Consider the following 113878-nt stretch of genomic DNA (forward strand, 5'->3'; position numbering starts at 1 on the left):
AGCGATGGCGATGGGCTTCACCCACGCTGCCTGCGGCCCATTCGTTCGCTCCTCATACCATGCCGATATGCAGGCAAAAGGCGAAGAAGTTAAATGATGCTGTAATATTCTTTTACAGTAATACAAAAAAACCGGCCTCATGAGCCGGTTTTTTTTCGCAAGCCCTCAGGCGTTGCTGTCACTCTTTGTGAGAAAGCTTGTCTGCCGGGACATCATCCTCAGCGCTTTTCTTCGCCGCTGCATCATCGTCGTTCATCGCTTTCTTAAAGCCTTTGATGGCAGCCCCCAGGTCACCACCCAGCGTGCGTAACTTCTTGGTACCAAACAGCAGGACGACCAGTGCGGCAACCACCAGCAGTTTGGTAATACTAATCTCACCCATAGATACCTTCTTTACTTAAAACAGGCTGCATTCAGCGCCAAAACCTGACTGTATTAACGGTCATTTAGCGCGTGCACACAATAGCAATCTGTAACAAGGTGAATCAAGCATTGTTGAAAAAAACATCACAATAATTGCGGTGGCGCAAACCGACGATTGCGAAGAACGGGTAATTGCTGGCGCGCAAGCGCAATTCTCTCTAAGTTTATCTCCGCCACCAGCAAATGCGGGGCTTCAGCGGCGGCAGCGATCGTCACGCCCAGCGGATCAACCACCCTGCTTTGCCCGATGTTTTTCGTGCCACATTCCCCTGCGGCAACGACATAGCAGGTGGTATCCAGCGCCCGCGCCGCAAGCAGCGTTGCCCAGTGGTGCTCTTTTAACGGCCCTCTGACCCACGCGGCGGGCAGTACCAGTACGTCCGCCCCCTGCAGCGCCAGATGGAGCGCCAGCTCGGGAAAACGCAGGTCATAGCAGGTCATCAACCCAATTTTAAATCCGTCAATCTCCAGCAGCGGGGGGATACCGTCTCCGGGGTCAACGCGCCGCGACTCCTGAATGCTGAACGCATCATAGAGATGAAGCTTGGCGTAGCGTGCCACAATGGCCCCATCATGAAGAGCCACAAGCGTATTGACTGCTCGGCCCGGCGCTGAGGGAACATGGATCGTTAAGATCGTCGTCATCGTATTGCCCGCGCTCTGGGCGAGCAGCTGCTGTAAAAATTCACCGTCCAGCGGCTGCGCGGACTTCACGGATAAATCCGGGTCATTATCATCCCTGGCCAGCAGCGCCTCGGGGAGAACCAGCAGCGACGCGCCTTTCTGCCGGGCCTGCTTCATCAGGTCGACGCACGTGAGCGCATTTTCACGCCAGTCAGGCGTGACCACAAATTGCCCTACCGCAACATACATATTTGTCCCCTCATCATAAACGGCGTTAAACTCGCTTCTCTTACACATCAAATAGCAGGTATTTAGCGTGTTACAACTACTTTTAGCCGTTTTTATTGGTGGGGGAACGGGTAGCGTTGCGCGATGGTTTCTGAGTATGCGGTTTAACCCCCTGCATCAGGCGATTCCCATGGGGACGCTTGCCGCTAACCTGATCGGCGCCTTTATCATCGGCATGGGGCTGGCCTGGTTTAACCGAATGACGCACATCGACCCGATGTGGAAAGTCCTGATTACAACGGGTTTCTGCGGCGGGTTAACCACCTTCTCGACCTTTTCTGCGGAAACGGTTTTTCTCTTTCAGGAAGGCCGTTTCGGCTGGGCGCTGATGAATATGGCGACCAATATGCTCGGCTCCTTTGCGATGACGGGGATCGCATTTTGGCTATTTTCTTCCGCAAGCGCGCATTAACAGCCGAACCGTTAATGTTGGCTTAATTTTTCTCTGTCACTCTGGATGCAGTACTGAACGAGGGTGACAGAATGAAACAGAGTCTGATGAGCGCAGGAATGGTGTTACTGAGCGTGTTGATCGTAGCCAGCTTCCTGAAAATGTATCTGCTTGGCTGATTCAAAACGAAAAAAACCCGCTCAGTGAGCGGGTTTTGAAATTCTTGCTGACGCGTCTGAATTACAGAGCGATTACGTTAGCAGCAGAAGGGCCTTTGGCACCGTTAGTGATTTCGAACTCTACACGCTGACCTTCAGCCAGAGTTTTGAAACCATTAGACTGGATTGCAGAGAAGTGTACGAACACGTCTTTGCTGCCATCTTCAGGAGTAATGAAACCGAATCCTTTGGACTCATTAAACCACTTAACGTTACCTTTAATCTTAGACATCAAAATTACCTTTACATTAAAAAACGACACAAATGCTGTGTCGGTTATCAGTACATCAATTGTGAGACCTTTTGTCCAGCGGTTCTTTGATAAAAAGTGACTAAAGTCGCGTTAATTTTCACTGACAGATTTTTATCGCTTATGAATCAACGTCTGTGCGTTTTTTCACCACCATTTCACGTTTTGTCAGTTAAAACTGAAAACGCATCCAGGCGAAGTAAACGTTTCCGTTGTTATAAGTCCCCGGAATGTAGGTCATCTGGAACGTTGCGGGGCCATAGCCAATAGAGGCCAGCGGCAGCAGCACCGGGATCGGGATGTACTTCCAGTTGTCACGCGCGGTGACCCCGGCGGTATAGCCCAACCCGACGTGGAAGTTCTCGTCCGCCAGCGGACGCCAGGTTTTCTCCCAACCATACCCCCCAATCGGCTCCCATTTATTAAACGAGTCTTTGAAGGCCATCAGATAGATGCCATGCCAGTTGCCTTTTTCATCCCAGCGAGACTGGCCAAAACCCGCGCCCCACGGACGCTCGTTGTATTTATCGGTTTTCTCTTTGTCGTAAGCAAAACGCGCATGCCACGTTATTGCCGGAACATAGAGATCGTAATGTTCAGGTGCCGTCCATGTCTGGGAAACATTATCCGTAAAGGTTGAAAACCAGCCTTTATCCGCCGCGTTGCCTTCTGCCTGTGCAACAGAAGAAAACGTTAACTGCCCAAAAATAAACAACAAAATAGAGAAAAATGTATTACGTACGATCACAATGCAATTACCATTCTTAGTATTCGAGGCAAAGTTTACCATAAAATAGTTGAATCAAGGCTTAACGGCATCGGCGTTATTCCTAATTATTCGGTCTCTTTCCGGGAATATTCTTAAAGAAAGCGAGAGATACGCGCAAATAAGCCCACAAGGGGTGTGACTTTTCACATTAAGCTTTGTTAATCAAAGGCATGCAAAACCACACAAAACATTAACAATTTGTTATCATTAATGGGGCATATTGCGCTATTTCTGACGGTCAAGGGCCGCATGACATAAATGTATGGGCCATGGCAAAAACACGGTTGTTCGGTTCTCTAGTCGTCTGTTTATTGATTTTAATCAGCAAGAACAGGCCAATTATTCGGCACATTTCATCCTTCTTTTTTTTATTGATTTTTTGTGCTCCATTGCAGCAGAGATACAGGGGAAATCATGCTTACGTTATTCGAGCTCCTTATTGGCGTCGTCGTCATTGTCGGCGTCGCGCGCTACATCATTAAAGGCTACTCGGCCACGGGCGTATTATTTGTTGGCGGTTTAACACTGTTGATTATCAGCGCAATAATGGGGCACCAGGTGTTACCTGCCAGCGCAACCAGCACCGGTTACACCGCTACAGATATTGTTGAATACATTAAAATATTGCTCATGAGCCGCGGCGGCGATCTGGGCATGATGATCATGATGCTGTGCGGTTTTGCAGCCTACATGACCCACATCGGCGCCAACGACATGGTCGTTAAGCTTGCCTCCAAACCCCTGCAGTACATCAACTCGCCGTATCTGCTGATGGTCGCGGCCTATTTCCTCGCCTGCCTGATGTCGCTGGCCGTTTCGTCGGCTACCGGACTTGGCGTACTGCTCATGGCGACGCTGTTCCCGGTCATGGTGAACGTCGGTATCAGCCGCGGTGCGGCCGCGGCAATTTGCGCGTCTCCGGCGGCCATTATTCTCTCCCCGACCTCCGGTGACGTTGTGCTGGCGGCAAAGGCGGCGGAGATGTCACTCATCGACTTCGCCTTTAAAACCACGTTGCCGATCTCGATTGTTGCCATCGTGGGCATGGGTATCGCGCATTTCTTCTGGCAGCGCTATCTCGACAAGAAAGAAAACATCAGCCATGAAATGATGGACGTGAGTGAAATCACCACCACCGCTCCCGCGTTCTATGCCATTCTGCCGTTCACCCCGATCATCGGGGTGCTGATTTTTGACGGCAAATGGGGTCCACAGCTGCACATCATCACCATTCTGGTCATCTGTATGCTGCTGGCCGCCGTGCTGGAGTTTGTACGCGGTTTCAACACGCAAAAAGTCTTCTCAGGTCTGGAAGTGGCGTATCGCGGTATGGCGGATGCCTTCGCTGGCGTGGTGATGCTGCTGGTTGCGGCAGGCGTTTTTGCCCAGGGTCTGAGCACGATCGGCTTTATCCAGAGCCTGATTTCTATCGCCACCTCGTTCGGCTCGGCCAGTATTATCCTGATGCTGGTTCTGGTGGTGCTCACCATGCTGGCGGCCATGACCACCGGTTCCGGTAATGCGCCTTTCTACGCTTTCGTTGAGATGATCCCGAAACTGGCCCACTCATCCGGTATTAACCCGGCCTATCTCTCCATTCCCATGCTGCAGGCGTCAAACCTGGGCCGTACCATTTCTCCGGTGTCAGGCGTGGTCGTTGCCGTTGCCGGGATGGCGAAAATCTCGCCATTCGAAGTCGTCAAACGCACCTCAGTGCCCGTTATGGTTGGCCTGATTATCGTGATTATCGCTACGGAAGTGCTGGTTTCCGGCGCAGCCTAAGCTAAATTAGGGATATCCAAAAAGCGCCTGCGGGCGCTTTTTGTGCTTTAATAACTTCCAGAAATTAATCGTGCTCATTCGATCAGGAAATCATATGTTCAGGAAGGATATCGTCATCCCGTCTGGCGCAATGGCGCTTGCACTCTGTATCTTCTCCGCACAGGCGGAACCGCTGAAGGCAACACAGTATGGCGATTTCGATCGCTATGTGCTGGCTCTCTCCTGGCAAACCGGGTTTTGCCAGAGCATGGTCGAGCGCAACCGGAATGAACCTGACGAATGTCGCCTGCAAAAAGAGCGCGAGAATAAAGCCGATTTCCTGACCGTTCACGGGCTATGGCCCGGCCTGCCGAAATCTATTGCCGCGCGCGGCGTGGATGAACGTCGATGGATGCGTTTTGGCTGCGCCACGCGCCCCATTCCGAACATGCCGGAAGTGAAGGCCAGCCGCAAATGCAATGCCGCCGAAACCGGGCTGTCGCTTTCCGCTGCCGCCAAGCTCAACGACGTGATGCCGGGCGCGGGGGGAAATTCCTGCCTGGAACGCTACGAATATGCCAAACATGGCGTCTGCTTTGGATTCGATCCGGATGCCTATTTCGGCACGATGGTGCGCATGAATCAGGAAGTTAAAAGCAGCGCGGTCGGTAAATTCCTCGCCGATAACTACGGGAAATCCGTCAATCGCAGCGACTTTGACGGTGCCGTTGCCAAAAGCTGGGGCAAGGAGAACATCAAAGCGATCAAGCTGACCTGCAACGGCAATCCGGCGTATCTGACCGAGATGCAGATTTCCCTGAAGGCAGACACCATTAACAACCCGCTTTCTGCGGCGTCATTTGCACCGCAGCCACATCCTGGTAACTGCGGAAAACAGTTCGTGATTGATAAAGCCGGTTACTGAACCGCGCCCGGGCGCACCATATCAAACCGGTTTTCGTCACTGATGCCATAGTAAGCCGTCGGCCCACCCGCGCGCAGGATGGGCTGCGCTTTTGCCGTCTGGTATATCCCCTCTTCCAGCAGCGTTTCGGCAATATGGATACCGACCACCTCCCCCAACACCAGCCAGGTATCGACCGGCGTGCCGTCGGCGCCGGTAAGCTGAATGCACTGCGACAGGCGGCACTCAAAGTTCACCGGGCTTTCTGCGACGCGGGGCGCGTTAACCAACCGGCTGGCCGCTGGCGTTAGTCCGGCGAAGCTAAATTCATCCCGATCGTGGGGAAGCATCGCTGAGGTTTGGTTCATCGCTTGCGCGAGATCGCGCGTCGCCAGGTTCCAGACAAATTCTTTTGTTTCGGTAATATTACGCACGCTGTCCTTCCAGCCGTTGCTGGAAAAGCCGATGATCGGCGGACGATAGTTAAAACAGTTAAAGAAGCTATACGGCGCGAGATTCAGCTGACCGGCCTTATCGCATGAGGAGATCCAGCCGATCGGACGTGGTCCAATAATGGCGTTCAGCGGATCGTGCGGCAGGCCGTGACCCTGAGACGGTTGGTAAAAGTACATAGTTCTCTCTCGTTGGTGGGCAACGCCCTGGTTCAGGTTCTCAGCGTAACGTATTCCTCCCGGAATGAAGACTGAATAAATTTCAGCGAAAATTCATATGGACCATGAATGTGACCTTCATCACTTCAAACTTGGGCGCTCAGCCAGTATCATCGGGAGAGTTAAACCCTCGCTGCCAGACGGCGAGGGTTTTCTTTTGGATCGGTTTCTGCGTGACACGCAGCATTAACGACATGGAGTAAAAATGTCCAGACCTACAATCATCATCAATGAGCTCGACGCAGAACGTATCGACAGATTGCTGGAAAAAGCAGAGTTTGCCTCACTTCCCGTGGCCGACGCCCTGAATGAGGAGCTCGACCGGGCACAGATGTGCACGGCTGAGTCGATGCCGCATGACGTGGTCACCATGAACAGCCAGGTAAAATTCCGCAACCTGACCACCGGTGAAGAGCTGACCCGCACGCTGGTTTACCCGGCTCAGATGACCGACAGCAGCGCGCAGCTTTCTGTACTTGCGCCTGTAGGTGCCGCACTGCTGGGTCTACGCACGGGCGATACCATCCACTGGGAATTGCCGGGCGGCGCCTCTGCCCATCTTGAAGTGCTGGCGTTGCTCTACCAGCCAGAAGCCGCGGGCGATTACCTGCGTTAACCCCCTTCTGAACAAGCGCCCACCCGCTTTGCATAGAGGATGCAGCCGCATCCTCTTTTCGCAAATTCACCCGATTTTCCTATATCGCGCAGAATGGCCTTAATCCACGCTTAATCTGTTTTAGTGCCGCGGGGACGGTCATGAGTGAGATACTGGTTATCACACTTATCTTTCTGATTTTTGTGGCGATTATCGTCACGGCCGTGCTCTATCTTGAACGCCACTGGTAAGCTAACCTTCTCAAGCAACCCCACCCGGGAAGGCATTCACCAGGCCTTTAACTTTTTGCTCCGCGGCCTCAGGCGTTTCTGCGCCAGGAACCAGAATCACCTTCCGGCACTCCTCCTCCCGTTTTTCGAATACCTCATAGGCGCGTTCCGCATCCGCAAGAGGGAGATAATGGGTCACGATCTCTTCCGGCGTGAGCAGCCCTTTTTCGATCAGCGGTAACAGTTCGCCCAGCCAGGCATGAACGTGCGTCTGGCCCATCTTAAACGTCAGCCCCTTATCAAAGGCATCGCCAAACAGGAAGCCATGGATAAACCCTGCGTATACGCCGGGTACGCTGACCACCCCACCGCGACGGACGGCAGCAATGCATTGACGCAACGCTTTGCCGCTGCTGCCTTCAATTTTAAGATTGCTGAGGATTGTTTCGGTGGTGCTGCCTTTCGCTTCAAACCCAACCGCATCAATCACGGCGTCAACGCCGCGCTGGCCAGCGGTCTGCTCGATGATTTTTTCCGCTGCGTCGTTATCATCATCAAAGTTGATGGGGATTGCGCCGTAACGCGCCTCGGCAAATCGCAAACGGTACGGGTGGTGATCGATAACAAAGATCTGCTCAGCGCCTAGCAGTCGCGCGCAGGCAATGGTCAGTAACCCCACAGGCCCGGCGCCGAAAACCGCTACGCTTGAGCCTTTTGCAATCTGCGCATTTTTTGCCGCCTGCCAGGCCGTGGGCAAAATATCGGAAAGGAAAAGCGCCTTATCATCGGAAAGGAGTTGCGGGACCTTAAACGGCCCGACGTTACCTTTTGGCACGCGAACATATTCTGCCTGTCCTCCCGGCACGCCGCCGTAGAGATGGCTATAGCCAAACAGCGCGGCCGGCGCGGGGATTTGCTTTTTGTTCAGTGCGGCACCCTGCCCGGCATTGGTATTCTCACAGGCCGCGTATTGCTGCAGACGACAAAAGAAACAGTCCCCGCAGGCGATGACAAAGGGGATCACCACCCGATCCCCTTTTTGCAAATTCTTCACCTCTGCGCCGCACTCAACGATTTCTCCCATAAACTCATGGCCAAAAATGTCGCCGTGCTGCACCTTCGGAATCTTTCCGCGATAGAGATGTAAATCGGAGCCGCAAATAGCCGTGGCCGTGACGCGCAGAATGATATCGTCGGGCTGTTCGATGATGGGATCGGGGACATTCTCGACGCGAACATGGTGCGGACCGTGATACGTAAGTGCTTTCATGCGACCTCCGAAAGGTTCCAGATAAGTGTATAAGGGTAGCTACCCCTGAAGGCCAGCCCCGGAATACGGGGCTTTTGAGATTTATCCTGGCGAGATACGAAAACTGACGGAGCGCTTACAGAAACCATTTATATTTTATGGTTAAATGAGTTCAGCGTTTATAAACAAGGAGAAACGGGTATGTATCAGAGAATCATTATGCCGGTTGATGTTTTTGAGATGGAGCTGAGCGACAAGGCCGTTCGCCATGCGGAGTTCCTGGCGCAGCAGAACGGTGTCATCCATCTGTTGCACGTACTGCCGGGCTCCGCCAGCCTGAGCCTTCACCGCTTTGCCGCCGACGTGCGTCGCTTCGAGGAGCATTTGCAGCATGAAGCGGAAACTCGCCTGCAAACCATGGTCAGCCACTTCAGCATCGACCCTTCGCGCATTAAAACGCACGTCCGGTTTGGCAGCGTACGCGATGCGGTAAACGAGCTGGCGAACGAGCTGAAAGCAGACGTGGTGGTCATCGGTTCGCGCAACCCTTCCATTACTACGCATCTGCTGGGCTCTAACGCCTCCAGCGTGATCCGCCACACCCACATACCGGTGATGGTCGTAAGATAAAAAAAGAGGCCACCTTTCGGTGGCCTCTCGCTGTTGCAGGTGTAGTCTTACTTTCTTTTATTATGCGGTTTTGGTGCGGATCAGATAATCAAACGAACTCAGAGACGCCTTCGCACCTTCGCCCGTGGCGATGATAATCTGTTTGTACGGCACGGTGGTGCAGTCGCCCGCCGCAAACACGCCCTTCACGCTGGTTTCGCATTTCGCATCAATGATGATTTCGCCCATGCGGTTGCGCTCAATCGCGCCTTCCAGCCAGGTGGTGTTTGGCAGCAGACCAATCTGCACGAAGATCCCTGATAGCTGAACGCTGTGCACGTCGCCGCTCACGCGGTCGCGGTATTCCAGCCCCGTCACTTTGCTGCCGTCGCCCTTCACTTCCGTGGTCTGCGCGTTCAGCACGATATCGACGTTTTTCAGGCTGCGAACTTTGTCCTGCAGAACCTGGTCCGCCTTCATCTCTGGTGCGAACTCCAGAAGCGTAACGTGTTCAACAATCCCCGCCAGGTCGATAGCCGCTTCCACGCCGGAGTTACCCCCGCCGATCACCGCCACGCGTTTACCTTTAAACAGCGGGCCGTCGCAGTGCGGACAGTAGGTCACGCCTTTGGTACGGTACTGATCTTCGCCCGGGACGTTCATGTTGCGCCATTTCGCGCCGGTGGCAATGATAATGCTGCGCGCTTTCAGCACCGCGCCGGACGCGGTTTCAATCTGGTGTAAACCACCCTCGACCGCAGCCGGAACCAGCTTGCTGGCGCTCTGGCTGTCAATCACGTCTACGTCGTAGTCGCTGACGTGCGCCTTCAGCGCCCCCGCCAGCTTCTGGCCTTCGGTTTTCGGCACGGAGATGTAGTTTTCGATGTCAACGGTATCCAGCACCTGGCCGCCAAAGCGTTCGCCCATCAGGCCGGTACGAATACCTTTACGCGCGGAGTACACCGCTGCTGCCGCTCCCGCAGGGCCGGAACCGACGATCAGCACGTCGTAGGCATCGCGTTTGTTCAGCTCTTCCGCCGCACGTTTTTCTGCGCCGGTATCCACTTTGGCAACGATTTCGGTCAGCGTCATGCGGCCCTGGCCGAACTCTTTACCGTTCATGTAGACCGCCGGTACGCCCATCACGTTACGATCGGTGATTTCATTCTGGAAGGTACCGCCGTCAATCGCCGTGTGCTTAATACGCGGGTTCAGAACCGACATCAGGTTCAGCGCCTGCACCACGTCCGGGCAGTTGTGGCAGGAGAGCGAGTAATAGGTTTCAAACTCAAAATCGCCGTCGATATCGCGGATTTGCTCCAGCAGCGCCTGCGCTTCTTTAGACGGATGACCGCCGGTCCACAGCAGCGCCAGCACCAGTGAGGTAAATTCGTGACCCAGCGGAGAACCGGCAAAGCGCGGTCCCTGGTCGGAGCCTGGGTTAGTAATCAGGAAAGAGGGCTTACGGACCGGCAGCGCGTTGTCTTCTTTGAAAGTCACTTTCGGCGACAGTTCGGCGATCTCCGCCAGCAGTTCCTTGATCTCTGCCGATTTGGCGCTGTCGTCAAGCGTAGCAATCAGCTCAACGGGTTTGGTCAGTTTCTCAAGGTAGGCCTTGAGCTGGGTTTTCATGTTTGTGTCGAGCATTGTTCTTCCCTCTCTTAAGACGTCATCATGCAAGCTGCCTTATACGGGCGGCCTGAATGCAACTTGCATCATGGTGCTGGAATGAAATGGGCGCGGGGGGCGCCCATTGATTGCCGGGAGGCACTTCGTTTACCCGGCCTACGATACTGTAGGCCTGTGCAAGCGCAGCGCCGCCAGGCTTTACAGACTTAGATCTTACCGACCAGGTCCAGGGATGGAGCCAGCGTCGCTTCGCCTTCTTTCCATTTCGCCGGGCACACTTCGCCCGGGTGAGAAGCCACGTACTGAGCGGCTTTCACTTTACGCAGCAGGTCAGAAGCATCACGGCCGATACCTTCAGCGGTAACTTCGATAGCCTGGATAATGCCCTGCGGGTCAACAACGAAGGTGGCGCGGTCAGCCAGGCCTTCATCTTCACGCATGTTGTCGAAGTTACGGGTCAGGGCGCCAGTCGGGTCGCCGATCATCGCGTATTTGATTTTTGCGATGGTTTCAGAGCTGCTGTGCCATGCTTTGTGGGTGAAGTGGGTATCGGTAGACACAGAGTAAACGTCTACGCCCAGCTTCTGCAGTTCATCGTAATGGTCTGCCACGTCACCCAGTTCAGTCGGGCAAACGAAGGTAAAGTCAGCCGGATAGAAGAAGAAGACGTTCCAGCGGCCTTCGGTATCTTTCTCGGTAACTTCGATGAACTCACCGTTTTTGAACGCCTGGTTTTTGAAAGGTTTAATTTTGGTATTAATCAAAGACATCTGTACTTCCTCCGTGTTTTCGTTGAGATGTAAGGTAACCAACTTTATCCATCGGGGCTAATGCGTATGCTTTATCAAATCAATCAGCCAAACCTTACAACGTCGACAAGACAACAAGGTGAACCTTTTACAGGAAAGCCTGAAAGTAAAAAGGCCGCCTCAACGGGCGGCCCTGATACCTGAATTCCCCGCAGGTACATTCAGTGCCAGCCGAAACTGGCGTTGCGTTGCGCTCTACAACCCTTTATATCAAGGCGGTAACAGCTTTTTGATTACACCACCCGTACAGGGATTGAGCAATCCTTAAGAGAGACATTCCTGCCTATGGCTGTGATAGGTTGTGTCGAACATCATTCCGGAGCGTTATAAATTTATTTTTATTATAAAACCATCGCAATATATAAATAACAATTGTCATTTAAACGTTCTCGCCCTCTTCGAAGATAAAATTATCTTAATCGCCTTTGAAGCGCTATTTCAATAATCTGACGTCGTGATATATTAAGATGAGTTTAATTTAAAATTAAGAGAGTTAACCGAAAGGATTGTAAATGGTTAACTTCAAACTATAGTTATCAGTGATGTGATAACCACAGCAAACACAGCATCCTCAGGACGAAACATGGCAAACCTCTACGACCTTAAAAAATTCGATCTTAATCTGTTAGTCATTTTCGAGTGCATTTACCAACATCTTAGTATCAGTAAAGCCGCCGAGACGCTGTATATCACGCCCTCTGCCGTGAGCCAGTCACTGCAACGCCTGAGAGGACAACTCAACGATCCTCTGTTTATCCGTTCCGGTAAAGGGATCACGCCAACGACCGTCGGCGTCAATTTGCATCATCATCTGGAACAGAATCTGAACCAGCTTGAGCAGACTATCAATATCATGCACAGCAGCGGGTTGAAGAAGAATTTTGTCATTTACTGCCCGCAGTTTATGAGCACCAAAACGATGCTTGCGCCAATGAAGCTGCTCATGAACAAGTATAATTATTCAGTTGAATTGCATGATGTTTTTCTGGCCCCTGATTCAGCAGAAGATCTCCTGGCTTACCGAAAAGCCGACCTGATATTTTCTTTTGCCTCCTCCAACAGCCGCTCCATCGCCTGCAGTCTGTTTCATAAACTTCCTTTTGTTCTCGTTTGTCGGGGGGATCATCCCCGCATGAGCGGAAATCCTACGCGTGAAGAGATTCTGAATGAAAACTTCACCGCCTACCTGAGCGATGAGAACAGCGTCAAAGAATACCAGGAAAAGGCCGAGAACCTGTTAAGCGAAAGAAATATTGTCTATCGTAGCGATTCTTTTATATCCCTTCTGTCGGTGATCAGTTCATCTGACCTCATAGGATTAGCGCCCACACCGGCCTTTGAACAATATGGTCCAGCACTTAATCTGCGCCAAGTGGAAACAGACATTCAATTTCCCAGCATTGATATTTACATGATGTATAATCGTTCCGCGCTGAATAGCTCGGCATTCGCGAGTTTTATTGAAGAAATAGCCTTACCGTGAAATCTGGCGTGGTTCTCGCGCAGAATGAGAGCCACCTATTTTAGAAACATACACCATAGTTATAGAAACATTCAGCATAAAGTTTACACACCTCATTAATTATTGACTGATATAATTCTCACTCTAGTATTGACACTAACGTCTGGTATTTATTCCTCAGGATGAGAATAAACATGTCAATTTATAAGTACCCTCTTAACCAGGATGTTCTTTGTGCATCTCGGGAGCGAATAAAATGGACTTTCGAGAATTTACCCAAGATCTGTGTCTCTTTTTCAGGAGGTAAGGACTCCACCGTCATGCTGCATCTGGTTGCCCGGCAGGCGCGACAGATGAAAATAAAAATAGATGTCCTCTTTATCGACTGGGAAGCGCAGTTTTCCCATACCATTACCCATGTTGAACATATGCGCGAGTTGTACAGCGATGTTATCGGCCATTTCTGGTGGGTAGCGCTTCCCCTGACAACGCAAAATTCCCTGTCCCAATTCCAGCCGGAATGGCAATGCTGGGAACCCGGCACCCGATGGGTCCGCCAGCCTCCTGCCGATGCGATAACCGATCCCGCTTTTTTTCCTTTCTACCAGCCAGGCATGACGTTTGAAACCTTTGTCCGCAGCTTCTCCGACTGGTTCTCTCACAATCGCCCGGCCGCCGTGATGATAGGCATCCGCGCCGATGAATCTTACAACCGTTTTCTGGCTATCGCGTCGTCACGTAAGCAGCGGTTTGCCGATGATAAACCCTGGACAACCGTCGCCCCGGGCGGGCATGCCTGGTATGTTTATCCCCTCTACGACTGGAAAACAGCCGATATCTGGACTTGGTTCGCCAAATCGGGATGTTGCTATAACCCGCTCTATGACCTGATGTTCCAGGCCGGCGTACCGCCCCGCTATATGCGTATTTGTGAGCCCTTCGGCCCGGAGCAACGCCAGGGGCTATGGCTGTACCACGTTGTTGAGCCCGATCGCTGGGCGACCATGTGCGAGCGCGTGAGCGGCGTGCGCAGCGGGGGGATATACGCCGGACACGACAACCACTTTTACGGCCACCGTAAAATCCTGAAACCCGAACACCTCTGCTGGCGCGAATATGCCATGCTGCTCCTCGACAGCATGCCGCAAAATACGGCTGAGCATTACCGCAATAAAATCGCCATTTATCTGCACTGGTATCAGAAGAGAGGTTTAGAGGATATTCCCGATACGCAGGACGGTGATATCGGTGCCAAAGACATTCCCTCCTGGCGCCGAATTTGCAAGGTTCTCCTTAATAACGACTTCTGGTGCAGAGCGCTATCGTTCAGCCCAAATAAACCCAAACATTATCAGCGCTACAGCGACAGAGTGAAGGCGAAACGCAAGGAGTGGGGCATATTATGCGACAAAGACTAATCACCGAGATGGAAACGTACCTTCAGTCACTTTCCGAAGAGGATCGCATTAACGCCATAAATGCTTTTCGCGAAGCGATCCATAAAAACAGTCCTTTTCGTGAGCAACCGATAGACTGCGTCCTCTGGATCAGACAGGACGCTATTACCGCTAACGATTACAACCCGAATAACGTTGCCCCTCCAGAAAAGCGGCTGCTCAGTAAGTCGCTGGAACTCGATGGATTCACCCAGCCTATCGTTGTGACAGAAAGTGACCCGCAACACTACGAAATTGTGGATGGTTTTCATCGCCATGAAATCGGCACGAACCGGGCGGTGTTAAAGCGCGAGCTTAAAGGCTACCTGCCCGTCACCTGCCTGCGTCGGGATCGGCAGGATAAACATAACCGCATGGCGGCCACCATCCGTCACAACCGGGCGCGCGGGCGGCATCAAATTAATGCCATGTCAGACATTGTCCGCGAACTGGTGCAGCTTGGCTGGAATGACGAGAGAATAAGCAAGGAGCTGGGAATGGACAGCGATGAAGTCTTGCGCCTCAAGCAAATCAACGGCCTGCTGGAGCTGTTTGCAGACCGCCGTTACTCAGAAGCCTGGACGGTGAAATAATCAGAGCGTGTTCAGACGCTCTGCCGCCGCCAGCAGCGTCGATTCCTGCTTCGCAAAACAAAGACGGATCAGCTTATGCGGGAAGGGATCGGCGCAGAACACCGACAGCGGAATGGCGGCCACGCCCACCTCTTTTGTTAACCACTGGCAAAAGCTGACGTCATCGAGATCGGAAATCGCGCTGTAGTCCGCGAGCAGGAAGTACGTCCCTTCTGAGGGCAAAATTTCCAGTCGGCTTTTACTCAGCGCCGCCACAAACAGATCCCGACGTTCACGATAGAAGTGCGGCAGCTCGCGATAATGTCCGGGTTCAGCGCGCAGCATATCCGCCAGCGCCAACTGAGCCGGCGTGTTCACGGCAAAGGTCAGGTACTGGTGCACCTTGCGCAGCTCGGCGCTAATGGCGGCCGGTGCGACGCAGTAACCCACTTTCCAGCCGGTCATATGGTAAGTTTTACCGAATGACGAGACGGCGATAGCGCGCTCGCGAAGCTGCGGATGGGCCAGCACGCTGGCGTGCCCTTCTTCTGCAAAGCAGATGTGCTCGTAGACTTCATCGCTCAGCACGTAAATTTCACGTTCCGCAATCGCCTGCCAGAGCGCGGCGAAATCGGCTTTCTGCCACACCGTCGCCGACGGATTGTGCGGCGTATTCAGGATCACCAGGCGGGTTTTGTCGCTCAGAAGGGCCGCAAACGCCTGCCAGTCAGGACGGAAATGCGGTGGCTGTAACGCCACGCGTTTCACCACGCCGCCGGAGAGTTCAACCGCAGGCGCATAGCTGTCGTAGCTCGGGTCAAAGCAAATCACTTCATCGCCCGCGCGCACCAGCGCGGTGATGGCCGCATACAGCGCTTCGGTCGCCCCTGCCGTCACCGTGATCTCGCTGTTCGCATCGGGCTTATGGCCATACAGCTCCGCCGTTTTATCCGCAATGGCTTCACGCAGCGCCTGCACGCCCGTCATCGGCGCATACTGATTCGCCCCCTGCGCCACGTGGTACGCCAGACGCTCCTGAAGATAGGTCGGGCCGTCGAAATCCGGGAACCCCTGGGAAAGGTTGATGGCGTTGTGCTGCTGCGCCAGAGCGCTCATCTGCGTAAAGATGGTGGTCCCGAGATTGGGAAGTTTACTCTGCGGAATCAATGCGTTATTGCTCATTGTGTCGTGCCTGCTTGTAATACTTATGTTGCTGCCACTATAACACGATGTTAGTCTTTGGCAATCAAGACGCTTAGACGTCTAAACCATATGAATATTCCTGGCCGCGAGGGTAAAAGGAAATGACAGACAACCTGCAACTCACACATCTGGTCGACGCCTGCCGCTGGATTGGCGCCAAAGGCTGGGCACCCGCCACCGGCGGCAACATGTCGGTGCGTCAGGACGAACGCCTGTGCTGGCTCAGCGAATCCGGCAAAGACAAAGGCAGCCTGACGACGGAGGATTTTCTGCAGGTGGAGATCGCCACCAACCGCGCGCCGTCTGGCCGAAGGCCGTCGGCGGAGACCGGATTGCACACCCTCATCTATCGTCTGTTCCCGGAGGCCAACGCCGTCCTGCACGTTCATACCGTCAACGCCACGGTGCTCTCGCGCCTGGTGAAAGAAGCCGAGCTCAACATCAGCGGCTTTGAAATGCAAAAATCCCTCACCGGGCAGACCACGCATCTGGATACGGTTTCCATCCCGGTATTTGATAACGACCAGGATATTGACGCCCTCGCCTCGCGAATCGCCCATTACGCGCAGGAACGCCCGCTTAATTATGGTTTTCTTCTGCGCGGTCATGGCTTAACCTGCTGGGGACGCGATGTGGCCGAGGCCCGCCGTCATCTGGAAGGATTAGAATTCTTATTTGAATGCGAAATGCGTTTACGACAACTGGAGAGAGTATGATTCGCGCGATTGTGACGGATATTGAAGGAACCACCAGCGATATCCGTTTTGTCCATGATGTTTTGTTCCCCTACGCGCGTGAGCGGCTGGCGGCCTTCGTGACCGCGCAGCAGTACGCCGAGCCGGTCAAATCCATTCTGGACAACCTGCGTGATGAAATCGGTCACCCGCACGCCAGCGTCAGCGAGCTTATCGACGCCCTGTTTGCCTTTATGGATGAAGACCGCAAATCCACGGCGCTCAAAGCCCTGCAGGGGATCATCTGGCAAGACGGCTACGTGAACGGCGACTTTACCGGCCACCTCTACCCGGACGTACTGCCTGCACTGGAAAAGTGGAAAGCGCAAGGGATTGATCTCTATGTTTATTCCTCTGGCTCCGTCGCCGCACAGAAACTGTTATTTGGCTACAGCGACGAAGGTGATATTACTCATCTGTTCAGCGGCTATTTTGATACCCACATCGGCGCCAAGCGCGAGGTGCAGTCTTATCAAAACATTGCGGCGCAAACTGGCATCGCCCCGTCGCAGATCCTGTTCCTGTCCGATATTCATCAGGAGCTGGACGCGGCTGAACGGGCAGGTTTTCGCACCCTGCAGCTGATTCGCGGCGATGATGACGGCGCAAGCCATCATCATCAGGTCCACCAGTTTGACGAGATTAATCCGGAGCAGATCCCTTCATGAGCGCATTGACCATTTATTCCGATAAAGACGCCAGTCAACACCAGTGGCACAGCACCGACGCCGCCGAGATTGCCCAACAGCTCAACGCTAAAGGCGTGCGCTTCGAACGTTGGGCGGCTGACCGCGATTTAGGCCACGATCCCGCGCCCGAAGCCGTGATCGAGGCGTATCAGCATGCCATCGACAAGCTGGTGGCGGAGAAAGGCTATCAGAGCTGGGACGTGATCAGCCTGCGTGCCGACAACCCGCAGAAAGAGGCGCTGCGCGCGAAGTTTCTGAACGAACACACCCACGGCGAAGACGAAGTGCGCTTTTTCGTGGAAGGCGCAGGGCTGTTTTGCCTGCACATTGGCGATGAGGTGTATCAGGTGCTGTGCGAGAAAAACGACCTGATTTCCGTACCCGCGGGCACGCCGCACTGGTTTGATATGGGCTCAGAGCCGAACTTTACCGCGATCCGTATTTTCGATAACCCGGAAGGCTGGGTGGCCCAGTTTACGGGTGATGCGATCGCGGATGCGTATCCAAGGCTGGCATGATCTTTTCTCCCTCTCCCAGTGGGAGAGGGCCGGGGTGAGGGCATCAGCGCGCACTACGCGTTAAGCCCCTTCACATACCCCACCAGCTGATCCAGCACAATCCCCCACCCTTCGTGAAAGCCCATCTGTTCATGCTGCTCGCGAATTTCCTTCGTCGGATGGCGCGCAATCGCCGTGTAGCGGGTTTTGCCCTCGCCCACATCTTCCAGCAGCAGGATCGCCGTCATAAAGGGTTTTTCCGCAGGCTTCCAGTCTTCCCCGTAACCGTCGGTAAAGACCAGCTTTTTGCCGGGATCGATTTCAAGAAACACGCCCCGGTTATCCATCCGCTGCCCGTCCACCTCAAACACGGTATTGAACCGCCCGCCCACGCGCAGGTCGAGGTCGCATTCGGTCACCTTATGGGGAGCAGGAATGAAGAAGTTTTTGATGTGTTCCGGCGTGGTCCAGCAGAGCCACAGCAGGTCGCGCGGTGCGTCCACCACGCGCTCCAGTTTTAAGTCTGTTTCAGGATCGAGCGTCACGATGTTGTCCTCTCAGGGGAACCCCTTAAAGGATAGCCGGACTCAGGCGAATTTCCCGTTTGCCACCGCTTCCGGCGTGACCACGCCCGTATCCAGCACCCAGCCGCTAATCAGCGAGGCAGGCGTAACGTCAAACGCCGGGTTATAGACCTGCGCGTTTTCCGGCGCCCACTGTACCGTGCCAAAGCTTCCAGCCACGCCCGTCACCTCGCTGGCGGCACGCTGCTCAATCGGGATCGCATCACCGTTCGGGCAGTCCGGATCGAGGGTCGTTTGCGGGGCGGCCACATAGAACGGAATGCCGTGGAATTTCGCCAGCACCGCCAGAGAATAGGTGCCGATCTTGTTCGCCACGTCGCCGTTGGCGGCAATACGGTCTGCGCCCACCCACACGGCGTCCACTTCCCCTTTCGCCATCAGGCTGGCGGCCATGGAGTCGGTAATCAGCCGATACGGCACGCCCAGCTCGCCAAGCTCCCACGCGGTCAATCTACCGCCCTGCAACAGCGGACGGGTTTCATCCACCCAGACGCTGCTGACGTTACCGTCCTGATGCGCGCGGGCAATCACGCCCAGCGCCGTGCCTACGCCCGCCGTTGCCAGCCCGCCGGTGTTGCAGTGGGTCAGCAGACGGCTGCCGGGCTTCACCAGCGCGCTGCCGGCTTTCGCAATCGCGTCGCAAAGCCGTTTATCTTCGTCAATCAGCCGCAGCGCTTCGGCCACCAGCGCCGGTACATAATCTTCCTGCCACAGCGCACTCTTCATGCGGTCGAGATTGTTCATCAGGTTCACCGCCGTCGGGCGGGAGGCACGCAGGGTTTCCAGCGCCGCCGCCAGCTCGTCGCGGCTTTTGCCGTTTTCCGCCAGCAGCGCCAGCAGCAGGCTCGCAGAGAGACCAATCAGCGGCGCGCCGCGCACCCGCAGGGCATGAATGTGCCCAACCAGCGCCTCTACGGTCGAGGCATCCAGCCAGCGTTTCTCCTGCGGAAGCGCCTGCTGGTCGAGAATAAAGAGCTGATTATTCGCCACCCGCAGGCTGGTTGTCTGTAATGTCTGCATGTCGTTAATTCCCTGTTGCGTTGTTGTAGCACATTGTGTCAGGATGAAATCCAGATGTATAGACGTCTACATGTCTTTATTAGCAAACTCGTGAGGAGCAGGCCATGTCGCAATACCGTACCTTTACCGCTCAGGACGCCGTGGAGTATGCCAGGCAGTTTGGCGGCCTTGATGACCCATCATCGCTGGTGGAGGCGCAGGAGGTAGGCGACGGCAACCTCAATCTGGTATTTAAAATTTTCGACAGCGCGGGCGTGAGCCGCATCGTCGTCAAGCAGGCGCTGCCCTACGTGCGCTGCGTCGGGGAGTCCTGGCCGCTGACGCTGGACCGCGCCCGTCTTGAGGCGCAAACGCTGGTCGAGCACTACCAGCACAGCCCGCAGCACACCGTGAAAATCCACCACTTCGACCCGGAGCTGGCAGTGATGGTGATGGAAGATCTCTCCAGCCATCGCATCTGGCGCGGCGAGCTGATCAACAACATTTACTACCCGCAGGCGGCGCAGCAGCTGGGCGAATACCTCGCGCACGCGCTGTTCCACACCAGCGATTTCTACCTGCACCCGCACGAGAAAAAAGCGCAGGTGGCGAAATTCATCAACCCGGAAATGTGCGAGATCACCGAAGATCTGTTCTTCAACGATCCGTACCAGATCCACGAGCGCAACAGCTACCCGGCCGAGCTGGAAAATGACGTAACGGCCCTGCGCGACGACGCCCCGCTTAAAATTGCCGTGGCCTCCCTGAAGCACCGTTTCTTTTCTCAGGCTGAAGCCCTGCTGCACGGCGATATTCACAGCGGGTCGATTTTTGTGGCCGACGGCAGCCTGAAGGCCATCGACGCCGAGTTCGGCTATTTCGGGCCGATAGGTTTTGATATTGGCACCGCCATCGGCAACCTGCTGCTGAACTTCTGCGGCCTGCCGGGGCATCTGGGCATTCGCGATGCCGCCGCCGCGCGCGAGCAGCGGCTGACCGATATTCAGGAGCTGTGGAACACCTTCGCGGAACGCTTCCAAGCGCTGGCAAACGAGAAAACCCGCGACGCCGCGCTCGGCACGCCGGGCTATGCCTCCGCGTTCCTGAAAAAGGTCTGGCATGACGCCATCGGCTTCTGCGGCACCGAGCTCATTCGCCGCAGCGTCGGGCTTTCCCACGTGGCGGATATCGACACCATCCAGGATGAAGCCATGCGCCACGAATGCCTGCGCCACGCGATAACGCTCGGTAAAGCGCTGATCGTCATTGCCGACCGCATCGACAGCGCGGAAGAGCTGGTAGCAAGGGTGCGGCAGTACAGCTGAGTGCCGGCTTTGTGCCCGGTGGCGTTGCGCTTACCGGGCCTACGATTCGAATGTAGGCCGGGTAAGGCGAAGCCGCCACCCGGCAAAAACTTACCCCAAATACTCAATCACCGACAATCCACCGTTATAATCCGTGCTGTAAATAATCCCCTGCGCATCCACAAACACGTCGCACGACTGGATCACCTGCGGGCGATTGGGCCGCGTGTCCATCATTCTCTCCGGCGCGGCGGGCACCAGCGCACCGGTTTCCACCGGCCGATACGGATTGGAAATGTCATACGCCCGCACGCCCGCGTTCTGATACGTCGCAAAAATCAGCGTTGAGCTAACGAAGCTCCCCGGCCGGTTCTCGTGCAGGTTATGCGGGCCGAAATGCGCCCCTTTCGCCACGTAGTCGGTTTCATCCGGCTGCGGGAAGGTCGAGATGCTCACCGGGTTCGACGGCTCGCGGATATCAAACAGCCAGATTAGCTTTTCGCCGTCCTCCTGGTTATCCAGCACCGCTTCGTCCAGCACCACCAGCAAATCGCGGTCCGGCAGCGGGAGTGCGGTGTGCGTCCCTCCGCCAAACGGCGGGCTCCAGTTGCGGTGGCTAATCAGCTTCGGCTGGGTGCGGTCCTTCACGTCCAGCAGCGTCAGGCCGCCGTCGCGCCAGCTGCCGTAGGCGGTATCCCCCGCGATAATCGCGTGGTGCAGGGCGTAGCGTTTCCCTTCCGGCCAGTTCGGCTTCTCTCCTTCGGCCTGGTTCATCCCCGGCAGCCACCAGCGCCCCGCCACTTCAGGCTTACGCGGGTCCGCCAGGTCGATGGTCAGGAAGATGTAGTCGGTAAAGCCGTCGATCAGCGCTGAAACGTAGGCCCAGCGGCCGCCGACGTACCAGATGCGGTGAATGCCGATGCCGCTCAGCGACAGAAAGCCGATTTCGCGCGGCCTGTCCGGCGTGGAGATATCAAACACGCGCAGCCCGGCGCTCCAGCCTTTGTCCTGCACGTCGCTGACGGTCTCCCCCACCTGGCGGGTGTAGTAGATCTTCTCGTCGGCAAAGCGGGCATCGGCAAACAGATCCCGGGCGTTAATCACCAGCAGCAGGTCGTCGTGCGCCTGCAGGTGCACGTTCCAGGTGCCGGGCGGCGCGGGCACGTAGCCTGCCGCTTTCGGGTTCTTAGGGTCGCGCACGTCGACAATCGAAAAGCCCTGCGACACCATATGGCCGATATAGGCGAAACCGCGGTGCACCATCAGCTGCACGCCGTCCGGACGACCGCCCTGGTCGCTATGGCCAATCAGCCGCATATTGCGGCTGTATTCTGGAGGGGGTAAAAAAGTCACCTTGAGCTCCTGTTGGTTTTCTCCCTCTCCCTGTGGGAGAGGGCCGGGGTGAGGGCATCAGGCCGCACCTGACGCCACCCGGCTTGGTGTTATTTATTTTTCGCTTCCAGCGTCGCAAACCACGGCGCGATAAAATCTTCCGTCTGGCCCCAGCCCGGAATGATTTTGCCCAGAGACGCCACGTTCACCGGGCCCGGCTGGGCGGTCAGCAGCGCCTGAGGGATAGCGGCCGCTTTGAAATCGTAGGTTGCAGGCGTGGCTTCCCCGGCAATCTTATTCGCCACCAGACGCACGTTAGTCGCGCCAATCAGCTTCGGATCCACCGCCACGCTCACCTTCCACGAACTGCCAGGCTCGCGCATCAGCTGCAGATCCTGGTTGGAGATGTCGATGCTGTAGAGCTTGATCTCGGTGCGGCCGTTCTCTTTCAGCGCCTTATACGCGCCCTGGCTGAAGGCGTCCCAGGTTCCCCAGATGGCGTCGATTTTGCCTTTCGGGTATTTCGCCAGGATCGCGCCTACCTTGTTGGCGGTATCGCCCTGCACGTCAGAGGACACGGCGCCGATGGACTCCAGCTCTTTGATGTCCGGATACTGCTTTTGCAGCTCTTTATAGGCTGCCTGACGGCGTTCCATCGGCGGGAAGCCCGCCACCCACAGCTTGACGATATTGGCCTTGCCGTTGAAATCTTTCGCCAGCTGGCCGAAGGAGAGGTTAGTCAGAGAGGCATCGTCCTGCTGGGTAACGGTCACGCCCGGGATCTCGCCGTTAACGGCGGTATCAAAAACGGCGACTTTAATACCGGCATCCACCGCTTTCTTCACCAGCGCGGTGGAGTACGGATCGCGCCCCTGAGAGAGAATAATCCCGTCATATTTCTGGCTGATCGCCTGGTTCACGAAGTCCTGGAATTTGGCGTCGTCTCCGTTGCTTAAAAAGGTGCTGATCTTAAAGCCAAGCTTTTTTCCTTCCTGAATTGCGCCGGCAATAAACTGCGTGGTGTTGTCGTCTGAGCCAAGGTTACGGATCACCGCGATGCGGATCGGGCCGTCATGGTTGGCAATGGCAGCCGGAAGCGGTGCGGGCGTAGCCGCGAAGCCTGGCAGAGACGTCAGCAACCCGAGCGCCACCAAAGAGAGAGCGATTTTTTTCATTCTGTTATCCCGTTGTGTTGTTTTAAATGTTTAGCGTTTTTGTATGTAGGTAATCGCCAGCGCCACCGCGAGCACCAGCCCTTTTATAATGTCCATGGCGTAATACGGCACGGAGAGCATCACCAGCCCGTTCGACAGCACGCCGAGAATGACCGCCCCGACCAGGGTTCCCAGCGCGTTCGGCTTGCCGGACCCGGCCAGCGAGAAGCCAATCCACGCCGCCGCCACCGCATCCATCAGGTATCCGCCGCCCGCATTCACCTGCGACGAACCGATGCGCGACGCCAGCAAAATCCCGCCCAGGCCCGCCAGCAGCGAGGCAATCACGTAGGCCGCCACCTTGTAGCGCGTGGTGCGAATGCCGGAGAGACGCGCCGCTTCCGGGTTGCCGCCAATGGCGTACATCCGGCGTCCGTGAGTGGTCAGCGAGAGGCCCAGCTGCGCCAGCACGGTCACCACCAGCATGACGATCACAATGGTCGGCACCTGCCCCAGCAGGCTGAACGCCGCCGGAATCGTGCCTTCCGCCATGTCGCCGCTCGGCAGCACCATGTTCTCGGTAATCGACCCACCGTAGCTGTAGGTCATCGCCACGCCCTGAATGACAAACAGGCTGGCAAGCGTCGCGAGCATGTCCGGAATACGCAGGACGACGATCAGAAAGGCGTTAAACAGCCCCACCAGCGTGCAGAGCGCGAGGGTGATCAGAATCGACTCGGTGGTACCAAATCCGTGCCAGACGAAAAGGGAAATCACCAGCGCGTTCGCCAGCGACGCGGTGGATCCGACAGAGAGATCGAACCCGCCGATGGTCAATGAAATCGACACGCCAATGGCAATCACCGTCACGATGGCAATCGAGCGCAGAATGTTGATGATGTTGTTCGGATCGAGGAAGCTGTCCGACGCCAGGCCAAAGACGGCCACCAGCGCGACGACGGTTAACAGCATGCCCCACTTGTAGAGAAAATCGAAAATCTGCTGACGGCCAGACGCCGCCGCGTTCACTGAAAGGGCCTTGCTCACGACGCCGTTCCTCCGGTTGAATAATAAAGTAGTGTCTCTTCGCGGGCCTCGGCCCCGGCGATTTCCGCCACGATGCGCCCGTCCCACAGCACGCAGATGCGGTCGCATAGCCCGACCAGCTCGGCAAACTCGCCCGAGGCGTAAATCACCCCTTTGCCCTCTCGCGCCAGGCCGTCAATCAGCTGGAACAGGTCGGTTTTGGCCTTCACGTCCACGCCTTTCGTCGGCTCGTCGAATATCAGCACGCTGGCGTCATTGCGCAGCCATTTACCGATGGCGACCTTCTGCTGGTTGCCGCCAGACAAGCGGCGGAGCACCTGCCCCGGTCCGCGGGCGCGCACGCCGACGCGGGCTATCACCTCTTCCGCCCAGCGCCACGCCTGACGATGGCCAAACAGGCTCCAGCGCGAAAAGCTGTTATCCGCCGTCACCGCCAGGTTCATGCTCACCGGCTCGTCGATAAAAATGCCCTCTTTCCGCCGCTCCTCCGGCACCAGCGCCAGACCGCGCAGCACGGAGTCAGCCGGGTCGCGCGGCTGCCAGGATTGATGATTCAGCTCGCCGCGCGCGACGCGGCTTTTGGTGGCGCCAAACAGCGCCTTGCAGAGTTCGGTTTTCCCCGCACCCGCCAGCCCGGCAATCCCGAGAATTTCGCCTTTGCGCAGGTGCAGGGAGATATCTTTCAGCAGCGCGTCATCGTGAAGCCCCTCAACGCGCAGCAGCGTTTCGTCTCCGTGCGGCGGTCGCGCGGGCGGATAGATATCGCTCAGCACGTGGCCGAGCATCTTCTCGACAATCTCTTCGCCGCTAAGATCGGCCATCGGGCCGGACTCGATCAGCTTGCCGTCGCGCAGCACCGTTAAGGTGTCGCAGATGGCCTTCAGCTCGTGAATGCGGTGGGAGATAAACACCACGCCGATGCCCTGCTGCTTTAAGCGTCTCACCACCGCAAACAGGCGCTCGCTCTCGTGCGCATCCAGCGGCGCGGTGGGTTCATCAAGAATCAAAAAACGGCAGTGGTGGGACAGCGCCCGCGCCAGCAAAATCTGCTGCTTTTCGGCCAGCGAACAGCCGTCAATGGAACGGCGTACGTCCAGAGAGACATCCAGCTGCGCCAGCGCCCGTCTCGCCTGCTGGCGGATCGCGCGCCAGCTGAAGCGATGCCCCGGCTGCGCCAGCTGGTCGAGCATGATGTTTTCGGCAATGCTTAACCCCGGGATCAGCGCCACGTCCACCTCCTGCTGCACGAGGTGGATCCCCAGCCGTTTGGCGTCAAGCGGTTCGCGGATCGTCACCGGCTGGTTGTTAATGCTGATCTCACCCTCATAGTGGTCGTGCGTGCCGCACAGCACCGCCATCAGGGTCGATTTCCCCGCGCCGTTGGCACCGGTCAGCGCATGCACGGATCCGCCGGTTAAGGTGAAATTCACGCGCGACAGCGCCTGAAAGCCGGAAAAGGCCAGGCTGATACCGCGCATCTCAAGGCGACTGGAAACCATCCGCGTAAATCCTTCATTACTCTTCTGATTTATCGAATTTTTCACAGCTCCGGTTGACTGACAACGACGGAAAAGGCATAAGATAAAGCGAAATATTATTAGCCATCCGGATGTCCAGACATAACATCGGGTTAGCGCTTGCTAAAAAAAGGACAACACCATGAGCAACACCGATATCCGCGTCGTGCCTGGCCCGGCGAACTACTTCTCTCATCCCGGAAGCCTTGCGCAGCTGGATAACTTCTTTACTCCGGAACAGCTTTCCCGCGCGGTGTGGATCTACGGCGAGCGCGCTATCGAAGGCGCGCGCCCTTTCCTGCCGGAGAGCTTTAACGCGCCGGGGGCGAAACACCTGCTGTTTAAAGGCCACTGCAGCGAGCGCGACGTCACCCATCTGGTGAATGAATCCGGCAGCGACGCCAGCGCGGTGATTGGCGTCGGCGGCGGCGCGGTGTTAGATACCGTGAAGGCCGTGGCGCGCCGCTTAGGGGTGCCGTTCGTGGGCATCCCCACCATTGCCGCCACCTGCGCGGCGTGGACTCCGCTCTCCGTCTGGTACAACGATGCCGGTCAGGCGCTGCATTTTGAGATCTTCGACGACGCCAACTTCCTGGTGCTGGTGGAGCCGCAGATCGTCCTCAACGCCCCGGCGGAATATCTGCTGGCGGGCATCGGCGATACGCTGGCGAAGTGGTACGAAGCGGTGGTGTTGGCACCTGAGCCGGAGAACCTGCCGCTGACCGTGCGGCTGGGCATCAACGGCGCGCTGGCGATCCGCGACGTGCTGCTGGAACACAGCGAAGAGGCGCTGGCCGACCAGCAGCGTGGAGAACAGACGCAGGCTTTCCGGGACGTGGTGGACGCGATTATCGCCGGTGGCGGGATGGTCGGCGGCCTGGGCGAACGCTATACGCGCGTGGCGGCGGCGCATGCGGTGCACAACGGCTTAACCGTGCTGCCGCAGACGGAAAAATACCTGCACGGCACCAAGGTGGCCTACGGCATTCTGGTGCAGAGCGCCCTGCTCGGCCAGGACGACGTGCTGGCGCAGCTGGTGGCGGCATACCAGCGTTTTAACCTGCCGACCACGCTCCTCGAGCTGGACGTCGACATCAATAACCGCGACGAACTGGATCAGGTCATTGCCCACACCCTGCGCCCGGTCGAGTCGATTCATTATTTACCTATTACGTTAACGCCTGACGTTCTGCGCGCCGCGTTTGAGAAAGTGGAATCCTTCAGCCGTTAATCGCCCTGACCGTCTATACCTAATGATGATTCTTACCACTCTCGTAACGAGGTCATCATGCAGATCGATTTAACAGGTAAAAAGGCGCTGGTTACCGGCGCCAGCCGCGGGTTGGGTCGGGCAATTGCACTGTCGCTGGCGCGCGCCGGTGCGGATGTGATTATTACGTATGAAAAATCGGCCGATAAAGCCCAGGCGGTCGCCGATGAGATTAAGGCGCTGGGACGACACGGCGAAGCCGTGCAGGCGGACAGCGCCAGCGCGCAGGCGATTCAGGATGCCGTCACCCATGCGGCGCGCTCCCTTGGCGGGCTGGACATTCTGGTCAACAACGCCGGGATCGCGCGCGGCGGCCCGCTGGAGTCCATGACGCTGGCGGACATTGACGCCCTTATCAACGTCAACATCCGCGGCGTGGTGATCGCCATTCAGGAAGCGCTGGTGCACATGTCCGACGGCGGTCGCATCATCAACATCGGCAGCTGTCTGGCGAACCGCGTGGCGCAGCCGGGTATCGCCGTCTACTCAATGACCAAATCAGCCCTTAACTCCCTCACCCGCGGGCTGGCCCGTGATTTAGGGCCGCGCGGCATTACCGTTAACCTGGTCCACCCCGGCCCCACCAACAGCGATATGAACCCGGAAGACGGGGAACAGGCTGACTCTCAGCGTCAGCTTATTGCGTTGGGTCATTACGGCCAGCCGGAAGACGTCGCGGCGGCGGTCACGTTTCTCGCCAGCCCGCTTGCCGGGCAGATCTCCGGAACCGGTCTGGACGTGGACGGCGGTTTGAACGCCTGATCGCATATTCCCTGCACGCCTCTGTCGCCCGGCAGAGGCGTTTCCGAGCACCCTCGACGGTTCGCGTTTTGCCGCTTTCTCCCGTTTTTTCTCTGCTCTACAGTACCCCATAAGAAATTCGGAATTTATCTAATAGTCTTATTATTTCCTTATATTTTGTGTGGGCGTACAGTGGAGGTACGGATGAAGATTGTCTGGTCAAAGAATGCAAAGAAAGAGTTTTCCAAAATCGATGGCCGATATCAGCGAAGAATCAAAGCAAAACTTGCTGAGCTGGACGATCGCTCAGCTCCCCGGCCCGATATCAAAAAAATATCGGCAACAGAAAATCATTTCCGGCTACGCGTTGGCGATTACCGCATTCTGATTACACTTCGGGACGATCCCGATAACCATTGTTATGTTTTGGCCGTCAAGCGCAGAACATCAACGACCTACCTTCACGAGGAGAAAGCCCCCTATGGCTGTTCAGCTAATTAAGGACGATGACGGAAAAGCGCAGTACGTCGTTATTCCCTATGATGAATACTTTCGTATGTGCTTACAGATGGCAGAAATTGACGACGAAACCGATGATGATCTAGAGGATATTGAAGTCGAACACGATTGTTATGATGACGTAGGATTACCTGGTGAAGTATGCGACGTCATGCATAACGAGAACGTCAGCCTGCAGGCCGCGTGGCGTATCCTTCGCGGCATGTCCCAGCAGGAGGTGGCGGAGAAACTCGGCATCACTCAGTCCGCCGTGTCACAGCTGGAAGCGCTGGACTCCCGTCCGCAAAAGCGCACCCGCGAAAAGCTGGCGGCAATTTATGGCTGCAAGCAGGAGCAGATCAGCCTCTATTTACCGAAAGAGGGTTAACAGCACTTCGCCCCGCCCTTGCCGCCGTAGCGGGCGTCCTGACGGTCGCGGAAAAATTCTTCGTAGGTCATGGGCGTCTGGTCCGGATGGTTGACGCGCATATGCTCGACGTAGTTGTCGTAGTCCGGCACGCCAATCATCATTTTGGCGGCCTGACCCAGGTACTTACCTGCTTTGGAAAGGGTGTCGAACATAATTCTGGTCTCACAGGAAATGTAGGCCGGGTAAGCGCAAGCGCCACCCGGCACACAGGTTAATGCGCCCCTTTGGCCTGGGTGACAATCTCTTCCAGGTTTTCAGGCATTGGCTCGTACGGCGTCTCTTTCGCCGTTGGCTTATCGTTTTTCAACGCCGCCAGCGCGGTCTTGAGAGAATACAACGCCAGCACCACAACCACCACCATAAAGAAGATGGTCAGCCCGGCGTCCAGACGGTTGTTAAACACCAGCTGCGACAGCTGGGACTCGGTGTACTGCGCCGGGATCTTACCGCTGTCGATCATCGCCTGGAACTTGTTGGCGATTGCCAGGAAGCCCACCTTGTTATCCGGACTGAAGGCTTTCTGCCAGCCCGCCGTCAGGGTACAGATCAGCAGCCATGCGGTTGGCACTAATGCCACCCACGCGTAACGCTGGCGCTTCATCTTGAACAGCACCACCGCGCAGAGCATCAGCGCCATGCCCGCCAGCATCTGGTTGGCGATACCGAACAGCGGCCACAGGGTGTTAATCCCGCCAAGCGGATCGACCACGCCCTGGTGCAGGAAGTAGCCCCACGCCAGCACGCACAGCGCCGTCGCCAGCAGGTTAGCCGGGAGCGAATCGGTACGCTTCAGGTTCGGGGAGATCACCCCCAGCAGATCCTGGAGCATAAAGCGCGCCGCACGGGTTCCCGCATCCACCGCCGTCAGGATAAACAGCGCCTCGAACAGGATGGCGAAGTGATACCAGAACGACACGTCCATCAGCCCGCCCAGCGCGCCGTGAAGAATATACGCCATGCCGACCGCCAGCGTCGGCGCCCCGCCCGCACGGGAGATAATCGACTGCTCGCCCACTTCACTGGCGATGCTCGTCAACGTATCAGGGGTAATCGCAAAGCCCCAGCCGCTCACCACCTGCGCGGCGGACGCCACCACGTCAACGGTGCCGGCAGGCGCCAGCACCGCCATCGGGCTGTTCATCGCGAAGTACACGCCCGGGTCGATGATACAGGCCGAGACCAGCGCCATGATGGCAACAAAGGACTCCATCAGCATACCGCCGTAGCCGATCAGGCAGGCCTGATTTTCATTCGCCAGCATCTTCGGCGTGGTGCCGGAGGCGATCAGCGCGTGGAAGCCCGACACCGCGCCGCAGGCGATGGTGATAAACAGGAACGGGAACAGGTTACCGGTCCAGACCGGGCCGGTACCGTCGATAAATTTGGTTAACGCAGGCATGGTCAGGGTCGGGCGCATAATCAGAATGCCGATCGCCAGCCCGATGATGGTGCCGATTTTCAGGAAGGTGGAGAGGTAGTCACGCGGGGCCAGCAGCAGCCACACCGGCAGCACCGCCGCCACAAAGCCGTAGCCCACCAGCATCCAGGTCAGCTGCACGCCGGTAAAGTCGAAGAACGGCGCCCAGGTCGGGCTTTCCGCCACCCAGCCGCCGGAGATAATGGCGAACACCAGGAATACCAGACCGATCACCGACACTTCACCAATGCGCCCCGGGCGCAGGTAGCGAATGTAGATCCCCATAAACAGCGCCAGCGGAATGGTGAAGGCAACGGTATAGGTTCCCCACGGGCTGTGGGTCAGCGCTTTCACCACGATCATCGCCAGCACCGCAAGGATGATCACCATGATCATAAAGGTCGCCACCAGCGCAATCACCCCAGCGGTTGCCCCCATCTCCTCTTTCACCAGCTCCCCCAGCGAACGCCCGTCGCGGCGGGTCGAGACGAACAGCACCATAAAGTCCTGCACCGCGCCCGCCAGCACCACGCCCGCGAGGATCCAGATCATCCCCGGCAGGTAGCCCATCTGCGCCGCCAGCACCGGCCCCACCAGCGGGCCCGCTCCGGCAATTGCCGCGAAGTGGTGACCAAACAGCACTTTTTTGTCGGTTGGTACGTAGTCCAGCCCGTCGTTATGGCGGACGGCAGGCGTCATGCGCGTCGCATCAACCCCTAAGACGTTCTTCGCGATATAGCGGCCATAAAAACGGTAGGCGATCAAATAAATGCAGACGGAGGCGACGACGATCCAGAGCGCGTTGATCTGTTCCCCCCGGTTGAGGGCGATATAGCCTAGGGCAAAGGCTCCCACAACGGAGAGCCCTGCCCATGTAAGGTATTTCCCTGAGTTGTTCATAGTGGTTATCCGTTGTTGTGAAACAGTGAGATGTTACATTTTGTTTCTAGAACAACCGGAAAAATTTAACAACTTTGAAACGCAATAATGCGTGGTCAAACCAGACATTTACACCACATTGTTAAGCCGATCACTTTCGCGACGTCCTCTGTCACACTTTTGCCTTTTTCAGCCAGACGCAGCCTTACGGAATGATTTGTATCATTTTTTTTGCTCATAACCTCGCCAGAATGATCCTGCGCAATCGCGCGCTTACAAGGAAAAGGATATGAACAGTTCTGTACCTCAGGATCAAAAGGTCGGGCCGGGCGCGTACTTCGCCCTGGCGTTTGCAGCCGTTTTCTTCTCTGGCCTGTTAGGCGGAAAAGAGTGGTACGGCGTGTTTGATTTCACCACCCTCAACGGTGCGTTTGGCAAAGTGGTCAGTAAAGCCAGCCTGGATGACGGCACGTTGACGACCGCCAGCAGCGCCTTTCGCGGCACCGGCGGCAGCGGTGCGATGGACGGGTTTCTCTTCGCGCTCGGTTTAATTCCCGCGGTGATGTTCGCGCTGGGAATGATCAACGTGCTGGAGCACTACGGCGCCCTGCGTGCCGCCCGCAAGCTCTTGACCCCTCTGCTGCGCCCGCTGCTGGGCATTCCCGGCACCACCGGGCTGGCGCTGATCGGCAGCCTGCAAAGCACCGACGTGGGCGCGTCGCTGACCCGCAACCTGTCAGACGAAGGGCAAATCAGCGAAAAGGAGAAAGACGTTTTTGCCATGTTCCAGTTCTCCGCCGGGGCGATGATCACCAACTTTTTCTCTTCCGGGGCGATCCTCTTCACGCTGGTCGCCGTTGACGGCACGGCGGCGGTACCCACGTCCATCGGAGCCTGTATCGCCGTCATGTTCATCATGAAAATCGTGGGCGCAAATCTGCTGCGATTGATCCTGTCCTTCAACCGTAAAGGAGACGCCGCATGAGTGCCCCACAGTCTAACCCCGTAATTACCGATGTCTTCGTCGAGGGCGCGCGCAAAGGCTGGAGCATTGCAACCAGCAGCACCCTGCCCAACGTGGTGATGGCATTTATCATCATCAAAGCGCTGGAAATTACCGGTGCCCTGAAAGGGCTGGGCATGATCTTCGCCCCATTAATGGGCCTGTTCGGCCTGCCGGGTGAGGCCGCTGCCGTGCTGATTGGCGGCTGGATGTCGATGGGCGGCGGGATCGGCGTCGCCATCGGCCTGTTTGATAAAGGCATTATCACCGGCGAGCACCTGGCGATCCTGGCGCCCGCCATCTACCTGATGGGCTCGCAGGTGCAGTATCTGGGCCGCATTCTGGGGGTGATCGGCACCCGCGCCAAACGTATCCCGCTGATGATCGCCATCTCGGTAGTCAACGCGTTTTTAGCCATGCTGCTGATGCGCATTATTCTCTGAACAGGACGTGCACATGAATCTTGACCACTATATTGAAGAGCTGAAAACCCTGGTGAACGTGGACTGCGGCACCCAGACCATTGCGGGCGTTGCCGCCGTGGCAGGCATTATTCAGCAGCTCTGGGAGCGCGAAGGCTGGCACACCGAGCAGGTGAATCTGGGCGATAAGGTAGGCCCGGGTGTGTTCGTCAGCAACAAGCCGCAGGCGGAACGCTTTGACGTGCTGCTGGTCGGGCACCTGGATACCGTATTTGCCCCCGGCACCGTCGCCGAGCGCCCGTTGAGCGAGGACGATACCCGCCTGTACGGTCCCGGCGTCTCGGATATGAAGAGCGGACTTCTGAATATTTTGTGGGCGATGCGCGGGCTCGACGCCGCGGACAAAGATCGCCTCGCGATTGCCGTGGCGATGAACCCGGACGAAGAGACCGGCTCGGTGCATTCCCACGAATGGATCGGCGAGCTGGCTAAGCGTTCCCGCTGCGTGCTGGTCTGCGAAGCCGCCCGCGCCGACGGTTCGCTGGTGAAAGCGCGTAAAGGGATGGCGGGCTATCACCTCACCTTCAGCGGCGTAGCGGCACACGCGGGCAACGACCCGGAGAAAGGCCGCTCGGCGATTACCGCCCTGGCCAACAGCGTCATCGCGATTAATACGCTAACCGACTGGGATCGCGGCACCACGCTCAACGTCGGGGTGATTCACGGCGGCAGCGCGGCCAACGTGGTGGCGGATAACGCCGTAGCCGAGCTCGACGTGCGCTTCTGGGAAAACGACGAGTACGACCGGGTGAATCAGGCGCTGGAGGCGTTATGTGAAAAAGGCTTTTTAGACGGCGTGACCACGACGCTTGCGCGGGTGAATCACAAACCGGCGATGGCAGCCAGCGTTGCGACGCAGGCCCTGATGCAGCAGGTTGAAGCGGCAGGAAAAGCGGAAGGTATCGACATCACCTGGCAGGCGGTCGGCGGCGGCAGCGACGCCAACCACACCGCCGCGCTGGGCATCCCGACGCTCGACGGACTGGGGCCAATTGGTGCCGGGTTCCACAGCCCTGCGGAATGGCTGGATAAAGCGTCGATTGCACCGCGAATTCGGCTGTTGAAGCGGGTGGTATCGATGCTGTAAACATTGCCCGGTGGCGCTTCGCTTACCGGGCCTACGTGTGAGGTGTAGGCCGGGTAAGGCGAAGCCGCCACCCGGCAATCCTGCACCGTTCAACCCAACACCATCGTACTCAACCGACAGGTACAGCACCGCCGCCCCTGCTCGTCGAATACCACAATCTCCCAGCTCTGGGTGGAGCGGCCCAGATGCAGCGGCTGGCACACCCCGCGCACCTTACCGTGAGACACCGCGCGATGGTGAGTGGCGTTCAGCTCCGTTCCCACCACGCTCTGCCCGTCACGGGTCATCAGAAAACCGGCCATTGAGCCCAGCGTTTCCGCCAGCGCCGCCGATGCGCCGCCGTGCAGCAGGCCAAACGGCTGATGGGTGCGCGCATCCACCGGCATTTCCGCTTCCAGCGTGTCGTCGCCGATACGGGTATAGACAATGCCGAGATGCGCCACCAGGGTGTTCAGGCTGGTCGCGTTCAGCTCCTCGAGCGGTAAATGACGTTTCCAGATCATCTTACGCCCCCAGCGTGGAGCCGCCGTCCACCACGATATCCTGCAGGGTGATATGGCTGGCGGCATCGGATGCAAGGAACAGCACCGTGCTGGCAATCTCCTGCGGACGGGCGATTTTGCCCAGCGGAATGCCGAGCTTAAACTGCTCGCCAAAGCCGCGAATGCGCTGGTGCTCCGCGTCGTCACGGGTCCACAGGGTACGCTGCATATCGGTGTCCGTCGATCCCGGCGACACCAGGTTACAGCGCACGCCGCTGCCCGCCAGCTCCAGCCCGACGGTCAGGGCCAGGCTTTTCAGCGCCGCCTTCGACGCACCGTAGGCGCTCATGCCGATGCGCGGCGTGTGCGCCGCATCGGAGGCCACCGTCACAATCGCCCCACCTTGCTGACGACGGAACTGGCCCATCGTCTGCTGGAACAGGTTGAACGCGCCGCCGACGTTGACCGCGAAGGTCTGCTGCCAGTCCTCCTGCGAGAGCTGGTCCGTCGCCCCCATGCGCAGAATGCCCGCCGCGTTGACCAGCACGTCCAGACGCTCAAGGGTATTAAGCAAACGGCCACACACGTCGCTGACCTGAGCAAAATCCGCCACGTCCAGCGTTTCGGTGGCGAACGGATAATCACCCAGCGGAAACGCCAGATCGAAGCCGGTCACCTGTGCGCCTGCCTCCACAAAGGCCAGCGCCGTCGCGTAGCCGATCCCCTTCCCCGCGCCCGTCACCCAGACGGTCTTGCCGGTAAAATCGAATCCCGCCATCACTTCACCTCGCGGGAGAGCAGCGCCCACCAGGCGTCGATTGTGGGATTTTTTGCCAGCATCACGAAGTCGATATCGCCGTGCACTTTGCGCCAGCGGGCGGCCAGCGCCATCATGCGCACCGAGTCCAGGCCGTAGTCGATCAGGTTTTCGTCATCCATCGGCTCGTCAGACTCGTCCAGCAGCGGCAGGATCAGTTCACGCAGCGCGGCTTTGGTCGCCGGAACGGACGGCAGCAGCTCGTCGGTCATCACCACGCGGCCCGAGCGTCCGGCCACGTAGTTCAGCGACATCAGGTGCTCGTCGCGGGTGAAATCCGCCAGCGCGTCGGCGATAAAGAACGGCTTGATGTCGCGCATAAAGGCATCGGTGGCGGTGGTCATGCAGCCGATGTGGGCGTAGACGCCGGTAATCAGCAGCTGGTTGCGGCCCGTCTCTTTCAGCATCTGCTCCAGCGGCGAGCGGTGGAACGCGCTGTAGCGCCACTTCACCAGTACCGTATCCGCTTCGTCCGGGGTCAGTTCAGCGACAATACGCTGCTGCTCCGGCGAGCGGGTCAGGCCCGGCCCCCACATGTCGTTCAGCAGGGCACGGTCTTCGTCGCTCTGCTCTTTGGGCTGCGCGGTGTAGTACACCGGAATATTGTGCGCTTTGCAGTAAGCGCGAAGTTTGGCGATATTCGCCACCACCTGCTGCATCATCGCGCTGTTTTCGCCCCAGAAGTTCAGGAAATACTCCTGCATATCGTGGATCAGCAGCGCGGCGCGCTCCGGCTCAAACGCCCAGTTCACTTTATTCGTCGGCAGCTCTGCGGCGGTCGGCAGCGCGTAAGCGGTTAATTTTGGAATGGCCATACTCTGTTCCTCAGCCCCGGGCGCGTTCAGCAAGCCACAGGCGCAACTGTTTTTTATCGACTTTGCCGACCGGCGTCAGCGGGAGCGCATCCACGCTCTCCACGCGGTCCGGCAGCTTGAATTCGGCAACGCCCTGCTCGCGCAGGAAACGGCGCACCTCGACCGCACGCAGGGGCTGTTTCACCACCAGATACGCGCAGCTTTTTTCGCCCAGCAGGCTGTCCTCCATGCTCACCAGCGCGGCGTGGATCACCGCCTCATGGCGCAGCAGCAGGTTTTCAATCTCTTCGGCGGCGATCTTCTCGCCGCCGCGGTTGATCTGATCCTTCTCGCGCCCCTGCACGGTGATGTAGCCCTGCTCGTCAATGGCAATCAGATCGCCCGAGCAGTAAAAGCCGTCGGCGTCAAAGGCGCTGGCATTGTGTTCCGGGCTGTTGAAATAGCCGCGGAAGGTATACGGCCCGCGCGTCATCAGACGCCCGACCTCACCGCGCGGCAGCGGGTTGCCGTGCTCGTCCGCCACCCACACTTCGTCGTCCGGGCACATCGGGCGGCCCTGGGTGTTGATGATGCGCTCCGGCGCGTCGTCGAGCGCGGTGTAGTTCACCAGCCCTTCCGCCATGCCGAACACCTGCTGAAGCTGGCAGCCGATTTCCGCCGGAATGCGCGCCGCGAGCGTGGCGGAGAGGCGTGCGCCCCCCACCTGCAGCAGCTTGAGGGACTTGAGCTGCGCGTTCCCCGCGCCGTCGGCAATCGCCTGTAGCCACAGGCTGACCGCCGGAGGGACCAGCGAGGTGACGTTAACCTGATGCCGTTCAATCAGCGGGAAGCAGAGCGTGGCGCTCGGATCGTTCGCCAGCACCACGCAGCCCCCGGCGGTGAAGATGCCGAGCGATCCCGGCGAGCTCATGGCGTAGTTATGCGCCGCGGGGAGCGCGTTCAGGTAACGGGTCTCGGCGGTAATGCCGCAGATCTCGTTGCTGCGGCGAATGCTGTAGTCGTAATCGTTATGCGTGCGCGGGATCAGCTTCGGCGTGCCGGTGCTGCCGCCGGAGAGCTGGAAGAAGGCCACCTCGTCGGCGGGCGTCGGGTTCGGAATGAAGTTATCCGCCGGACGCGCAATCGCCGCTTCCAGGGCATGTTCGCCCTTATCGCCGCGCAGCAGTACGACGCGCACGGAACGGTGTTCATCCACAAATGCATTGAGGAAGTCATCGCCCGCGAACAGGGCGTGGCCGCGATCGGCAATCAGCACGGTGGGTTTGATCTGCGCGGCGTAGGCGTTCAGCTCGCTGCGCTGATGGCTAAAGAGCGCGTTGACCGGCGCGACGCCGATTTGCAGCAGCGCGAAGAAGGTGATGTAGAACTCGGCCACGTTGCCAAGCTGCACCAGCGCGGTCTCGCCGCGATGCAGCCCCTGCGCCTGAAGGGCGGACGCGAGGTTGTTCACCGCCTGATTAAACGCGCGGTAGGTAATGTGACGTTCGCCGTCGATAATCGCTACCGCATCGCTGTCCGCGCGATCCGTCAGGATGTGGGTCAGCGGCAGATCCTGCCAGTAGCCTTTTTCGCGGTAGCGGCGGGCGAATTCCTCAGGCCAGCGGGTAAAAGGGATGGTCATGAGTATTCCTTAGTGCAAACCAAATACGTTGAGCATGGTGGAGAGCTTCACGCCCGTTTCGCGCCACTCGCCCACCGGCGAGGAGGCGGGCACAATGCCCGCACCGGCAAACAGGCGAACGGTATTTTTATGCAGACGCGCGCAGCGGATGGTCACCACCCACTCGCCGTTGCCTTCGCTGTCGCACCATCCGACGATGCCGCCGAACAGCTCGCGGTCAAACGGCTCCAGCTCGGCGATCAGTTCTTTCGCCGCCTGGTGCGGGAAACCGCTCAGCGCCGGCGTCGGGTGCAGCAGGCAGGCCAGCGTCAGGGCGTTTTCATTCTCACGCGCCTCGCCTTCTACCGGCGTCGCCAGATGCCACAGCGTCGGCGTGGTAATCAGCTGAGGAGAATCCGGCATGCTGAGATGGTGGCTGCGCGGCGCCAGAATGGCCTTCATCGCCTGGGTCACCAGGTCGTGCTCGTGACGGTCCTTTTCGGAGGCCAGCAGCTTATTGCCCGCTTCGCGATCCAATACGTCGTCCGGCTGACGACGCGCCGAGCCTGCCAGCGGCAGCGAGCTAAAGTGCGCGCCCTCTTTACGCAGCAGCAGTTCGGGGCTTGCTCCCAGCAGCACGCCACCGTCTTCCAGCGGCACGTGGAAGTTAAAGCTCGCCGGGTTCTGGGCGATCAGGCGCTCCATCAGCGCGCCGCTGTCCATGTTTTTGTCGGTCGCGATATCGATCAGGCGCGACAGCACGACCTTGTTCACCTGCGGCGTGGCGGTGAGCGCCGCGGCGCGGGCGACCATCTCTTCAAACACGGGCTGCGGCGGGATCTCGGTGCGTTGTTCTACCTTCAGCGCCTGCGAGCCGGAAAAATAGCGTGCGGACTGCTGGCGTGCCGGACGGGAAAAGGTCTGCCAGCGCTGCGGAATAAACAGAGAGGATGGCTTGCGGGTATCGAACGGAATCGCCCCTACCATCACCGGATGAGCAATACCGTTGGCTTTCGCATTCCGGAAGGCCTGGGCTAATTTTTGCTGGAAGTGCCCCGCCGGATCGTCGCCGCCGACGGCGGGTTCACTAAAGCGGGCAAAGCAGCCGGACGTGGTAAAGCTGCGGTAAGGCGACATAAAGAAAAAGCGGTCTGATTCCAGCGTGGTTGCGGTGTGCTGAACTTCCTCAGCCAGTGACGTATCCATATCATCCTCCTCAAAATGATAAAAGAAGCAATAATGATTATCATTTATATTTTCGTCGGCTAACCTAATCCCACATCGCTTCGCTGTCAACCGTCGGGCAAACAACTTATGCGACAAAAGCTTGCATCCCTTCCCGGCAACCATGAAAATGAGAAGCATTATCTTCAACAAAAACAGGATGTCGCGCTGTGAAATTCCCTGCTCTATTCCGTAATACCCTGCTTTTATCTGGACTTTTTGTTTTAGGACTTGCCTCAGCCGCTGCCGCCGACTGGCCGCGTCAGGTGACCGACAGCCGCGGCGTTCACACGCTTGAGAGCAAACCGACGCGCATTGTCTCCACCAGCGTGACCTTAACCGGCTCCCTGCTGGCGATTGACGCACCGGTCGTTGCCAGCGGCGCAACCACGCCGAACAACCGCGTGGCGGATGGGCAGGGTTTCCTGCGTCAGTGGGGAGATATCGCAAAACAGCGCAAGGTTGCGCGGCTGTACATCGGCGAGCCGAGCGCTGAAGCGGTAGCGGCCCAGATGCCGGATCTGATTTTGATTAGCGCCACCGGCGGGGATTCCGCGCTGGCGCTGTACGATCAGCTCTCCGCCATCGCCCCAACGCTTATCATTAACTACGACGATAAAAGCTGGCAGGTACTGCTGACGCAGCTGGGCGCGATTACCGGGCAGGAAAAACAGGCCGCAGAGCGCATTGCCGCGTTTGATAAACAGCTCGCGCAGGTGAAACAGCAGATGAAGCTGCCGCCGCAGCCGGTGAACGCCATCGTCTACACCGCCGCCGCGCACAGCGCCAACCTGTGGACCGCGGAATCCGCGCAGGGCAAGCTGCTGCACCAGCTGGGCTTTACGCTGGCGGAGCTGCCCGCCGGGCTGCAGACCTCCAAAAGCCAGGGCAAACGCCACGACATTATTCAGCTGGGTGGGGAAAACCTGGCTACGGGGCTGAACGGCGAAGGGCTGTTTGTGTTTGCCGGTGACCAGAAAGACGTGGATGCGATTTACGCCAACCCGCTGCTGGCGCATTTACCGTCGGTGAAAAACAAACGGGTCTGGGCATTGGGAACCGAAACGTTCCGCCTGGATTATTACAGCGCGATGTTGGTGTTGCAGCGTTTAAATTCAATTTTTAAATAAGTGGCACGTTCCCCGTAGGCCCGGTAAGCGCAGCGCCACCGGGCGTTTTGTCGGGTGGCGGCTACGCCTTACCCGACCTACAAGGTCAAGACGCTCTCCTGCCTGAATCGGCGCAGTTCTGCCAACGACATTAATAAAACCACGCCAATAATTGCCAACACAAACCCGCTGCTGCTCGCCGAGGCCACCGGGGTCATTATCGCCCCCAGCCCGCCGAGGATCGCCGCGCCAATCGCATCGCCCGTGACGTTCTGCGCGGTCCACAGGCCGTTGATGCGCCCGAGCATCCCTTCCGGGGTCTGGGTCTGGATCAGGGTGTACTGCAAAAGCGAGCTGATGGCGCTCAGCCAGCCGAAAATCACCAGACACATTACCCCGAGCGCCCACACCGGCATCAGGCTAAAGAAGCCGATGGCGATAAACGAGGCCAGCGTGGCAAGCAGCATAATCAGCCCCGGACGCGCGCTCTGCGCCAGGTTCCCGCTGGTCAGCGCCCCGCACGCCGCGCCGAGCGGAATGGCGGCGTAAAGAATGCCAATCTCCGAGGCGCTCATCTGCCACTCTCCCGCCAGCGCCGGGTACAGCACGCGCACGGCGCTCGCCATCGTCAGCAGGCCGCCGAGCAGCGCAATCCCGCCAATCAGCGGGTTGCTGAACAGGAAACGAATCGCGGCCATCAGCGATTTCATCGGATGCTCGCGCGGCTGCGGCGGAGGCGGCAGCAGCGGCAGGCGCAGCAGCGTCAGCGTGGTGATAAAGGTCCCCGCCGCCGCCAGCCCGTAGTTCCACGCCACGTTGCCGGTCGCCAGCAGCAGGCCGCCTACCATCGGCGAAATCACCGAGCCGAGGCGCACGGTGAGCATGGTGATCGCCCCCGCCTGCATCAGGTTCTCGCGCCCGACCAACGCGGGCGTCGCCGCCAGCAGCGCCGTCACGCCCAGCGAGGCAAAAAAGCCGTCCCACAGCCCCAGCGCGTAAATGGCGATCAGCGATGGCTCCGGCAGCATCGCGTTCAGACACAGCCCGATAAAGCCCACGCCGCAGGTGCCGCGCGCCAGCAGGATCAGCTTTTTACGCTCGTAGCGGTCCGCCAGCACGCCGCCCACCATCAGGCCGATGAACATCGCCCCGCCGGTTAAGGTGACGGATAACCCCACCAGCCAGCTGGAGTGCGTCATGGTCTGGATTTGTACCGGCACGGCCACGCCGAGCAGCCCGAGGGACAAAATGGAGATAAAGCGAGCGATAAAAACGGCGCGATACGCCGGGTGCGTTTTCAGCAGGCTGAGGTTGAGCAGCCAGGATTTTTGATTCATGACAAAGCCTTGAGTCTATTTCTACCCTTTCCATGGTCGCACATGCTAACATAGCCAAATAAGATAGATAACGATAATCACTATCATTATCAAATCATGGATGTTGCTATGTCGTTTTCCTCTTCTGCGGTGCGCGCCGTTGCCGTGCCCGTTTTACTGCTGCTCCTGAGCCTTGCGGTTGCACTCAGCCTGCTGGTCGGCGCGAAGCCGCTGCCCGCGTCCGTTATCGTTGATGCGCTCTCCGGCACCTGCCAGAGCGCTGACTGCATCATCGTGCTTGACGCCCGACTGCCCCGCTCCCTTGCCGGACTGCTGGCGGGTGGCGCGCTCGGCCTTGCCGGCGCGCTGATGCAAACCCTCACCCGTAACCCGCTGGCGGACCCCGGTATTCTCGGCGTTAACTCCGGTGCCAGTTTTGCCATCGTGCTCGGCGCGGCGCTGTTCGGGCTAACGTCGCCCTCCGAGCAGCTGGTCATGGCCTTTTGCGGCGCGCTGGCCGCCTCGCTGGTCGTGGCCTTTACCGGCAGTCAGGGCGGCGGGCAGCTGAGTCCGGTCCGCCTGACGCTGGCGGGCGTGGCGCTCGCGGCGGTTCTGGAAGGCTTATCCAACGGCATCGCCCTGCTCAACCCGGACGTTTACGACCAGCTGCGCTTCTGGCAGGCCGGTTCGCTGGATATCCGCACCCTTGAAACCCTAAAAGTGGTGGCGATCCCGGTCATTATCGCCGCCGCCGTGGCGCTGTTTTTAAGCCGGTCGCTCAACAGCCTGAGCCTCGGTAGCGACACCGCGACCGCCCTCGGCAACCGCGTCGCGCGCACGCAGCTGATTGGTCTTCTGGCGATCACCGTGCTGTGCGGCAGCGCGACCGCCGTGGTTGGCCCGATCGCTTTTATTGGCCTGATGATGCCGCACATGGCCCGCTGGCTGGTGGGGGCGGATCACCGCTGGTCGCTGCCGGTGACGCTGCTGGCCACCCCTGCCCTGCTGCTGTTTGCCGACGTGCTGGGCCGCCTGCTGGTGCCCGGCGAGCTGCGCGTCTCGGTGGTCAGCGCATTTATCGGCGCGCCGGTGCTGATCTTCCTGGTACGCCGTAAACGCGGAGGTGGCGCATGATGGCCCCGTCCCGTCGTTTACTCACCAGCGTCTCCCTGCTGCTCATCGCCATTCTGCTGCTGGCGGTCTGGAGCCTGCGCAGCGGCGCGGTGACGCTCGATTTTGCTCAGGTGTTTAACGCCCTGCTCGGCAGCGCGCCGCGCAACATCACCATGGTGGTGATGGAGTGGCGACTGCCGCGCGTGGCGATGGCGATTCTGGTCGGCGCGGCGCTCGGCGTGAGCGGTGCGATATTCCAGTCGCTAATGCGTAACCCGCTCGGCAGCCCGGACGTGATGGGCCTCAACACCGGGGCCTGGAGCGGCGTGCTGGTGGCGATGGTGCTGTTTGGTCAGCACCTGACGGCGATTACCTTTACGGCAATGGCGGGCGGCATTCTGACCTCCTTACTGATCTGGGCGCTGGCCTGGCGCAACGGTATCGACACCTTCCGCCTGATCGTCATCGGGATCGGCATACGCGCCATGCTGATGGCCTTTAACACCTGGCTTTTACTGCAGGCCTCGCTGGAAACCGCGCTCTCCGCCGGGCTGTGGTACGCCGGCTCCCTCAACGGCCTGACGTGGGGCAAAACCTGGCCCGCCGCGCCGCTGATTTTGCTGATGTTTATCGGTGCGCTGCTGCTGGTGCGCCGTATGCGCCTGCTGGAGATGGGCGACGACAGCGCCTGTGCGCTGGGCGTAAGCGTCGAACGCTCGCGCCTGATGCTGATGCTGGTCGCCGTACTGCTGACCGCCGCCTCTACGGCCATCGCCGGGCCGATCTCGTTTATCGCCCTCGTGGCACCGCACATCGCCCGCCGCCTTAGCGGGACGGCGCGCTGGGGCTTAACCCAGGCGGCGCTGTGCGGCGCACTGCTGCTGCTGGCCGCCGATCTCTGCGCCCAGCGGCTGTTTATGCCTTATCAACTGCCGGTGGGCGTGGTGACCGTCAGCCTCGGCGGGATTTACCTCATCGTCTTGCTCGTTCAGGAGTCACGCAGGAAATGACAGACACAACCACCCGCTTGCGCGGCGAAAACTTAACCCTCGGCTACGGCAAAAAAATCATTGCCCGTGACTTATCCGTCGCCATTCCGGACGGCCATTTTACGGCAATCATCGGGCCGAACGGCTGCGGCAAATCGACCCTGCTGCGCACCCTGAGCCGCCTGATGACGCCGTCTGAGGGCAGCGTGTTCCTCGACGGGGAGCAGATCCAGCGCTTCGCCAGCAAAGAGGTGGCCAGGCGCATCGGGCTGCTGGCGCAAAACGCCACCACGCCGGGGGACATCACGGTGCAGGAGCTGGTCTCGCGCGGGCGCTATCCGCACCAGCCGTTGTTTACCCGCTGGCGCAAAGAAGACGATGAGGCGGTGAACCGCGCGATGCGGGCGACGGGGATTACCGATCTGGCCCAGCAGAGCGTGGACACCCTTTCCGGCGGGCAGCGCCAGCGCGCGTGGATCGCGATGGTGCTGGCGCAGGAAACGTCGATTATGCTGCTGGACGAGCCGACGACCTGGCTCGACATCAGCCATCAGATTGACCTGCTGGAGCTGCTGAGCGAGCTGAACCGCACGCAGGGGTATACCCTGGCAGCGGTGCTGCACGATTTGAACCAGGCGTGCCGCTACGCCACGCACCTGATTGCCTTGCGAGACGGTGAGATTGTGGCGCAGGGCGCGCCGAAAGAGATTGTGACGCCGGAGCTGATCGAGCGGATCTACGGCATGCGCTGCATGATTATTGACGATCCGGTGGCGGGAACGCCGCTGGTTGTGCCGTTGGGTAAACGTGCGGTCTGATGCCCTCACCCCAGCCCTCTCCCACAGGGAGAGGGAGCAAACCCAACAAACATCAACCACGGATCCGTAGGCCGGGTAAGGCGCAGCCGCCACCCGGCGCTTTTGACGTTACCCCAATATCTCCTTCAACACCGGCCCGATCTTCTCAAACGCCTGCGGTGAAATGATATCCACGTGGGCGCAGTCCTGGCTGTACACCTCAAGCTCCGCCACCCACGGCGCCCACGCGACCTGCGGATCCATCGTTCGCGTGCGCTCGGCGACAAACAGCGTCGCTTTGCCGTCAAAGCGCGCGCTGTGCGCCGTGGTGAGCAACCGCACCGCGTCGGCGTAGTTACCCTCGATAGCGTTAAACAGCTCGCTGGAGCCCTGCCCCTGCTGGGCGGCGATAAACGCCTGACGCTCGCGCTCGATTTCCGCCAGCACTTCCGGGTCGAGGCCGTTAGCCTCTTTCTCCGCCCAGTTCTGGGTTTCCGGCGGCCAGGTATCCAGCAGGCCGAGGAAGGCCACCTCTTCACCCAGCTCGCACAGACGGGCGGCGATACCCTGCGCCAGCGTACCGCCGAGGGAATAGCCGAACAGATAATACGGCCCCTGCGGCTGCTGCTGACGCAGCGTAGCCAGGTGATGCTCAATCACCCCATCCAGATCCGCACGCTGCTGCATCGGCCCGTCCGGGCGCGGCGACTGAATGCCGGTAATCGACCAGCGCGGGCCGAGATAGCGCGCCAGCACGCTAAACTGCCAGGCAAAGCCGGACGCCGGATGGAAGCAGAACAGCGTCGGGCCGTTGCCTTCGCGCAGCGGCAGCAGGGTTTCATACCCCAGACGCTGCGCCTGTTCGTCGCTCATCTGCGAGTCCAGCAGCGCGCTGAGCTTGCTCACCGTCGAGGCGACCATAATCTGCCCCGGCGTAACCTTACGGTCGAACGCGCGACTAAGCTGTGCGGCCAGGCGCATCGCCAGCAGCGAGTGTCCGCCGAGGGCAAAGAAGTCGGCCTCAATATCGTTGACCTCGCAGCCCAGCAGGGCAGAAAACGCCTGCGCGACGGCGGCTTCGGTTTCGGTTTCCGGCGCGCGCCCGGAGGTTTTGCTGGTCAACTCCGGCAGCGGCAGCGCCTTGCGGTCGAGCTTGCCGTTCGCGCTGAGCGGCAGCGAGCTGATTTGCAGCAGCACCACCGGCACCATGTGCGGCGGCAGCTGCGCTTTGAGCAACTCCAGCAGCGCGTCGCGATCCAGCGGTAAACCGGATTCAGAAACCACGTAGCCCACCAGCTGGCGGGCATCGCCGCCGGTTGCCGCCGCCTGATTGAACACGCAGGCGTGCGCCACGGCCTGCGCCACGTCCGGCAGCGACAGCATCGCCCGGTCGATTTCACCCAGCTCGATGCGCTGGCCGCGAATTTTCAGCTGGTCGTCGCTGCGGCCGAGATATTCCACCGCGCCGTTGTCCAGCCAGCGGGCCACGTCGCCGGTGCGGTACATCCGCTCGCCGGGGGCAAACGGGTCGGCAATAAAGCGGCTGGCGGTGAGATCCGGACGGCCCAGATACCCCTGCGCCAGCTGAATGCCGGTGAGATAAAGGTCGCCCGCCACGCCGAACGGCACCGGGCGCATCATCGCGTCCAGAATGCGCAGCCCCGTGTTCCACACCGGGAAGCCGATCGGCACGCTGTTGCCCTTCACCGCCGCCAGCTCGGGGCCAAACGCCGGATACCAGCTGACGTCCACCGCCGCTTCCGTTGGGCCATAGAGGTTGTGCAGCGGCGCACGGGTGAGCTGCTCCCACTCGCGGCACAGCTCGGTCGGCAGCGCTTCGCCGCTGCAGAACACCTGCTTAAGGGTTTTGCAGCACGTCACGTTTTCCGGGGTCAGCGAGGCGACAAACGCCGCCAGCATCGACGGCACGAAGTGGGTGGTGGTCACGCCGTACCGTGCGAAGAAGCTCTGCATCGCCTGCGGATCGCGGTGCGCCTCCGGCTCGGCCATCACCAGCTTCGCCCCGGCGATAAACGGCCACCAGAACTCCCACACCGACACGTCAAAGCTGCACGGCGTTTTCTGCGCCACCACGTCCGTCGCGTCCAGCGGGTAATGGTCCTGCATCCACTTCAGACGGTTAACGATGGCGGTATGGCCGACCATGACCCCTTTCGGGCGGCCCGTCGAACCAGAGGTAAAGATGATGTACGCGGTCTGCTCCGGTGTCGCCAGCCGCAGCGGTTCAGCACCCGCAGCCGGTAACAGTGTGTTGTAACTAAACGCCGTAATGGGCAGATCGCTAAAGCGCGGGAGCTGCTCGTTGGTGGTGATGAGCAACGAAGGTTTGGCATCTTCCAGCATCATCCGCAGACGGTCGTCCGGGTAGCCGGTGTCGAGCGGCAGCCACGCGGCGCCGGCCTCGACGATACCGTGCAGCGCCAGCGTCAGGAACACCGAGCGCGGCAGGGCCACCGCCACGCTGTCGCCCGGCTTCACGCCGCGCTCGCGCAGCAGGTTTGCCAGCGCGACCACCTGCTCGCGCATCTGACGATAGCTGAGTTCAATATGCGCATCCGCCAGCGCGGGGGCGTCCGGCGTTTTGCTCGCCTGCTCCGCCACCAGCTCCGCCAGCGTGGTGGACGGCAGCGCCAGCCCGGTATCGTTGATGCGCGCCAGCTGCTGATATTCCTGCTCCGAAACGGTTTCCACTTCGCCGCAGCGCAGATCAGGGTTGGCCGCAAACTGCATCAGCATCGCGTTCAGACGCGCGACGTGTCGGGAAAGCGTTGCTTCATCGTAACGCTGTTTATTGGCGAGGATCTCAATGCTCAACCCGCCCTGCTCGTCCGGGAACAGCGCCAGCTCCAGATCGTTCACCGGGCCGGTTGCCAGCGTGTGGGTGATGGCCTCCACGCCGTCGATATCGAGCTGATAGTCGAACACCTTGACGTTCAGCACCGGGCCAAACAGCGCTTCGTCGCCTGCTGCACGCCCGCCGTCGCGCACGATCTGCTCGGCGTCGTAGCGCTGGTGGCGGCGCATTTTTTTCAGCTGGTTCGCCAGGCGCAGCGCCAACTCCGACAGGCTCTCCTGCGGGTTGATATTCACCGCCAGCGGCAGGACGTTGAGCACCGGCCCGGTCGCGGTCAGCGCGGCGGAGCCCATGCGGCGCATAAAGATAAACCCGGCGGCGTAGTCGAGCCGTCCGGTCAGTCGGCCCAGCCACAGCGCCACCAGCGCAAGCGCCAGATCGGTACGCTGCGCCTGCCCTGCCGCCTGTGCAAGCTGGCTAAATGCGCGACCGTCGGCGGCAATTTTCAGGCGCAGGATATCGGTGGTGGCGGCGCGTCCCGGCAGCGGCGCGGAAGAGAGCGAGACCGGAGAAGGAAGCTGCCTGCGCTGCTCGGCCCAGAAGGCGCCGTCGCGCGCGTAAGCCTCGCTGTCGCGATAGCGCTGATACTCGTCCACCACCCCGGCAAACGGCGTAAACGGGGAGGCGGGCGTCGGTTCCCCCTTCTTCCACGCGGCGTAAATAGCGGCGATCTGGCGGGTAATGGCCGGGAAGCTGAAGCCATCCACCACCAGATGGTGATAGCGCTGATACCAGTACCAGTGGCTTTCTCCCACCTGAATCAGCTTATGTAACGCCAGCGGCTGACCGCTGTCGACGCGCAGGTTTTGATTGAGATCGGCCTCCATCAGCGCCACGGCGTCGTCGTGAGAGGCAACGCGAACGATGGACGGCTCCGGCAGAATGAAGGTGTCATCCACCCACTGCCACACCTCGCCGTTCTCCTCGGCAAAATGCATCCGCAGGGTATCGGCCTGCATCATGCCTTCAGCAATCGCTTTTGCCAGCAATGGCGCGTCGATGTCGCCTTTCAGTTCGGTGAAGTGCGCCACGCTCCAGGCGTTTGGCAGGGAGGACAGCTGTTCCGCCATCCAGATACCCGGCTGGGCGGCGACGAGAGGAAGACGGTTCATGCGCTCCCCTCCGCAAAATGGGACGGTTCAAGCGTGCGCCAGTGGCCGGCCAGCCACTGCTGGCACGCCTCCTGAGACTGCGCCTCGCACACCACGCGCCACCCCGCCGGCAGCTCGCACTGCTGCGGCCACAGGCTGTACTGCCCCTGGTCGTTTTGCAAAATGGCGAACTGTCCCTGCGGATTATCGAAAGGATTGCTGAATTCCATACAGACTCCGTTATTGAATGAGCGGCTGCCAGAGGGTCATCAGCCCCTGCGTCAGCCCACCGCGCCAGCAAAGCGCATCGTGTCCGCCGTCAACCTGACGCCAGGTAACCTGCTGCTGCGCGCGTAGTTCGGCGTAAATCGCCTGATTGGCATTGAAAATCAGCGGCTCGTTGCGCCCGGCCTCCAGGACGATATGTAGCCCGCTCGCGGTTAGCTCGCCCGCTCTGAGCTGTTCGATGAGGCACCCGTCCTGCTGCCCGCCGCGGTGCGGCCACCAGTACGAGCCGGACTGGCTCAGCACGCAGCCAAAACGCTGCGGCCAGTTGAGGCCAGCATAAAGCGAAGAGAGTCCGCCAAAGCTCTGGCCCGCCACCACGGTACGGTCGGCGCGGTCGCTGAACGGCGCGAGATTTTTTACGTGAGGGAGAAGTTCTTCCTGTAACGCCAGCCAGAAATCGGAGTTACAGGGCAATTCGCGGCTGCGGTGTTCCGTGTCGATCGCATCAATTAATACGTAGACCGCAGGCGGCAGCTTGCGCTCGGCGGTGAGCGAGGCCAGCGCGGGCCAGACCGGCATACTTTCGGCCCAGAACTGCCCGTCGAGCAGCACCGCCAGCGGGCGCTCGGGGCCGTCATCCCCGGTGGTAAAAATCCACACGCGGCGGCGGTTGTTCAGACGCGCGCTGTTCCACTCAATGCAGACCGGCGGCTGATACGGCGTATCGGGACGATCCCAGCCGGGCTGAACGGGCGCGTCCGGCATCTCCAGCGCCGAGACGGCATGACCGCGCCCGCCGCGCCAGCTCTGCGGATTCAGCGGGTCGGACACCGCATGCGGCAGCAGCTTACGCCAGCCTTCGCGCAGCGCCATGCGGTCCGGACGCGCGCCTTCAAACACTGCGCTGGCAAAATCATTTTCATCCACAGATGGGATAAAACAGTAGCTCCCGCGCCACTCGGGGCTGAACTCGCCCTGCCACTGCCAGACGTCGGTATCCGGGATGCGTTCGAGGGATTGCGGGCGGGCATTTTGATGGTGATCGGTCACGCCGGTGATGTAGAGCCAGACGCGTTTGACGGGTGAAGAATCTTGCGTTCCTTTCGGGTCACGCCACCAGAACGTGACGCGATATGCTCCCTTTTCAGGCTTCCATTCAGGCCCATTTTTGGACTGCCACCACGCTTCACTTCCCGTTGTTAACGCCGTCACCCTTATAACCTCATGTTTAACAGTCTTTTTTGTTTCAGGACAAATTTTATTGATAATATTATTGATAACTATTTGCATTTGCAATAGCGTAATGCCCGCGCTGTGGGAAGCGCGCTCATTAAATAACCATAAAAGCGGGACGTACAATGAATAAGAAGATTCACTCTCTGGCCTTGCTGGTCAATTTAGGGATTTATGGTGTCGCGCTGCCCGCCATGGCAGACGACAAAACCGCCTCTGCGCAGCACGAAGATACGATGGTGATCACCGCCGCCGAACAGAATTTACAGGCGCCGGGCGTGTCAACCATCACCGCCGATGAGATCCGCAAAAACCCGCCCGCGCGGGATGTGGCTGAAATCATCCGCACCATGCCGGGCGTTAACCTGACCGGAAACTCCACCAGCGGCCAGCGCGGGAATAACCGTCAGATTGATATCCGCGGCATGGGGCCGGAAAACACGCTGATCCTGATCGACGGCAAGCCGGTGACCAGCCGTAACTCGATCCGTCTGGGCTGGCGCGGCGAGCGCGACACCCGCGGCGATACCGGCTGGGTGCCGCCAGAGATGATCGAACGCATCGAAGTGATCCGCGGCCCGGCGGCCGCGCGCTACGGCAACGGTGCGGCAGGCGGCGTGGTAAACATCATCACCAAAAAATTCGACGACCAGTGGCACGGCTCCTGGAACACCTACCTGAATGCACCAGAACACAAGGACGAAGGTTCCACCAAACGCACCAACTTCAGCCTGAGCGGCCCGCTGGGCGGCGATTTCAGCTTCCGCATGTTTGGTAATCTGGACAAAACCCAGGCCGACGCGTGGGATATCAACCAGGGCCATCAGTCCGATCGTACCGGTGCCTACGCCGACACGCTGCCGGCGGGCCGTGAGGGTGTGGAGAATAAAGACATCAACGGCGTGGTGCGCTGGGACTTTGCGCCAATGCAGTCCCTGGAGTTTGAGGCTGGCTACAGCCGCCAGAACAACCTCTACGCGGGCGATACCCAGAACACCAACAACGACAACAGCTCCAGCGGGCTGGTGAAGAAAAACTACGGCAAAGAAACTAACCGTATTTATCGTCAGAACTTCGCGGTCACCTGGAACGGCGGCTGGGACAACGGCATCACCACCAGCAGTTGGGCGCAGTACGAACACACCCGCAACTCCCGCCTGGGCGAAGGGCTGGCGGGCGGGCTGGAAGGCCTGTTCAACAGCAACAAATTCACCGACACCGACCTGGCCGACGTGATGCTGCACAGCGAAATCAACCTGCCGATTGATTTCCTCGTCAACCAGAACCTGACCCTGGGAACCGAGTGGAACCAGCAGCGCATGAAGGACTCAACCTCCTTTACGCAAACCCAGCAGGGCGGCACCATTCCGGGCATGAGTAACGATCGCAGCCCGTACACCTCAGCGGAAATCTTCTCCCTGTTCGCTGAAAACAATATGGAGCTGACCGACAGCACCATGCTGACCCCGGCGCTGCGCTTCGACCATCACACCATCGTCGGCAACAACTGGAGCCCGTCCCTGAACCTGTCGCAGGGTCTGGGGGATGACTTCACGCTGAAGATGGGGATCGCGCGCGCCTACAAAGCGCCGAGCCTGTACCAGACCAACCCGAACTACCTGCTGTACAGCAAAGGCCAGGGCTGCTATGCCAGCGGTGACGGCGTGGGCTGCTACATGATGGGCAACGACGACCTGAAAGCGGAAACCAGCATCAACAAAGAGATTGGCCTGGAGTGGAAACGCGACGGCTGGCTGGCGGGCGTGACCTGGTTCCGCAACGACTACCGCGACAAGATTGAAGCGGGCTACGCGCCGATTGGTCACACCTCTTCCGGTAAAGTGCAGACGGATATCTACCAGTGGGAAAACGTGCCGAAAGCGGTGGTGGAAGGGCTGGAAGGCTCCCTGAACGTGCCGGTCAGCGACACGATCAACTGGACCAACAACATCACCTACATGCTGCAGAGCAAGAACAAGGAGACCGGCGACCGTCTGTCGATCATTCCGGAGTACACGCTGAACTCTACCCTGAGCTGGCAGGTTCATCAGGACGTGTCGCTCCAGTCGACCTTCACCTGGTACGGCAAGCAGCAGCCGAAGAAGTACAACTACAAAGGTCAGCCTGTGACCGGGTCTGAGAAAGATGAAGTCAGCCCGTACAGCATCGTTGGCCTGAGCGCAACCTGGGACATGACCAAAAACGTCAGCCTGACCGGCGGCGTGGATAACGTCTTCGACAAACGCCAGTGGCGCGCGGGTAATGCCCAGACCACCGGCAACGCCACCACCGGTGCGTATATGTACGGTGCGGGTGCGTATACGTATAATGAACCGGGTCGCACCTGGTACATGAGCGTGAATACGCGTTTCTAGGTAAAATCAAAACGGCAACCCCGTTGCCGTTTTTAATGTTTGCTCCCTCTCCCCGTGGGAGAGGGCCGGGGTGAGGGCATCAGGCCGCACAATTCTGAAGGAAAAACATGCACACCACCCACAGCACGTTCATTCTCGCCGGCCACACCGTCCATCACGTCACCTTCGATCCCACGACCTTCACCGACGCCGATCTCCTCTGGCTTCCCCACCACGCGCAGCTGGCTGACGCCGGACGCAAACGCAAAGCCGAGCATCTTGCCGGACGCATCGCCGCCGCGCATGCCTTACCTGACCACGCCGTTCCCGGCATCGGCCCCAGCGGCGAACCGCTCTGGCCGGAAGGGGTTTCGGGCAGCATCACCCACAGCGGCACGCAGGCGATGGCAGTTGTCGTCCGTCATCCAGATGCGCTGGTGGGTATTGATTGCGAAGCCATTCTTCCAGAACCTGAAGCCCGCGAAATCCAGGACGGCATCGTTGATGCGCAGGAAGCGATATGCCTGATGCACTCGGGCTACCCTTTTGCGCTGGCATTGACGCTCGCTTTTAGCGCCAAAGAGAGTTTGTTTAAAGCCCTCTTCCCGCAGATGAAGATTTACATGGGTTTTGAGTGGGCGAGAGTCACAGAGGTAACGGAAAAAACAATCACACTGGCGCTTTCGCGCCCGGCTGGAGACTATCCTGAGGGTAAACGCTTCACCCTCGTCTGGCAGCATAATGATGGGAACGTGTGGACGCTGCTAAAAGCCTGATGGCGCTGCGCTTATCAGGCCTACGGTAAAGCGGTTTTGTAGGCCGTGTAAGCGCAGCGCCACCCGACGTTCACTGCCCCGCAAGCGCTCTGTAAAACGCGGGATTATCTCTAATCACATTCAGCACTTTCGCCGCTAATCCCGTTGGGTTTCGCCGTTTCGACTCCCAGCTTTTAATCGTGTCAACGCTTGTACCCAGAGCCTTCGCCATTTCGCTTTGAGTGACATTTAACTGCTCTCTTATCGCCCGAACATCCGCGACCTCATAGCGAGTTACTCGTGATGGCGTTTTCTTACCACGTTGGATCTCGGCAGCCTCTTCAAGCGAAGCCTTCAGTTCATCAAAGATACTCATTGTCTGCCTCTTTTCGCCTGATGGAGTACATAGTACACCTTTAATTGACGGAACTGGAAGCGGTATTTGTGAGAACAGACGTGAGCTTTTTGAGTTCAGCTTTCTCTACATCGGTCAGGCTGTCCTTCATGCTTTTTGGATAGGCCATGAGGAAATAAATCACCTCTTCAGTAGCCAGAAAATATATGACTCTGGCCCCACCACTCTTTCCCTTTGAGCCAATAGCCATTCTTATTTTACGTAGCCCGCCTGTATGCTGAATTAAATCGCCTTTATCAGGCCAGGCAATGAGTTCCTTTTGGAGATCCTTTAATTCATCATCCGGAGCAATGCTTTTAATCTGCCGGGTAAAGAGTGATGTTTCGATAAACTCTATCGCGTGACTCATCCATAGTTCCTTCCCTGGACGCAGCAAAAGCCTGAATGCTTCAGCACCAGGCTTTTGCTGCATGGTTACTCTTCCTTGAGTAATATTGCGCCACACAACTGTATTTATATACAGATAAAAGGTATTTTAAGAATCCGTTTAGACATCCGGGAACATCACGCTATTCCCCGGCGCTTCCCTGTGCAGATGGATAAAGTTCAGGTGCCGTTCATACTGGTCCAGAATGTCCGTAATCACCTGCTCCTTGCTGTAGTCCATCAAATCATTCCCCTGGCTCCCTTCCAGCAGGAAGGTCTCAAGACGGTAGTAGGTCGACTTCCCGCTGCGCGCCCGGTAGGTAAACCCGGGTACCGAATACTGCTGCGGCCAGATCTGATAGACAAAGTTCTGCTCGTCGCCCATGTGCACCAGCAGGTCCAGGTGCCCCAGGGTCTCGCCCTCCTCCGGCGGCAGGTTTTTCAGCTCCACGTACGCGCCGCGCAGCTTCAGCTCCTGGGCCACCTCTTCCATCGCCGGGAAGCAGACCGTCTCCATCATCTGTTTGGTGTAGCGCGTGCCCGGGTAGTTCATAAGGCGCGAGAGGCGTTTCTTCCAGCTCAGCCTGTCCTGCGCGCCCATCGGACGCGGCGCGGTGTCGCGGCTGGCGCTGACGCGGCGGTAGTCTTCCACCTTGAGCGATTTATACAGCCCGGCCATCACAAAGAAGATGACGAAGCTGAACGGCAGCCCCATGATCACCGTGGTGTTCTGCAACGCCGAGATGCCGTTGGTCATCAGCATACCGAGCGTGAGCAGGCCGATAGCGACGGACCAGAAGATGCGCAGCCAGTTCGGCGCGTCGCTGTTGATGTCTTTAAGCATCGAGGTGAAGTTGCCCAGCACCAGCGCGCCGGAATCCGCCGAGGTAACGTAGAACAGCAGGCCGGTGATGGTCGCCACGGAGGCGCTAAAGGTGAACGCCGGGTACTGCGCCAGCAGGCTATAGAAGCCGCGCTCCGGGTGCGCCATCGCTTCCTGCGCGAAGGTTGCATTGCCGTGAATGATCTCGTGCAGCGCGCTGTTGCCGAACACCGACAGCCACAGCAGGGTAAAGGTGAACGGGATAATCAGCGTGCCCATCACAAACTGGCGGATGGTGCGGCCACGTGAAATACGCGCGAGGAACAGGCCAACGAACGGCGACCACGCGACCCACCACGCCCAGAAGAACAGCGTCCAGTTGTTCATCCACTCTACCGGGCGGTCGAAGGCGAAGCTGTTCAGCGTCATACCCATAAAGCGGTTTACGTAGTCGCCTACGTTGAGCACTAAGGCATTGAGCAGGAACGAGGTATCGCCCATAAACAGCACGAACAGGATCAGCCCCAACGCCAGCGCCACGTTCAGCTCGGAGAGCACGCGGATGCCTTTATCCACGCCCGACGTCACCGAGATGGTGGCAATAATGACGGAGAGCGCAATCAGCGCCGCCTTGGCCGCCATCGAATCCGGGATATCAAACAGCACGCTCAGCCCGTAGTTGAGCTGCACCACGCCAATCCCGAGCGTCGTCGCAATACCGAAGATGGTGCCGATAACCGCCGCGATATCGACGCTGTGGCCAATCGGGCCGTTAATTTTTTTACCGAAAATCGGATACAGGGCGGAGCGGATGGTGAGGGGCAAATTATAACGATAGCTAAAGTATCCGAGAGCCATGCCCATCAGGGCGTACATCGACCAGCCCGTCAGGCCGTAGTGGAACAGCGTCCAGACCATCGCCTGGCGCGCGGCCTCCATCGTCTGCCCTGCCCCTTCCGGCGGCTGCATATACTGCGTGACCGGTTCCGCCACGGAGAAGAACATCAGGTCGATGCCGATGCCCGCGGCAAACAGCATCGCGGCCCAGCTCAGCAGGCTGAACTCGGGCTTGGACTGCTCTGGCCCGAGCTTCACCGAACCGAAGCGCGAGCAGGCGATGCAGACCACGAAGACGATATAGAGCGTCGCGGCCAGAAGATAGTACCAGCCGAAGGTCTTCGACACCCAGTTCAGGGTGCGCCCAATCCACTCGGCAGAAAAATCACGAAAGAAGATCGTCGTCAGGGAAAACAACAAAATCAGCCCGGCGGAAGTATAAAAAACGACCGGGTTGATTTTGTCTTTTTCTCTGTCCTGTGAAAGGTCTGTCATCCAGTATCCCCACTGTTTTTGCAACTATTAAAATCCAAATCCGCAACAATTAAGACACATTTTATATTGAACGTCCAATCAAAAACAGCTTTAATGTATTACTAACGCTGATGAATGGAGTGGCAAAAATGCCCAAAGTGGGGATGCAGCCGATCCGGCGCAGGCAGCTTATCGACGCCACGCTGGAAGCAATAAATGAAGTGGGTATGCATGATGCGACGATCGCGCAGATCGCCCGCCGGGCGGGCGTTTCCACGGGGATCATCAGCCACTACTTCAAAGACAAAAACGGCCTGCTGGAAGCGACCATGCGCGACATCACCGGACAGCTGCGCGACGCGGTAGTAAGCCGCTTACGCGCCCTGCCGGACGGCAGCGCGGAGCAGCGCCTGCAGGCGATTGTCGCCGGCAACTTTGATGAAACCCAGACCAGCGGCGCGGCCATGAAGGCCTGGCTGGCCTTCTGGGCGAGCAGCATGCACCAGCCGATGCTCTACCGCCTGCAGCAGGTGAGCAGCCGCCGTCTGCTGTCGAACCTGGTGTACGAGTTCCGCCGCGAGCTGCCGCGCGAGCAGGCCCAGGAGGCGGGCTACGGGCTGGCGGCGCTGATCGACGGGCTGTGGCTGCGCGCCGCGCTGAGCGGCAAGCCGCTGGATAAGACCCTGGCGCAATCGCTCACCAGCCACTTTATCAGCCAGCATTTACCGACCGAATAACCGAGGAGAATTTATGTCCCGAATGGCAGAACAGCAGCTTTATATCAATGGTGGTTATACATCCGCCACCAGCGGTCGCACCTTCGAGACCATCAACCCGGCCAACGGTGAAGTTCTGGCGAGCGTACAGGCCGCCGGGAGAGAAGACGTCGATCGCGCCGTGGAAAGCGCACAGCGCGGGCAAAAAATCTGGGCGGCGATGACCGCCATGGAGCGCTCGCGCATCCTGCGTCGCGCCGTCGATATCCTGCGCGAGCGTAACGACGAGCTGGCGAAGCTTGAAACCCTCGACACCGGTAAAGCGTATTCCGAAACCTCAACCGTCGACATCGTCACCGGCGCGGACGTGCTGGAGTACTACGCGGGGCTGATCCCGGCGCTGGAAGGCAGCCAGATCCCGCTGCGCGAGACCTCATTCGTCTACACCCGCCGCGAGCCGCTGGGCGTGGTGGCGGGCATCGGCGCGTGGAACTACCCGATCCAGATCGCCCTGTGGAAATCGGCCCCGGCGCTGGCGGCGGGCAACGCGATGATCTTCAAGCCAAGCGAGGTGACCCCGCTCACCGCCCTGAAGCTTGCCGAGATCTACACCGAAGCGGGCGTTCCGGACGGCGTGTTTAACGTCCTGCCGGGCGTGGGCGCGGAGACCGGCCAGTACCTGACCGAGCATCCGGGCATCGCGAAAGTCTCCTTCACCGGCGGCGTCGCCAGCGGCAAAAAGGTGATGGCCAACTCGGCGGCCTCGTCCCTGAAAGAGGTGACGATGGAGCTGGGCGGCAAATCCCCGCTGATTATTTTCGACGACGCGGATCTCGATCTCGCGGCAGACATCGCGATGATGGCGAACTTCTTCAGCTCCGGCCAGGTGTGCACCAACGGCACCCGCGTGTTCGTGCCCGCGAAATCTAAGGCCGCGTTTGAGCAGAAAATCGTCGAGCGCGTGGGCCGCATCCGCTCGGGCGATCTGTTCGATGAACGCACCAACTTTGGCCCGATGGTCAGCTTCCCGCACCGCGACAGCGTGCTGCGCTACAACGCTAAAGGCAAAGAGGAAGGCGCGCGCGTGCTGTGCGGCGGCGATGCGCTGAAGGGTGACGGCTTTGACAACGGCGCGTGGGTCGCCCCGACCGTGTTCACCGACTGCACCGACGAGATGACCATCGTGCGCGAAGAGATCTTCGGCCCGGTGATGTCCATCCTCACTTATGAAAGTGACGAAGAAGCCATTCGCCGCGCCAACGACACCGACTACGGCCTGGCGGCGGGCATCGTGACTGCCGACCTGAACCGCGCGCACGGCGCCATTCATCAGCTCGAAGCGGGCATCTGCTGGATCAACACCTGGGGTGAATCCGCCGCAGAGATGCCGGTCGGCGGCTACAAACACTCCGGCATTGGCCGCGAGAACGGCGTGATGACGCTCCAGAGCTACACCCAGGTGAAGTCCATCCAGGTTGAGATGGGTAAATTCCAGTCCATATTTTAACCGGGAGGTTTATTTGCAATTTGACTACATCATTATCGGGGCCGGCTCTGCCGGCAACGTGCTGGCAACGCGACTGACTGAAGATCCGAACACCACCGTCCTGCTGCTTGAGGCGGGCGGCCCGGACTACCGCTTTGACTTCCGCACCCAGATGCCCGCCGCGCTGGCGTTCCCGCTGCAGGGCAAGCGCTACAACTGGGCGTATGAAACCGAGCCAGAGCCGTACATGAACAACCGCCGCATGGAGTGCGGACGCGGCAAAGGGCTGGGCGGTTCGTCGCTGATCAACGGCATGTGCTACATCCGCGGTAACGCGATGGATCTCGACAACTGGGCGAAAGAAACGGGCCTTGAGCACTGGAGCTACCTCAACTGTCTGCCCTACTACCGCAAGGCCGAAACGCGCGACGTGGGGCCGAACGACTATCACGGCGGCGACGGTCCGGTGAGCGTCACCACCTCGAAGCCGGGCGTGAACCCGCTGTTTGAAGCGATGGTGGAAGCGGGCGTGCAGGCGGGCTACCCGCGCACCGAGGATCTCAACGGCTACCAGCAGGAAGGCTTCGGCCCGATGGACCGCACGGTCACGCCGCAGGGCCGACGCGCCAGCACCGCGCGCGGCTATCTGGACCAGGCCAAAAAGCGCCCTAACCTGACCATCCGCACCCACGCCATGACAGATCATATTGTCTTTAACGGCAAACGCGCGGTGGGCGTCGAGTGGCTGGAGGGCGAAAGCACCATTCCGTCCAAAGCGACGGCGAACAAAGAAGTCTTGCTGTGCGCAGGGGCCATTGCCTCCCCGCAGATCCTCCAGCGCTCCGGCGTGGGCAGCGCGGACCTGCTGAAGCAGTTTGATATTCCGCTGGTGCACGACCTGCCCGGCGTGGGCGAAAACCTGCAGGATCACCTGGAGATGTACCTCCAGTACGAATGCAAAGAGCCGGTCTCCCTCTACCCTGCCCTGCAGTGGTGGAACCAGCCGAAGATTGGCGCCGAGTGGCTGTTTGGCGGCACCGGCGTGGGCGCGAGCAACCACTTTGAGGCCGGAGGGTTTATCCGCAGCCGCGAAGAATTCGAGTGGCCGAACATTCAGTACCACTTCCTGCCGGTAGCGATTAACTACAACGGCTCGAACGCGGTAAAAGAACATGGCTTCCAGTGCCACGTCGGATCGATGCGCTCCCCGAGCCGCGGCCACGTGCGGATTAAGTCCCGCGATCCGCACCAGCATCCGGCGATCCTGTTCAACTATATGTCCCACGAGCAGGACTGGCAGGAGTTCCGCGACGCGATCCGCATCACGCGTGAGATCATGCACCAGCCCGCGCTGGACAAATACCGCGGTCGTGAAATCAGCCCGGGCGTCGAATGCCAGACCGACGAACAGCTGGACGAGTTCGTGCGTAACCACGCCGAAACCGCCTTCCACCCGTGCGGAACCTGCAAGATGGGCTATGACGAGATGGCGGTGGTCGACGGTGAAGGCCGCGTTCACGGACTGGAAGGGCTGCGCGTGGTGGATGCGTCGATCATGCCGCAGATCGTCACCGGCAACCTGAACGCCACCACCATTATGATTGGTGAGAAGATTGCCGACGCCATTCGCGGGCGCGAGCCGCTGGCGAAGAGCGCGGCGGCGTATTATGTGGCGAACGGGGCGCCGGTAAGACGCTAAGCTATTTCCCCTCTCCCCACCGGGGAGAGGGAATTCACTTCCCCGCCAAAAATTTATTTTCATTTCACTGCATCCAGTTTCCCCCCTGCCCTCGTATGTGAGTATGTGAGCAACGCCTTTGCTCCCTAATCCGAGGATAAATGATGAAAAAGCTACTCAGTGTTGCATTCGTATCCAGCGCCTTGCTCTTCTGTGCAGGCGCATCAGCGGCCATGAACTCTGGCTCCGTAATGGTGGGCGGAGCGGAAATGTTCCCGAGCAAAAACATTGTTGAAAACGCCGTGAACTCAAAAGATCACACCACCCTGGTGGCGGCGGTCAAAGCGGCCGGGCTGGTGGAGACGCTGCAGAGCAAAGGGCCTTTTACCGTTTTTGCGCCAACCGATGCGGCGTTTGCAAAATTGCCTGCGGGTACGGTCGACAATCTGGTGAAGCCGGAAAATAAAGCGCTGCTCACCAGCATTCTGACCTATCACGTGGTTGCGGGTAATTACGATATGAAAGCGCTGGAGCAGAAAATTAAACAGGGCGGCGGCCACGCGGAGCTGAAAACCGTTAACGGGCAACCGCTGTGGATCATGAGTAACGGCCCGCACAATATTCAGCTCAAGGATGGTAAAGGCAACGTGGCGAACATCAGCACCTACGACGTCCATCAGAAAAATGGCGTGATCGATGTGATTGATACCGTCCTGATGCCTAAGTAGTTGTCTATACTTCGGAAGTGTGACGTTGCCTTCCGGGAAAAACATGGATAACGCGCTGGCTGAACAGCAGTTGAAATTAATGCAGGCGATCGCTAACGGCGATCGCCGCGCATTTGAACAACTTTACCGACTCACATCGCCTCACCTGTTTGCCGTCGCGCTGCGCATGCTGCGCCATCACGCCTGGGCAGAAGAGATCCTTCACGACTGTTTTGTCACCGTCTGGAGTAAAGCCGAAACCTATAACGCTTCCCTGAGCTCCCCGATGACCTGGCTTACGCATATTGTTCGCAACCGCTGTATTGACTGGCTGCGCAGCGGGCAAACCCGCGCTGCCGCCCATGAGGAGTCGTATTCGGAAGATATTCAGCTAAGCGAAAGCGATGAGCAGAATAACTGGCACGACGACGCGCAGGCAGCGCGGCTCAGGCACTGTCTGGAACATTTGAGTCATGAACAGCGCCAGAGTATTACGCTCGCCTACTATCAGGGCATGTCCCACAGCGACATTGCCGACTGGCTCCAGCAGCCTGTGGGCTCGGTAAAAAGCTGGATCCGCCGCGCGATGGATCATCTTCGGGAGTGCGTGGGTCTATGAATGACAGCGAAAAACGCGATGACATGCTGGCTGCAGAATATGCCCTCGGCACCCTGCGCGGAGGGGCGCGGCTTCAGTTCCAGAAAAGGCTTGCCGCGGAGCCCGGTCTGGCCGCCCGCGTGGCGTACTGGCAGGAAACGTTCAGCACGCTCGACAGTCATCTCGTGCCCGTTACCCCACCCGAGAGGGTGTGGAAGCGGATCGCCCTCGATCTGCCGCCGAAAAAGCCTTTGCGCCAAAACCGGCCTTATCTCGGCTGGATGGTCGCGGCCGGCATCGCCGCCGTTAGCGCGGTAGCCTGGTATACCACCCGCACGCCGGAACTCGCACCGCTAATGGTGCTCAACGATGCCCAACAGCACGGACAGTGGATCGTCAGTGCGGACAGCCGCCGCCAGTATCTGAGCATAACGCCTCTCAGGCCGAACGCTGTCGCGGCGCAAAACAGCCTGCAGCTTTGGCTTATTCCTGCCGGGAAGGCCCCGATATCCCTTGGGCTGCTGCAAAGTGATATACCGACCCATGTTGCCCTCAGGAACAACACCCTTACCCCTGATGCAATGATAGCCATAAGCCTCGAGCCCGAAGGGGGGTCACCTACCGGTCAACCCACCGGTCCCGTGCTCTACAGTGGAAAAATTTAATTCTCAGGCCTTGTTCGCAAGGCCGCGGGGGTCAGCATATTTCATTCTGTTCATATGATTGTTACATATAAGAATTAAATATTAGGACTGCAATTAATTTAATTATTAAAAAACGTCATTGACATTCTCTTCCGCACTCCATTAAGTTTTAAGCGAGCATTATTTCATTCCAGATACAGAATATATCAAAAACGAGCGTTTAAGAATTTTTCATAATTCTTAAACCCTTCCCTTCTTTTTATTTGTTTTGAATCATACAACAGTGAGATAAGATCATGAATAATAGTGCAAACAAAGTTGTTGTTATCACCGGTGCCAGCAGCGGTATCGGTCAGGCTATTGCCCTTCATTTAGCCAATAAACCGTTTTCGCTGGTCCTGGTGGCGCGCCGCCTGGACAGAATTAACGCCCTGGTGGATCAAATCATTCAGCAGGGCGGACAGGCGATTGCCGTTAAGGCCGATGTCACGCGCCAGGAAGAGGTACAGAAGGCGATAAACACCGCCGTCGCCGCATACCAGCGCGTCGATGTACTGATCAACAACGCGGGCTATATGGCTATCGCCCCCATCAGCGAGCTGAAAACCGACGAGTGGGATAGGATGATTGATACCAATCTCAAAGGCGTGCTGTACGGTATCGCGGCGGCATTCCCGGTGTTCCAGCGTCAGGGAAGCGGACACTTTATTAACGTTGCCTCCGTGGCGGGTATCAAGGTTCTTGCCCCCGGTGGCGTAGTGTACAGCGCCACAAAATTCGCTGTCCGCGCCCTGAGCGAAGGGTTACGCCAGGAAGCGGGGAAAACCATTCGGACTACCCTTATTTCCCCCGGCGCCGTTGAAAGCGAGCTTCAGTTCGGCAGCTCTGATGCCCCGAGCAAACAGTTCCTGCATGAATTTTACAAGCAGGCTATTCCGGCAGAGTCGATTGCCCGTTCCGTTTTATTTGCCATCGAACAGCCAGGCGACGTTGATATTAATGAAATTGTTGTTCGCCCCACGCAGGAAGAATTTTAGCATGCTTTAAATAATACTGAATGAGGTGTCATTATGATTAAATCATTAACGTCCCTATCAGATTTAAATATGCGCTCCGGCGCCGATATTCTCCTTGAGGTGCTGGAGAGTGAAGGCGTGGAATATATATTTGGCAACCCCGGCACAACGGAACTTCCGCTGATTGACGCCCTGCTTCGTCATGAAAACATTCACTATATTCTGGCGCTCCAGGAGAGCAGCGTGGTCGCCATTGCCGACGGCTATGCGAAAGCCTCCGGCAAAACGGGTTTTATCAATTTGCACACGGCCAGCGGTCTTGGGCACGGGATGGGAAATTTAATCAACTCGCGGATCATGAAAACGCCGCTGGTGGTCACCGTCGGGCAGCAGGACACGCGGCACTACGTGCGCGACCCGCTCCTGTACGATGACATTGTTTCCATTGGTTCGCCGGTGGTGAAATGGGCGCAGGAGGTCACCAGCGCCGATCAGCTCCCGGTTCTTGTGCGCCGCGCCTTTCATGCCGCCAGCTACCCTCCCGCGGGTCCGGTGCTGCTCTCTCTGCCAATGAACGTGATGGAAGAGCTCAGCGATGCCGGGATACAAACGGCCTCTAAAGTGAACTATCACACCGTGGCGGGCTCGCTGGACGACCTGGCGGAGGAGCTGAGCCTGGTTACGCCCGGCAGGATCATGATTGTGGCGGGGGATGAAGTTCACTCCAGCGGCTCGACGCAGGAGATTGTCCAGCTTGCGGAAGCGCTCGGTGCCCACGTTTACGGCTCCTCCTGGCCGTTGAACCTCCCCTTTCCCACGCAGCACGCGCTCTGGCGCGGCAACATGCCTACCACCGCCTGCGAAATTGCCAGCATCGTTAACGCCTACGACGCGGTGTTTATCATCGGCGGCAGAAGCCTGATCACCATTCTGTACAGCGAAGGGGACGCTATCCCGGGGACGTGCGCGGTTTATCAGCTTTCAGCCGACATGAACGAGCTGGGCCGCACCTACGCCACCCGCCTCTCGGTGATGGGGGATATCAAACTCTCCCTGAAGGAACTGTTACCGAAGCTTGAGCAACGCCGGGTAGCAAGCAAATTGACGCCTCAGCGGCTGCTCAAAACGGCACGCGCTGAACGTGAAAAAGAGTGGCAACTGCAGGAAGAGCGCCTGGCTGCCGAGCAGCTGCGCCCGGCGATTTCGCCGATGGTCGCGGCCTACGAGGTGATAAAGTCCGTTCCGCCGGGCATCACGATTGTCGACGAGGCGATTGCAACGGCCAGACACGTTCGCCGGTTTATTTCCGACCAGCAGCACCCGCGCTACTACTTCATGCGCGGCGGCGGTCTGGGCTGGGGGATGCCTGCGGCGGTGGGACACTCGCTGGGGCTGGGCCGCGAGCCGGTAGTGTGCCTGATGGGCGACGGCGCTTCACTGTATTCCCCGCAGGCGCTCTGGACGGCGGCACACGAAAATCTCCCCGTAACCTTTATCGTCATGAATAACCTGGAGTACAACGTGCTCAAAAACTTTATGAAGAGCCAGCCCGCCTGCAGTTCGACGCAGCTGGGACGCTTTATCGGAATGGATTTGGTTAACCCGCACATCGATTTTCAGTCGCTGGGCAGCGCCATGGGCATCCGCTGCTGCCGGGTTACCCAGGCGGCGGACATCGCCACGGCGGTGGCCAACGGGCTGCAATCCGGCAAAACCAACTTAATTGAAATCGTGATTTCGGCAGATTAATCACAGAATGTCGCTGTACCCTACATAAACGCTCTTATAACCGAAATGCCTCAAGCCTTTTAATCTGCCGCCCTTGTGCGTCAAAATTCTCCGCCGCCAGCCAGGCGCGCAGTTCGGCGTCTCTTTGCGGCCACTCGCCGTCAATAATAGAAAGCATATCGCTGTCGCGGTTGCGCCCTTTGCGCACCAGCTTCTGGCGCAGACGTCCTTCCCAGACAAACCCCAGCCGCTCCGCCGCGCTGCGTGACGCAATGTTCATGGAATCGCACTTCCACTCGAGGCGCCGGTAGCCGTGCTCAAACGCATTTTTCAGCAGCAGCCACACCGTTTCGGTGCCCATCCGGGTCCCTTTCATCCTGCGCGACCAGGTCACGTGCCCGATCTCCACCGACCCCAGCAGCCGCTCGTTAGCCATATAGCTCACCAGCCCCACCGCACGCTCGGTGCGTAAATCAATGACGGCATACGGCACCAGCTCATCGTCCATCACCTTAGCCATGATCCAGTGCGCGGTAGCTTCCACGCTCGCTGGCTGCGTGCTCGCAAGCCACGTCCAGTCGCTGTCGTCGCCCAGCGCGTAGGCCTCATAGAGATCGGCCGCGTGGCGATCGGCATCCAGCGGCTCCAGGCGACAATACTGGCCGAACAGCGGCGTGCGGGTTAAGACGCGCGCGCCTTTCCAGTCGGGAACGATATCGTTAACGGTTTGACCATGATGATTGATTTCGGGCACGGCGGTGACTCCCTGAAAGGTAAGGCATTTGTTATAGCAGGTTAAAAAGCGGGCGAAAAGCAGCGTATTTTAATAGCCCGAGCGCATGCGATATTCCCGGAAGGCATAAGGAAAGCTGAATTTCGACTTTGCGTAATTTCAGAGACGACCTAACGTAGCGGAGCATAAAACAATCACAATATATTCTTCTCAGGGATCGCTATGACTAAAAAATTGCTGCCGTTACTGGTGCTGGCTGCGCTCTCAAGCGCTGCCCACGCCGCTACTCCGCCCAACACGCTGGTTGTTGCCCAGGGGCTTGATGACATCGTAAGCCTCGACCCGGCTGAAGCCAACGAGCTTTCCAGCATCCAGACCGTGCCGAGCCTGTATCAGCGCCTGGTACAACCGGACCGCGATAACCCTGAAAAAATCACCCCGATTCTGGCGGAAAGCTGGGAAGCGGACGCGGCAGCAAAAACGCTCACGATTAAACTTAAGCCCGATGCCAAATTCGCGTCCGGCAATCCGCTGCGCCCGGAAGACGTGATCTTCTCGTACACCCGCGCCGTGACGCTGAACAAATCCCCGGCATTCATCCTGAACGTGCTGGGCTGGGACGCGAGCAACATCGCCAGCCAGCTGAAAAAGGTGGACGATCACACCCTCACGCTTCACTGGACGGCGGACGTGAGCCCGTCGGTGGCGCTGAATATTCTCTCAACGCCGATTGCCTCCATCGTCGATGAAAAGCAGGTCGCGGCGAACGTGAAGGATAACGACTTCGGTAACGCCTGGCTGAAAATGCACTCGGCGGGCAGCGGCGCGTTCAAAATGCGCGTCTATCAGCCGCATCAGGCCATCGTGCTGGAAGCCAACGAGTCAGCGCCCGGCGGCGCGCCGAAGCTTAAAAGCATCATCATTAAAAACGTCCCCGACCCGGCGTCACGCCGCCTGCTGATCCAGCAGGGTGATGCGGACGTGGCGCGCGATCTGGGTGCAGACCAGATTAGCGCCCTCGACGGCAAGCCGGGCGTCAAGGTACTGAGCATTCCGTCCGCGGAGCAGAATTACCTGGTGTTCAACACCGGCAACAGCGCCAACCCGCTGCTGAACAACCCGGCGTTCTGGGAAGCCTCGCGCTGGCTGGTGGACTATGAAGGCATCACCAAAAATCTGCTGAAAGGCCAGTATTTTGTCCATCAGAGCTTCCTGCCGGTCGGGCTGCCGGGCGCGCTGGAAGATAATCCGTTCAAATTTGATCCGGCGAAGGCGAAAGCAATCCTCGCCAAAGCGGGCATCAAAGACGCGCACTTCACGCTGGACGTGGAGAACAAGCCGCCGTTTATCACCATCGCCCAGTCGATGCAGGCGAGCTTTGCTCAGGGGGGCGTGAAGGTCGATCTGCTGCCTGCCGCCGGGAGCCAGGTGTACGCCCGCGTGCGTGCAAAGCAGCATCAGGCGGCGATCCGTCTGTGGATCCCGGACTATTTCGACGCGCACTCTAACGCCAGCGCCTTTGCGTGGAACGACGGTAAATCCAGCACCGTGGCCGGGCTTAACGGCTGGAAAATCCCGGAGCTGAACAAAGCCACGCTGGCGGCGGTAGCCGAGCCGGATCCGGCGAAGCGTCTGGATCTCTATAAGAAGATGCAGGAACAGCTGCAGCAGAATTCGCCGTACGTGTTTGTCGATCAGGGTAAAACCCAGATCGTGGTGCGCGATAGCGTGAAGGGGTATCAGCAGGGGCTGAACGCGGATATGGTCTGGTACGATCGCGTCACGAAGTAGCCCTTGTTGCCGGGTGGCGCTGCGCTTACCCGGCCTACGTTCTCGGTTTTTGTAGGCCGGGTAAGGCGAAGCCGCCACCCGGCATGAAGAGATTTCCCATGCCACATCTTTCCACCCGCGTGCTCCAGGGTCTGCTGACCCTGCTGCTCACGCTCTTCGGGCTGCTGCTCGTCACGTTTGCGCTCTCGGCGTTTTCACCTGTCGATCGCGTGCTGCAGATCGTCGGCGATCACGCCAGCCAGTCAACCTACGATCAGGTTCGCCACCAGCTTGGGCTGGATCGGCCCCTGCCCGTGCAGTTCTGGCACTACTTGCAAAATCTTGCCCACGGTGATTTAGGCACGGCCAGCGCCACCGGGCAGCCGGTGCTGCAGGACCTGCTCCACGCGTTCCCCGCCACGCTGGAGCTGGCGACGCTGGCGTTAATCATCGGCGCCGCGCTCGGCGTGATTGCCGGGGTGCTGTGCGCCCGCTACGCCGGTTCGCCGCTCGATCTCGCCATCAGAACCCTCACCCTGCTCGGCAACTCGGTGCCCATTTTCTGGCTCGGCCTGCTGATGCTGGCCCTGTTCTACGCGAAGCTGCAGTGGAGCGCGGGTCCCGGCAGGCTGGACGATATCTGGCAGTTCACCGTCGAGCCGCGCACCGGCTTTGCGCTGGTGGATACCTGGCTTTCCGGCGACCGCGAGGCGTTCCGCAACGCCGTCAGCCACCTGGTGCTGCCGGTGCTGCTGCTGGCCTATTACTCGCTCGCGAGCATCACCCGCCTGACGCGTTCCGCCTGCCTGAGCGAGATGAACAAAGAGTACATTCTGCTTGCCCGCGCCAAGGGTGCCGGGGAGATGGCTATTCTGCTGCGCCACGTGCTGCCGAACATTCGCGGCACCCTGCTGACGGTGATCGCCCTGGCCTACACCAGCATGCTGGAAGGCGCGGTACTGACCGAAACTGTCTTCTCCTGGCCGGGCATCGGGCGCTACCTCACCACCGCCCTGTTCGCCGGAGACACCACCGCCATCATGGGCGGCACGCTGCTGATTGGCGTGAGCTTTGTGCTGATCAATAACCTTACCGACCTGCTCGTGCGGGCGACCGATCCCAGGGTGCGCTGATGCCGTTTTATCTTTTCTTACGCCGCCTGCGCCGCTCCCCTGCCGCGTTTTGCGGGCTGGCTGCCATCGCGCTGCTGGTGGTTATCGCCCTGTTCGCGCCGTGGCTTGCGCCGCTTGACCCGAACTGGCAGGACGCCGCCGCGCGCTTACAGGCACCCAATATCCAGCACTGGCTGGGCACCGACAGCTACGGGCGCGACCTGCTCTCGCGTCTGATTTACGGCACCCGTCCGGCGCTCGGGCTGGTGGCGCTGGTCACCGTCATCACCCTGCCCGCCGGGCTGCTGGTGGGGATTTTGTCCGGCTACTACGGCGGCTGGATGGAGCGCATTCTGATGCGCTTTACCGACGTGGTGATGTCGATGCCGCGCCTGATCCTTGCCTTCGCCTTCGTGGCGATGCTCGGCCCGGGGCTGGTCAACGGCGCGCTGGCGCTGGCTCTAACCACCTGGCCCGCCTACGCGCGTCAGGCGCGGAGTGAAATTCAGCGTCTGCGCCACAGCGACTATCTCGCCGCCGCCGAAATGATGGGCATTCGCGGGCTGCGCCTGCTGGTCGGCCATATTCTGCCCCTGTGTCTGCCGTCCGCGATTGTGCGGCTGGCGCTCGATCTGGCGGGCATTATTCTGGCCGCCGCCGGGCTGGGCTTCCTCGGCCTTGGCGCACGCCCTCCAATGGCCGAATGGGGCGCGATGATCGCCGACGGCATGCAGGTCATTTTCGACCAGTGGTGGATTGCCGCCATTCCGGGCGGCGCGATTCTGTTTGCCAGCCTGGCCTTTAACCTGCTGGGCGATGGCCTGCGCGACGTACTGGAGCCACAGCATGACTGAACAACGCGTCATCGTCGATGCGCTGAATATCGACTACCCCGCCGCGCGCGTGGTCAACAACCTGAGCTTCACGCTGGGCAACGAGCGGCTGGCGCTGGTGGGGGAATCCGGCTCGGGCAAGTCGATGTCCGCCCGCGCCCTGATGGGGCTGGTGCGTAAGCCCGGCATCGTGAGCGCGAACCGGCTTAACGTGCTCGGCAACGACCTGTTGACCCTGAGCACCCGCCGCTGGCAGGCGCTGCGCGGCAACGGGATTGCGATGGTCCTTCAGGACCCGCGCTACGCGCTGAATCCGGCGAAAAACGTCGCCGCCCAGCTTGATGAGGCGCTGACCCTGCATCAGCGCCTGCCCCGCGCCGAACGCCGGGCGCGCATTCACGACATCATCCGCGCCGTCGGACTTAACGAACATGTCCTCCAGCGTTATCCAGGCGAGCTCTCCGGGGGCATGGGCCAGCGGGTGATGATTGCGATTGCGCTCATCAACAACCCGCAGGTGCTGATTGCCGACGAACCCACCTCCGCGCTGGACGCCCGCCTGCGCAACCAGATCCTCGAACTGCTGGTGCAGCAGAGCGAAGAACGCCAGATGGCGATGCTGTTAATCAGCCACGATCTGCCGCTGGTGGCGGAACACTGCGACCGCGTGCTGGTGATGTATCAGGGCGAGAAGGTCGATGAGATGGCGGCGAACCGGCTGCCGCAGGCGACGCACCCGTATACGCGCACCCTGTGGACCTGCCGTCCAAACGCCAGTACCTTCGGCCAGATGCTGCCGACGCTGGACCGTTCGCAGCCGTGGAAGGAGACCGATCATGACGCTCGTTGACGTTAAGGATCTCCAGGTGAGCTTCGGGGAGAAAACGGCGGTGTCCGCCGCCAGCTTTGCCATCGAGAAAGGTGAAACCTTCAGCCTGATTGGCGAATCCGGCTGCGGAAAATCGACTATTCTGCGCGTGCTGGCGGGATTGCAGCGCGAGTGGAACGGCCGCATTTCGATCCTGGGAGACGCGCTACGGCCAGGGCAGCGTTTTGAAGGCGAGCTTCGCCGCAACGTGCAGATGGTGTTTCAGGATCCGTGGGCGTCGCTGCACCCGAACCACACCGTTGCGCGCACCCTGTCGGAGCCGTTAAATATCCACGGCGAAACGCAGATTGCCGAAAAGGTGGCGGATGCGCTGCAGCAGGTGGGGCTTTCCGCCGACGCGGGCAGGCGTTATCCGCATCAGCTTTCCGGCGGCCAGCGCCAGCGCGTGGCGATTGCCCGCGCGCTGCTGCTGCGCCCGCAGCTTCTGCTGCTGGACGAGCCGACCTCGGCGCTGGATATGTCCGTGCAGGCGGAGATCCTGAACCTGCTCAACCGCCTGAAGGCCGAGCACGGCATGACCTACCTGCTGGTGAGCCACGATGCGGACGTGATTGCGCATATGTCCGACCGGGCGGCATTTATGGCGCACGGAGAGATCCAGCGGGTGTTTGACCGTGAGGCGATGTTGCGGGGTGAGCACAGGATGGGGTAAACCGCGTGGCGGCGAGCGCCGCACGGGTTTCGTAGGCCGGGTAAGGCGTAGCCGCCACCCGGCAAAAAATCACTTCAGCAGCTTCACCGTGGCATCAATATCGATCTCATCTTCGGTGAAGATCAGCGTCGTATTCTGGAAGGTGGTGATCGCCAGCTTCTTCACCGTGCGCATTTCGCCCGGCTTTTTCTCGGATTTCGGCTTGATGCTGTTCATCAGCAGCCCCACCGACAGCACCGCGTTCTCTTTGTCGATTTTGGTATCAACCGGTTCTTCTTCGTTAAACACCACGAAGGATTTGATGGAGGAGAGCTTCACGCGCTCGCCCGCAATAAAGAGATGTTTGCTTTCCGGTATCACCTTCACCGCATAGGCGGAAAGGCCTTTGTTGTTGGTGGTTGGCTCAAAGGTCACCGCGGCATCTTTCTTAATCAGATCGGGATTCGCGACCTTAATCACATGAAAATAGCGGTTGTCGCCGTTTTCATCTTTGATAAATCCGAAGCCTTTATCTTTAAACCACGTTGTGATTGTACCGTTCATCGCTGTTACCGCCTGTCAGATCGTAATGACTAAAGTTTTGCAGCGCGCAGTGTAATGCACAATGACGGAGGAGACAAAAAAAAGCCCCTGCACGGGGGCAGGGGAAAACTCATGTCAGAGCTTATTAGAATTTAATTAAACACCATCCCACCATCAATTAAGAGCGACTGACCGGTCATGTAGTCGGAATCCGGCCCTGCCAGGTATGAGACGCAGGCGGCCACATCTTCCGGCTCGGACAGGCGGCCAAGCGTAATGCGTTTGGCAAAGGTTTCCGTCCCGTAGCCGAGCGGTTTGCCCGCCGCCTCGGAGACCTGACGGTCGATTTCCGCCCACATCGGCGTTTTGACGATGCCCGGGCAGTAGGCGTTAACGGTGATCCCCAGCGGCGCGAGATCCCGTGCCGCGGTCTGGGTTAAGCCGCGCACCGCGAATTTACTGGAGCTGTAGACCGCCAGCTCAGGGTTGCCGGTGTGGCCCGCCTGGGAGCAGGCGTTGATGATCTTGCCGCCGTGCCCCTCTTTGCGGAAGGCGTCAATCGCGGCCTGGATCCCCCAGATCACCCCTTTCACGTTGATGTTGTAAACCTTGTCGACAATCTCCGGCGTGATGGATTCGATAGGCGTAGACGGCGCAATCCCGGCGTTGTTAACGATGACGTTGAAACCGCCCAGCGCGGTGCGCGCTTTCTCCACCGCTGCAAATACCTGCTCGCGATCAGAGACATCGACCTTCACGGCGACGGCGTTGCCGCCGTTACGGATGATTTCATCGGCAACGGCTCTTGCCGTCTCATCGTTATAGTCTGCGATGGCGACGGCAAAGCCGTCTTTCACCAGGCGAAGCGCGATCGCTTTACCAATCCCCTGGCCTGAGCCTGTTACGAGAGCAACTTTTTGCATTTCTCTGTCCTTATGTTGATTCACAAAATCTGGCTGAGATGGAGCTGGCCCATCAGCAGCGGGTTATCGCTGTAGTCGACGGGAATGGCCACTACGGCAGGGCCATCCACATCCATCGCCGCACGCAGCGTCGGTTCCAGCGCCTCGGCGCTCTCCACGGCAAAGCCTTTCGCACCGAAGGCGTCGGCATACGCTTTGAAATCGACCGGGCCGAACTCGACGCCGGAAAGCCGCTGGTATTTTTTCTCTTCCTGAATAGCCACCATGTTGTAGCCGTTATCCACCCAGATGATGTGAAGCACGTTGGCGTTGAGGCGCACCGCGGTTTCCAGCTCCATGCTCGACTGCAGGAAGCCGCCGTCACCGGAGACCGACACCACCTTGCGGCCCGGGTTCACCAGCCACGCGCCAATCGCCCACGGCAGCGCGACGCCCATGGTCTGCTGACCGTTGGAGATCATTACCTGACGCGCCCGGAAGCTGTAGAGGTAGCGGGCGATCCAGATGTGGAAGCTGCCCATATCCACGGTGAGGGTCACGTCGCTGTTCACGATGTCCTGCATGGCGCGCACGATGCGCAGCGGGTGCAGGGCAAACTGGTTGAGCGAGGCGCCGCGGCGATCGAGCAGATCCCGCTGGTGCTGGCGATCGACCAGAATTTCGGAGGCCCGCTGGCTCAGTTCGAGCTTATGGTCGATGCGGTTAGCAAGCAGGTTCAGCGTTTCGGCGATGTCCCCCACCAGCTCCAGATCCGGCACGTAGTTACGCTCTTCATAGGCAGGCAGCACGTCAATGTGCACCAGCGTCGCGTCGCCGCTGTTCCACATGGACGGCTCGTACTCCACCGGGCTGTAGCCAATGCAGATGATCAGGTCCGCCAGATGCAACAGCCGGTCGCCCGCCTGGTTATTGAACAGGCCAACGCGTCCGGCGAAGCGGGTGAAGTGCTCCTGGTTTACCGCCCCGGCGGCCTGATAGGTGCTGGTCACCGGAATACGGCTTTTCTCCAGCAGCTTGCGCAGCGCGGCGCTGTTCGCGGGCTGGCTGGCCATCAGGCCGAGTAAGATGACCGGGTTTTTGGCGTTTTCGATAAGCTTCGCCACGTCGTTAATCGCCGACTCCGGTGCCGGGCCCATCAGCGCCGGGCCGCTGGCGGGTAAAATCGCCCCCGTCGCGGGCTGGTCGACAATATCCTGCGGCAGGCTGACGAACGCGCCCCCCGGCCTGCCGTGCTCGGCGGCGCGAAACGCGTTCGATACCACCTCGGCAATCGCGTCCGGTGAATTGACTTCTACAGCGTATTTGGTGACAGGGCTGAACATGGCAACGGTGTCCATGCTCTGGTGCACCAGCTTGGCTTTATCCGCCCGCTTCACCGCCCCGCCCAGCGCGACCACCGGGTCGCCTTCGCTGTTGGCGGTGGCAATGCCGGTGATCAGGTTGGAGCAGCCCGGCCCGGAGGTGACCAGCGCCACCCCGGCCTTGCCGGTCAACCGCCCTACCGCCGCCGCCATAAACGCCGCGTTGGCCTCGTGGCGTACCGGAACGATCTCAATGGAAGAGTCCAGCAGAGAGTCAAAGACCTTGTCGATTTTCGCACCCGGGATCCCGAACACCTGCTTCACGCCCTGCGCTTCCAACTGGCCGACAACCATATCGGCGCCGTGCGCCCACTGACGTGACTGTTTCTCACTGTTCACGGTAGTTCTCCTGTTAGTTTTCGACGGAACGGATCGCTGCATCAAGATTGCTGGGGTGAAGGTTGGCCTGTAAAAACGCGCTGTCGGCGGGCAGGTCAATCATCAGCTTGTGAATTTCACCGAAGGTGAGCACGCCGCTCTCCAGCTGGTAGTCGAGCAGATGGCCCCCGCCCTGACGGTCGTCGGTGATGAAATGCTCGTGATAGCCCGCCACGTTGATGCCCTGCATGTGCTGCGGGGTGCGGAACCCCACCAGCACCCCTTCGCGCTGGTTAAAGCGGAACACCGGCTGGTCGTCCAGCACGTCGGTCATCGCGCGGTACGGCGGCTTCTGGCGCGGTACGGTGCGGGTGTGGGCGTGGCGGAAATTGCCGTCGATGCGCAGCGCGCAGAACAGGTTGTCGGAGGGGATCTGCTGGTCGATCGCGTCGTGGATCTGCTGACGGCTGACCGGCGCATCGAAGGTGATACGGTACTGCGGCTGGAACCAGGTCATCACCGCGAACGGCGTTTTCTGCTCCGGCTTCGCGGCCCTGGCGCTGCCGTCGGCGCGCAGCTGGTACACCTGGCTGCTGAAGGCAATCATTTCGCCGTCCAGTTCGTTGAAGGTGCCCAAACCAAAATCACCGTGTGCCAGCAGATCGGCGATGGTGGTTTCCCCCTCGTACACGCCGCTTAGCAGGGCGCTCATTAGCGATGTCTGATAGATCACGCTGTCAGGATGCCGGGCGGAAAACCCTCGCAGGGTCTCGCACAGGCTGGCCTCACAGTCGCAGGCAGATGAATGCATCATCACGCTGGTCCTCTTCAACTTTATTTAGAAAGGTTAAATAAATGTTGACCCGATTCAGCAGAGAGTTCCAATATAGAAACCATGCTGGTTTGAGACGTTTTAGATATGGAACTTCGTTATCTGCGGTATTTTGTCGCGGTTGCACGCGAGCGACACTTCACCAGGGCGGCCGAAGCGCTGGGTATTTCACAGCCTCCTCTGAGTCAGCAGATCAAACGGCTCGAAGAGGAAGTGGGCACGCCGCTGTTCAGACGCCTGACGCGGGGCGTGGAGCTGACCGAGGCGGGAGAAGCGTTCTACGAGGATGCCTGCAAGATCCTGGCGCTGAGCGATGCCGCGCTGGAAAAGGCCCGCGGCATCGCGCGCGGGCTGAACGGCAACCTGTCGATTGGCATCACCAGTTCAGATGCCTTTCACCCTAAAATTTTCTCCCTGATTCGCCAGTTTCAGGTGCAGAACATGGCGGTGCAGGTTCACCAGGTGGAAGCCAATATGTCGTCGCTGACGACGATGCTGGCGGAGGGTGAACTGGATATTGCCTTCGTGCGCCTGCCGTGCGAGAGCAGCAAGGCATTCGAGTTAAAAATCCTCGACCGGGAGCCGATGGTGGTGGCGCTGCATCGCGACCATCCGCTGGCGGCGTGCGATTCGCTGGCGTTAGAGCAGCTTCGGGGTACGCCGGTAGTGCTGTTCCCGCAGGAGGTCGCGCCGGGGCTGTACGAACGGGTTCACGGCTGCTGCGAGCGGGCCGGGATTGACGTGCAGCACGCGCTGCAGTCGTCTCAGCTTTCCTCCTCCCTGAGCATGGTTTCTGCGGGCGGCGGGTTCGCGCTGGTGCCGAAATCCATGGCGGCCATTTCACCGCCGAACGTGACCTATCATGCGCTGAGCTCGCCGGAGCTTTATACCGATATCGCGCTCTGCTGGCGGCGTTTTGAACGTTCGCGGACGGTAAAGCGGTTTTTGACGATGATGAGCGAGGGATGACAAGGACGAGAGATGCTGAATCTATGCTGGCAAGATGCCTTGAAATACCCTGAACAATGGAGGTTTAGATGACTATACGAGCTATTGCTTTGTTGCTCATACTCGGTGCATTTGCTGTAAATGCTGCCGATGGCGGTAATGGTGGGGATGGCGGAAACGGTTCGGATGGCACCCTCTCAGCTCCGGGCCGTGCAGGTTGTCCGGGCGGAACAGATCCGGACGCGTCGGGAAAATTTTATCTTCCAGGAACAAAACAGCAATGCAATCCTGGGAAGCAGGATGCCGTGAAAAGCGCCAGGCAATCAGATGCAGAGTGACAGTATGCTAACCCATCCTGACTCCACATCCTCATTTGCCTCCTGCTTCAGGCATTAATACCGCGCCGGAACACGCAGAACTAGACTTTAGCCTCCGCACGTAATGCGGCCTGCGCGGCGGGACGGGCACTGATTTTTTCCCTGTACGCCAGCAGCGCGGGCCAGTCGTTGAGTTCAATTGAGAAGAACGTGCACCATCCCAGCACGGTGAAAAGATAGGCATCCGACACGCTGAAAGACGCTCCCATAAGATAAGCGCTTGTGGAGAGCGTTTCCTGAAGAAAATCGAACCGCCTGAACAGCTTCTCGCGAAAAATAGTTTTGGCCTCTTCGGGCAGCGCACGATTGAAAAGAGGTGCCGATCCCGCGTGTATTTCGCTGGTGATAAAGTTTAGCCATTCCTGAAGCCGCACTCGCTCCCAGCTGTCTGCACGCGGTGCCAGCCCACTTTCTGGCTTGAGGTCTGCCAGGTACTGCAAAATGGCTGGCCCCTCGGTCAGGATATTTCCGTCATCCAGTTCAAGCGCAGCGACATACCCTTTAGGGTTGATGGTCAGGAAGTCGCGCCCGTCAGCGGTAAGCTTGCTCCTGTTGTCCACTTTAACCAGCTCAAACTCAATCGCCAGTTCGCGAAGCACGATATGGGGCGAGAGTGAGCAGGTGTCCGGGGCGTAATAGAGTTTCATAATCTCTCCGTTAAAGCTGTTAAGTGGTGACGATTCGGTTTGAATACACTGTGCTTAAAGCCACTCTCACTGTAAAATTAATGATTCATAAATTAACTATTAGCTGAGCTACTGATATACATGATGAATCTTATGCACTGGCGCCTGCTGGTTGCAGTGGCCGATGCCAGTAATATTTCGCGTGCCGCTGAAGAGGTCGGCATGACGCAGTCGGGTGCCAGCCAGGCGATTGCTCAGTTAGAGGCCTCATTAGGATTTGCGGTATTCACGCGAGAGCGACGCCACGTCGGCGTAACGTCGCTGGGTGAGCGGGTTGTCAAAGAAGCAAGGAGTATGCTGGCGCGACTGGACGCCATCCGTGTACTGGCGGATGAGAGCCGGGGGCTGAGTGGCGGGCGTATTCGTCTTGCCAGTTTTCCTTCGGTGACATCCACATTTTTGCCCGGACTGCTGCGGGATTTTAAGCGCCTGCATCCTGAAATCGAGGTGGTCGTACTCGAAGGGACGGACCAGGAAGTCGAAGAGTGGCTGGCGGCAGATACGGTTGATCTGGGCGTGGTCATGAATCCTGTTCCCGGACGCGCGGATACGATCTTAGGACAGGATGCATGGGTCGCTGTGTTGCCAGCCAGTCACCGTCAGGCTCGTTATGCACGTACGCGCGGCATCACCCTTGAGGAACTGGCAGACCAGCCCTTCGTGCTCGCCACAGGCGGTTGTGTCGTCAATGGAAAAAGCCTGATGGAACAGGCTGGTTTGCAACTGTCGGACGTGCGGGTGACCGTCCGCGACTGGATCAGCGCCTGCCTACTGGTACGCGAAGGCATGGGTGTCGCGCTGATACCTGAATCCGCCCTGCCGGAAGAATTACGCGGCTTGTACGTCGTGCCCGTGACGCCTGCACTCTGCCGGGAATTTGGGCTGGTTTGTTCGCAGGCGGGCAAATCTTCCCGCGCGACACAGGCGTTATTAGAAGGGTTGCTCAAAATGAAAAGGTCTGCGTGAAGGAGTAACCATGGTGCAAAGTGTGCCCGGCGGCGCTGCGCTTGCACGGGCCTACGGTTCGTGTCGCGGGTAGGTTGGTTGGCTGTTTTGTAGGCCGGTTAAGGCGTAGCCGCCACCCGGCAATGCCCTTCTGGAAGCCGCCTCGCAAACCTGCAAGCAACCTTATGTAAGGGGACTCCCTTTTCATCCCTTCTTCGCGGTCGTAAGTGCCTGCGTTGCGGCACATCCGTAACCGGGCGTCGGAACCCGTTAGCATAACATGACGTTTTTTTAGACAAAGAGGATGCTAAATGGCGACTACTCCTGGATTTTCTTACGCGCTCTCTGAGGAAAGCGCTGTTCATCACCTCATCAACACTTCAATTTCCGATTCTGCGGATCTCTTCGAACTGGCCGATGCCTGTACTGCGTGTGTCAGCGTGCTGGTGGAAACAGACGACGCAGTGACGTTTGCTACGCTCTGTAAGCGATTGCTGGCTGCGCTTAAGCGACTGCGGGAGTGCTGTGATGCTGAACTTCCGCCGTATCTGTTTGAGGGTGCTCAGTGACGATGAAATTCTTTATTGGTTTGCGGAGATTGCCGTAGCGGGGCTGGCCTCAACTTATGCAGCAAACCATTCATCTGAACAAGAATTCAGAGAGGTTTATTTCAGAAGGCAATATAGTTTAATGCTCTCTATCAAGCCTGAATGGGCAACAAGAAAGCGTAAAGAAATCACTGAGCTTCTCCATTCGCAAAGAAGCGAACGTCGTTAACCCAACCGACTCGTTACATTTACTGCCCTCTTCCCCTATCTTTTCCTGGTAATTGCCTGCGACATACCATCTGTTATTCTGGCTGGACGTAAGGGATGACAAGGAAGTGAAATGCTTAACCCTGGATTCGTTACCCGCAAAGCGCTTGCTCAGTGGCAGGATGTTCCCGCTTTTCTCCCCCAATTCCAGTTTCATGAAAAACATCGAGCGGTCATTTACACTTCCAGGCCTGAAAATATTCTGCCGTTGATTGCCAACTTTGACGTCCAGCAAGACCCCGTCATTCGGCGGCTGATGTCATTGCGGCAATTACCGCAGAAATTTCTGCACAATCAGCAGGCTAACTCGACGGGCAACTTTGGGCTGCACAGTTTTACTCTGTTGAACAGCTCAGCATCCGAGCTCTGCTATGGCTTAAGAGGGCAATTCTGGCGGATAGATTTTGGTCTGGAAAATGCGCCCGATGCGATTGCTTTTCAGGCACCCGCCGCGCCGGACAGCGCAAAACTGTTGCTGCGCTACCAGGTAGCGGAACTGGCGCCAGGTCAACATGAACTCTGTACTGAGACCTTCGTCTACTGTCCGGACAAACGTACTCAACTCAAAATGGCGGCCTACTGGCTGGCAATACGGGCAGGGAGCGGCTTGATCCGTAAAAGGACGCTGGAGGCTGTCAGGTCGAATGTTGAAAATCAGAAGTGAGGGATTCCTGCGAACTGCCTGAACACTGGGGGTTATGATGACTACACGAGTTATTGCATTTTTGCTCATACTCGGCGCATTTGCTGTAAATGCTGCTGATGGCGTTTTGAACGCTCGCGAACGGTGAAGCGGATTTGAGGCTGAATTTGAAGGGAATATGGGCAAGCTGCTTTATAAAACTCAGGTGCCATTACCCTTTAAAAATAAAAAACCCGCACAGGTGCGGGTTAATTTTTTATCAGTATAGCTTAACTGCTCGGACTATTGTCTTCATCGCTATCGTACGCCACACTGATATTTAGCGCGGCTTACAGTGGAGAAACATTTCCAGCTGCAGGACCTTTTGCGCCATTCTCAATGGTAAAGGAAACTTTCTGACCTTCATCAAGCGTTTTGAAGTTGTCGCTCTGAATAGCAGAGAAGTGTACGAATACATCTTTGCTGCCGTCGTCAGGAGTGATAAAGCCAAAACCTTTATCTGCGTTGAACCATTTTACTAAACCAGTCATTTTATTAGACATAGATAAATCCTTAATTTATGAGCCACATAAGCGTGGCGATGATGGCCTGTATTTCGAGAGTTACTTATTTGGCACTTAGGAGGAGGCTCACGAAGAAGGAGTATCTAAGGATAACACCTGAACTGAGGACTGCTTTACTAAAACTGCTTTCATAAGGTCTGTATTTCAAACCGATGACGCTATTAAGACACAGCGAAATTTATTGCGCAATGATTATTATTATTTATTTTAACCATTTAAACGCCCGGATGGCTGTTCGCGGTGTCAGACATCGTTCTGGCTTGAGGTCTACCAGGTACTGCAAAATGGCTACGCTTTCACTCTGAAAGGGAGTTTGGGCCGCTTTGTTCGGCGGGGGAAATCTTCCCCGGCGGCGCTACGCTTGCGCGGGCCTACGGTTCGGTTTTGTAGGCCGGGTAAGGCGTAGCCGCCACCCGGCAATGCCCTTCTGGAAGCCGCCTCGCAATCCTGCAAGCAACCTTATGTAAATCAGGGGACTCCCTTTTCATCCCTTCTTCGCGGTCGTAAAGTGCCTGCGTTGCGGCACGTCCGTAACCGGGCGTAGGAACCCGTTAGCATTACATGACATTTTTCGGACAAAGAGGATGCTAAATGGCTACTACCCCTAAATTTTCTTACGTGCTCTCTGAGGAAAGCGCTGTTCATCACCTCATCAACCATTCAATTTCCGACTCTGCGGATCTCTTCGAACTGGCCGATGCCTGCACCGCTTATGTGAGCGTGTTGGTGGAAACTGACGACGCAGTGACGTTTGCCACGCTCTGTAAGCGATTGCTGGCGGCTCTGAAACGACTGCGCGAGTGCTGTGACTCGGAACTTCCGCCGTATCTGGTTGAACAGTTGGTTGCGGGGGAAAAGATTACCTCCTGCGTGCCGGACTGCGGGCAAGAGACGACGCTGCAGGTGGACTATGCCATGGCGTTAACGCTAGCGGTGATGGGCGGGACATTGCCTGCAAGCGTGGTGAAAGAACTCACCGGGCTGCTGCATGATATGGTCTGGCTGCTGGCGGAGTTTGTGAAGGAGCCGTATATCACGGCGCACTGAGGCGGGTGATGGGAGCCGGAATCCTGCTGGGTAGAAGCATGGTTCCGGCCTTACGCTAACGTTGAATGTCTGCTAAGAGCGTGAAACGGACGGTACTCTACTGATTGAACCACAATCTGGTGAGGCGTCGTATGTAGCTCAAATAACCGCTCATGAAAGTCTTTTTTTTGCCGATATAACAGGGATGTTTATGTACTGAAGTTAAGTATGTTTCTTTATTGACTGTGATAAAGACATAGTTTTTATTAAATAGGGAATAATGATGATTAGAATTTTAGGTCTTATATTTTTGTTACTTACGGCAGGGTGTTCAACGCCTGGAAAACCAGCTTTCTATTATACCTGGACACAGTACAAAACCGGTGTTGAAGTGATGCTGGTCAATGAACCGCAGTACAAAGATGGTTTTGATGGAATTCTTCGCCTTGACGATAAAGGCAAATACGCAGTAATGGCTATATACAACGGTGGGGATATGTCGAGTCACTTCGGATATGTCACCAAGGACAGTCTCGAAAGTTGGATAACCATGTACACTGACTTTTTAAAATGGGATCCGCAAAATCCAGCACAGCCGACAAAATTCACTATTCTGGATAATCTTTCGTGGACCCATAAAGACTACGATGTTGAGTATCGATTTGTGAACGGTAAAAAGCTATTTGTTATCAATAAGCACAGTACTGGAAACTGGTTTGTGGACTTCTCAGAGCTCTCCATGGATGAAGCCAATGTCGCAAAGCTGACTAATGTCTATATCGATTTGAGACAGAAGCTGAAATAGCCAGTCAGCAGCCCTCGACTGAGCCTCATTTGGAGGTTTTCCGTGACTGGCAGAAGTAATCTAATCGTCTGCATTGTACCTCTTCGGTGAATGCAATGCAGACTTAGCAATGTCCACTTCTGGCACAAAACAGACATTCATACTCACATCTCTTCACCTTACCTACCGCCCCACCGCCACGCTCGCCGACAGCCCCGCCACCAGCTCAACCCCCTCAGGCAACCTGTCGATATGAATGCGCACCGGCACGCGCTGTGCCAGCCGGACCCAGCTAAAGGTGGGCTCGACGTCGGGCAGACCCAGCCCGCCCGTTTCGTCGTTGCTATCCCCGATCCCATGCCCAATGCTCTCCACGTGCCCCGTGATGACCGGCTCGTACCCCATCAGCACCACCTGCGCGGCATCCCCGACGCGAATATGGCGCAGCTTGGTCTCCTCAAAGTACCCCACCACCCAGAAGCTGTGGGCATCGACGATGGCAACCTTTGTCTCCCCCGCCGTCGCGTAGTCTCCGGGCCGCAGCCGCAGGTGCGTAACGTACCCCGAAACGGGCGCACGGACGGTGGCGTGCGCCAGATTAAGCTCTGCCAGCTCCAGCGCGGCCAGCGCGCCGTGATAGTTGGCCGCCGCGACGTTCGCCGCGCTGCCGGTTTGCTGTAAGTCCTCGCTCGAAATGGCGTTTTTAATCAGCGTGCGGCGATGGGCCGCATCCTGGCGCATCAGCATCTCATGGCGTTTCGACTCGACGTCCGCCTGCGCGCTGACCACCGCCAGCTTAAGCCAGCGCGAATCGATGGTGTAGAGCACATCGCCCCGGTTCACCCACTGGTTGTCCCGCACGGCCACGCTGATGACGGGCCCGGAGACGTCCGGCGCAATCTGCACCACGTCCGCCCGCACGCGGCCGTCGCGGGTCCACGGCGTTTGTGCGTAGTGTTTCCACATCATAAACGCCAGAAGCGTGGCAGCTGCGCCCGCGCTTAACGTCAGCGCATAGCGAGCCAGTAAAGAGAGCAGTGATTTCATGACAATAACCCCAACGCGGTCAGGCCCTGCATCAGCAGGAAAAAGGTGACAATCCAGGTTGAAACATCCATCAGCGGGCGAAACGGCAAGCGCCGGTAGAGCCTGCTGAGAGAGAAAAGCGCGACGAGGCTCAGCGTGCAGACCAGCGCCGCGAGGGCGACCGTCAGCAGCCCCGGAATAAAAACGCCGCCGATATTGAGATCGTTAACCATGGTCTGGCCCCCGTAATGCACAGTGCAGATCCACCAGCCTGAAGACCAACTGGCGCGTATGTTCATCTGCCGCAGGCAGATGGCGCTCGATAAGGGTGGCGATGCGCTCGCGTAAGGCGTGGCGGTCTGCGGCGTTTATCCGATGAAAAAGCGCGTCAATTTCCCTGCCGGGCGATGCGTCACCGCGGCGTAAATGCATAACCGAAAGTCCCAGGCGCAGCGCGTGCAGCAGCCGATCGAGCGCCTGCTCCGGCGCGCGCTCGCTGCGCTGCAGGCGCGGCAGCAACAGGGCGGTTCGGTCCATCATCAGGTTGATCCAGTGCGTTTCATCAACCCGCAGCGTGCCCTTCACGCTGCGGCGAATGTCGCGCTGGCAGAGGTTCAGCAGACGCGTGATGGCACCATCCGCCTGCACGGTTTGCAGCAGGCTCATGCTGATGACGGCAAAGCCGGTGGCGGCAAATAGCGCGATGGCGGTGTTGGCCGCAACGGCGAAGTCTCCGCTGTAGCGCGCGCCCAGCTCGCACAGAATGGGCAACGTCAGGGTAATCCCCATCGCCATAAACGTGGTGGGCGGACGCGCCTGAAGCGACCCGGCCAGCAGATACGCCGGGGCAAGCACCGCTACCAGCACCGGGAAATCGCTCACCAGCGGCAGCAGCGCAAAGCTGTAGAACAGGCTAATAACCACGCCCCAGAATGAGCCAATGATGTATTTCACGATGTGCGGCGCCGGGGTATCGAAGCTGCCAAACAGCGTGCAGCAGACCCCCAGGATAGACACCGCCGTGCCGCCATCCGGCCACGCTGAGAAGATCCAGACCAGACAGCCGCTCAGGATGATGGCGAAAGCCCCCAGCGCCGTGCGGGCGGCGGTAAGAGGGTCGCGGTGGAAAACGTAGCCTTTCGCCGCGCGGGTTTGCATCTCCCCAAAGACGGGTTTGGCGTGGAGGATAGCCCCGGAAAGACGTTCGCACTGCTGCAGAAGAGCGATAGCCTCCGAGAGGTAGCGAATAAAACTGACCTGCAGCGCGTCGTCAAACGTCTGCGCCTGCGCGGCATACCGATCGATGAGAAGCGCACAGCGGAGCCGTAACGGCTCCGCCGTGCTGCTGGCACCTTCGCCTTCAGCGGCCAGCCAGGCCTGAACGTCCTCCAGCAATGCCTGCACGTCGGCGGGCAGGGTTCCGATCGCCGGCAGGCGATCGTGCAGTTCACAGTTGACGATAACCAGCCGCGCCAGCCGATCGTGAATCGCTTTTCTGGCCTGCCGCACCGGGGCTGAAAGGGCAAAATCGTACGGAATATGGTGGCTGATGCCCTGCAGGAACTGCAGCGCCAGGGCCAGATGCAGGGGTCCGGAATCCGCATCGGGTTTACCCACTAAAGTATCCGCCACCCGCCCGCGCGCGGCCTGTAGCGTCTGGGATAATTTCGCGTTGAACAGCCCTGATACGCGCGCGGGCAGCACGTAGCGGTGAATCAGCGCCGCGCAGAAAATCCCAATCGCGATCTCCTGCACGCGGACAATGGCGACGTTAAAAATGCCGCCGGGATCGGACACCGCAGGAAAGCCAATCAGGCTCGCGGTGTAGCCCGCCAGCACGAAGGCGTAGGCCCGGGGCGTGCGCTCCAGCAGGGAGAGCCACAGGCAGAACGCGATCCAGCCCGTCAGCACCGCGCTGCACAGGACTGGCGTATTCGCGAAGGTGGGCACAATCAGAACGGTCGCGCTGGCACCTACCACGGTACCGGCCAGCCGGTAGAGGCTTCTGCTCAGCGATGCCCCAACCGACGTCTGCGACACGATGTAAACCGTAATAATCGCCCACGAAGGACGTTCAAGGCCGATCGACAGCGCGAGGTAATAAGCCAGCATCGCCGCGGCAAAACTCTTCGCGGCGTAGATCAGCGCGCCCGCATCGCTTCGCAGCGCGGCGGGGAGACGCACGGGATGAGAGAAGATGTTTTTCATGCCGGGATTATTACCGGCTTGCAGACCCGCTTAAATACTCTATTCTGTCAAAAAATACCTAAATGTTGCCAGAATCGTGAAGCCTCAATCTGCCACTACGCTGTATGACCCCGACTCTACCGCCAGCCCGGCGGTGGCGCGTCATCTGGACTTCGTGGACTACGCCGCGGAAGTACCGGTACATACCCACCGCAAGGGGCAGCTGATTATTGCCCGATACGGTGCGGTCAGCTGTTACGCGGAGAATGACATCTGGATCGTACCGCCGGACTGCGCCGTCTGGATCCCCGGCGGGATCCCGCACAGCGCCAAAGCGACCTGGAACGCGCATCTCAACTATCTGTTTATTGAGCCCGGCGCGGCGACGCTGCCGGAGAGATGCTGCACGCTGGCGATCTCGCCGCTGATTAAGGAGCTGGTCGATCGTCTGACGCGCGAAGGCGTGGATTATCCCCCCGACGGCCACGTCGCCAGGCTGACCCGGGTCACGCTTGACGAGCTCGCCAGCATGCCGCAGCAGAAGCTGAGCCTGCCGGTCTCGGCCGATCCGAAAATTCGCGCCATGGCCGACGCGCTGGTTACCCGTCCTGAAGACAGAAGCACCCTGAAGGACTGGGCGAAACGGCTCGCCCTCAGCGAGCGTTCGTTTGCCCGCCTGATGCAGCGCGAGACCGGGCTGAGCTTCGGGCGATGGCGCCAGCAGCTGCATTTGATTATTGCCCTGCGGGAGCTGGCAAGCGGCGTGCCCGTCCAGAACGTGGCGGCAACGCTCGGGTACGAATCCGTGAATGCGTTTATCACCATGTTCCGAAAAGCGATGGGCAGCACGCCCGCCCACTACTTCGCAGAACGGAAAAACAGCGGCCGTTAGCCCGGCCCCTCGCTCCCCGCCGCCAGCAGCGGCACCACCACGTCGCTGATGGGCACCGCAATCCCGTGCCTGCGGCCGTAGCGCCGGATCACGCCGTTACGGATATCCCACTCCATCGGGCGATCCGCCTGACGGTCGGCAAGGATCGACGTGCCCAGATCCTCAGGCGCACGCTGGAAGTTTGCCAGGATCTCCTGCGCCACCGCATCGTCCAGCTTTGCCCCCTCGGCGCGGGCGACGGCGAGCCCCTCGCGCAAGTAGGCCAGCGCAAGCTCGCTGATATCCTCGCGCCTGAACATTCCGGCGCGGCGGTTGGCCAGCACCATCAGCCCTGCGGCCGCGTTTTGCAGCAGCTTGCGCCAGGCGACGGTGGCGAAATCTGTCGAGAGCTCAACCGTACAGCGCGTATCATGAAGCGCCTCCACCACCCGCTGCGCCTGCGGCACGTCCGGCAGCGTCAGGCGCGGCTTCGCCCGCAGCCACACGGAGGCATCCGGCTCGCGCTGGGCCGGGAACCAGACTACCGACGGCAGCACCGTCGCGCCGTTAACCCACGCCTCAAGCTGGGCTTTTTGCTCCACGCCGTTTTGCAGCGCGCAGACCACGGTGTGTTCATCGCACAGGGCCCGCAGCCATCCGGCGCTGTCGGCATTTTGCGTCGTTTTTACCGCCACAAAAACGAGATCGACAGGGCGGGTGATGACGGCCGGATCGGTCAATACCGGGCCGGGCACCACCGTTTCACCCTCGTCGTGGCGCAGGCGTAATGCCGGGTGCGCGGTGCGTCCGCACAATAGCGGCGTACGGCCCGCGTCATGCAGCACCGCGGCGATGGTGGTCCCAATTGCGCCAGGCCCAATCAGCGCAATGGTTGGATAGTCAGACATGAATCACTCCCCTTTTGCTAAGCCTGCTATCAGTTATACCACCCTGAGACGAGCGCGCCACACCCGTTGTCTATACTCAACACACAACAGACAACGGAGTGCGCCATGCCTTTACCCGATTTTAAGTCCTCTGAACCTTTCACCCTCGGCATCGAAATCGAACTGCAGGTGGTTAACCCGCCGGGCTACGATCTGAGCCAGGACTCCTCCGCGCTTATCGCCGCCGTCAAAGACGACATCAAAGGCGGCGAGGTCAAACACGACATCACCGAAAGCATGCTCGAAATCGCCACCGGCGTGTGCCAGAACATCGACCAGGCGGCGGCGCAGTTCTCGGTGATGCAGCAGAGCATCCTGCGCGCGGCGGCGGAGCAGCATATCCAGATCTGCGGCGGCGGGACGCACCCGTTCCAGAAGTGGCAGCGTCAGGAGGTGTGCGACGACGAGCGCTATAACGTCACGCTGGAGCGCTTTGGCTATCTGATTTTGCAGGCAACGGTGTTCGGCCAGCACGTGCACGTCGGCTGCCGGACCGGGGACGACGCGATTTACCTGCTGCACGGCCTGTCGCGCTTCGTGCCGCACTTTATCGCCCTGGCGGCCGCCTCGCCGTATATGCAGGGCACGGACACGAAGTTCTCCTCGTCGCGTCTCAACATTTTTTCGGGCTTCCCGGATAACGGCCAGATGCCGTGGGTCAACAGCTGGCAGGAGTTCGAGGGGCTGTTCCGCCGCCTGAGCGCCACCAGCATGATCGACAGCATTAAAGATCTGCACTGGGATATCCGCCCCAGCCCGCACTTCGGCACCGTGGAGGTGCGGGTGATGGATACGCCGCTGACGCTCGCCCACGCGATTAACATCGCCGGGCTTATTCAGGCGACGTCCCACTGGCTGCTGACCACGCGGCCCTATAAGCATCAGGAAAAAGATTTTCTGCTGTACCGCTTTAACCGTTTTCAGGCCTGTCGCTACGGGCTGGAGGGGATCCTGACGGACGTGCACACCGGCGAGCACAGGACCGTGGCGGAAGACATTGCGTGGCTGCTGGAGCAGGTTGCGCCGTCGGCCGAGAAGCTCGGCGCGACGAGCGCCATCAATGAAATTGCCCTGCTGTTAAAGCAGGGCAAGAGCGAGGCGCAGCGCATGCGGGAGTTTATCGCCGACGGCGGCTCGCTGATCTCTCTGGTTCAGAAGCACTGCGAGCTGTGGGCGACGAGTCCGTAAGGCCGTGGCCCCACTCGCGCAGGCGCTGGAACAGCACGAACAGCGCCGGGATAAACAGGATCCCCACCACGGTCGCCACCAGCATGCCGCTGAACACCGTGGTGCCGATGATGCGGCGGCTCTGGGCACCGGCCCCGGTCGCCAGCATCATGGGCAGGACGCCGATAATGAACGACACGGCGGTCATCATCACCGCGCGGAAGCGGCGCGAGGCCCCTTCCCGCGCGGCATCAACAATCGCCATCCCGTCCATGCGCCGCGCGCGGGCGAACTCCACGATAAGAATTGCGTTCTTGGCGGCAAGGGCTATCAATAGCACCAGACCAATTTGCACGTACACGTCGTTGGCGTATCCCGCCAACCACAGCCAGACCAGCGCCCCGCCGATGGCGAACAGCACCGAGAGCATCACGCTCGCCGGGAGCGTCCAGCTCTCGTACTGGGCGACGAGGAACAGCCACGCCATCACCACCGCCGCCAGCACGATCCACATCGCCTGATTGCCGGTCTGCTGCTCCTGATACGACATGCCGCTCCAGGCGTAGTCGTACCCCGCTGGCAAATTCTCCGCCAGAATCTCGCCCATCGCCGCCATCGCGGTGCTGCTGCTCACCCCAGACGCCGCCGAGCCGCTCACCGACACGGACGGGAACTGGTTGTACTGCTGCAGGAACGGCGCGCCGACGGTCGGCGTAATGGTGACCAGGTTGCTCAGGCGCACCCGCTCGCCGCTGTTGCTGCGCACGAACAGCTCGCTGATTTGCTCGGCGCGCTCGCGCCACTGCATTTCGTTTTGCATCACCACGTGGTAGACGCGGTTGTTGACGCTGAAATCCCCGGCGCGCGTGCCGCCAAAGGCGGTTTGCAGGCTGCTGAAGATGCGCGACACCGGCACGTCGAGGCGCGCGGCGCGCTCGCGGTCAACGGTGAGCGTCAGCTGCGGTACGTTGCTGCTCCAGGTGGTGAACACCCGGCTCAGCTGCGGGTGCTGGTTGGCTTTCGCCAGCACCTCACGCGTCACGCGCTCCAGCTCTGCCGGGCTCTGCCCTGCTTGCGCCTGGATGCGCAGGTCGAAGCCGGAGGCGTTGCCCAGTCCCGGCAGCGTCGGCGGGGCGAAGGTCATGATGGTCGCCTCCGGCAGGGCCAGCAGCTGGCGCTGCAGGGTACCCATCACCTCGTCCAGCGGCGGGCGCTCGCTCCAGTCTTTGAGCATGATGGAGATAAACCCGCCGTTGGAGGCGCTGGTGCCGTTGAGGATGTTAAACCCGGACACCTGAATCACGTCCTCCACCGCCGGGTTTTTTGCTATTAATTCGCGCGCCGTGGTCATTACCGCTTCGGTACGCTCCAGAGATGCGGCTTCCGGCAGCTGGACGCTGGCAAAGAAGTAGCCCTGGTCTTCCTGCGGCAGGAAGCCCTTTGGCATCGACGTAAAGCTGAACGCCACTACGGCAGCCGCGCCTGCGGTGGCCAGAAGCGCCAGCCACGGGCGCAGGTTTATGACGTTCACAATACGGGTGTAGAAACCGCGCGTGGCGTCCAGCCCGCGGTTAAAGGCGCGATAGACTGCCGCAGGTTTCTCCGGGCGCGGACGCAGCAGCATCGCGCACAGCGCGGGGGTCAGGGTCAGCGCTACAAGGCTTGAGAGCGTGACGGCGGTCGAGAGCGTTACCGCAAACTGGCGATACAGCTCGCCAACAATCCCCGGCAGGAGCGCCACCGGCACAAACACCGCCAGCAGCACCAGCGTCGTGGCAATGACCGGCCCGGCAATCTGGCGCAGCGCCAGCGCGGTCGCCGCCGTGCGGCTCTGCCCTTCCGCCATCAGCGTTTCGACGCTCTCCACCACCACGATGGCGTCATCCACCACCATCGTCAGCGCCAGAATGATGGCGAACAGGCTGAGGGTGTTGGCGGAGTAGCCGAGCGTGTAGAGCACCGCGAAGGTGCCCACCAGCGACACCGGAATGGCGAGCGCGACAATCAGCGTCGCGCGCCAGCTTTGCAGGAACAGGGAAACGACCACTACAACGGCCAGCATCGTCAGCGCCAGCGAGACGCCGATCTCCTTAATGGTGGCGGCAACAAAGGAGGTGGTATCGAACTTAACTTCATAAACCAGATCGTCCGGGAAGCGCATCGAGAGCCGTTCCAGCTCCGCGCGCACCGCATCGGCCACGCGCAGGGCGTTGGCGGACGGCGTCGGGTAGATGCCGAGGTAGGCGGAGTCGTGCCCGTTCAGCTGCGCGCCGGAGCTGTAGCTGCGCGAGCCAAGCTCGATGGTGGCGACGTCCTTCAGGCGCACCAGCTGGCCCATCTCGCCCGCGCGGATAATGATGTCGGCAAAGTCTTCGGCCTGGTTTAAGCGCCCCAGCCCGTTGATGGTCAGGGTCTGCTGCTGGCCGTTAAACACCGGCGGCGTGCCGACCTGGCCCGCCGCCCCCTGCACGTTCTGCTCGCGAAGCGCCTGCGCCACGTCGTCGGTGGTGACGTTCAGGGCGTTCATGCGGTCCGGACGCAGCCAGATGCGCATGCTGTAGTCGCGCGCGCCAAACATCTGCACCTGCCCGACGCCCGGCAGGCGAGACAGCGCCTCGCGCACCTGGGTGCTGGCGTAGTTGCTGACGAACAGCGGCGTATGGGTGTTGTTCGGTGAGTAAAGGCTTACCCCCATCATCAGGTTGGTGGCGCGCTTGCGCACCTGCACGCCGTTTTGCTGCGCCTCGGTCGGGAGCTGCGCCACGGCCTGCGCCACGCGGTTCTGCACGTCGATGGCGGCGAGGTCCGGATCGGTGCCCGCCGCAAAGGTAATGTTCAGGCTGTACGTGCCTTCATCCGAGCTGGTGGACTCCATATAGAGCATGTGATCCACGCCGTTCAGCTGAGTCTCCAGCGGCGTGGCGATGGCCTCCGCCACGTCAGCCGAGCTGGCGCCGGGCCAGCTGGCAGACACATTGACCACCGGCGGCGTGATCTGCGGGTACTGCTCCACCGGAATAATCCTCAGCGCGATGGCCCCCAGCAGGGTGATGACCAGCGCAATCACCATCGCGAAGCGCGGGCGTTTGATGAAAAACGTCAGCATGATGGCTCCTTAATTCAGTATCTGGACGGCAGCGCCGGGCTGCACGCGCTGCGCGCCGTCAGTAATCGCTCGCTCACCGGGCTTCACGCCGGAGGTAATCTGGAACTGCTGGCCAATCTGCCCGGCAATTTTCAGCGGGCGCATTTCGGCTTTGCCGTCGGCGTTAACCACCCAGGCAAAGAACCCGTCGCCGTTCTGCTGGACCGCGGCGGCGGGCAGGGTCAGGACCGGCTGCTCGCTGGCCGGGCGCAGGATCACGTTCACGTTGCCGCCGGGCAGGAGCTGATGGCGCGGGTTGGCGAACTCGGCGCGCAGCATCACGCTGGCGGTGCGCGGATCGATGCGGTTGTCCACGGACGTCAGCTCACCGCTGACGCGCTGGCCGTTGCTATCAATTAACGCCTGCCAGGCCTGCTTCATGGCGGTGATATCCGCATGCTGTCCGGCTTTGGTGGCAAACGCCCCCTCTTCCAGCGCAAAGGCGATGCGGATGGGGTCGAGCTGCACGACCTCCACCAGCACGCCGCTGGCAGGGTTGACCAGGCTGCCGACGTGGAACTGGCTGTGCCCCACGCGCCCGTCAATCGGCGAGGCGATGCGGGTGTAATTCAGGGTGACGCTGCGGGCGTCGAGCCGGGCTTTCGCCTGCTCCAGCGCGGCGCTGGCGACGTCCCGCTGCATCCGGGCGTTGTCCACGTCGTGACGGCTGATGGCGTTGCTGCTGCCCAGGCTTTCAAAGCGGGAAAGCTGCTGCTGCGCCTTGCGCAGCGTGGCTTCGGCGCTTCTCACCTCGGCCTGCGCGAGACGCAGGGCGGCGCGCGGTTCGGCGTCGTCCAGCTCAAACAGGACGTCGCCTTTTTTCACGTACTGCCCGTCGCGGAAGTGAATTTTGGTGATCACGCCTTCCGTACGCGCGCGCAGCTCAACGGTGTGGATAGCTTCGATGCGGCCCGGGATCTGGCGCTCGGCGGCGTGGGCGGTCTGCTCCACGGCGGCGACGCGAACGGGGATGGCGGCAGCGAATACGGGTTGCAGGGTGCAGGCGAGGAGCGCGAACAGGAGTGGGAGTTTCATTAAGAGGTACCTCAGTGTTTTCCCCTCACCCCGGCCCTCTCCCACAGGGAGAGGGAGGTCAGAGTCCCCTCTCCCTGTGGGAGAGGGTTAGGGTGAGGGCAAAAGGTTATGCAGCCTTACGGAACCTGCGGGTCAGTCGCTTCTCGATTTCGACGACGAAGAACATCACGCCCGCCACCGCCAGGGTCACGAACCAGTAGCGCAGCGGCAGCGCTTCGGTGCCGAACAGCATCTGCATAAACGGCAGGTAGATAATCGCCGCCTGGAGCAGGAACAGCACGCCCGTCACCAGCCAGATCCCTTTGTTCGCCAGCAGGCCGCGGTTCAGGGAGAACCCTTCGGTGTTGCGGCAGTTAATCATGTACACCCACTGGGCGCAGACCAGCATCTGCAGCAGCACGGTGCGGATGAACTCCGCGCTGTGGCCGCGCGGGGCCAGCCAGGCCTCCAGCGCAAAGGCGGCGATGGCAATCATGGTGCCGACGAAGGCCACGCGCCATACGGCGTAGGCGTCCATGACGTGCTGCCCGGTCTGACGCGGCGGACGGCGCATGATGTTGCGCTCGGCGGCCTCAAAGGCCAGGCCGAAGGAGAGCGTGGCGGAGGTGGCCATGTTCATCCACAGAATCAGCACCGGCGTCAGCGGAATGATGTTCCCCGCCAGCAGCGCAATCACAATCAGAAGCCCCTGCGCGAGGTTGGTCGGCATGATGAACAGGATGGTCTTCTTCAGGTTGTCGTAAACGCGACGCCCCTCTTTCACCGCGCTGGCGATGGTGGCGAAGTTATCGTCCGTCAGGACCATGTCCGCCGCCTCTTTGGTCACTTCCGTGCCCTTGATGCCCATCGCGATGCCCACGTCAGCCTGACGCAGCGCCGGGGCGTCGTTCACGCCGTCACCGGTCATGCCGACGATTTCACCTTTGTCCTGCAGCGCCTTCACCAGGCGCAGCTTATGCTCCGGGCTGGTACGGGCGAAGATGTCATACTTCACCGCCGCCTCCGCCAGCGCGGCGTCGTCCATTTTCTCCAGCTCGTAGCCGGTGACCGCCTGCTCGCTGTTGGCGATCCCCAGCATCTGGCCGATGCTCATCGCCGTCTGCGGGTGATCCCCGGTGATCATCTTCACGCGGATCCCCGCCTGCTGGCAGGCGTTAATCGCATCAATGGCTTCCGGACGCGGCGGATCCATCATCCCGGCGATGCCGAGGAAGATCAGGCCGTGGCTCAGGTCGTCATGCGTGAGTTCCTGCTCGCCGTTCGCCGGCTTGAACGCCGCGGCGACCATGCGCAGCCCCTGACGCGCATAGCGCTCCATCTCTGCTTCCCAGTACGCGTGGTTGAACGCTTCCGCACCGTTGCGGGTCTGCTGCTGGGCGCAGAGGGCGAAAATCACGTCCGGCGCACCGGTGATCAGGATCTGCTCCTCACCGCCAATCTGGTAGTGGGTGCTCATGTACTTGTACTGCGAGTCGAACGGGATCTTGTTAACCAGCGTGGTCATCACCGGCTCAAGGCTGGCCTTCGCCGCCAGCACCTTCAGCGCGCCCTCGGTTGGCCCACCGGTGATGCCCCACAGCCCGCGCTCGTCCTGAATCATCTGGCTGTCGTTGCAGAGGTCAACGGTGCGCAGGTACTGCTCCAGCACGGTGCCCGGCTGGATGTGCACCGGCTCGTCGCTGCCTTCCAGGTAGATGTTGCCTACCGGCTCGTAGCTGTTGCCGTCCACGCGGTAGCAGGCGTCTGCGGTGATGATGGCTTTCACCGTCATCTCGTTCATGGTCAGGGTGCCGGTTTTATCCGAGCACACCACGGTCATCGCTCCCAGGGTTTCAACCGTCGGCAGCTTGCGGATAATCGCCCGCTTGCGCGCCATCGCCTGCACGCCCAGGGAGAGGATGATGGAGATAATCGCCGGCAGACCTTCCGGCACGGAGGCCACCGCCAGGCTAATCAGGGAGAGCAGCAGCTCGCCCATCGGGATCTCGCGGAACACCAGGCTAAAGACAAACAGCGCGGCCATCATTGCCAGGATAATGGCGAAGATCGCTTTACCCAGCTTGTCCATCTGCACCAGCAGCGGCGTGCGGTGCTTTTCGATGCCCGCCATCATCTGGTTGATGTGGCCGAGTTCCGTATCCTTACCGGTCGCGGTGACCACGCCGACACCGCCGCCCGCGCTTACGGTCGTCCCGGAGAAGACCATATTGGTGCGGTCGCCCAGCGGCAGTTCGCCGCTCAGCGGATTAATGTGTTTATCCACCACGGTGGATTCACCGGTCAGAATCGCCTCTTCCACGCGTAAATTATGCGCCTCGATTAAACGCATATCCGCCGGAATACGATCCCCCGCGCGTAATACAATAATATCGCCCGGGACTATTTCAGTTGTGGGTATCGTTTCGTGGTTGCCGTTGCGAATAACGCGCGCCTCGCTGGAGAGCATATTGCGAATACTCTTCAGGGATTTTTCCGCGTTGCTTTCCTGAATATGGCCAATTAAGGCATTGATTACCGCGACGCCCAGAATAACCAGCGTATCGACCCAGTGGCCCATTACTGCCGTTAATACGGCGGCGGCCAGCAGGACATAAATCAGCACATCATTAAAATGGGCCAAAAAACGCAGCCAGGCGGGTTTACCTTTTTTCTCCGGCAGCGCGTTCGGACCTGATTTTTGCAGACGCGCCTGCGCCTCTGCACGATCCAGGCCGCTGGCCTGGCTCTGCGTGTGAGCAAGCACCTGCTCTACGGTCTGCTGGTATGCCAGCCCGCCGGAAGGCGGCATGTTTGGGGACAATTTTTTTTCGGTCATCGTATTTTTCCTTCAATATCCGGTGAACAGAAGCCTGAATTCCTTTCTGGCTTAAATAAATTCATTTTTAAGTCTTGCGGGTAAAATTGATCTGCCGCAATATAATGACTTCTCGGTTATTCAAAACTGATTAAAACTATTTCGATGGCCTGATTTTTACAAAATATTTCTAAACCAACGCTAAACGAGGGGGAACCATGTGGGGTATTTATCGCGGACGCCGACTGGTGTTATACGTTATCGCGGCCATTGTTATTGCTACGTTAATTGGATATAGCACCTATACATTTGTAAAATTATTTTCCTGATAAAGACGTTTATTTACATAACGCGATACTAATATGAATGTCGGGTCTTATTTTGTCATTTATTCGCAAATAATATCTTCGTTTTATTCAATAACGCCTGAGTCGCTGATATTGCTTTACGTTCCGGGATGCCGGACAATGACATTTTTAACTGACGATTAACATTACGATGAAACACCCGTTAGAATCGCTGCTTACGGCAGGAGGCATTTTATTGCTGGCCCTGATCTCCTGCCTGCTGTTACCCGCGCCGTCGCTGGGTCTGGTGCTGGCGCAGAAGCTGATGACGACCTTCCATATGGTCGATCTGAACCAGCTCTACACCATTCTGTTCTGCCTGTGGTTTTTAGCGCTCGGCGCCATCGAATTCTTCATCCTGCGTTTCGTCTGGCGCCGCTGGTTTTCACTGGCGTCGTAGGCCGGTGAAATCGCGCATGCCGTGGACCAGCGCTTCACACCAGGCCGCGTAGTCGTGACCGCTGGATGAGGGATGGAAGCTGACGCGATACCCTTTCTCCCTCAACGCCTGTTCGAAATCCTGCGTAGTGCGATAAATTCCCCCGCCCGGCCCCGTGGTTTCAAACTTTCCGGCCTGTAGCCAGAAGCGCACCGGATACGGCGGCGACTGCTGATACTGCCGCGTCAGCCAGCCGGGCTCCTCCCCTTTCGGTGCCCACCAGTACGAACCTGAAAGGCTCAGCACGTTACCAAACAGGCGCGGATAGCGCAGCGCCACCCACGATGAGGCAATGCCGCCGTAGCTCGACCCCGCCAGCACCGTTTTCCGCCGCTGCATCGCGATGCCCTGCCCGCGCAGCCAGGGCAGCAGCTCGTGCGCCATAAAGTCGGCGAAGTCCGGGTTCGGCGGCAGCTCGTTGCCGCGTCGGGCGTGATCGAGGCTGTCGATAAACACCACGTTAATCGGCGGAAGATGATGGCGGGCAATAAGACCGTCCAGCACGTTAGCGAAATGGTATTCGTCCTGATAAATCTGCCCGTCGAAGAGGATGAGCGTCCAGCGTGCAGGCTGCGCGCCGCGCGGTTTATAGATCATCACCTCGCGGGAATTACCGAGGATTTTGCTGGTGATGCTCTGGCGGCTTAACGATCCGTGGACCAGCGGCTGGGCCGTGGCCTGCACGGAGCAATAGCGCGCCGGGCTGAGATCGAGCAGCGAATAGCGGTTCCAGCGATCCGCCTTCTGTTCGCCAAAGGTATTCGGGTTGAGCGGATCGGCCTGAGCGCTCACCAGAATGGCGCGTCGCTGGTCGCGCGGAGAGCCATCAATCACCGGCACGTCCGGCGCAAGCTTGTACTGCATCACCGTGTCGGCGGGCACCACGTAGCTGCGAAACCAGACGTCGCTGTTGCCCAGGCGAAACAGCGGATCGTGATCCCCCGCCGGTGAGCCGAGAATAAAGACGTTATCCCGCGCACCGCGCCACAGGAAGGTGACGCGCTTGTGTTCTGCGTCTACCGGCTCCACCATCGGCGTTCCCTGCCGAATCTGCGTCTGCCAGAACGCGTCGGTACTCCCTCCGGCAGCAATCTCTTTTGCCAGCGCCTGAAGCGTCGGGCTTTCAGGCGCCAGCATCTGTACGCGCGGTAGCGCAGATGTCTCCTTCATCCGCCACTGAAAACGCCAGGGTTTACCCGCTTCGCCGTGCAGGACCAGCGAGGTGCTCTGCTTTACCGGCAGGGCAAACAGCAGCGCGTGTTCGCCATCGGCGGGCCCATTTTCAATCAGCGTACGAATGCGGCGGTTTTGCCCGTCCAGCAGGCGGGCATCCGTTACGCCGTTCAGCGTGGCTGAAACATAGTTTTCAGCAAGCTCCGGCAGCATAAAACAGACTTCACCGCTGGCATCAAACTTCCCCTGAACGTCTCCCTGCCGGGAAGAGTGTTCACAGGTTGCCGCCACCGCAGGCAGCACACCTATCCCGAGTAATAATCCGCTCCATACCCTCTTCATTACCGCTTGTTCCCCGACGAAATTTGTTACCAACGCTAATGCAAATGGTAATAATTTGCAATATCATCTAGCGCGTTTTAACGGTGTTTTTATGGCGATAGCAAACAAGGATGAGTAGAAAAAATGTTTAAGAATAATAAGATAATGCTGCTGTGGCTGCTGAGTCTGGCGACGACCAGCGTGGCGGCTCAGGCTGAAAATAGAGAAGAAACCATAACGGTGACGCAGAGCGTGAGTGAAGATCCCACCGCTCCGGTAAAAGGGATTGTGGCAACCCAAACGCTCTCCGCGACCAAGACACGCGCGGAGATCGTGAAAACGCCGCAGTCGGTATCGGTGATCACCCGCGATCAAATGCAGATGCAGGACGTGACCTCCGTCTCGCAGGCCCTGCGCTATTCGGCGGGCGTGTTTACCGAGTACCGCGGCTCGTCGAACCGTAACGATGAGGTGTTCGTGCGCGGCTTTAGCTATGTGCCGAAATTCCTCGACGGCCTGAGCTTCGGCGCTACGGCCTCGTCCCAGACGGGCACGATTGACCCGTGGCTGCTGGAGCGCGTGGAGCTGGTGCGTGGCCCGGCGTCGGTCCTGTTTGGTCAGGTCAATCCGGGCGGGTTAATCAGCATGACCAGCAAACGGCCGACCGCGGAATCCATCCATAACGTGCAGTTCCGCACCGGCAATAACGATCTGGCAGAAGGCGCGTTTGATTTCGGCGGCAGGCTGAGCGACGACGGCCGCGTGCTGTATCGCGTCAACGGTATCGCCCGTACCCAGCATAATCAGGTGGACGATTATAAAGAGACGCGGATGGCGATTGCGCCGGCCATCACCTGGTACCCGAACGACCTGACCCGCTTTACGCTGCTGACCAGCTACCAGAAGGATCCGGATGCGGGCTACCGTAACTTCCTGCCCGCCTACGGCACGGTCAAAAGCGTCGACGGGAAATACATCCCGCGCGACTTTAACGTCAGCGATCCGAATTACAATCAGTCCTGGCGCGAGCAGACGACGATCGGCTACGAGCTGGAGCATCAGTTCGCCGACGACCTCACCTTCCGCCAGAACGCGCGTTATGCCGCCATCAAACAGAAATACCGTTACCTCGTTTACGCCAGCAGCGCGGCCAACAGCACGGTATTAACGCGACGCGCGCAGCATGAAGAGCGCACCACCAACGAATTTGGCCTGGATAACCAGCTGGAGTACCTGCTGGAGACCGGCAGCGTCGGCCACACCCTGCTCGGCGGGTTCGACTACAAGACCAGCAAAGATAAGCAGCTGCTGGCACGCGGAAGCGGTTCACAGTATGACCTCGACTGGACGAACCCGGTGTACGGCGTGAACGTGGATGAAAGCACCTTCAAAACCGCCAGCGACGAGCAGCAAAATCTCGACCAGATGGGGCTGTATTTGCAGGATCAGATGAGCTGGAACAGCTGGGAATGGCTGGTCTCCGGGCGCTACGACTGGAGCGAAGTGCGAACTAACGACTTCACCGACGGCAGCGTTACCCAGCAGAACGACAGCAAATTCACCTGGCGAACCGGACTGCTCTACGCGTTCGACTCTGGCCTGTCGCCGTACGTCAGCTACAGCACCTCGTTTGAACCGAACCTGCAAACCAACCGCGCGCCGGGCGTTGCACCCTTCAAGCCAACCACCGGGGAGCAGACCGAGATTGGCCTGAAGTATCAGCCGGTCGACAGCACGCTGATGACCCTCGCGCTGTACGATTTAACCCAGGACAACGTGGCGACCTATAACAGCGCCGAAGGCTGGTTCGAGAACGCGGGCAAGGTGCGTTCGAAAGGCGTGGAGGCGGAAATCCACTCCACGCTGAAGGACAACATCAACCTGATTGGCTCGTATACCTACACCGATGCGAAAACCAAAAGCACGACGGTGGCGGGAACAGAAGGCAAAACGCCTGCGCGCATTCCGGCGCATATGGCATCGGCGTTTGCCAGCTATACCGTTCCGGGCGGCGCGCTGAAGAGCCTTACCGCGGGCGTGGGGATGCGCTACATCGGCACCAGCTACGGCGATGCGAAGAACACCTTCAAGGTGCCGTCGGTGGATCTGTATGACGCGATGCTGAGCTACGATCTGGGCGAGATGAACCGCAGCCTGAAAGGGGCGAGCGTGCAGTTCAACGTCAATAACGTGGCGGACACGAAGTATGTGGCGTCGTGCGCAAGCGATACGGCGTGCTTCTACGGGATTGGCCGTACGGTGACGGCAACGGTGAATTACCGGTGGTAAGCTATCTGTAGGCCAGGTAAGCGCAGCGCCACCGAGCAATTACGGGCACCGTGCCCACAAAAAAGCCGGGTGGCGGCTACGCCTTACCCGGCCTACGTTCGCACTGTCTGTAGGCACGGTAAGCGCAACGCCACCGGGCAACATACGGGCACTGTGCCCACAACCCCTTACCCGGTCTACGTTCGCACTGTCTGTAGGCCCGGTAAGCGCAGCGCCACCGGGCAACTTACGGGCACCGCGCCCACAAAAAAAGCCGGGTGGCGGCTACGCCTTACCCGGCCTACACGCGACATGTTAATGTGTCTGGCTATGGTTCTCTTTACGGTACGCACCCGGCGGCTGGTTGAACGTACGGGTAAAGATGCGGGTAAACGTCTGCTGCGAGTCAAACCCGTAGCGCAGGCAGATATCGTACACGCGAGCGTCGGATTCACGCAGGTCGCGCGCCGCCAGCAGCAGCTTGCGTTCACGGATATAGCGCCCCAGGCTCTCCCCTTTATACTGCATAAACAACCGCTGCAGGTGCCACTTCGAGTAACCCGCGTGGCGGGCAATATCCTCTATACGTAATGGCTGGTGCAGATTGTCGTCGATCCATTCGACGATAGTGTCGATGACTTGAGCGGAAATGGTCATACAGCTGTCCCCCTCTGCTTCTCGCTTAAACATTATTCCCACCACGCGCGAAAGGTTTGCGCGGTGTCACTCACCCGGACGGGCTCACCCAGTTCCGGCGTCAGCAGCCGATAATTTTTGTCCTTGCTGGCTTTTGCCAGCTGGATCAGCGGATCGTTCCAGGCGTGTTTCGCCAGCACGAAGCGTCCGTTGTGCCCCGGCACCACGGCTTTGGCGTTGAGATCCGCCGAGGCCTGCGCCGTTTCATCCGGCAGCATATGGATGTACTTCCAGTCCTGGTCGTACTGGCCGTTTTCCATGATGGCTAAATCCACCTCGCCAAACTGTTCGCCGATGGCCTTAAAGTGCGGGCCGTAGCCGGAATCCCCGCTGTAATAAACCTTCTGCTCTGGCGTGACGAACATAAAGCTGCCCCACAGGGTCCGATCGCGTTTGATGCCGCGCCCGGAGAAGTGACGCGCTGGCAGAACATGCACCGTCAGTTCATCGCTGATGCGTACAGACTGGTTCCAGTCACGCTCGTCAATAATCTCGGGCTTCATTCCCCAATAGCGCAGGTGGGATCCCACGCCCAGCGGCGTCACCACGCGCTTCACCTTCGGCAGTAGCGCCCTGATGGTGGCGTAATCCAGATGATCGTAGTGATCGTGCGAGATAATCAGCAGGTCGATTTCCGGCATGCTTTCAGCGCGCCACGGATACTCGCCGGCAAAGGCCTTATTGAGGAACGAGAACGGCGCGGCATAGTTGCCGAGCACCGGGTCAATCAGGATGCGCTTGCCCGCGAGCTGCAGGTACCACGAGGAGTGACCGAGCCACACCAAGGTGTCCTGCTCCAGCGGCAGGCTTGCAAGATCGGTTTTCACCAGCGGCAGCGGCTGAGCCGGGCGCGCGTTTTCGGTTTTTTTGGTCAGAAAATCCCACGTCGCGACCAGCATATTTTTGTCGCCGTTATAGCCCGGCGTCGGCAGCGTATTGTGGAATTTTCCCTCGCGATACTGGGGAGAGGCCTCCACTTCGGTGAGCTGCTCACCCTGCGGTGGCTGGCCGAATCCGGCATTCAGAACAAACGGTAAACTCGCAGCTGAAGCTATGATCATGATTAACACCACGCAGATGAAGAGAGGTTTTTTCATATCCAGACCCGAAAACGCGCCCCATCCGATAGTTTGCGCGGGGTAAACTTGATTATGAGTGAGTAAGCACTCATTATAGATATGATGATAAAGTCGTCAAGACGTTTTCGATCTTTGACATTCCGCGTTGCAGCGTGTCAAAGCACGTGTTTCAATCAGGGTTTTTACAATTGACAGGGGGAAAAATTTAGTGGCACGTCCGAAGAGTGAAGATAAAAAACAGGCCTTACTGGAAGCCGCAACCGTGGCATTTGCACAGTCAGGTATCGCCGCCTCAACGGCGTTAATCGCCCGTAACGCGGGCGTCGCCGAAGGTACCCTGTTTCGCTACTTTCCGACTAAAGACGATCTGCTAAATGCCCTCTATCTGCACCTGAAGCAGGATCTCTGCCAGGCCATGCTGGCAAACCTCGATCGCACCATCACGCTTCCCAAAGAGCATACCCGCAATATCTGGAACAGCTACGTGGACTGGGGTATTCGTAACCCCGTTTCTCATGCGGCTATCCGCCAGATTGGCGTCAGCGAAAAGCTAAGCACCGAAACGGAACAGGCGGTGAAGGAGATGTTCCCCGAACTCCATGAGCTGTGCCGCCGCTCTGTGCGCCCGGTGTTTATGTCGGATGAATTTAAAACGTTTGGCGATGCGCTTTTCTTATCGCTGGCGGAAACCACCATGGAGTTTGCCACCCGCGACCCGTCACGCGCCGTCGATTTTAAAGCGCTGGGTTTTGAGGCCATGTGGCGCGGGCTGGCTCAGGAGGATAGCGATGGACAGTAAATCCCTGCAGGAACACGCCATGCGCGTGGCGCTTGAGTTGCCCTTCACCGAGCACTGCTGGCCGTTTGGGCCGGAGTTTGACGTGTTTAAAGTGGGCGGAAAGATTTTCATGCTGATGGCCACCGTCCACGGACGCCCCCACGTCAGTCTGAAGTCCGATCCGGAAAAATCGCTGTTAAACCAGCAGATTTATCGTGGCGTTGAACCGGGCTATCACCTGAACAAAAAACACTGGATTTCCCTTTACGGCACTGACGACGTGACGCCGGAACTGGTGACCGACCTCATTAATGATTCCTGGAATCTGGTGGTGGATAAGCTGCCAAAAAAAGACCAGAAGTGGATCCGGCCGGTCTGATTGTTCGTCTGAGACGAACAGATTAAGCGCTCGAATTGTACTTATCTTTTACCGCTTCGCGCGGTAATCTGCTTTCCTTTCGCGCCCGCGAGCGGGCGAATTTTATCACCAGGAGTTGTTATGGATATCATTTCTGTCGCCCTGAAACGCCACTCGACCAAGGCGTTCGACGCAAGCAAAAAACTGACCGCGGAAGAAGCGGAAAAAATCAAAACCCTGCTGCAGTACAGCCCGTCCAGCACCAACTCCCAGCCGTGGCACTTCATCGTAGCCAGCACCGAGGAAGGTAAAGCGCGCGTGGCGAAATCCGCCGCGGGCACCTACGTGTTCAACGAACGCAAAATGCTCGATGCTTCTCACGTGGTGGTGTTCTGCGCGAAAACCGCGCTGGACGATGCCTGGCTGGAGCGCGTGGTGGATCAGGAAGAGGCCGATGGCCGTTTCAACACGCCGGAAGCCAAAGCCGCCAACAATAAAGGCCGCCACTACTTCGCCGACATGCACCGTGTGGATCTGAAAGATGACGACCAGTGGATGGCGAAGCAGGTTTACCTGAACGTCGGCAACTTCCTGCTGGGCGTGGGCGCACTGGGTCTGGACGCGGTGCCGATTGAAGGCTTCGACGCGGCGATCCTCGACGAAGAGTTTGGCCTGAAAGAGAAAGGCTTCACCAGCCTGGTGGTGGTACCGGTTGGGCACCACAGCGTGGAAGATTTCAACGCCACGCTGCCGAAGTCTCGCCTGCCGCTGAGCACGATTGTGACCGAGTGCTAAATAAAACGGGCCGCTCTGTGCGGCCCGTTACGCTTTACTGATGACTAACCTGCGATGTGGATGCACCTCACGATCGTATCCCCAGGCAAAAGCAATCCAGCGCTCTTCCAGCTCGGCGTAAGAACTCACCGGCGTTAAGTGCCACTCTTCACCTACCGTACCGTCCGCCACGCTTATCTGATAATTCATGCTGAACGCCCAGTCGATCATGCGTAACCAAAACCGCTGTCCGTCACCGGTTTGCTCGCTGTCAGAAACCACAATGTCGTATTCGCTTAGCACCCACTGGAAGAAGGATTGCGGTAATCCACTGATTACCCGCTGATGGACAGCGCGCGGCGTACGCCAGACCATAACCTGTGTCGCAGCCCCGTGGGGAAAGGTAATTTCTTTATGAAACGTCAACTTAACGGCATACGCCGTATAAGGTTTTCCGTCGTCGGTAGTCACGAGACGATATTCATCGCCGTAGCGCGATTTTAACAGGCGATATCCCTCAGGCAGGATAAATCCGGGCAGGTGAAAATCCACCGTGCCTCGCGCAAGAAACGCTTCAGTATGTTCGACGTTTCGGGAGATAAGGCCTAATTTTTGGCTGAAATCTGCGGAATCAATCATCAGTGGCGACATGGTGGTTTCTCATGGCGTGAGTATAGACGACTTAACACCTCATCGAAATGATGTCGATTCAGTCGACTGGTTTACGTTAAACCCCAACTTACACCTGTCTCATCCACTTAGCAGAGTTGGTTCTTACTCCCTGAAACCGTCTCGCAAAAAACTTATTTTCCCTGCGCCGCCAGCCAGGCCATCGCTCGCTCCCCTGCCTCATCCACCGGCAGATACACCAGCAGCCGCGACCCGTTTCGCGGCGCGGAGTACCAGTACATCTGCTGCAGCGTAAAATCCCCCAGCTCGGGATGGGTAAACAGCTTGAGCTGGTTCTCCACGCCGCGCACGTCGTTGCGCTGGTGCCACAGGGTTTTGAACTCTTCGGACACCGCAAAGAAGCGCGCCAGCTTCGCTTCCCACAGCGGGTCGCCCCGGTGCTCGGCCATCGCCGCGCGGAAGTAGGAGACGAAAATCGGCAGCACGTCGTCGCGCCTGTCGAGCCGCGCGCGCCACGCGGGGTGGGTGAGGAACAGGTAAATACAGTTGCGGTCTTCCGGCGGGATTTCATTGAAATCGACGCCCATCAGGTGGCCGAAGCTGTCGTTCCACGCCACGATGTCGAAATTGGGCTTCTGGATGCTGGCCGGTTTCGGCATCAGAGTATCGAGCAGGCGGCGCGTGCCTTCGCTGATGCCCTCGCAGCAGACCGCCTGCGGGGCTTCGCCCGGCGGCAACCCGGCGAGCACGAAAAGGTGCCGGGCTTCGGTCGGCGTACACTGCAAGGCTTTCGCCACGGCCGCCATCACCGCGCTGGACGGGTTGACGTCCCTGCCCTGCTCCAGCCAGGTGTACCAGGTCACGCCCACGTCAGCGAGCATCGCCACCTCTTCCCGGCGCAGACCCGGCGTGCGGCGACGGCCGCTGCGCGGCAGGCCGAGACGCTGCGGATCGAGGCTTTCACGTCGTGCGCGTAAAAATGCCCCCAGCTGTTTTCGGGTGTCATCCTGAAGTGAAACGACGGGTTCAGACATCAAGGCCATAAATCCCCCTGCATGGTAGTGCCAGTACCAGTATAAGTAAGAACTGGTACCCGTTTATCAGATGGTTGATGCTACGACCATCTGATGAATGACGCAATGGAGATCCCATGAATACGTCAGTTGTTTCACCGGGCCGCGCTGGCCTGATACTGCTGCTAACCGGCCAGATGCTGCCGATGATTGATACCTCAATCACCAACGTGGCGCTGGACGCCATCACCCACTCGCTGCACGCCACCGCCACCGAGCTGGAGCTGATTGTCGCCCTCTACGGCGTGGCCTTCGCCGTCTGCCTGGCGCTCGGCAGCAAGCTGGGGGATAACTTTGGCCGTCGACGCCTGTTTATGTGGGGCGTGGCGAGCTTTGGCCTGGCCTCGCTGCTGTGCGGGATGGCGGGGAACATTGAACAGCTGCTGGCCGCGCGCATCGTTCAGGGTGCGGGAGCCGCACTGATCGTGCCGCAAATTCTCGCCACGCTGCACGTCACGCTCAAAGGTACCGCCCACGCAAAAGCCATCAGCCTGTTTGGCGGCATCGGTGGGATTGCGTTTATCGTCGGGCAAATGGGCGGCGGCTGGCTGGTATCGGCGGACATCGCCGGGCTGGGCTGGCGTAACGCCTTCTTTATCAACGTGCCGATCTGTCTGGTGGTGCTGGCACTGAGTCGCCATTTCGTACCCGAAACCCGCCGCGAGACGCCGTCACGCATCGACTGGCCGGGTACCGTGCTGCTGGCGATCGTGCTTTGCTGCCTGCTATTTCCGACGGCGCTCGGCCCCCAGTGGCACTGGTCCTGGCCGCTGAAGGCGATGCTTCTCGCGATTATCCCGCTGGCCTGGCTGATGGCGCTGAATGCGCGCAAAAAGGAGCGTGAGAATGCCCACCCGCTGATCCCGCCTCGCCTGCTGCAGCTCCGCAGCGTCCGCTTTGGCATACTGATTGCGATGCTCTTTTTCAGCGTCTGGTCCGGGTTTATGTTCTGTATGGCGCTGACCATGCAAACCGGTCTGGGGATGGCGCCGTGGCAGTCCGGGAACAGTTTTATTGCCCTTGGTGTGGCTTATTTTATCTCCGCGTGGTTCGCGCCGCGGCTGATTGCTCGCTACAGCACCAGTACCATTCTGCTGACCGGTCTGGCGATCCAGATTGCCGGCCTGCTGGCGCTGATCGCCACGTTCCGCATCTGGGGAATGGAGAATACCGCGCTGACGCTGGCGCCCGCGACCGGGCTGGTCGGCTACGGGCAGGCGCTGATCGTGAACAGCTTCTACCGCATCGGGATGCGCGATATCCAGCCTGACGACGCGGGGGCCGCGAGCGCCATTCTCAGCACGCTTCAGCAGGCCGCGCTGGGGCTTGGCCCGGCCATTTTTGGCGCGATTTTGCTGCACGCGCTGCAGAACCACCACGGGGATTACACCCAGGCGGTTAACGTCTTCCTGATGGTGGAAACGGCGATGATGGTGGTGCTCGCCCTGGCGACGCTGCGCATACGCCATAGCCTGTGCCTGCCGGTGGTGAAGGTCTGCCAGGCCACCAAATAAGCCCGTGAATTTGCATAATAGATCCGCAGCCGCCATTATGGGGCTGCATCAATAAAGGAGACGTTATGCAGGAATTAATTGCACAGGTTGAAGAGTTAGGCATTGAAATTAATCACACCACCTCTTTAGTGATTATCTTTGGTATTATTTTTCTTACCGCCATCATTGTTCATTTTATTCTGCACAAAGTGGTGCTTCGCGCGTTCGAAAAGCGCGCTCAGGCCAGCAGCCATTTGTGGTTGCAGATTATTACCCAGAATAAATTATTTCACCGTCTGGCCTTCACCCTTCAGGGGATAATCGTCAACGTTCAGGCGGTACTGTGGCTGCAAAAGGGCAGCGAAGCGGCGGAAATTCTCACCACCTGCGCAAAGCTGTGGGTGATGGTGTATGCCCTGCTCTCCTTCTTCTCGCTGCTGGACGTGATTTTTAATCTGTCGCAGAAAATGGCCACCGCATCACAGCTGCCGCTGAAAGGGATCTTCCAGGGCATCAAGCTGGTGAGCGCCATCCTGGTGGGGATATTGATTATCTCCCTGCTGATCGGCCAGTCCCCGGCGATTCTGATAAGCGGTCTGGGCGCCATGGCCGCCGTGCTGATGCTGGTGTTTAAAGACCCGATACTCGGACTGGTGGCGGGGATTCAGCTTTCCGCCAACGACATGCTCAAGCTCGGCGACTGGCTGGAGATGCCAAAATACGGTGCCAACGGCACGGTGACGGACATCGGTCTGACCACCGTCAAGGTGCGTAACTTCGATAATACGATTACGACCATTCCGACGTGGGCCCTGGTCTCTGACGCCTTTATTAACTGGAGCGGCATGTCTGCCTCCGGCGGGCGACGCATTAAGCGCAGCCTGAATATTGATACCACCAGCATTCATTTTCTCGACGAGCAGGAACAGCAGAAACTCATTCAGGCGAAACTGCTAAAGCCCTATCTGGCCGCGCGGCATGAGGAAATTAACCTGTGGAATCAGAAGAACGGTGAAGGGGAGTCGGTATTAAACCTGCGTAAGATGACCAATATTGGCACCTTCCGCGCCTACCTGAATGAATATCTGCGCAACCATCCGCGCATTCGCAAAGATATGACGCTGATGGTGCGCCAGCTAGCGCCTGATGCGAATGGTTTGCCGATTGAAATATATGCCTTCACCAACACGGTGGTCTGGGCAGAATATGAGGAAATTCAGGCCGACATCTTCGACCATATTTTTGCGGTGGTGGATGAGTTTGGGTTGCGTATTCACCAGTCCCCGACCGGGAACGATATTCGCTCCCTGGCGGGCGTTATCGCCAGGTAATCCGTTTGTAGGCCCGGTAAGCGAAGCGCCACCGGGCGTGAAGGCAGGTGCGGTCTGGTTTGGTGCGGTCTGGTGCCCTCACCCCGGCCCTCTCCCACAGGGAGAGGGTGCAAACACTAAAAACGGCAACCAGGTTGCCGTTTTGCTTTTACCTTCGCGAGAGCTTAAAGGCAATAAACAGGAACACCACCCACACCGGCAGCAGCATCGCCGAAAGGCGCATCTCATCCATGGTGCACATCAGCACCAGAATCAGCCCCAGGAACGCGATACAGATGTAGTTCCCCGCCGGGTAAAGCAGCGCTTTGAACTGCGTCTCGCGTCCCTTGCGGCGCATCGCGGCGCGAAAGCGCAGGTGCGCGAGGCAGATCATGATCCAGTTCAGCAGCAGCGTGGCGACAACCAGCGCCATCAGCAGGCCAAAGGCCTCTTTCGGCAGCAGGTAGTTGATCAGCACCACCAGCGAGGTGATAGCACCAGAAAGGAACAAGGAGTTCACCGGCACGCCGCGACGGCTGACGCGAGTGAGGAACTTCGGCGCGTTGCCCTGTACGGAGAGGCCAAACAGCATGCGGCTGTTGGAGTAAACGCCGCTGTTATAGACCGACAGAGACGCCACCAGAATGACGAAGTTCAGCGCCGAGGCCACCAGGTTGCTGTTCATATCGTGGAAAATCATCACGAACGGACTGCTGTCGGACTTCACTTCCACCCACGGATAGAGCGCCAGCAGCACCACCAGCGAGCCGATGTAGAACAGCAGAATACGGTACACCACCTGGTTGACCGCTTTTGGAATGCTTTTATGCGGGTCGCGCGCTTCCGCGGCGGTAATGCCAATCAGCTCTAGTCCGCCGAAGGAGAACATGATCACTGCCAGGGAGAGAATCAGCCCTTTCCAGCCGGTGGCGAGGAAGCCGCCGTGCTGCCACAGGTTGTCGATCGTGGCACGCTCGCCGCCGTGGCCGGAGAACAGCAGCCACAGGCCGAAGCCGATCATCCCGATAATCGCCAGCACCTTGATCAGCGCAAACCAGAACTCGGTTTCGCCATACAGGCGCACGTTGACGAGGTTAACGGCGTTAATAATGATGAAGAAGGCCGCCGCCCAGATCCACGTTGGCACGTCCGGGAGCCAGTACTGCATATAAATGCCAGCGGCGGTCAGCTCCGCCATCCCCACCAGCACGAACATGACCCAGTAGTTCCAGCCGGACAGGAAGCCTGCAAACGGGCCCCAGTATTTATAAGCAAAGTGCGCGAAGGAGCCTGAAACCGGCTCTTCAACAACCATCTCGCCAAGCTGGCGCATGATCAGGAAGGCGATAATCCCGGCGATACCGTAACCCAGCAGAACCGCCGGGCCAGCCATCTGAATGGCGGGGCCGATGCCGAGAAACAGCCCGGTACCGATCGCGCCGCCAAGGGCAATTAACTGAATATGTCGATTTTGCAAACCACGTTGCAGCGTCGGATTCTGATCCGACGAGGCTTCAGCGCTACCATGACCTGAAGCGGATGACGCGTCTTTCACGTCCTACCCCTGTCTCTTTTTTAGAAGGGGCACGTTTTAACACTTCATGCTGGAGGTAGCAAGGGATTGGGGCATCCCTGCCCCGGATAACGAGGTGGAACGCTTAAAACGCGTAGCCAACCGAGACCTTAAAGGTGCGCGGTTCGCCCTGCGTAATATAGGTACCGGAATCGTCCACGCTGGCCCAGTAGTTTTCATTGGTCACGTTGTCGATGCCCGCATGAACCGTCATCTGGTTTTCATTGTGGTTCACCGCGAAGCGATAACGCATCCCCAGATCCAGCGTGGTGTAGCTGTCCAGCTTTTTGCTGTTTGCCAGGTCAGCGTACTGCGCGCCGGAGTGGTTCACGCGGGCGGTGGCGGTCAGGCCGTTAATCGGCTTGATGTCGTACTCCGCGCCCAGCACGGCGTAAAAGTTCGGAATACCGATCGCATCGTTGCCCTGATTCACGCCATTTTTGGTTTTGGTGAGCTCGGCCTGCAGCCAGGTGGCGCTGGCGTTCAGACGCATCCCCAGCATTGGCTCGCCGAAGACGTTCAGCTCCACGCCACGGTTACGCTGCTCGGCGTCAAGCCCGTAGTGGCCGCTGTCGTCGAGGATCGCCGACGGCATTTTGATTTCGAACAGCGCAAGCGATCCGCCCACGCGGCCAAAGTCCGCCTTCACGCCCACTTCGTTCTGCTTAGAGTGAACGATACCGGTGCTCTGGCCGTAGTTGGTGGCGGTGTTAGGCGCGGTTTTACCCGGCTGCAGCGCTTCGGTGTGGTTAGCATAGAGGGAGATCGTCTCCCACGGCTTGTAGACCACGCCGTAGGTGGGCATCCAGCGGCTGCCGTCGAAGCCGTCCGCCGCGTTTTCCGCACCGGTGACTTTGTTATACCCGCGAATGACCACTTTCTGATGGCGCGCGCCCGCGGTGAACAGCAGTTTGTCGTCCAGCACGCCCAGCGTATCGCTCAGCAGCCAGCCCTGCGTACGGGTGCGCCCGCTAGTCAGCGGATCGCTGTATTTCCCGCCAGAGCCGTTGAAGTTAGTGCTATCCGGCATATCGACGCCGGTATTGTGATAGATGTTGGTGGTCGGGTTATCCTTCGTCGCCGACATTTTCCACGCGATTTTTTCGTTTTTGGTCATCGCCGAATAGCCGACGTTGACCTTGTGCGAGACAAAACCGGTGTCAAAGTTACCGCGAATGCCCGCCATCCCGCTGACGGAATCGCTGATGCGGTTGGTGTCGAGGCGGCTGACCGTGGCCTTGCCGCTCTTGTCTACCAGCTTCGGCGCGCTGTAGATGCCTTCCTCATGCGCGTGCTGCGCGCCCAGACCGGTATAGGCGGTCCAGCCGTCGGCGATGTCGTACTCGCTGCGCCACATCCCAAATTCGTTTTCGATGTTGCTGTAGGCCCACTTCTGCGAGAAGTTACGATCGTTTTTCGGCGGCTCGGGCACGAAGTCCACCGCGGAAATATTGACGCTGGTCGGGCTGCCGTGGAAGGTTTTCTTCTGATAGCCGAGATCCAGCGAGGTGCGGAAGCGTTCGCCCGTGTAATCCAGGCCGGTTGAGAGCAGCGTGGTGCGGCGGCGATCGTTCGCAATGCCGGTTTCCCCTTCGCGATGGACCAGATTCACCCGCGCGCCAAACTGGTCGCTGTCGCCGTAGCGATGGCCCGCATCCAGCGTGGTGCCAATCTGGGAATCCGAGGTATAGTCCACGCCGACCTTCGCCTGCGGGAGCTCGCCCGCGTGTTTTGGCTCAAGGTTGATCATCCCGCCCACGCCGGAGCTTGCCGCGCCGTTCATCAGCGAGTTTGCCCCTTTGAAGATCTCAATGCGGTCAACCATCTGGGTATCCACCACCTGGCGCGGCAGCACGCCGGACAGCCCGCCAAAGGTCATGTCGTCGCCGTCAAACTTCAGGCCACGGATGCGGTAGGTCTCCGCGCTGTTGCCGTACCCCTGAACGAACTGTACGCCCGCATCGTTCGCGACGACATCGGCAATGGTTTTCGCCTGCTGATCTTCCACCAGCTTCGAGGTGTAGCTGATGAGGTTGAACGGCACGTCCATGGCGTTCTGCTGGCCCAGCATCCCCATGCGCCCGCCGTTCGCCACCTGTCCGTCAAGGAAGGCCGGTACCAGCTGGTCGCCGCCGGGTTTGAAATCGCTGGCTGGTGCAGCCTGGACAACGAGGGTGTCCTCTTTTGGATCGTCAGCCGCGAAGGCGGAATGTGTCATCGCGCCAACGGCAAACGCCAGCAGCGTGTTGTGCATCATGGTGTTGTTCATCGTTAACTCATTTAAACGTGCGCGCAAAAATGACCCGTTGTCGGGCCTTAGAATGTGTTCACTGAAATGCAAATGAGAACTATACGCATTATACATGCATTGGCAAGTGTAACCGCGTTCATGAGGAGGTTTGGTGAGAAGAGAGGGGAACAACCACCCCGTTTCGGGGTGGCTGCAATGACGTTATTTTTTCTTGTAAATATTGGCCGTACCGTGAATTTTATTGTTGGTGTTCCCTGACGTGAGCACCAGGACATCCGCGCCTTTCTTATCGGCTTTCTCAATCAGTTCTTTTTTTGCATCATCAATCGATACTTCATTCGAGGTGTTTACCGTACCGATTTTTTTATACTGAGACGCAACTTTCTTGAACTCGCTTTTAGTCAGCAGCTGAGCAGCAAAAGCATTGGTCGTAAACAGTAACGCCGTTCCCAACAAAATAGCAGTCGTCTTTTTCATAACCTTTTTCCTTGAGATTAATCAGCAACTACGAAAAACCTCACGCATTGTGGTGAGGTTTTATGAGCATGGTAGAGAATCTCAGGAAATGCCATACGCTCGGGAAAATTCTTTTATAACAACCCGTTGCATGAAATTACTAACGAATATTAAGAATATTCGAATACGCGCGCGGTGCCAGCAATATCAATGCGTACCGCCGTGCCCGGGTTCCATCCTGGCTGGCTGACGGTCTTCAGAATCACGGGCTGATGCTGCCCGGCTAATCCCAGAGTGAGCGTCGACAGCTGGCCGGTGAAGTCCACATCAAGAATCGAGATCGGGCTTTCATGCGCTGCACATGCCGTCACGCGTAATTGTTCAGGGCGCATCATTACCCTGCCCTCTCCTGTCGCCTGCGCGTTGTCCGTCGGCACTTCACCCAGCGCGCACACCGCATACCCGCCAGCGAGCTGGGCAGGCAGGATCACGGCATCGCCAAGAAACAGCGCCGTCTCTTCATCAACGGGACGGGTGTAGACGTCATAAGGCGTCCCGACCTGCGTGAAGCGTCCGGAGCGCATGACGGCAACCTGCGTGGCAAAAGACAACGCTTCGTTCTGATCGTGGGTGACCAGAATCGAGGCCACGCCCGCTTCGGCCAGCAGATCGGCCGTTGCCTTACGCGTCATGGCGCGCAGGCCGGTATCCAGCGCCGAGAACGGTTCATCCAGCAGCATCAGTGAAGGACGCTGGGCCAGCGCGCGGGCAAGCGCCACGCGCTGCTGCTGTCCGCCGGAAATCTCGTGGGGCCAGTGGGTTGCGAGCTGCCTGTCCAGAGAAACCATCTCCATCAGCGTCTCAACGCGCTGGCGCTTCTCGTGGCGGGTGCCGTCCAGCCCCCAGGCGATGTTGTCTGCCACGTTGAGGTGCGGGAACAGCGCGCCCTCCTGAGGCACAAAACCGATCCGGCGCAGGTGGGCGGGAACAAAACTGTTTTCATCAAACAGCGTTCTCCCCTGCATGACAATGCGCCCGGTGTCAGGCGTTTCGAACCCGGCAAGAATACGCAGCAGCGTGGTTTTCCCCGACCCGGACGGCCCGACAATCGCCGTCCTGCTGCCCGGCGCAACGCTCAGGTTTAAGCTGTCGAGCACCTGCACATCAGAAAACGATTTAGAAATGGCGGTTAATTCAAGCATGTCATAGCCCTGCAATTTTTTTCGACTGCATATAGAGAATGGCGGTCAGCGGGAGTGAAATCAGGATCATCAGCATCGCGTAAGGCGCGGCGGCCACATAGTCAATCTCGCTGGTCAGCGCCCAGAATCCAGTGGAAAGCGTGCGCGTGCCCAGCGGAGAGAGCAGCAGCGTGGCGGTCAACTCGTTGCTGACGCCGAGGAAAACCAGCGCGGCTCCCGCCGCCGCACCCGGCGCGGCCAGCCGCATCGTGACGCTCCAGAGCGCCTTCGCGGGCGTGCTGCCCAGGCTGCGCGCCACGTTTTCCAGCTCGACCGGCGCCTGCGCAATCCCCGCCCGCAGGTTGATGAGCGCGCGGGGCATAAACATCAGCAGGTAGGCCAGGAACAGGGTGATTTCCGTCTGGTAAATGGGGCGGGCGTAATGAATGGTGACGGTGACCAGCGCCAGCGCCGTGACAATGCCCGGCAGCGAGCTGGTGATATAGATGCACCCTTCCAGCATCCTGAAGATACGGTGCGGATAGCGGATACCGAGCCACGCGATGGGGATCACGCACGCCGTCGTCAGGAGCGCACCGCCCACGCCGAGCATCAGCGTCTGGCGCAGGGAGTGCCAGAGATCGGGGCTCATCCAGTTTTGCACGCCGCCGAGCCAAATCCAGCGGCACAGGACAATTAGCGGCACGCCCAGCGCCAGCACGATCAGCACGATGAAAAACAGCTGGCCCAGCGCGGCGGCCGCAGGCTTCAGCGGCCAGCGCTTCTGCTCGCGCGCGGCCCCGGCGCCAATGCGCGCGTAGCGTGCTTTTCCGCGCGTTACGCCTTCCAGCATCAGGATAGCCAGACAGCACAAGGCCAGCACGCCCGCCAGCATGTTCGCCGCCGGGCCGCTGAAGGTAGACTGGAACTGGTCATAAATTGCCGTGGTGAAGGTATCAAAGCGGATCATCACGTACAGGCCATATTCCGCCAGCAGGTGCAGCGCCACCAGCAGCGCGCCGCCGCAGATAGCCAGCTTGAGCTGGGGCAGCACCACGCGGAAAAAGACCCGCCACGGCGGCGTACCCAGCGAAGCGGCGACATCTTCAAGCGTCGGGTCAAGGCGACGCAGCACCGCCGCAACCGGCATATAGATAAAGGGATAGTAGGCAAGAACGGAGAGGAACACGCCCGCGGAGAGCCCGTGCATGGACGGGACAACGCTCACCCAGGCGTAGCTTTGCACAAACGCGGGGATCGCCAGCGGGGCGACCGCCAGCGCAGACCAGATCCCCCGCCCGGCAAGCTGCGTGCGCTCGGTGAGCCAGGCGATGGCCACGCCCGTCACGATACACAGCGGCACCGCTAAAGCCGTCAGCCACAGGGTGTTGCTGAGCAGCTCAGCCACGCGCGGGCGGAACACCAGCGCCTTAATGGTTTCCCAGCCCGTCTCAATGCCAATGGCAATGATAAAACCCAAAGGCAGAAGCGCCATCAATGAAAACAATACAGCTAACGCAACCATCGGCAGTGCAGGACGCCTGCGGGCAGGCTCCTGCACTCTGTTTTTTCCGACGTCGAGACTCAGACCAGACATAAGACGTTCACTTCACTCTCAGGATCACAGCAGACCGGCTTGCGTCATCAGCTCGATAACTTTTTTACTGTTGAGCGTTGAAGGTTCAACTTTCGGCGCATCAAGATCTTTCAGCGGGACCAGTTTCGGGTTTG

110 protein-coding genes (2 of these 110 only partly in view) are annotated in these 113878 nt (G+C 58.9%); 56 read left to right on the forward strand and 54 right to left on the reverse strand.

The annotated features are described in order from the left end of the window. Positions 1–97, forward strand: the final stretch of a protein-coding gene (lipA, locus tag V4835_RS17585; protein WP_331413018.1) for a lipoyl synthase. Its footprint begins 869 nt before the window's first position; 97 of the gene's 966 nt are visible here — the last part of the coding sequence; its start codon lies off the left edge, out of view; the stop codon is at positions 95–97. 81 nt (positions 98–178) lie between these two features. Here the strand turns inward: lipA and tatE are convergent, their stop codons facing one another. Continuing rightward, the gene (gene tatE / locus V4835_RS17590) at positions 179–382 is read right to left on the reverse strand and encodes a twin-arginine translocase subunit TatE (RefSeq protein WP_023310742.1); all 204 of its coding nucleotides are present in this window, start codon (positions 380–382) and stop codon (positions 179–181) included. A 125-nt stretch (positions 383–507) separates the two neighbouring features. Next, a complete protein-coding gene (locus tag V4835_RS17595; RefSeq protein WP_331413019.1) occupies positions 508–1296 on the reverse strand; it encodes a deaminated glutathione amidase in 789 nt (262 codons plus the stop codon). A gap of 67 nt (positions 1297–1363) precedes the next feature. On the opposite strand from V4835_RS17595, the gene crcB reads away from it, so the two are divergent. After that, positions 1364–1747: a fluoride efflux transporter CrcB gene (gene crcB, locus V4835_RS17600; protein ID WP_331413021.1), complete on the forward strand. Its 384-nt coding sequence runs from the start codon at positions 1364–1366 to the stop codon at positions 1745–1747. Between the two features lie 219 nt (positions 1748–1966). Here crcB and cspE (V4835_RS17605) read toward each other — a convergent pair whose 3' ends face one another. Both cspE (V4835_RS17605) and pagP read right to left on the reverse strand, forming a co-directional pair. Beyond that, a complete protein-coding gene (gene cspE, locus V4835_RS17605) occupies positions 1967–2176 on the reverse strand; it encodes a transcription antiterminator/RNA stability regulator CspE (RefSeq protein ID WP_002439184.1) in 210 nt (69 codons plus the stop codon). A 190-nt stretch (positions 2177–2366) separates the two neighbouring features. Further along, entirely contained in the window at positions 2367–2984 is a 618-nt protein-coding gene (gene pagP, locus V4835_RS17610; RefSeq protein WP_442877318.1) for a lipid IV(A) palmitoyltransferase PagP, read from the reverse strand. Positions 2985–3377: 393 nt separating this feature from the next. Here pagP and dcuC point away from each other — a divergent pair, with 393 nt between their 5' ends. Further along, a complete protein-coding gene (dcuC, locus tag V4835_RS17615) occupies positions 3378–4745 on the forward strand; it encodes an anaerobic C4-dicarboxylate transporter DcuC (protein ID WP_331413023.1) in 1368 nt (455 codons plus the stop codon). A 130-nt stretch (positions 4746–4875) separates the two neighbouring features. Continuing rightward, on the forward strand, positions 4876–5649 hold the full coding sequence (gene rna, locus V4835_RS17620) for a ribonuclease I (protein ID WP_442877329.1): 774 nt from the start codon (positions 4876–4878) through the stop codon (positions 5647–5649). On the opposite strand, the gene V4835_RS17625 is transcribed toward rna, so the two are convergent. Beyond that, positions 5643–6260 carry a flavin reductase family protein gene (locus V4835_RS17625; protein WP_331413027.1) on the reverse strand — a complete coding sequence of 206 codons (618 nt, stop codon included), beginning with the start codon at positions 6258–6260 and terminating at the stop codon, positions 5643–5645. The genes rna and V4835_RS17625 overlap by 7 nt on opposite strands. A 244-nt stretch (positions 6261–6504) precedes the next feature. Here V4835_RS17625 and rnk point away from each other — a divergent pair, with 244 nt between their 5' ends. Together rnk and yldA are read left to right on the forward strand one after the other, a co-directional pair. Then, positions 6505–6915: a nucleoside diphosphate kinase regulator gene (gene rnk / locus V4835_RS17630; protein ID WP_063143194.1), complete on the forward strand. Its 411-nt coding sequence runs from the start codon at positions 6505–6507 to the stop codon at positions 6913–6915. Between the two features lie 140 nt (positions 6916–7055). After that, positions 7056–7145: a small membrane protein YldA gene (gene yldA / locus V4835_RS17635; RefSeq protein WP_321220993.1), complete on the forward strand. Its 90-nt coding sequence runs from the start codon at positions 7056–7058 to the stop codon at positions 7143–7145. A gap of 10 nt (positions 7146–7155) precedes the next feature. Here the strand turns inward: yldA and V4835_RS17640 are convergent, their stop codons facing one another. Next, positions 7156–8394, reverse strand: a complete 1239-nt coding sequence (locus V4835_RS17640) for a zinc-dependent alcohol dehydrogenase (protein WP_331413029.1) — start codon at positions 8392–8394, stop codon at positions 7156–7158. 180 nt (positions 8395–8574) lie between these two features. On the opposite strand from V4835_RS17640, the gene uspG reads away from it, so the two are divergent. Further along, positions 8575–9003, forward strand: coding sequence for a universal stress protein UspG (gene uspG / locus V4835_RS17645; protein WP_331413031.1), 429 nt, complete (start codon positions 8575–8577; stop codon positions 9001–9003). 60 nt (positions 9004–9063) lie between these two features. Here uspG and ahpF read toward each other — a convergent pair whose 3' ends face one another. Both ahpF and ahpC read right to left on the reverse strand, forming a co-directional pair. Beyond that, entirely contained in the window at positions 9064–10629 is a 1566-nt protein-coding gene (gene ahpF, locus V4835_RS17650; protein ID WP_058841803.1) for an alkyl hydroperoxide reductase subunit F, read from the reverse strand. 188 nt (positions 10630–10817) lie between these two features. Next, positions 10818–11381 (reverse strand): alkyl hydroperoxide reductase subunit C, encoded by a 564-nt coding sequence (gene ahpC / locus V4835_RS17655; protein WP_331413032.1) that lies wholly within the window; start codon positions 11379–11381, stop codon positions 10818–10820. A 622-nt stretch (positions 11382–12003) separates the two neighbouring features. On the opposite strand from ahpC, the gene citR reads away from it, so the two are divergent. The 3 genes from citR to V4835_RS17670 all read left to right on the forward strand — a co-directional run bounded on the left by citR (position 12004) and on the right by V4835_RS17670 (position 14911). Then, on the forward strand, positions 12004–12903 hold the full coding sequence (citR, locus tag V4835_RS17660; RefSeq protein WP_331413034.1) for a DNA-binding transcriptional repressor CitR: 900 nt from the start codon (positions 12004–12006) through the stop codon (positions 12901–12903). A gap of 173 nt (positions 12904–13076) precedes the next feature. Continuing rightward, positions 13077–14300 (forward strand): phosphoadenosine phosphosulfate reductase, encoded by a 1224-nt coding sequence (locus V4835_RS17665; RefSeq protein WP_331413035.1) that lies wholly within the window; start codon positions 13077–13079, stop codon positions 14298–14300. Continuing rightward, complete coding sequence (locus tag V4835_RS17670; RefSeq protein WP_063143199.1) at positions 14285–14911, forward strand: IbrB-like domain-containing protein; 627 nt, start codon at positions 14285–14287, stop codon at positions 14909–14911. Before V4835_RS17665 ends, V4835_RS17670 begins: the two co-directional genes overlap by 16 nt. Here the strand turns inward: V4835_RS17670 and V4835_RS17675 are convergent, their stop codons facing one another. Continuing rightward, the gene (locus tag V4835_RS17675; RefSeq protein WP_331413036.1) at positions 14912–16072 is read right to left on the reverse strand and encodes a pyridoxal phosphate-dependent aminotransferase; all 1161 of its coding nucleotides are present in this window, start codon (positions 16070–16072) and stop codon (positions 14912–14914) included. 122 nt (positions 16073–16194) lie between these two features. Between V4835_RS17675 and V4835_RS17680 the strand changes: the two genes are divergently transcribed. The 3 genes from V4835_RS17680 to V4835_RS17690 are packed head-to-tail and all read left to right on the forward strand — an operon-like array spanning position 16195 to position 18034. Next, a complete protein-coding gene (locus V4835_RS17680) occupies positions 16195–16809 on the forward strand; it encodes a methylthioribulose 1-phosphate dehydratase (RefSeq protein ID WP_331413037.1) in 615 nt (204 codons plus the stop codon). After that, positions 16806–17495: an acireductone synthase gene (mtnC, locus tag V4835_RS17685; RefSeq protein ID WP_063143202.1), complete on the forward strand. Its 690-nt coding sequence runs from the start codon at positions 16806–16808 to the stop codon at positions 17493–17495. The genes V4835_RS17680 and mtnC overlap by 4 nt, the downstream gene beginning before the upstream one ends. After that, on the forward strand, positions 17492–18034 hold the full coding sequence (locus V4835_RS17690; protein ID WP_015571163.1) for a 1,2-dihydroxy-3-keto-5-methylthiopentene dioxygenase: 543 nt from the start codon (positions 17492–17494) through the stop codon (positions 18032–18034). Before mtnC ends, V4835_RS17690 begins: the two co-directional genes overlap by 4 nt. Positions 18035–18087: 53 nt before the next feature. Here V4835_RS17690 and V4835_RS17695 read toward each other — a convergent pair whose 3' ends face one another. Both V4835_RS17695 and mtnA read right to left on the reverse strand, forming a co-directional pair. Continuing rightward, positions 18088–18558 (reverse strand): SRPBCC family protein, encoded by a 471-nt coding sequence (locus tag V4835_RS17695; RefSeq protein ID WP_063143203.1) that lies wholly within the window; start codon positions 18556–18558, stop codon positions 18088–18090. A gap of 42 nt (positions 18559–18600) precedes the next feature. Next, complete coding sequence (mtnA, locus tag V4835_RS17700; RefSeq protein WP_331413039.1) at positions 18601–19617, reverse strand: S-methyl-5-thioribose-1-phosphate isomerase; 1017 nt, start codon at positions 19615–19617, stop codon at positions 18601–18603. 104 nt (positions 19618–19721) lie between these two features. Between mtnA and mtnK the strand changes: the two genes are divergently transcribed. Then, positions 19722–20921 carry an S-methyl-5-thioribose kinase gene (gene mtnK / locus V4835_RS17705; RefSeq protein WP_331413041.1) on the forward strand — a complete coding sequence of 400 codons (1200 nt, stop codon included), beginning with the start codon at positions 19722–19724 and terminating at the stop codon, positions 20919–20921. Between the two features lie 90 nt (positions 20922–21011). Here the strand turns inward: mtnK and V4835_RS17710 are convergent, their stop codons facing one another. From V4835_RS17710 to V4835_RS17725, 4 genes are all read right to left on the reverse strand, one after another. Then, complete coding sequence (locus tag V4835_RS17710; RefSeq protein ID WP_331413043.1) at positions 21012–22253, reverse strand: LVIVD repeat-containing protein; 1242 nt, start codon at positions 22251–22253, stop codon at positions 21012–21014. Positions 22254–22342: 89 nt separating this feature from the next. Continuing rightward, on the reverse strand, positions 22343–23407 hold the full coding sequence (locus tag V4835_RS17715; RefSeq protein WP_331413044.1) for a sugar ABC transporter substrate-binding protein: 1065 nt from the start codon (positions 23405–23407) through the stop codon (positions 22343–22345). A 30-nt stretch (positions 23408–23437) separates the two neighbouring features. Beyond that, the gene (locus V4835_RS17720) at positions 23438–24433 is read right to left on the reverse strand and encodes an ABC transporter permease (RefSeq protein WP_063143207.1); all 996 of its coding nucleotides are present in this window, start codon (positions 24431–24433) and stop codon (positions 23438–23440) included. Continuing rightward, positions 24430–25932: a sugar ABC transporter ATP-binding protein gene (locus V4835_RS17725; protein WP_331413046.1), complete on the reverse strand. Its 1503-nt coding sequence runs from the start codon at positions 25930–25932 to the stop codon at positions 24430–24432. Before V4835_RS17725 ends, V4835_RS17720 begins: the two co-directional genes overlap by 4 nt. A gap of 160 nt (positions 25933–26092) precedes the next feature. Here V4835_RS17725 and V4835_RS17730 point away from each other — a divergent pair, with 160 nt between their 5' ends. From V4835_RS17730 to V4835_RS17745, 4 genes are all read left to right on the forward strand, one after another. Continuing rightward, complete coding sequence (locus V4835_RS17730) at positions 26093–27181, forward strand: oxidoreductase (protein WP_331413048.1); 1089 nt, start codon at positions 26093–26095, stop codon at positions 27179–27181. Positions 27182–27238: 57 nt separating this feature from the next. Beyond that, entirely contained in the window at positions 27239–27982 is a 744-nt protein-coding gene (locus tag V4835_RS17735) for an SDR family NAD(P)-dependent oxidoreductase (RefSeq protein ID WP_063143210.1), read from the forward strand. A gap of 183 nt (positions 27983–28165) precedes the next feature. Continuing rightward, positions 28166–28462 carry a type II toxin-antitoxin system RelE family toxin gene (locus tag V4835_RS17740; RefSeq protein ID WP_023303272.1) on the forward strand — a complete coding sequence of 99 codons (297 nt, stop codon included), beginning with the start codon at positions 28166–28168 and terminating at the stop codon, positions 28460–28462. Then, on the forward strand, positions 28443–28847 hold the full coding sequence (locus V4835_RS17745; protein ID WP_032661025.1) for a helix-turn-helix domain-containing protein: 405 nt from the start codon (positions 28443–28445) through the stop codon (positions 28845–28847). Before V4835_RS17740 ends, V4835_RS17745 begins: the two co-directional genes overlap by 20 nt. Here V4835_RS17745 and V4835_RS17750 read toward each other — a convergent pair. Next, positions 28844–29041 carry a YbdD/YjiX family protein gene (locus tag V4835_RS17750; protein ID WP_006809671.1) on the reverse strand — a complete coding sequence of 66 codons (198 nt, stop codon included), beginning with the start codon at positions 29039–29041 and terminating at the stop codon, positions 28844–28846. The two genes, V4835_RS17745 and V4835_RS17750, sit on opposite strands and share 4 nt — an antisense overlap. 59 nt (positions 29042–29100) lie before the next feature. After that, on the reverse strand, positions 29101–31206 hold the full coding sequence (gene cstA / locus V4835_RS17755) for a pyruvate/proton symporter CstA (protein ID WP_024906987.1): 2106 nt from the start codon (positions 31204–31206) through the stop codon (positions 29101–29103). A 268-nt stretch (positions 31207–31474) separates the two neighbouring features. On the opposite strand from cstA, the gene V4835_RS17760 reads away from it, so the two are divergent. Genes V4835_RS17760 through V4835_RS17770 form a run of 3 tightly spaced genes read left to right on the forward strand, consistent with a single transcriptional unit; the run spans position 31475 to position 33757 of the window. Continuing rightward, entirely contained in the window at positions 31475–32170 is a 696-nt protein-coding gene (locus V4835_RS17760) for a nucleoside recognition domain-containing protein (RefSeq protein WP_063143213.1), read from the forward strand. After that, on the forward strand, positions 32167–32631 hold the full coding sequence (locus V4835_RS17765) for a YjiG family protein (RefSeq protein ID WP_010428441.1): 465 nt from the start codon (positions 32167–32169) through the stop codon (positions 32629–32631). Before V4835_RS17760 ends, V4835_RS17765 begins: the two co-directional genes overlap by 4 nt. 13 nt (positions 32632–32644) lie before the next feature. Further along, a complete protein-coding gene (locus V4835_RS17770) occupies positions 32645–33757 on the forward strand; it encodes a M20 family metallopeptidase (RefSeq protein ID WP_063143214.1) in 1113 nt (370 codons plus the stop codon). Positions 33758–33846: 89 nt separating this feature from the next. Here V4835_RS17770 and entH read toward each other — a convergent pair whose 3' ends face one another. The 5 genes from entH to entC are packed head-to-tail and all read right to left on the reverse strand — an operon-like array spanning position 33847 to position 38677. After that, a complete protein-coding gene (entH, locus tag V4835_RS17775; protein ID WP_063143215.1) occupies positions 33847–34260 on the reverse strand; it encodes a proofreading thioesterase EntH in 414 nt (137 codons plus the stop codon). A 1-nt stretch (position 34261) separates the two neighbouring features. Further along, on the reverse strand, positions 34262–35017 hold the full coding sequence (gene entA / locus V4835_RS17780; RefSeq protein WP_331413054.1) for a 2,3-dihydro-2,3-dihydroxybenzoate dehydrogenase EntA: 756 nt from the start codon (positions 35015–35017) through the stop codon (positions 34262–34264). After that, complete coding sequence (locus V4835_RS17785) at positions 35017–35871, reverse strand: isochorismatase (RefSeq protein ID WP_063143217.1); 855 nt, start codon at positions 35869–35871, stop codon at positions 35017–35019. The genes entA and V4835_RS17785 overlap by 1 nt, the downstream gene beginning before the upstream one ends. A 10-nt stretch (positions 35872–35881) precedes the next feature. After that, positions 35882–37492, reverse strand: coding sequence for a (2,3-dihydroxybenzoyl)adenylate synthase EntE (gene entE, locus V4835_RS17790; protein WP_063143218.1), 1611 nt, complete (start codon positions 37490–37492; stop codon positions 35882–35884). A 9-nt stretch (positions 37493–37501) separates the two neighbouring features. After that, positions 37502–38677: an isochorismate synthase EntC gene (gene entC / locus V4835_RS17795; RefSeq protein ID WP_331413055.1), complete on the reverse strand. Its 1176-nt coding sequence runs from the start codon at positions 38675–38677 to the stop codon at positions 37502–37504. A 188-nt stretch (positions 38678–38865) separates the two neighbouring features. On the opposite strand from entC, the gene fepB reads away from it, so the two are divergent. Next, positions 38866–39825 carry a Fe2+-enterobactin ABC transporter substrate-binding protein gene (fepB, locus tag V4835_RS17800; protein ID WP_331413056.1) on the forward strand — a complete coding sequence of 320 codons (960 nt, stop codon included), beginning with the start codon at positions 38866–38868 and terminating at the stop codon, positions 39823–39825. Between the two features lie 77 nt (positions 39826–39902). Here the strand turns inward: fepB and entS are convergent, their stop codons facing one another. Next, positions 39903–41141, reverse strand: a complete 1239-nt coding sequence (gene entS / locus V4835_RS17805; protein ID WP_331413057.1) for an enterobactin transporter EntS — start codon at positions 41139–41141, stop codon at positions 39903–39905. Between the two features lie 108 nt (positions 41142–41249). Here entS and fepD point away from each other — a divergent pair, with 108 nt between their 5' ends. From fepD to fepC, 3 genes are read left to right on the forward strand one after another with little or no spacing between them, the layout of a single operon-like run. Next, positions 41250–42254 carry a Fe(3+)-siderophore ABC transporter permease gene (gene fepD, locus V4835_RS17810; RefSeq protein WP_331413058.1) on the forward strand — a complete coding sequence of 335 codons (1005 nt, stop codon included), beginning with the start codon at positions 41250–41252 and terminating at the stop codon, positions 42252–42254. After that, positions 42254–43243 carry an iron-enterobactin ABC transporter permease gene (fepG, locus tag V4835_RS17815; RefSeq protein WP_331414143.1) on the forward strand — a complete coding sequence of 330 codons (990 nt, stop codon included), beginning with the start codon at positions 42254–42256 and terminating at the stop codon, positions 43241–43243. The genes fepD and fepG overlap by 1 nt, the downstream gene beginning before the upstream one ends. Further along, positions 43240–44040 (forward strand): iron-enterobactin ABC transporter ATP-binding protein, encoded by an 801-nt coding sequence (gene fepC, locus V4835_RS17820; RefSeq protein ID WP_331413059.1) that lies wholly within the window; start codon positions 43240–43242, stop codon positions 44038–44040. The genes fepG and fepC overlap by 4 nt, the downstream gene beginning before the upstream one ends. A gap of 108 nt (positions 44041–44148) precedes the next feature. Here fepC and entF read toward each other — a convergent pair whose 3' ends face one another. The 3 genes from entF to fes are packed head-to-tail and all read right to left on the reverse strand — an operon-like array spanning position 44149 to position 49425. Then, positions 44149–48006 carry an enterobactin non-ribosomal peptide synthetase EntF gene (entF, locus tag V4835_RS17825; RefSeq protein ID WP_331413060.1) on the reverse strand — a complete coding sequence of 1286 codons (3858 nt, stop codon included), beginning with the start codon at positions 48004–48006 and terminating at the stop codon, positions 44149–44151. Beyond that, complete coding sequence (locus V4835_RS17830) at positions 48003–48215, reverse strand: MbtH family protein (RefSeq protein WP_032662857.1); 213 nt, start codon at positions 48213–48215, stop codon at positions 48003–48005. The genes entF and V4835_RS17830 overlap by 4 nt, the downstream gene beginning before the upstream one ends. A gap of 10 nt (positions 48216–48225) precedes the next feature. After that, positions 48226–49425: an enterochelin esterase gene (gene fes / locus V4835_RS17835; RefSeq protein WP_331413061.1), complete on the reverse strand. Its 1200-nt coding sequence runs from the start codon at positions 49423–49425 to the stop codon at positions 48226–48228. A gap of 146 nt (positions 49426–49571) precedes the next feature. Here fes and V4835_RS17840 point away from each other — a divergent pair, with 146 nt between their 5' ends. Beyond that, entirely contained in the window at positions 49572–51821 is a 2250-nt protein-coding gene (locus tag V4835_RS17840) for a TonB-dependent siderophore receptor (RefSeq protein ID WP_063145252.1), read from the forward strand. A gap of 107 nt (positions 51822–51928) precedes the next feature. Beyond that, positions 51929–52576, forward strand: a complete 648-nt coding sequence (entD, locus tag V4835_RS17845) for an enterobactin synthase subunit EntD (protein ID WP_331413063.1) — start codon at positions 51929–51931, stop codon at positions 52574–52576. 70 nt (positions 52577–52646) lie between these two features. On the opposite strand, the gene nadS is transcribed toward entD, so the two are convergent. From nadS to betT, 3 genes are all read right to left on the reverse strand, one after another. Further along, the gene (gene nadS / locus V4835_RS17850; RefSeq protein WP_063145250.1) at positions 52647–52931 is read right to left on the reverse strand and encodes a NadS family protein; all 285 of its coding nucleotides are present in this window, start codon (positions 52929–52931) and stop codon (positions 52647–52649) included. A 40-nt stretch (positions 52932–52971) separates the two neighbouring features. After that, positions 52972–53319 (reverse strand): type II toxin-antitoxin system RelE/ParE family toxin, encoded by a 348-nt coding sequence (locus V4835_RS17855; protein ID WP_331414144.1) that lies wholly within the window; start codon positions 53317–53319, stop codon positions 52972–52974. Positions 53320–53457: 138 nt separating this feature from the next. Beyond that, on the reverse strand, positions 53458–55491 hold the full coding sequence (gene betT / locus V4835_RS17860; protein WP_331413065.1) for a choline BCCT transporter BetT: 2034 nt from the start codon (positions 55489–55491) through the stop codon (positions 53458–53460). Between the two features lie 128 nt (positions 55492–55619). Between betT and betI the strand changes: the two genes are divergently transcribed. The 8 genes from betI (at position 55620) to V4835_RS17900 (ending at position 64064) form a co-directional block, all read left to right on the forward strand. Continuing rightward, the gene (gene betI, locus V4835_RS17865) at positions 55620–56207 is read left to right on the forward strand and encodes a transcriptional regulator BetI (RefSeq protein ID WP_331414146.1); all 588 of its coding nucleotides are present in this window, start codon (positions 55620–55622) and stop codon (positions 56205–56207) included. A 13-nt stretch (positions 56208–56220) separates the two neighbouring features. Then, on the forward strand, positions 56221–57693 hold the full coding sequence (betB, locus tag V4835_RS17870; RefSeq protein WP_331413067.1) for a betaine-aldehyde dehydrogenase: 1473 nt from the start codon (positions 56221–56223) through the stop codon (positions 57691–57693). Positions 57694–57706: 13 nt separating this feature from the next. Further along, positions 57707–59371 carry a choline dehydrogenase gene (gene betA / locus V4835_RS17875; RefSeq protein WP_331413068.1) on the forward strand — a complete coding sequence of 555 codons (1665 nt, stop codon included), beginning with the start codon at positions 57707–57709 and terminating at the stop codon, positions 59369–59371. Positions 59372–59514: 143 nt separating this feature from the next. Next, positions 59515–60078, forward strand: a complete 564-nt coding sequence (locus V4835_RS17880; protein WP_331413070.1) for a fasciclin domain-containing protein — start codon at positions 59515–59517, stop codon at positions 60076–60078. A 43-nt stretch (positions 60079–60121) separates the two neighbouring features. Further along, a complete protein-coding gene (locus tag V4835_RS17885; RefSeq protein WP_331413072.1) occupies positions 60122–60676 on the forward strand; it encodes an RNA polymerase sigma factor in 555 nt (184 codons plus the stop codon). Continuing rightward, entirely contained in the window at positions 60673–61320 is a 648-nt protein-coding gene (locus V4835_RS17890) for an anti-sigma factor (protein ID WP_331414148.1), read from the forward strand. The genes V4835_RS17885 and V4835_RS17890 overlap by 4 nt, the downstream gene beginning before the upstream one ends. A gap of 275 nt (positions 61321–61595) precedes the next feature. Continuing rightward, positions 61596–62336 (forward strand): SDR family oxidoreductase, encoded by a 741-nt coding sequence (locus tag V4835_RS17895; protein WP_331413074.1) that lies wholly within the window; start codon positions 61596–61598, stop codon positions 62334–62336. Positions 62337–62369: 33 nt separating this feature from the next. After that, positions 62370–64064: a thiamine pyrophosphate-binding protein gene (locus tag V4835_RS17900; protein ID WP_331413075.1), complete on the forward strand. Its 1695-nt coding sequence runs from the start codon at positions 62370–62372 to the stop codon at positions 64062–64064. 34 nt (positions 64065–64098) lie between these two features. On the opposite strand, the gene V4835_RS17905 is transcribed toward V4835_RS17900, so the two are convergent. Next, complete coding sequence (locus tag V4835_RS17905) at positions 64099–64797, reverse strand: GNAT family N-acetyltransferase (RefSeq protein ID WP_331413076.1); 699 nt, start codon at positions 64795–64797, stop codon at positions 64099–64101. A 201-nt stretch (positions 64798–64998) separates the two neighbouring features. On the opposite strand from V4835_RS17905, the gene V4835_RS17910 reads away from it, so the two are divergent. The 5 genes from V4835_RS17910 (at position 64999) to V4835_RS17930 (ending at position 70032) form a co-directional block, all read left to right on the forward strand. Continuing rightward, a complete protein-coding gene (locus V4835_RS17910) occupies positions 64999–66567 on the forward strand; it encodes an ABC transporter substrate-binding protein (RefSeq protein WP_331413077.1) in 1569 nt (522 codons plus the stop codon). Positions 66568–66665: 98 nt separating this feature from the next. After that, the gene (locus V4835_RS17915; RefSeq protein ID WP_331413078.1) at positions 66666–67679 is read left to right on the forward strand and encodes an ABC transporter permease; all 1014 of its coding nucleotides are present in this window, start codon (positions 66666–66668) and stop codon (positions 67677–67679) included. Next, the gene (locus tag V4835_RS17920) at positions 67679–68512 is read left to right on the forward strand and encodes an ABC transporter permease (RefSeq protein WP_063145238.1); all 834 of its coding nucleotides are present in this window, start codon (positions 67679–67681) and stop codon (positions 68510–68512) included. The genes V4835_RS17915 and V4835_RS17920 overlap by 1 nt, the downstream gene beginning before the upstream one ends. Continuing rightward, a complete protein-coding gene (locus V4835_RS17925) occupies positions 68505–69341 on the forward strand; it encodes an ABC transporter ATP-binding protein (RefSeq protein ID WP_331413080.1) in 837 nt (278 codons plus the stop codon). Before V4835_RS17920 ends, V4835_RS17925 begins: the two co-directional genes overlap by 8 nt. Next, entirely contained in the window at positions 69328–70032 is a 705-nt protein-coding gene (locus V4835_RS17930; RefSeq protein WP_331413081.1) for an ABC transporter ATP-binding protein, read from the forward strand. Before V4835_RS17925 ends, V4835_RS17930 begins: the two co-directional genes overlap by 14 nt. 69 nt (positions 70033–70101) lie before the next feature. Here V4835_RS17930 and V4835_RS17935 read toward each other — a convergent pair whose 3' ends face one another. The 4 genes from V4835_RS17935 to budA form a co-directional block, all read right to left on the reverse strand. Beyond that, positions 70102–70575 carry a cold-shock protein gene (locus tag V4835_RS17935; protein WP_063145236.1) on the reverse strand — a complete coding sequence of 158 codons (474 nt, stop codon included), beginning with the start codon at positions 70573–70575 and terminating at the stop codon, positions 70102–70104. 131 nt (positions 70576–70706) lie between these two features. Continuing rightward, entirely contained in the window at positions 70707–71477 is a 771-nt protein-coding gene (locus tag V4835_RS17940; protein WP_080327965.1) for a (S)-acetoin forming diacetyl reductase, read from the reverse strand. 20 nt (positions 71478–71497) lie between these two features. After that, entirely contained in the window at positions 71498–73177 is a 1680-nt protein-coding gene (alsS, locus tag V4835_RS17945; RefSeq protein WP_331413084.1) for an acetolactate synthase AlsS, read from the reverse strand. 13 nt (positions 73178–73190) lie between these two features. After that, positions 73191–73970 carry an acetolactate decarboxylase gene (budA, locus tag V4835_RS17950; protein WP_063145233.1) on the reverse strand — a complete coding sequence of 260 codons (780 nt, stop codon included), beginning with the start codon at positions 73968–73970 and terminating at the stop codon, positions 73191–73193. A 105-nt stretch (positions 73971–74075) separates the two neighbouring features. On the opposite strand from budA, the gene V4835_RS17955 reads away from it, so the two are divergent. Next, entirely contained in the window at positions 74076–74957 is an 882-nt protein-coding gene (locus V4835_RS17955) for a LysR family transcriptional regulator (RefSeq protein WP_331413085.1), read from the forward strand. 68 nt (positions 74958–75025) lie between these two features. Then, complete coding sequence (locus V4835_RS17960; protein WP_331413086.1) at positions 75026–75274, forward strand: hypothetical protein; 249 nt, start codon at positions 75026–75028, stop codon at positions 75272–75274. Positions 75275–75354: 80 nt separating this feature from the next. Here V4835_RS17960 and gstA read toward each other — a convergent pair whose 3' ends face one another. Next, a complete protein-coding gene (gene gstA / locus V4835_RS17965; protein WP_331413088.1) occupies positions 75355–75960 on the reverse strand; it encodes a glutathione transferase GstA in 606 nt (201 codons plus the stop codon). 120 nt (positions 75961–76080) lie between these two features. Here gstA and V4835_RS17970 point away from each other — a divergent pair, with 120 nt between their 5' ends. The 3 genes from V4835_RS17970 to V4835_RS17980 all read left to right on the forward strand — a co-directional run bounded on the left by V4835_RS17970 (position 76081) and on the right by V4835_RS17980 (position 78423). Further along, the gene (locus V4835_RS17970; protein ID WP_331413090.1) at positions 76081–76965 is read left to right on the forward strand and encodes a LysR family transcriptional regulator; all 885 of its coding nucleotides are present in this window, start codon (positions 76081–76083) and stop codon (positions 76963–76965) included. Positions 76966–77472: 507 nt separating this feature from the next. Beyond that, a complete protein-coding gene (locus tag V4835_RS17975; RefSeq protein WP_331413091.1) occupies positions 77473–77721 on the forward strand; it encodes a hypothetical protein in 249 nt (82 codons plus the stop codon). Positions 77722–77832: 111 nt separating this feature from the next. Next, positions 77833–78423, forward strand: coding sequence for a hypothetical protein (locus V4835_RS17980; RefSeq protein ID WP_331413093.1), 591 nt, complete (start codon positions 77833–77835; stop codon positions 78421–78423). Between the two features lie 308 nt (positions 78424–78731). Here V4835_RS17980 and cspE (V4835_RS17985) read toward each other — a convergent pair whose 3' ends face one another. Then, positions 78732–78944 carry a transcription antiterminator/RNA stability regulator CspE gene (gene cspE / locus V4835_RS17985; RefSeq protein WP_022647355.1) on the reverse strand — a complete coding sequence of 71 codons (213 nt, stop codon included), beginning with the start codon at positions 78942–78944 and terminating at the stop codon, positions 78732–78734. Positions 78945–79556: 612 nt separating this feature from the next. On the opposite strand from cspE (V4835_RS17985), the gene V4835_RS17990 reads away from it, so the two are divergent. Both V4835_RS17990 and V4835_RS17995 read left to right on the forward strand, forming a co-directional pair. Beyond that, positions 79557–80012 (forward strand): hypothetical protein, encoded by a 456-nt coding sequence (locus V4835_RS17990; RefSeq protein WP_331413094.1) that lies wholly within the window; start codon positions 79557–79559, stop codon positions 80010–80012. A 262-nt stretch (positions 80013–80274) separates the two neighbouring features. Continuing rightward, positions 80275–80796 (forward strand): hypothetical protein, encoded by a 522-nt coding sequence (locus V4835_RS17995; RefSeq protein WP_063145229.1) that lies wholly within the window; start codon positions 80275–80277, stop codon positions 80794–80796. Between the two features lie 162 nt (positions 80797–80958). Here V4835_RS17995 and V4835_RS18000 read toward each other — a convergent pair whose 3' ends face one another. Genes V4835_RS18000 through V4835_RS18010 form a run of 3 tightly spaced genes read right to left on the reverse strand, consistent with a single transcriptional unit; the run spans position 80959 to position 84009 of the window. Beyond that, positions 80959–81822 (reverse strand): HlyD family secretion protein, encoded by an 864-nt coding sequence (locus V4835_RS18000; protein WP_331413095.1) that lies wholly within the window; start codon positions 81820–81822, stop codon positions 80959–80961. After that, positions 81819–82034, reverse strand: coding sequence for a DUF1656 domain-containing protein (locus tag V4835_RS18005; protein WP_032662910.1), 216 nt, complete (start codon positions 82032–82034; stop codon positions 81819–81821). The genes V4835_RS18000 and V4835_RS18005 overlap by 4 nt, the downstream gene beginning before the upstream one ends. Then, positions 82027–84009, reverse strand: a complete 1983-nt coding sequence (locus V4835_RS18010; protein ID WP_331413096.1) for an FUSC family protein — start codon at positions 84007–84009, stop codon at positions 82027–82029. The genes V4835_RS18005 and V4835_RS18010 overlap by 8 nt, the downstream gene beginning before the upstream one ends. Before the next feature lie 76 nt (positions 84010–84085). On the opposite strand from V4835_RS18010, the gene V4835_RS18015 reads away from it, so the two are divergent. After that, on the forward strand, positions 84086–84880 hold the full coding sequence (locus tag V4835_RS18015; protein ID WP_331413097.1) for an AraC family transcriptional regulator: 795 nt from the start codon (positions 84086–84088) through the stop codon (positions 84878–84880). On the opposite strand, the gene V4835_RS18020 is transcribed toward V4835_RS18015, so the two are convergent. Continuing rightward, positions 84877–85767: an oxidoreductase gene (locus V4835_RS18020; RefSeq protein WP_331413098.1), complete on the reverse strand. Its 891-nt coding sequence runs from the start codon at positions 85765–85767 to the stop codon at positions 84877–84879. The genes V4835_RS18015 and V4835_RS18020 overlap by 4 nt on opposite strands. A 105-nt stretch (positions 85768–85872) precedes the next feature. Here V4835_RS18020 and V4835_RS18025 point away from each other — a divergent pair, with 105 nt between their 5' ends. Continuing rightward, entirely contained in the window at positions 85873–86994 is a 1122-nt protein-coding gene (locus V4835_RS18025) for a YbdK family carboxylate-amine ligase (protein WP_331413100.1), read from the forward strand. Here the strand turns inward: V4835_RS18025 and V4835_RS18030 are convergent. The 3 genes from V4835_RS18030 to V4835_RS18040 all read right to left on the reverse strand — a co-directional run bounded on the left by V4835_RS18030 (position 86924) and on the right by V4835_RS18040 (position 93968). After that, positions 86924–90079 (reverse strand): efflux RND transporter permease subunit, encoded by a 3156-nt coding sequence (locus V4835_RS18030; RefSeq protein WP_331413101.1) that lies wholly within the window; start codon positions 90077–90079, stop codon positions 86924–86926. The genes V4835_RS18025 and V4835_RS18030 overlap by 71 nt on opposite strands. 9 nt (positions 90080–90088) lie before the next feature. Further along, positions 90089–91153, reverse strand: coding sequence for an efflux RND transporter periplasmic adaptor subunit (locus V4835_RS18035; protein WP_331413102.1), 1065 nt, complete (start codon positions 91151–91153; stop codon positions 90089–90091). Positions 91154–91259: 106 nt separating this feature from the next. Then, a complete protein-coding gene (locus V4835_RS18040) occupies positions 91260–93968 on the reverse strand; it encodes a cation-transporting P-type ATPase (RefSeq protein ID WP_331413104.1) in 2709 nt (902 codons plus the stop codon). A gap of 477 nt (positions 93969–94445) precedes the next feature. Here V4835_RS18040 and V4835_RS18045 point away from each other — a divergent pair, with 477 nt between their 5' ends. After that, positions 94446–94694: a DUF1158 domain-containing protein gene (locus tag V4835_RS18045; protein WP_010428319.1), complete on the forward strand. Its 249-nt coding sequence runs from the start codon at positions 94446–94448 to the stop codon at positions 94692–94694. Here the strand turns inward: V4835_RS18045 and V4835_RS18050 are convergent. After that, the gene (locus tag V4835_RS18050) at positions 94680–96248 is read right to left on the reverse strand and encodes an alpha/beta hydrolase-fold protein (protein WP_331413106.1); all 1569 of its coding nucleotides are present in this window, start codon (positions 96246–96248) and stop codon (positions 94680–94682) included. The two genes, V4835_RS18045 and V4835_RS18050, sit on opposite strands and share 15 nt — an antisense overlap. 123 nt (positions 96249–96371) lie before the next feature. On the opposite strand from V4835_RS18050, the gene V4835_RS18055 reads away from it, so the two are divergent. After that, positions 96372–98516: a TonB-dependent siderophore receptor gene (locus V4835_RS18055; RefSeq protein ID WP_331413107.1), complete on the forward strand. Its 2145-nt coding sequence runs from the start codon at positions 96372–96374 to the stop codon at positions 98514–98516. Between the two features lie 294 nt (positions 98517–98810). Here V4835_RS18055 and V4835_RS18060 read toward each other — a convergent pair whose 3' ends face one another. Then, positions 98811–99152: a RamA family antibiotic efflux transcriptional regulator gene (locus V4835_RS18060; RefSeq protein WP_063145255.1), complete on the reverse strand. Its 342-nt coding sequence runs from the start codon at positions 99150–99152 to the stop codon at positions 98811–98813. 32 nt (positions 99153–99184) lie between these two features. Beyond that, positions 99185–100288, reverse strand: a complete 1104-nt coding sequence (locus V4835_RS18065) for an MBL fold metallo-hydrolase (protein WP_063145217.1) — start codon at positions 100286–100288, stop codon at positions 99185–99187. Positions 100289–100478: 190 nt separating this feature from the next. Between V4835_RS18065 and V4835_RS18070 the strand changes: the two genes are divergently transcribed. The 3 genes from V4835_RS18070 to nfsB all read left to right on the forward strand — a co-directional run bounded on the left by V4835_RS18070 (position 100479) and on the right by nfsB (position 102201). Then, positions 100479–101069, forward strand: a complete 591-nt coding sequence (locus tag V4835_RS18070) for a TetR/AcrR family transcriptional regulator (RefSeq protein WP_023334799.1) — start codon at positions 100479–100481, stop codon at positions 101067–101069. Continuing rightward, on the forward strand, positions 101059–101427 hold the full coding sequence (locus tag V4835_RS18075; RefSeq protein ID WP_063145216.1) for an MmcQ/YjbR family DNA-binding protein: 369 nt from the start codon (positions 101059–101061) through the stop codon (positions 101425–101427). Before V4835_RS18070 ends, V4835_RS18075 begins: the two co-directional genes overlap by 11 nt. Before the next feature lie 120 nt (positions 101428–101547). Then, positions 101548–102201, forward strand: a complete 654-nt coding sequence (gene nfsB / locus V4835_RS18080; protein ID WP_331413109.1) for an oxygen-insensitive NAD(P)H nitroreductase — start codon at positions 101548–101550, stop codon at positions 102199–102201. Positions 102202–102228: 27 nt separating this feature from the next. Here the strand turns inward: nfsB and V4835_RS18085 are convergent, their stop codons facing one another. Further along, a complete protein-coding gene (locus V4835_RS18085; protein ID WP_331413110.1) occupies positions 102229–102831 on the reverse strand; it encodes a hypothetical protein in 603 nt (200 codons plus the stop codon). Between the two features lie 152 nt (positions 102832–102983). Beyond that, positions 102984–103853: a helix-turn-helix transcriptional regulator gene (locus tag V4835_RS18090; protein WP_331413111.1), complete on the reverse strand. Its 870-nt coding sequence runs from the start codon at positions 103851–103853 to the stop codon at positions 102984–102986. Positions 103854–103960: 107 nt separating this feature from the next. On the opposite strand from V4835_RS18090, the gene V4835_RS18095 reads away from it, so the two are divergent. Next, the gene (locus V4835_RS18095) at positions 103961–105397 is read left to right on the forward strand and encodes an MFS transporter (RefSeq protein ID WP_331413112.1); all 1437 of its coding nucleotides are present in this window, start codon (positions 103961–103963) and stop codon (positions 105395–105397) included. Between the two features lie 65 nt (positions 105398–105462). After that, positions 105463–106707 (forward strand): mechanosensitive ion channel family protein, encoded by a 1245-nt coding sequence (locus tag V4835_RS18100; RefSeq protein ID WP_047648498.1) that lies wholly within the window; start codon positions 105463–105465, stop codon positions 106705–106707. A 148-nt stretch (positions 106708–106855) separates the two neighbouring features. Here the strand turns inward: V4835_RS18100 and pheP are convergent, their stop codons facing one another. The 6 genes from pheP to V4835_RS18130 form a co-directional block, all read right to left on the reverse strand. Then, positions 106856–108241 carry a phenylalanine transporter gene (gene pheP, locus V4835_RS18105; protein WP_063145211.1) on the reverse strand — a complete coding sequence of 462 codons (1386 nt, stop codon included), beginning with the start codon at positions 108239–108241 and terminating at the stop codon, positions 106856–106858. 103 nt (positions 108242–108344) lie between these two features. Continuing rightward, the gene (locus V4835_RS18110; protein ID WP_331413113.1) at positions 108345–110528 is read right to left on the reverse strand and encodes a TonB-dependent receptor; all 2184 of its coding nucleotides are present in this window, start codon (positions 110526–110528) and stop codon (positions 108345–108347) included. 183 nt (positions 110529–110711) lie between these two features. After that, complete coding sequence (gene yahO / locus V4835_RS18115) at positions 110712–110987, reverse strand: DUF1471 family periplasmic protein YahO (RefSeq protein ID WP_063145209.1); 276 nt, start codon at positions 110985–110987, stop codon at positions 110712–110714. A 149-nt stretch (positions 110988–111136) separates the two neighbouring features. Continuing rightward, complete coding sequence (locus tag V4835_RS18120) at positions 111137–112168, reverse strand: ABC transporter ATP-binding protein (protein WP_331413114.1); 1032 nt, start codon at positions 112166–112168, stop codon at positions 111137–111139. Position 112169: 1 nt separating this feature from the next. Further along, positions 112170–113744 carry an ABC transporter permease gene (locus V4835_RS18125; protein ID WP_331413115.1) on the reverse strand — a complete coding sequence of 525 codons (1575 nt, stop codon included), beginning with the start codon at positions 113742–113744 and terminating at the stop codon, positions 112170–112172. 24 nt (positions 113745–113768) lie between these two features. Continuing rightward, on the reverse strand, positions 113769–113878 hold the end of the coding sequence (locus V4835_RS18130; protein ID WP_331413116.1) for an iron ABC transporter substrate-binding protein. Its footprint extends 907 nt past the window's final position; 110 of the gene's 1017 nt are visible here — the last part of the coding sequence; its start codon lies beyond the right edge, outside the window — the gene reads right to left on this strand; the stop codon is at positions 113769–113771.

Origin of the sequence: Enterobacter cloacae complex sp. CARB60 (assembly GCF_036487345.1) — a bacterium.
Classification (GTDB): domain Bacteria; phylum Pseudomonadota; class Gammaproteobacteria; order Enterobacterales; family Enterobacteriaceae; genus Enterobacter; species Enterobacter asburiae_D.

Bases quoted from the DNA above. Each gene is read 5' to 3' on its own strand.
- V4835_RS17675 (WP_331413036.1), bottom strand. From the start codon at position 16,072: ATGAGCAATAACGCATTGATTCCGCAGAGTAAACTTCCCAATCTCGGG.
- V4835_RS17890 (WP_331414148.1), top strand. From the start codon at position 60,673: ATGAATGACAGCGAAAAACGCGATGACATGCTGGCTGCAGAATATGCC.
- V4835_RS17935 (WP_063145236.1), bottom strand. From the start codon at position 70,575: ATGAACGGTACAATCACAACGTGGTTTAAAGATAAAGGCTTCGGATTT.
- V4835_RS17715 (WP_331413044.1), bottom strand. From the start codon at position 23,407: ATGAAAAAAATCGCTCTCTCTTTGGTGGCGCTCGGGTTGCTGACGTCT.
- yldA (WP_321220993.1), top strand. From the start codon at position 7,056: ATGAGTGAGATACTGGTTATCACACTTATCTTTCTGATTTTTGTGGCG.
- V4835_RS17725 (WP_331413046.1), bottom strand. From the start codon at position 25,932: ATGGTTTCCAGTCGCCTTGAGATGCGCGGTATCAGCCTGGCCTTTTCC.
- V4835_RS17840 (WP_063145252.1), top strand. From the start codon at position 49,572: ATGAATAAGAAGATTCACTCTCTGGCCTTGCTGGTCAATTTAGGGATT.
- fepG (WP_331414143.1), top strand. From the start codon at position 42,254: ATGGCCCCGTCCCGTCGTTTACTCACCAGCGTCTCCCTGCTGCTCATC.
- V4835_RS18120 (WP_331413114.1), bottom strand. From the start codon at position 112,168: ATGCTTGAATTAACCGCCATTTCTAAATCGTTTTCTGATGTGCAGGTG.
- tatE (WP_023310742.1), bottom strand. From the start codon at position 382: ATGGGTGAGATTAGTATTACCAAACTGCTGGTGGTTGCCGCACTGGTC.
- V4835_RS18060 (WP_063145255.1), bottom strand. From the start codon at position 99,152: ATGACCATTTCCGCTCAAGTCATCGACACTATCGTCGAATGGATCGAC.
- entH (WP_063143215.1), bottom strand. From the start codon at position 34,260: ATGATCTGGAAACGTCATTTACCGCTCGAGGAGCTGAACGCGACCAGC.
- V4835_RS18095 (WP_331413112.1), top strand. From the start codon at position 103,961: ATGAATACGTCAGTTGTTTCACCGGGCCGCGCTGGCCTGATACTGCTG.
- entS (WP_331413057.1), bottom strand. From the start codon at position 41,141: ATGAATCAAAAATCCTGGCTGCTCAACCTCAGCCTGCTGAAAACGCAC.
- V4835_RS17915 (WP_331413078.1), top strand. From the start codon at position 66,666: ATGCCACATCTTTCCACCCGCGTGCTCCAGGGTCTGCTGACCCTGCTG.
- V4835_RS17665 (WP_331413035.1), top strand. From the start codon at position 13,077: ATGTCAATTTATAAGTACCCTCTTAACCAGGATGTTCTTTGTGCATCT.
- cspE (WP_022647355.1), bottom strand. From the start codon at position 78,944: ATGTCTAATAAAATGACTGGTTTAGTAAAATGGTTCAACGCAGATAAA.
- V4835_RS17735 (WP_063143210.1), top strand. From the start codon at position 27,239: ATGCAGATCGATTTAACAGGTAAAAAGGCGCTGGTTACCGGCGCCAGC.
- V4835_RS18020 (WP_331413098.1), bottom strand. From the start codon at position 85,767: ATGTCTGACTATCCAACCATTGCGCTGATTGGGCCTGGCGCAATTGGG.
- V4835_RS17925 (WP_331413080.1), top strand. From the start codon at position 68,505: ATGACTGAACAACGCGTCATCGTCGATGCGCTGAATATCGACTACCCC.
- V4835_RS17595 (WP_331413019.1), bottom strand. From the start codon at position 1,296: ATGTATGTTGCGGTAGGGCAATTTGTGGTCACGCCTGACTGGCGTGAA.
- V4835_RS17975 (WP_331413091.1), top strand. From the start codon at position 77,473: ATGCTGAACTTCCGCCGTATCTGTTTGAGGGTGCTCAGTGACGATGAA.
- V4835_RS18035 (WP_331413102.1), bottom strand. From the start codon at position 91,153: ATGAAACTCCCACTCCTGTTCGCGCTCCTCGCCTGCACCCTGCAACCC.
- V4835_RS17690 (WP_015571163.1), top strand. From the start codon at position 17,492: ATGAGCGCATTGACCATTTATTCCGATAAAGACGCCAGTCAACACCAG.
- V4835_RS18110 (WP_331413113.1), bottom strand. From the start codon at position 110,528: ATGAACAACACCATGATGCACAACACGCTGCTGGCGTTTGCCGTTGGC.
- dcuC (WP_331413023.1), top strand. From the start codon at position 3,378: ATGCTTACGTTATTCGAGCTCCTTATTGGCGTCGTCGTCATTGTCGGC.
- mtnA (WP_331413039.1), bottom strand. From the start codon at position 19,617: ATGCAGACATTACAGACAACCAGCCTGCGGGTGGCGAATAATCAGCTC.
- V4835_RS18050 (WP_331413106.1), bottom strand. From the start codon at position 96,248: ATGAAGAGGGTATGGAGCGGATTATTACTCGGGATAGGTGTGCTGCCT.
- V4835_RS18010 (WP_331413096.1), bottom strand. From the start codon at position 84,009: ATGAAAAACATCTTCTCTCATCCCGTGCGTCTCCCCGCCGCGCTGCGA.
- rna (WP_442877329.1), top strand. From the start codon at position 4,876: ATGGCGCTTGCACTCTGTATCTTCTCCGCACAGGCGGAACCGCTGAAG.
- V4835_RS18030 (WP_331413101.1), bottom strand. From the start codon at position 90,079: ATGCTGACGTTTTTCATCAAACGCCCGCGCTTCGCGATGGTGATTGCG.
- V4835_RS17880 (WP_331413070.1), top strand. From the start codon at position 59,515: ATGAAAAAGCTACTCAGTGTTGCATTCGTATCCAGCGCCTTGCTCTTC.
- V4835_RS17745 (WP_032661025.1), top strand. From the start codon at position 28,443: ATGGCTGTTCAGCTAATTAAGGACGATGACGGAAAAGCGCAGTACGTC.
- gstA (WP_331413088.1), bottom strand. From the start codon at position 75,960: ATGAAACTCTATTACGCCCCGGACACCTGCTCACTCTCGCCCCATATC.
- citR (WP_331413034.1), top strand. From the start codon at position 12,004: ATGGCAAACCTCTACGACCTTAAAAAATTCGATCTTAATCTGTTAGTC.
- fepC (WP_331413059.1), top strand. From the start codon at position 43,240: ATGACAGACACAACCACCCGCTTGCGCGGCGAAAACTTAACCCTCGGC.
- betT (WP_331413065.1), bottom strand. From the start codon at position 55,491: ATGACAGACCTTTCACAGGACAGAGAAAAAGACAAAATCAACCCGGTC.
- betB (WP_331413067.1), top strand. From the start codon at position 56,221: ATGTCCCGAATGGCAGAACAGCAGCTTTATATCAATGGTGGTTATACA.
- fepD (WP_331413058.1), top strand. From the start codon at position 41,250: ATGTCGTTTTCCTCTTCTGCGGTGCGCGCCGTTGCCGTGCCCGTTTTA.
- V4835_RS17680 (WP_331413037.1), top strand. From the start codon at position 16,195: ATGACAGACAACCTGCAACTCACACATCTGGTCGACGCCTGCCGCTGG.
- V4835_RS18025 (WP_331413100.1), top strand. From the start codon at position 85,873: ATGCCTTTACCCGATTTTAAGTCCTCTGAACCTTTCACCCTCGGCATC.
- ahpF (WP_058841803.1), bottom strand. From the start codon at position 10,629: ATGCTCGACACAAACATGAAAACCCAGCTCAAGGCCTACCTTGAGAAA.
- entA (WP_331413054.1), bottom strand. From the start codon at position 35,017: ATGGCGGGATTCGATTTTACCGGCAAGACCGTCTGGGTGACGGGCGCG.
- V4835_RS17990 (WP_331413094.1), top strand. From the start codon at position 79,557: ATGGCTACTACCCCTAAATTTTCTTACGTGCTCTCTGAGGAAAGCGCT.
- uspG (WP_331413031.1), top strand. From the start codon at position 8,575: ATGTATCAGAGAATCATTATGCCGGTTGATGTTTTTGAGATGGAGCTG.
- rnk (WP_063143194.1), top strand. From the start codon at position 6,505: ATGTCCAGACCTACAATCATCATCAATGAGCTCGACGCAGAACGTATC.
- nfsB (WP_331413109.1), top strand. From the start codon at position 101,548: ATGGATATCATTTCTGTCGCCCTGAAACGCCACTCGACCAAGGCGTTC.
- V4835_RS18055 (WP_331413107.1), top strand. From the start codon at position 96,372: ATGTTTAAGAATAATAAGATAATGCTGCTGTGGCTGCTGAGTCTGGCG.
- V4835_RS18100 (WP_047648498.1), top strand. From the start codon at position 105,463: ATGCAGGAATTAATTGCACAGGTTGAAGAGTTAGGCATTGAAATTAAT.
- yahO (WP_063145209.1), bottom strand. From the start codon at position 110,987: ATGAAAAAGACGACTGCTATTTTGTTGGGAACGGCGTTACTGTTTACG.
- entE (WP_063143218.1), bottom strand. From the start codon at position 37,492: ATGACCATCCCTTTTACCCGCTGGCCTGAGGAATTCGCCCGCCGCTAC.
- entF (WP_331413060.1), bottom strand. From the start codon at position 48,006: ATGAACCGTCTTCCTCTCGTCGCCGCCCAGCCGGGTATCTGGATGGCG.
- V4835_RS17750 (WP_006809671.1), bottom strand. From the start codon at position 29,041: ATGTTCGACACCCTTTCCAAAGCAGGTAAGTACCTGGGTCAGGCCGCC.
- entC (WP_331413055.1), bottom strand. From the start codon at position 38,677: ATGGATACGTCACTGGCTGAGGAAGTTCAGCACACCGCAACCACGCTG.
- V4835_RS18125 (WP_331413115.1), bottom strand. From the start codon at position 113,744: ATGTCTGGTCTGAGTCTCGACGTCGGAAAAAACAGAGTGCAGGAGCCT.
- budA (WP_063145233.1), bottom strand. From the start codon at position 73,970: ATGATGCATTCATCTGCCTGCGACTGTGAGGCCAGCCTGTGCGAGACC.
- V4835_RS17740 (WP_023303272.1), top strand. From the start codon at position 28,166: ATGAAGATTGTCTGGTCAAAGAATGCAAAGAAAGAGTTTTCCAAAATC.
- mtnK (WP_331413041.1), top strand. From the start codon at position 19,722: ATGTCGCAATACCGTACCTTTACCGCTCAGGACGCCGTGGAGTATGCC.
- V4835_RS18000 (WP_331413095.1), bottom strand. From the start codon at position 81,822: ATGAAATCACTGCTCTCTTTACTGGCTCGCTATGCGCTGACGTTAAGC.
- betI (WP_331414146.1), top strand. From the start codon at position 55,620: ATGCCCAAAGTGGGGATGCAGCCGATCCGGCGCAGGCAGCTTATCGAC.
- V4835_RS18065 (WP_063145217.1), bottom strand. From the start codon at position 100,288: ATGAAAAAACCTCTCTTCATCTGCGTGGTGTTAATCATGATCATAGCT.
- V4835_RS17900 (WP_331413075.1), top strand. From the start codon at position 62,370: ATGATTAAATCATTAACGTCCCTATCAGATTTAAATATGCGCTCCGGC.
- V4835_RS17855 (WP_331414144.1), bottom strand. From the start codon at position 53,319: ATGAGTCACGCGATAGAGTTTATCGAAACATCACTCTTTACCCGGCAG.
- V4835_RS17955 (WP_331413085.1), top strand. From the start codon at position 74,076: ATGGAACTTCGTTATCTGCGGTATTTTGTCGCGGTTGCACGCGAGCGA.
- V4835_RS18045 (WP_010428319.1), top strand. From the start codon at position 94,446: ATGAAACACCCGTTAGAATCGCTGCTTACGGCAGGAGGCATTTTATTG.
- V4835_RS18075 (WP_063145216.1), top strand. From the start codon at position 101,059: ATGGACAGTAAATCCCTGCAGGAACACGCCATGCGCGTGGCGCTTGAG.
- V4835_RS17995 (WP_063145229.1), top strand. From the start codon at position 80,275: ATGATTAGAATTTTAGGTCTTATATTTTTGTTACTTACGGCAGGGTGT.
- V4835_RS17770 (WP_063143214.1), top strand. From the start codon at position 32,645: ATGAATCTTGACCACTATATTGAAGAGCTGAAAACCCTGGTGAACGTG.
- V4835_RS17980 (WP_331413093.1), top strand. From the start codon at position 77,833: ATGCTTAACCCTGGATTCGTTACCCGCAAAGCGCTTGCTCAGTGGCAG.
- V4835_RS17625 (WP_331413027.1), bottom strand. From the start codon at position 6,260: ATGTACTTTTACCAACCGTCTCAGGGTCACGGCCTGCCGCACGATCCG.
- V4835_RS17920 (WP_063145238.1), top strand. From the start codon at position 67,679: ATGCCGTTTTATCTTTTCTTACGCCGCCTGCGCCGCTCCCCTGCCGCG.
- V4835_RS17760 (WP_063143213.1), top strand. From the start codon at position 31,475: ATGAACAGTTCTGTACCTCAGGATCAAAAGGTCGGGCCGGGCGCGTAC.
- V4835_RS17910 (WP_331413077.1), top strand. From the start codon at position 64,999: ATGACTAAAAAATTGCTGCCGTTACTGGTGCTGGCTGCGCTCTCAAGC.
- V4835_RS17940 (WP_080327965.1), bottom strand. From the start codon at position 71,477: ATGCAAAAAGTTGCTCTCGTAACAGGCTCAGGCCAGGGGATTGGTAAA.
- V4835_RS17895 (WP_331413074.1), top strand. From the start codon at position 61,596: ATGAATAATAGTGCAAACAAAGTTGTTGTTATCACCGGTGCCAGCAGC.
- V4835_RS17670 (WP_063143199.1), top strand. From the start codon at position 14,285: ATGCGACAAAGACTAATCACCGAGATGGAAACGTACCTTCAGTCACTT.
- V4835_RS17730 (WP_331413048.1), top strand. From the start codon at position 26,093: ATGAGCAACACCGATATCCGCGTCGTGCCTGGCCCGGCGAACTACTTC.
- V4835_RS17765 (WP_010428441.1), top strand. From the start codon at position 32,167: ATGAGTGCCCCACAGTCTAACCCCGTAATTACCGATGTCTTCGTCGAG.
- V4835_RS18040 (WP_331413104.1), bottom strand. From the start codon at position 93,968: ATGACCGAAAAAAAATTGTCCCCAAACATGCCGCCTTCCGGCGGGCTG.
- V4835_RS18085 (WP_331413110.1), bottom strand. From the start codon at position 102,831: ATGTCGCCACTGATGATTGATTCCGCAGATTTCAGCCAAAAATTAGGC.
- cstA (WP_024906987.1), bottom strand. From the start codon at position 31,206: ATGAACAACTCAGGGAAATACCTTACATGGGCAGGGCTCTCCGTTGTG.
- ahpC (WP_331413032.1), bottom strand. From the start codon at position 11,381: ATGTCTTTGATTAATACCAAAATTAAACCTTTCAAAAACCAGGCGTTC.
- V4835_RS17960 (WP_331413086.1), top strand. From the start codon at position 75,026: ATGACTATACGAGCTATTGCTTTGTTGCTCATACTCGGTGCATTTGCT.
- entD (WP_331413063.1), top strand. From the start codon at position 51,929: ATGCACACCACCCACAGCACGTTCATTCTCGCCGGCCACACCGTCCAT.
- nadS (WP_063145250.1), bottom strand. From the start codon at position 52,931: ATGAGTATCTTTGATGAACTGAAGGCTTCGCTTGAAGAGGCTGCCGAG.
- V4835_RS17930 (WP_331413081.1), top strand. From the start codon at position 69,328: ATGACGCTCGTTGACGTTAAGGATCTCCAGGTGAGCTTCGGGGAGAAA.
- mtnC (WP_063143202.1), top strand. From the start codon at position 16,806: ATGATTCGCGCGATTGTGACGGATATTGAAGGAACCACCAGCGATATC.
- V4835_RS17640 (WP_331413029.1), bottom strand. From the start codon at position 8,394: ATGAAAGCACTTACGTATCACGGTCCGCACCATGTTCGCGTCGAGAAT.
- V4835_RS17885 (WP_331413072.1), top strand. From the start codon at position 60,122: ATGGATAACGCGCTGGCTGAACAGCAGTTGAAATTAATGCAGGCGATC.
- cspE (WP_002439184.1), bottom strand. From the start codon at position 2,176: ATGTCTAAGATTAAAGGTAACGTTAAGTGGTTTAATGAGTCCAAAGGA.
- V4835_RS17830 (WP_032662857.1), bottom strand. From the start codon at position 48,215: ATGGAATTCAGCAATCCTTTCGATAATCCGCAGGGACAGTTCGCCATT.
- V4835_RS17970 (WP_331413090.1), top strand. From the start codon at position 76,081: ATGATGAATCTTATGCACTGGCGCCTGCTGGTTGCAGTGGCCGATGCC.
- pagP (WP_442877318.1), bottom strand. From the start codon at position 2,984: ATGGTAAACTTTGCCTCGAATACTAAGAATGGTAATTGCATTGTGATC.
- V4835_RS18090 (WP_331413111.1), bottom strand. From the start codon at position 103,853: ATGGCCTTGATGTCTGAACCCGTCGTTTCACTTCAGGATGACACCCGA.
- V4835_RS18005 (WP_032662910.1), bottom strand. From the start codon at position 82,034: ATGGTTAACGATCTCAATATCGGCGGCGTTTTTATTCCGGGGCTGCTG.
- V4835_RS17785 (WP_063143217.1), bottom strand. From the start codon at position 35,871: ATGGCCATTCCAAAATTAACCGCTTACGCGCTGCCGACCGCCGCAGAG.